The following is a 115,343-nucleotide window of genomic DNA, read 5'->3' as shown; positions in this document are numbered from 1 at the left end:
TAAGGAACAGGAGGAAAAGGTATGATGGCAGCAGCGATAGGAATGATAATTGTAGCATTGGCGCTTCTGATTTTTTGTGTTGCGGTAATGTGGAAAGTATTTTGTAAAGCAGGAGAACCCGGATGGGCGTCATTGATCCCGTTTTATAATTTGTATGTAATGACCAGGATAACCTGGGGGAGAGGATGGCTGTTTATTTTTGGATTCCTGCCGCTGGGGAATCTGATATTTGCAATTTTTACAATGATAAAACTGGCAAAAGTGTTTGGAAAGAAAGATGGATTTGCCTGTGGGCTGATTTTCTTAAGTATTGTTTTTCTTCCAATCCTTGCGTTTGGAAAGGCAGAGTATACAGGTCCGGATCCGGAGAAAAGTACAGGAGCGATCATAGCCAGTGCGATCACTGGCGGAATCGGTATCATTCTGTTGGTGCTTGAAGTGATAGCAGTTGTCGCACTGGGCCTGTTTGCGGTTTCAGATCAGACAGTACAACAGACACAGGATGCGGTGATTTCACAAGAAGTTCCGGAGGAAACACAGGAAGAACCAGATGTGAAAGAAGAGGAGGGCGTTCAGAGAGAATATGAGGGCACTCCGATTGAAGGATATGAGGATTTTGAGACAGTATCCCTGGATGGTTATCAATGGGTTACGGATGTCACATTGTTCAAGGCTGGGGAGAATACAGTTACGGAGTCCACAGCAACTTCCGCAAAAGATGGAATTGAGCTGAAAGCAGGTTTTACACTTCTGGCTGCGGATGAAACGATTGAGCAGAGAATTTCGGCAGAAGTGGAAAATATCCGAAAGACATTGGAAAGTCAGGCGGGAATCTATACGGATATTACTGTAGGTGAGATGGTAGCAGAAGACGGATTCGTGATGCAGCAGCTGATCTGCAATCAGATCGGGGCAGATGGAGTGGCTTATCCGTGTACTGAGATCATACAGGTTCAGTTGATGGAGGACCGGGAAATTCTGGTGAGCAGTGTATCTTTGAATACTTCTCAGGCAACAGAAAACACAGAGCGATTGTTTACACAGGCCTGTGAATTATATGGTATTGCCTTTCAATAAGGTCAGCTATAGATAGAAGCGGACAGAAGAATGTCCGCTTTACTTTTCGAAAAGATTTTGTTACTCTATAGAAACAGAAGTCTGTAGATGGAGCAAAGAAAAACAGCGGATTCAAAAACAGAGGTGAAGAGTATGGAAAATAAAAAGATCAAAGTGGCATTGCTGGGACTTGGAACAGTTGGAGGCGGAGTGTACAAATTGATCCAGAGGAGATCAGAAAGTATGATACACACAGTTGGCGCCGAGCTGGAAGTGGAAAAGATCCTGGTACACAGTCTGCATAAAAAAAGAGAAGGCGTGGATACAGAGCTTCTCACAACGGACTGGAAATCGATTGTAAACGATCCGGAGATTCAGATTGTGATCGAAGTGATGGGCGGGATCGAACCGGCAAAGTCCATGATCGAGGAAGCACTTGGAGCCGGAAAGCATGTGGTGACAGCCAATAAAGATCTGATGGCAGAACACGGAGGAGAGCTTTTGGACCTTGCGGCGGCACATGGCTGTGATCTGCTGTTTGAGGCATCGGTGGCAGGCGCCATTCCGATCATCCGTCCGCTCAAACAGTGTCTTGCCGGAAATGAGATCTCAGAAGTGATGGGGATCGTGAACGGAACGACAAACTATATTTTAACCAAGATGTTTGAAGAAAACATGAGTTTTGAAGCTGCACTTGCAAAAGCAACAGAGCTGGGATATGCAGAGGCAGATCCGACAGCGGATGTGGAAGGACTGGATGCCGGAAGAAAGGCCGCGATCCTTTCCTCCATTGCCTTTCATTCCAGAGTACAGTTTAAAGATGTTTATACAGAAGGAATCACAAAGATCACAGCAGAAGATATTGCCTATGCAAAAGAGTTTGACTGTGTGATCAAGCTGCTTGCAGTTGCGCACAATACGGACAAAGGGATTGAAGTGGGAGTGTATCCGGTGCTGCTTGGAAAAGAGCATCCCCTGTCGTCCGTGCGGGATTCGTTCAATGCTGTTTTTGTGCACGGAGATGCTGTGGATGATGCGATGTTTTACGGAAGAGGTGCCGGGGAGATGCCGACGGCAAGTGCTGTTGTCGGTGATGTGATTGATGTTGCCAGAAACCTGCAGTTTGGATGCAACGGAAGAATCAGCTGTACCTGCTATCAGGATCTGCCGGTGAAGCCGTTTGATGAAGTGAAAAATAAATTTTTCCTCAGAATGCAGGTGAAAAACGAACCGGGAGTTCTGGCGAAAGTGGCAAGTGTATTTGGCGGTCATAAGGTAAGTATCCGCAGAGTTGTGCAGAAGCATGTACAGGAAGAAGCGGCTGAACTGGTCATCAGTACAGAAAAAGTGAAAGAGTATCATATTAAGGATGCGCTGAGAGAGCTGCAGAAAATGGACAGCATTTCTGAGATCAGCAGTATGATCAGAGAATATTAGAAGGAGAAGATAAGATTGAGTTACGCAGATAAAGTATTTATAGAGATGTGCAGAGACATTATTGACAACGGAACGAGTACAGAGGGAGAAAAGGTACGCCCGGTATGGGAGGATGGAACCTCTGCGTACACCATCAAAAAATTTGGCATTGTGAACCGTTATGACCTCTCAAAAGAGTTTCCGGCACTGACTCTGCGAAGGACAGGAATCAAGAGCTGTGTGGATGAGATGCTGTGGATCTGGCAGAAAAAGTCCAACAACATTCATGATTTAAACAGTCACATCTGGGACAGCTGGGCAGATGAGGACGGTTCCATCGGAAAAGCCTACGGCTATCAGATGCAGGTAAAGCATCAGTATAAAGAGGGAATGATGGATCAGGTCGATCGTGTGATCTATGATCTGAAGAACAATCCTTACAGCCGCCGGATCATGACGAATATCTATGTGCATCAGGATCTTCATGAGATGAATCTGTATCCGTGTGCATACAGCATGACATTTAATGTGACAAAAGAAAAGGACAGTGACAAACTGACATTAAATGGAATCCTGAATCAACGTTCTCAGGATGTACTGGCAGCAAATAACTGGAATGTGTGTCAGTATGCGGTGCTGCTTCATATGCTGGCACAGGTGTGTGATATGAAGGTCGGAGAGTTTGTTCATGTGATCGCAGATGCGCATATTTATGACAGACATATCCCGATGATCGAGGAACTGATCAAAAGAGAACCGCTTCCGGCACCGAAATTCTGGCTGAATCCAGAGGTAAAGGATTTCTATGAATTTACACCGGATGATGTACGGCTGGATGGATATGAGACACATCCTCAGATCAAGAATATCCCAATCGCGGTATAGGAGTTGTGCAAAAAAAGGAGGAAATGAATATGAACGCAATTGTAGCAGCCGATAAAAACTGGGCAATCGGATATAAAAACAAACTTCTGGTCAGCATTCCGGCAGATATGAAGTTTTTCCGTCAGATGACAGGTGGAAAGGTAGTTGTGATGGGAAGAAAGACGCTGGAAAGCTTTCCGAACGGTCTGCCGCTGAAGAACCGCACCAATATTGTGCTGACAGGGAATCCCAATTATCATGTGAAAGATGCAGTGATCGTGCATACAACAGAAGAATTGCTGGAAGAACTGAAAAAATATGATGAGGAAGAAATCTTTGTGATCGGCGGAGAAAGTATTTACCGGATGATGCTTCCTTATTGCAGCAAAGTATATGTAACAAAGATCGACCATGCATATCAGGCAGATACGTATTTCCCGAATCTGGATCAGCTGGAAAACTGGGAAATGACAGAAGTCAGTGAAGAGCATACTTGTTTTGATCTGGAGTATGTATTTTCGACTTACGAGCGCCGACAGTGAAGGCAGGCATATCATGAAATTTAGAAAAACATACAAGAGAAAACAGGCGGCAGTGCTGCTGAGTGTGTTTCTTTTGGTGACAAGTGTGGCCGGATGTCAGAGAGTGGGGGCTGTGAAAGAGACCGGCGAAGAGAAAGTAAATGTCGTGACAACCATTTTTCCACAGTATGATTTTGTACGTCAGATTGCAGGGGATAATGTAGAAGTATCGATGCTTTTAAAGCCGGGAGAAGAGACACACTCCTATGAGCCGACACCGCAGGACATTCTGAAGATTCAGAATTGTGATCTGTTTATTTATGTGGGCGGTGAGAACGATGAATGGGTGGAGGATATTCTGGACTCCATCGATACAGAACATATCAGACTGCTTCGCCTGATCGACTGCGTGGATACGGTAAATGAAGAACACGTAGAAGGGATGAAAGAAGAACGTGGTCATGAACATGAAGAAGAGGAAGAGCACGAGCATGAGCACGGGGAAGAGGAGCACGAAACACATGAGACGCTGACCCCGGATGAACATGTATGGACGTCTCCAAAGAATGCCATTGCAATTGTGGAGCAGATTGCAGATGTTCTGGGTGAGCTGGATCCGGAGCAGACGGCAGTTTATGAAGAGAACGAAAAAGCGTATGTGAGTCTTTTAGAAGAGCTGGATGATGAGTTTCGTGAGGTGGTAAGTTCGGCCAAACGCGATGTGCTGCTTTTTGGAGACCGTTTTCCGTTCCGGTATTTTGCAGATGAATACGGTCTGAAATACTATGCGGCATTTCCGGGCTGCGCATCCGATACGGAGCCAAGTGCGGCAACGATGGCATTTCTGATCAACAAAGCAAAGGAAGAACAGATTCCGGTGATCTTAAAGATGGAGCTGAGTAATGAGAATATTGCAAATGCCATTGCCGAGACGACACATGCGAAAGTGAAGACGTTTTACAGTTGTCATAATCTGACTGCAAAGGAATTTGCAGACGGGGAGACTTATCTGAGCATGATGAAAAAGAATGTAGAAACATTAAAGGAGGCTTTGAACTGATGGCATTGATAAAATGTGATGGAATTTCGATCGCATATGAGGGACAGACGGTTGTTCGGGATCTGTCTTTTTGGATCGAGCAGGGAGATTATCTCTGCATTGTGGGAGAGAATGGTTCCGGAAAGAGTACGCTGGTAAAAAGTCTTCTTGGATTAAAACCGCCCTTTAAAGGGCAGATTCTGCTGGGAGACGGATTGAAGCAAGACGAAATCGGGTATCTTCCCCAGCAGACGGTCGTGCAGAAAGATTTTCCGGCAAGCGTCTATGAGGTGGTACTTTCCGGCAGACTCAACAGCAGAGGCTGGCGGCCGTTTTACAGTGCAGCGGATAAGAAGGCAGCCAGAGAGAATATGGAGCTTTTAGGAATCCGGGAAATGGAACACCAGTGCTTCCGGGATCTTTCCGGCGGACAGAAACAGAGGGTGCTGCTGGCGAGAGCGCTGTGTGCCACAAAGAAGCTCCTGTTGTTAGACGAGCCCGTGACAGGACTGGATCCGCTGGTGACTGCAGAGTTTTACCAGTTGATTGAAAAAATCAATAAGGAGGCTAAAATTGCAGTTGTCATGGTGTCTCATGATATCGAAAGTACGATACAGTATGCAAGCCATATCCTGCATTTGCAGGAGAGCGCCCTGTTTTACGGAACTGCGCAGGAATATCAAAACAGTGCAGTCGGCAAGAGATTTCTGGGAGGTGAGGGAAATGCTTGATACATTTATGGAAATGATGTCCTATCCATTTATGGTACGGGCGTTTCTGGTGGGTTCCCTGGTGGCATTGTGTTCGGCACTTCTGGGAGTCAGTCTGGTACTGAAACGCTATTCGATGATCGGAGACGGGCTTTCTCATGTTGGATTCGGGGCACTGGCCATCGCGGCTGCGCTGAACATGGCGCCTTTGGCGGTTGCAATTCCGGTGGTCGTGGTGGCTGCGGTTCTGCTTCTTCGCATCAGCGGCAGCAGCAAGATCAAAGGAGATGCGGCAATTGCACTGATTTCTACGGGAGCACTGGCGATCGGGATTATGGTGATTTCGATGACGACAGGAATGAACACTGATGTTTATAACTATATGTTCGGAAGTATCCTTGCCATGAGTGGTGAGGATGTGCAGTTCAGTATTCTTCTGTCGGTTGCGGTGCTGATCTTATATCTGTTTTTCTATAATAAGATTTTTGCGATCACCTTTGATGAGACTTTCGCCCGGGCAACAGGAGTCCGTGCAAATCTGTATAATACTCTGATTGCGGTGTTGACGGCAGTTACGATCGTGTTGGGAATGCGGATGATGGGAGCACTTCTGATCTCCAGTCTGATTATTTTTCCGGCGCTGACTTCCATGCGGGTGTTTAAGACCTTTAAGGGTGTGATTCTGAATTCAGCGATTCTATCGGTTGTATGCCTGATTCTGGGAGTGACGATTTCCTATGTGTATGCAACACCGGCAGGTGCGAGTGTAGTTGTGGTCAATATGGCAATGCTGGCTGTCTACAGTGTGATCGGAGCCCTGAAAAACAGAAACAACGGGAAGTAAATGCGAATTGGATTAAAAAAGATCAAGAAAAGGAAATTGACAAAGATAAAAATACACCGTATAATGAGGATAAATTTCAGCAGCGAAAGCCTCTGAAATTCAGTGTATGAGGAATTTTATTCGCCCTGAGCTTTTTGACAGCTTGGGGCGTTTTGCATAAGGAGGGTGTGAAAGGTGAGGCAGATTTCAGGAAACAAATTATTTGTAAAAGCATTAAAAGAAGAAGACGTAGAAGTATTGTTCGGATATCCGGGCGCGTGTACGATCGATATCAGCGATGAGCTGTATAAGCAGAGCGGGATTGATGTGATCCTTCCGAGACACGAGCAGGCACTGGTGCATGAAGCGGATGCGTATGCGAGGACAACGGGGAAAGTCGGCGTCTGTCTGGTGACCAGCGGACCGGGAGCGACCAATCTGGTGACAGGACTTGCGACTGCCAATTATGACAGTGTTCCGCTGGTCTGTTTTACCGGACAGGTGGCGAGACATCTGATCGGAAATGATGCATTTCAGGAAGTGGATATTGTGGGGATCACACGGAGCATCACCAAGTATGGTGTGACGGTCACGAAGCGGGAAGATCTTGGACGGATCATCAAGGAGGCATTTTATATCGCAAGAACGGGAAGGCCGGGACCGGTTCTGATCGATCTTCCGAAAGATGTGATGGCGGAGCTTGGCAGTGCACAGTATCCGAAAGAGGTGAATATCAGAGGATATAAGCCGAATACCAGTGTACATATCGGACAGCTGAAAAGAGCGATCAAGATGCTTCACAAGGCAAAACGACCGCTGTTTCTGGCAGGCGGAGGGGTGAATATTGCGCGCGCCAGTGCATTGTTTACAGAAGTGGTGGAAAAAACACAGGTGCCGGTAGTGACAACGATCATGGGGCGAGGCGCCATTGCGACAAATCATCCGCTGTTTATCGGAAATCTGGGGATGCACGGCGCTTATGCAGCCAATATGGCAGTCAGCGGCTGTGATCTGCTGTTTTCCATCGGGACGCGCTTTAATGACCGGATCACGGGAAAACTGCATGAATTTGCGCCTCATGCACAAATTGTCCATATTGATATCGATACGGCATCGATTTCCAGAAATATTCATGTGGATATTCCAATCGTAGCAGATGCCAAAGAAGCGCTTACGAAGATGACGGAGTATGTGGAAGAGTGCGAGACAAAAAAATGGCTTGCGCAGATCGCGGCATGGAAAGAGGAGCATCCGCTTCGGATGAAACGGCATGCATTGATGAGCCCTCTGGATATTATTGAAGAGATGAACCGTCAGTTTGACGATGCAATCATCACGACAGATGTCGGTCAGCATATGATGCTGGTGTCTCAGTATGCGGAGATTACAGAAAAGAAGCAACTTGTCATGTCCGGAGGACTGGGGACGATGGGATATGGATTCCCGGCGGCGATCGGAGCACAGATCGGTAATCCGGAGAAACGAGTGATCGCAGTTTCCGGGGATGGCGGTATGCAGATGAATATTCAGGAGTTTGCAACGGCAGTTCTGGAGGAGACACCGGTCATCGCCTGTGTATTTAACAATACATATCTGGGGATGGTGCGTCAGTGGCAGAAGCTGTTTTACGGAAAACGCTATGGGATGACCAATCTGCGCGCAGGAGCGCTTTCGAGACGGACAGATGGAGCCGAATTTCCGGAGTATACGCCGGATTTTGTAAAACTGGCAGAAAGCTATGGGGCAAAAGGAATCCGTGTGACAAAAACAGAAGAGATCTCGGCAGCATTTGAAGAGGCAAAGAAAAATACAAAAACTCCGACCCTGATTGAATTTATCATTGATCCGGAAGAGATGGTATATCCGATGATCAAGCCGGGCGGAACACTGGAAGATATGATTATGGATTGTTAGGAGGAAGACGGACGATGGCAGATAAAAGTATGAAAAAAAGATGGATTTCTCTGTATGTGGAAAATCAGGTGGGAGTGCTTTCTAAGATTTCCGGTCTGTTTTCCGGAAAATCCTACAACTTGGACAGTCTGACAGTAGGAACCACAGAAGATCCGACGGTATCCCGAATGACAATCGCCACAGTCAGTGATGATGAGACATTTGAGCAGATCAAAAAGCAGCTCAATCGAATGGTAGAAGTGATCAAGGTCATCGATTTTACAGATATTTTTGTGCGGATGAAAGAAATCCTTTATATCAAAGTCCGGAAGTGTACACTGGATCAGAAAGTGGAGCTGCATCAGATCGCAGAGACATTTAAAGGAAAAGTGATCGACTGTGACAGAGACAGCCTGCTTCTGGAATTTGTACAGACCGGGACGAAAAACGACGCAGTGGTGAAGCTGATAAAAGAAGAATTCAAAAGTATTGAAGTCGTCAGAGGCGGAAGTGTCGGGATTGAATCCATCAGTATGATGGAACGATAAAAAACAGAGCGCACTCTTGATTTTTGAGCGTGAGAGTATTATAATTGCAACAAACAAGTTGCAAATACGTTCGATTGAGGAATGGAGGAGTTTTTGATGGAGAAGAAACAGATCGATTGGGAGAATCTCGGATTTGGTTATGTACAGACTGAACAGAGATATGTTTCCAATTATAAAGACGGAAAATGGGATGAGGGAGGACTGACAGAAGACGCCGGTGTGGTACTCAATGAATGTGCCGGAGTCCTGCAGTATGCACAGACTGTATTTGAAGGAATGAAAGCTTATACGACAGAAGACGGTAAGATCGTTGTATTCAGACCGGATCTCAATGCTGCCCGGATGGCAGATTCTGCGAGACGTTTGGAGATGCCGGTATTTCCGGAAGAACGTTTTCTGGAGGCAGTCAAAGAAGTGGTAAAAGCCAATGCAGCGTATGTGCCTCCGTATGGTTCCGGGGCAACACTTTATATTCGCCCATACATGTTTGGAAGCAATCCGGTCATCGGAGTCAAGCCGGCAGATGAGTATCAGTTCCGGGTGTTTGTGACACCTGTCGGACCGTACTTTAAAGGCGGAGTAAAACCATTGACGTTATGTGTATCTGATTTTGACCGTGCGGCGCCGCATGGAACAGGACATATCAAAGCCGGACTGAATTATGCAATGAGTCTTCATGCGATCGTGACAGCACATGCGAACGGCTATGATGAAAACATGTATTTAGATTCGGCAACAAGAACGAAAGTTGAGGAGACAGGCGGGGCAAACTTTATTTTCGTGACAAAAGACAATAAAGTGGTGACACCGCATTCTGATACGATTCTGCCGTCTATCACAAGACGTTCTCTGTTATATGTGGCAGAGCATTATCTTGGTCTGGAAGTGGAAGAGCGGGATGTGTATCTGGATGAAGTGAAAGAGTTTGCAGAGTGCGGACTGTGTGGAACAGCGGCGGTCATCTCTCCGGTCGGAAAGATCGTGGATCACGGAAAAGAGATCTGCTTCCCGAGCGGAATGGAAAAGATGGGACCGACCATTCAGAAATTGTATGACACACTGACAGGAATCCAGATGGGGCAGATTGAAGCACCCAAAGGATGGATTCAGGTGATCGAGTAAGGCAGTATAAAATACGTCTTTTACAGTAAAACTGTAAGAGACGTATTTTTTGAGTTTGTTGATGGTTTCTTTTCTTATCAGATGTTGGAAGAAGATCTCCATTGTGATTATGAAGGAAAAGGGCTATAATTGAATTTATGCAGAGAAGGGAGGCTAGGGTATGGCACGAAGAGTATCAATTGGATATCAGGAATTTGAGGATATTATTATAAACGATTTGTTTTATGTAGATAAAACACAATTTATAAAAGAGTGGTGGGAGAGAAGAAATCGTGTTACTTTAATTACCCGGCCGCGCCGCTTCGGAAAAACACTGACAATGAATTAGATGAATACGATACGCCAATGCAGGAAGCATGGTTTTGCTTTTTGCGGAAAGCAGGTTCTGATAGGGAGATAACGAAAAGATGCTTTAAAAACAGGCGGAAGAATTTCTCAAATTTCTGAACTTAAGTTGATATCCGACCGAAAATAGTGGTAAGATAGAGTTAAAATCAAAAGAGGAGGTTTTGAATCATGTCAGAAAACAAATATGCAGGAACACAGACAGAGAAAAACTTAGAGGCAGCTTTTGCAGGAGAATCACAGGCAAGAAACAAGTATACATATTTTGCTTCTGTTGCCAAAAAGGAAGGATATGAGCAGATTGCAGATCTGTTTCTGAAGACGGCAAACAATGAGAAAGAACATGCAAAAATGTGGTTTAAAGAACTTCAGGGAATCGGCGATACGGCACAGAATCTGGCAGCGGCAGCAGATGGAGAGAATTACGAGTGGACAGATATGTATGACGGATTTGCAAAAACAGCAGAGGAAGAAGGATTTCCGGAGCTGGCTGCAAGATTTCGTCTGGTAGCAGCGATTGAGAGACATCATGAGGAACGGTATCGTGCACTCTTAAAGAATGTGGAGACGGCAGAAGTATTTGCCAAAAGTGAAGTAAAGGTATGGGAATGCCGCAATTGTGGCCACATTGTAGTCGGAACAAAAGCACCGGAAATTTGTCCGACCTGCAATCACCCGCAGAGCTATTTTGAGGTTCACGCAGAAAACTACTAAAATGAAAAACGTACATCCAGAAGGAGAGTTATCCTTACAGGATGTACGTTTTTTATGCTCTTAAATAGTGCGCATAAATTCCGTTTTTTTCGATCAGTTCTTCGTGAGTCCCCCGCTCTGCGATTCCATTGTCAGCAATGACAAGAATCTCGTCTGCTCCCTGGATCGTGGAGAGTCGGTGTGCGATCGTGATGGTTGTTCTGTTTTTAGCGAGAACTTCCAGACTCTGCTGAATCCAGCGTTCACTTTCGTTGTCCAGTGCGCTGGTGGCCTCATCAAGGATCAGGATCGGCGGATTTTTCAGGAACACGCGGGCAATGGAGATCCGCTGTTTCTGACCGCCGGAAAGACGGGTTCCGCGTTCTCCCACAAAGGTGTCATAGCCATCCGGCAGACTTTCGATGAAATCGTGAATATTTGCTTTTCTGGCAGCATCGACGATCTCATCCATAGAGGCATTCGGTTTTCCGTAGGCGATATTTTCCTTGATTGTGCCGCAGAATAAATAGACATCCTGCTGTACGATTCCAATCTGGTTTCGCAGGCTCTCTAATGTCAGATCACGGATATCTTTGCCGTCGATCGTAATGCGTCCGCTGCTCACATCATAAAATCTTGGCAGAAGGGAGCAGATTGTAGTTTTTCCGCTTCCTGACGGACCGGCAAGGGCAATGGATTTTCCTGCCGGAATCTGGAAGGAAACGTTGGATAATACCAGGGTATCGTCATCACTGTAGTGGAAGGATACATCCTCGAAGGAAACCAGTCCGCGGACGTCTTTGAGTGGCTTTGCATCCGGGGAATCCTGGATTTCCGGCTCTGTCTCCATCACGGCAAGGAACCGTTTGAATCCGGAGAAGCCTTTCTGAATCATTTCCGTAAGCTCCACCAGAATCTGAATCGGGCTGATGAAAATTCCGATATACAGTGCATACATGGCAAGATCTGTCGCCTGCATTTCTCCTTTTGCGATCAGGTAGCCGCCGAATACCAGTGTGACAAGATACATCATTCCCTGGAAAAACAGGTTATAGCCCATAAAACTGCCCATGCATTTGTAGTTGGCATCCTTGGAGAGCAGAAAATTGTGATTGCTCTTGCGGAATTTTTCTTTTTCCACATCCTCGTTTGCGAAAGACTGAACCACGCGGATTCCGGCGAGGGTGTCCTGCAGACGGGAATTGACATCTCCGATTTTCTTCCGGTTTTCCATAAAGGTAGACTGCATTCGGCGGTTCTGGCTCATAGAAAATGCAAACATGCAAAACACCAGAAACAGAAGTGGAATTGCCAGCTTCCAGTTGATCAGGAAGAGGAAGATGAACGATCCGATGATCTTGATCACGGAAATAAACAGATTCTCCGGTCCATGATGCGCAAATTCTGCAATATCAAACAAGTCAGAGACAAGTTTGCTCATCATCTGTCCGGAGTTGTTCTGATCATAATAAGAAAAAGAAAGTTTTTCATAGTGGTCAAAAAGCTGCTGACGCATATCCCTTTCCATATAAGCACCCATCATATGCCCCTGATAGCTGACATAATATTTGCACAGGCTCTGGATCAGGTACATGATCAGAAGACCGGCTGCAATGGGAAGCAGTGCGCTTAAAATAGAGGAACTGCTTTTTGTAAACAAGGTATTGGTACAGGTACGCAGGATCTGAGGATATGCCAGATCGACCAGACTGATGATCGTAGCACAGATCAGGTCCAGAAAGAAAACGGCTTTATATGGACCGTAGTAATGGATAAATTTTTTCAGTGTGTGCATAAATGTCCCCTCTTTCTATCTGTATGCTGATGGACCGCTTCGATGTCCATACGAAATCATAGTATCATAATTAAAAATGAGACACAAGCCGTATCCTGGAAAAAGCAATTGACAGAAAGAAAAAGATATGCTATGCTGTCAAAGCTAAAAAAATAGGTCATGTACAAAGCCATGTGGTTTTTCTGTTTCAGAATAAACAGAAACACATGGCTTTTTTTGAGGAATGGAGGGTATTATGGAAACAAACAAGATGGAGACAAGGGACATTTTTCCGCTTTTGATGAGCATGTCTCTGCCGATGGTATTGTCCATGCTGGTGCAGTCTCTTTATAACATTATTGACAGTATTTATGTATCGTATCTGGGAACAGGGGCTCTCACGGCAGTGTCACTGGCATTCCCGCTGCAGAATATCGTGCTGTCTGTGGCAGTCGGAATTGGTGTCGGGATTGCTTCCGTCTTATCGATCAGTCTGGGAAAAAAGGATCAGAAACGGGCAAATGAGGCTGCTACAATGGGGATGGCACTTACGCTGATCCATTGTGTACTGTTTGTGATCCTGGGCCTTGTGATCACAGAACCATTTATCGGATTATTTACAAAGGAACCCGAGGTCATGAAACAGGCATGTGACTATACGTATATTGTTCTTTGCTTTTCGTTTGGTTCTCTGCTTCAGATCGCGATGGAAAAAATCTATCAGGGCATCGGAGCAATGAAAACGACAATGATACTTCTGGGAGCAGGTGCAATGATTAATATTATCCTGGATCCGATCCTGATCTTCGGCCTTCTTGGATTTCCTGAAATGGGAGTAAAAGGGGCGGCAGTGGCAACTGTGATCGGGCAGATCAGCGCATTTCTTCTATATATTGTTGTTTATCTGCGAAAAAATCCGGGTGTTACGATTCATCCCAAATATCTGCATCTGGACTGGCGGCTGATCCGTCAGATATATTCGGTCGGAATCCCGTCTTCTCTGATGATGACGATGCCGTCTGTTCTGGTGGGCGGATTAAATGGAATCCTGGCTGCATTTTCGGATACGTATGTAGCAGTACTTGGAATTTATTTCAAACTTCAGACATTTATTTATATGCCGGCGAATGGAATTGTACAGGGAATGCGGCCGATTATCGGATATAACTACGGAGCCGGATCAAAGAAACGGGTGCGGGATACGATACGCTACAGTCTGATTTCTGCGGCAGTACTGATGCTGGTGGGAACGGTTGTTTCTCTGGCAATTCCGGACATCATTCTGAGTATGTTCCAGGCAGATGCAGAGCTGATGCGTGCAGGAATGGAGGCACTGCGATTGATTTCGCTTGGATTTTTGGTGTCGTCAGCAGGTGTGATCTTTTCCGGTGTGTTTGAAGCGCTGGGACGGGGCGGAGATTCTCTGATCATTTCACTTTTGCGCCAGCTGGTCATTATCCTTCCGCTTGGATATCTTTTGTCACGAACAATGGGAGCGGCGGGAATCTGGATCAGTTTTCCGGTGGCGGAACTGGTTTCAGCCGTGATTGCCTGCCTGTTGTTAAAAAGAATGGAAGGTGGAATATACTTTCCGTTTGATAAAAAAGAGATAATCAACAGAAAATAAGTGGCTTGTTGTTAAAAATGAGTAAAATTTCTGACCAAAATTCATCTTTTTTGCAATAGCCCAAATGGTTCTTTTTATGATACAATACACTACTATGGACAGAGTGTTTATTAAAGGAGGCTGAAGATGAAGCGCGCATTTCAGATTTTAAAAAGGGATATGAGACGGCTGGCTCACAATCCAATCGCAATGATCGTTGTGGCCGGCGTCTGTCTGCTCCCATCGCTGTACGCATGGTTTAATATTGCTGCGAATATGGATCCCTATGGAAATACGGGAGCAGTTCAGATCGCGGTGGCGAATCTGGATAAAGGAACAGAAAATGAACTTACCGGTTCGCTCAATGCAGGTGAGGAGATTGTAGATCAGTTGAAGGAGAATCATGATCTGGGCTGGAAGTTTGTGAAAAAAGAAGAGGCTGTAGACGGGGTGAAATCCGGCAAGTATTATGCTGCGATCGTGATTCCGGAAGATTTCAGTGAATCCCTGACCAGTGTACTGACGGGAACGATTGAACAGCCTAAATTTACTTATTATCTGAATGAGAAGAAAAATGCGATCGCACCGAAAATTACGGACAGTGGGGCGACAGCGGTGCAGAGTCAGGTCAATGAGGCATTTGTATCTGCTGCATCAGAAGCAGTTTCAGAAATTTTTAAAGATTCGATTGCAGATGCAGCGGGCAATCTGGATTCGCTGCAGGAAAATGTAGTTTCAGATATTCAGAAGGTATCTGACAATATCGCAAGTTATCAGCAGATACTGTCTGAGTTCCAGGCAACCTTTCAGGACAGTGATGCGCAGATCAAAGAGGTGCAGTCTGCCATGGATCAGGTGAAAAGCGCTGCTTCCTCAGGGGCTGCTGCTCTGGATGCAGGGGCTTTTGCACTTCAGGCAGGAAGAAACAGTGTCTCATCATTTTCTTCTGCACTATCTGGAACGCTGACGGATGGGGAGAATCTTCTGTCCGACATCGGGAATTCCGCAGGGGCAGATTTGGGAAGTCTGAATGAAAAGATTCAGTCAGTCAATGGAAAAGTGGACAGTGCCATGTCTTCCATCAACAGTGTGATCCAGCTGAATGAAAAGATCATTGATCTGCTTTCACAGCTGGACAGTGCCATACCAGGCAGTCCGGCATCAGATCTGATCGCACAGCTGCAGGCAGAGAACCAGAGACATCAGGAGCTTTTGAATAGTCTGCAGGCAGGAAATGCGGGAATCGGCAATGCGGCTCAGACGGCAACGGATACAGCACAGCAGATTGGCAGTCTGGTAAAGGAAAATCAGCAGCAGCTTCGTGGAATCAAAGGCAGCTTTGAGCAGAATGTACTTCCAGGGCTGAACACATCTCTGGATTCTTTCGGACAGCTTTCCGGAAAACTCTCCGGTGTGTTAAGCGGAGTGGATCCACTGGTGGATCAGACGAAAGGAATTCTTGACAATCTCAATACAAGCCTGAATGACTCCAAGACGGCACTTGAGAGTACAGGAAATGCGCTTCAGAAAGTACAGGAAAAACTGAATTCAGTAACAGCAGATCTGAATGCGCTCAGAAGTTCCCAGTCCTATCAGGATTTTCTGAATCTGACAGGATTGGATTCGGAAGCAGTTTCGGAGTTTATGTCTGCACCGGTAGCTCTGAAAACAGAGTCCTTTTATCCGGTGAAAAATTATGGAAGCGCCATGACTCCGTTCTATACAAACCTTGCCATCTGGGTAGGGGGGATTGTGTTGATCGCAATTTTCAAACTGGAGTCTGATAAAGATGAAGTCGTGCCGAAGTTTACAGCAGTTCAGTCTTATTTCGGAAGATGGATGCTATATGTGGTGATGGGACTGATACAGTCGCTGATCATCTGTGTGGGAGATCTGCTATTGTTAGGAGTCCAGTGCAAGTCACCTGCGGCATTTATTTTTGCAGGATTGTTCACTTCCTTTGTATATGTGAATATTATTTATGCGCTTTCTATTACATTCAAACACATTGGAAAGGCAGTCAGTGTAATTCTGGTCATCATTCAGATTCCGGGTTCTGCAGGAACCTATCCGATCGAGATGACACCGGCGTTTTTCCAGAAGCTGCATCCGCTGCTTCCTTTTACATACGGAATCAATGCGATGAGAGAAGCGGTAGCAGGAATATATGGATTCCATTATGCAGAGAATTTGTTGTGTCTTGCAGTGTATGTTCCGATTGCGCTTTTGATCGGAGTTGTCGTACGTCCATGGCTTTTGAATCTGAACCATATGTTTGACCAGAAACTGGGAGAGACTGAGCTGATGATCTGTGAGGAGGAAGGTCTGACAAAAGAGAGATTCCGTATGACAGCAGTTGTGAGTGCGCTGGCAGACAAGAAAACATTCCGGGAAGAGATGTACCAGAGGGCAGAACGGTTTGAGAGAAATTATAAGAAACGGATCCGCAGAGGATTTGCGGCGATCTTGATCATTCCGCTGATCTTTTTGATCCTGATGTTCAGTATCAGTTCCAAAATGGTATTTCTGGTGTTGTGGATCACATCGATCATTGTGATCGCGCTTTATCTGATCTGCGTGGAATATCTCCATGAAAGTCTGAAACGGAGACTGAAGGTGAGTCGGATGTCTCAGGAGGAATTGTTAGAGACACTGAGAAAACGGAAAGAACAAGAGGAGGAAGAAGCATGAAGAAGATAGGGCAAGTTTTTCTTTATGATATTTCACATATCAAAAAAAATGTGATCGCAATGATCGTAGTGCTCGGCTTGTGCGTTGTTCCGTCTCTTTATGCATGGTTCAATATTGCTGCAAGCTGGGATCCATATTCCAATACAAATGGTCTGAAGGTGGCGGTTGCAAATACGGATGAAGGGTATGAAGGAGAAATCCTTCCTCTCCAGATCAATATCGGAGATACTGTAATCTCAAGTCTCAGAGAAAATGACCAGCTGGACTGGACGTTTACAGGGAAAAAGGATGCAGTAGAAGGTGTCAAATCGGGAAAATACTATGCCGCGATCGTAATTCCGAAAAGTTTCAGTCAGGATATGATGAGCCTGTTTTCGGAGGAGATGACACATTCCGATATTATATATTATATCAATGAAAAAGAAAATGCCATTGCTCCAAAAGTGACTGACAAGGGAGCAAGTGCCGTACAGCAGCAGATCGATGAGATTTTTGTAAAAACAGCGGCGCAGGTGGGACTGGATCTTCTGGATACAATCTCAGAAGTGACCAGCAGTGACGGCGCACAGGCAGCAGCACAGAATCTGACAGAAAATATCCGGAAGATCGGAGCGGATCTGGATTCAACAGCCGGTACGGTGAAGGCGTTTTCGAACCTGACGGTTTCCATGCAGCAGATGCTGGATGCCACTGCAGATATTTTAAATAAAGCGGGGCAGAATACGGAAACAAATCTGTCACTTCTGAATGAGACCGGAAATTCTGTTGACTCATTAAGAAGCGCAGTGTCGGGAACAACAGAGAGTGTCAATCAGGTACTGGCACAGGGAAGTCAGTGCTATGATGCCATATCCGGACAGATCAACAATGCATTTTCTTCGATATCCACGGGTGCGGGAGCAACAGCAGGGGCACTCAACAGCGTGGCATCCGAAGTACAGGTTATGATTGACCGCTATACGGGATTTCGAGACAGTGTGCAGCAGCTTGCAGATTCCTTTCCGCTTGCTTCGGATCTGCTCCAGCCGATCATCGGAAACCTGAATGAATCCATTGCCCACCAGGAAGCGGTAAGGGATAAATTGAATGAAGCGGCGGCAAAGATTACGGAGACTGCAAGTGATGCGGGAAACTATCAGGTACAGCTGGATCAGCTGGTGAAGCAGGGTTCTCAGCAGATCTCGGGGATCCGTTCGGATTATGAAAACAACGTAAAAACACAGATCAATACCATGTTTGGCACACTGGGGGATACCAGCAGTGCAGTGCAGTCTTTGTTCACCAGTATGGACAATGGAGTCGAAGATATGGAAAAACTGGCGAAGGATGCAGGATCCGGTCTGGAGAAGATGAAAACAACACTGGATACATCTGCTTCCCTTTTGACAGAGACGGCAGAAAAGGTAAACCAGGCAGCAGAAAAGCTGGATACGGCAGCACAGGACGGAAATGTGGAGACATTAAAAAATGTGCTTGGAAGCAGCCCGGAAGTAATCAGCAGCTTTGTGTCTGCGCCGGTAAGAATGCAGACAAAAGCCTTGTATCCGGTAGAAAATTATGGATCAGCCATGGCGCCGTTCTATTCTACACTCTCTATCTGGGTAGGCGGGATCATCCTGGTAGCAATGATGAAAGTGACAGCTTCGGAAAATTTAAAAAGAGCGCTTGCGCCATTGAAGCCGCATCAGATCTATCTGGGCAGATACCTGCTGTTCCTCGTGCTGGGACTGATCCAGAGCGGCCTGATCTGTCTGGGAGATCTGTATTTCCTTGGAATCCAGTGTGAGCATCCGTTTTTGTTCCTTCTGGCAGGCTGGGTAAGCAGTGTGGTATATGTGAATATTATTTATACGTTCACGGTATCATTTGGAGATGTAGGAAAAGCAATCTGTGTGGTTCTTCTGGTTATGCAGGTGGCAGGATCAGGCGGTACGTTCCCGATCGAAGTGGCGCCGGAAATCTTCCAGAAGATTTATCCGTTTCTTCCATTTACGCACAGTATGACAGCTATGCGGGAATGTGTTGCCGGATTCTATCAGTATACGTACTGGGTAGAATTGGGAATCATGTGTCTGTTCCTTCTGGCATCCCTGTTTTTGGGACTGGTGCTTCGAAAACCGGTGATTCGCCTGAACGAATTGTTTATAGAAAAACTGGAAGATACAAAATTGATGTAATATTGTCAAAATGAAGCGGACTCTTCGGAGTCCGTTTTTTGACAGATGGGTGTCAAATAAAAGAATATATGCTATAATGGAGCGAAACAAAAAAGAATCAGGAGAATGTTGTGGAAAAATTTTATTTTGCACCGCTGGAAGGAATCAGCGGATATGTGTATAGAAAGGCTTATGAACACTATTTTGGAGGAATTGACAAATATTTTATTCCGTTTATTAAACCGAATCAGAAAGGAAAGCTCAGTTCCAGGGAAAAGAACGATATCTTACCCATGCACAATCAGGGGATGTGTGCGATTCCTCAGATTTTGACCAATTCGGCGGAGGATTTTATAAAGACGGCAGAAAGGCTGGGGGAATACGGGTATGAGGAAGTCAATCTGAATCTGGGATGTCCGTCAAAAACCGTGGTGAGCAAAGGAAGAGGGGCTGGATTTCTGGCAGAGCCGGACAGATTGAATGCATTCTTAGAAGAGCTTTTTGAAAAGACACCGATCCGTATTTCGGTTAAGACACGGATTGGCAAGGAGAGCCCGGAAGAATGGATCCGGCTTCTGGAAATTTACAATCAGTATCCAATGGAGGAGTTGATCATTCATCCGCGGATCCAGACAGATTTCTATAAGAACACTCCGAATCTGGAAATGTTTGAATATGCGGTCAAAAACAGTAAAAATCCACTCTGTTACAATGGGGATATTTGCACAAAAGAGGAATATGAAATAATCTGTAACCGTTTCCAGGAGGTACCATCTGTGATGATCGGAAGAGGAATCCTGAAAAATCCGGGGCTGGTTCGGAAGATCAGACAAGGCATACCGGTTGAAAAAGACAGGATCCGGGCATTTCATGATGAACTTTACCGGGAATATCAGGAAGTTCTTTTTGGGGAGAAAACGGTACTCTTCAAGATGAAAGAGCTGTGGTTTTATATGGCGCCGTTGTTTACGCAGTATGAGAAGTATGCCAAGAAAATTAAAAAAGCAGAAAAGTTGAAACTGTATGAAGCAGTTGTGGATGCGTTATTTGAAGAACAGGATTTGGTATAGGAGAAGGAGAGGTGAATGGAAGCAATTTTACAATGGGATGGACAGGCGTTGTTGTTTATTCAGGAGCATATCAGACAGGTGTGGATGGACGGATTCTGGAAGACGATCACACATCTGGGGGATGCAGGATGGTTCTGGATTATCTTGGGAATCGTACTTCTGATTCCGAAAAAGACAAGAAAAGCAGGAATTGCCGCTTTGGCGGCACTGGCGATCGGAGCATTGATCACAAATGTGGCACTCAAAAACATCATTGCAAGAATCCGCCCGTATGAAGTGGTGGAAGGACTGAAGCTTTTGATCGAGCCGCAGTCAGATTTTTCATTTCCTTCCGGACATACCTGTGCCTCTATTGGAGCAGCGTTGGCGATGTATCCGTTTTTGGAGAGAAAGTGGGGGATTCCGCTTGTAATTCTGGCAGTGCTGATCTCTCTTTCCAGGTTGTATGTGGGCGTGCATTATCCGACGGATGTGCTCGGTGGAGCTGTTGTGGGGGCGTTTGCTGCATGGGGAGCAGTGAGGATTGTGAAGCATGGGCTTGTGAGAAAGGCTAAAAAAGCAGAAAAGTAAAATGGAAGATAGAAAGAAGCGCTGCGAGGCAGATGGAAGAATCTGCTTCGTGGCGCTTTTTGAAATTTCATGAAAGTTAAAGAATCATTTCTCTTATGGAAAACATGATTTATATTATGATCCAAATCAAAGCAGTCCATAAAAAACAAATATGATCATGTTTTTGAAGAGAATATGAAGGTGGAATAAAAAGTTGACATTAGTATGAACCGCTCCCCGTCAAGTAGACAATCAAAAAAATAAAATCAGCATCATTTCAGAAAAGCTTAAGAATCTTTTTTTCGATTTTTAAAACTTATCTGATACAGTATACATTGTCGGACAAAGTCCGCCCACCGCAGTTATGTATTACGGGATGCCTGAATGAGTATACCCATCTGGATACATATTGATAGTGAAAGGAGTCGCCCTATTATGCAAAATATGATTTTTGTACTGTATCCGTTATTTTGTATTCTGCTGCCATGTATGCTGTATGTCCTGATTCAAACGAAAGGATTTCATCAGAGAACTAATTTTATACATATGATCTGGGTTTTTATTTTTCTGTATTATGTGTACCTTGTTCTGGAAACAACAGGAATCGGAACCATTTGGGAAATCGGGTTGTATCCTGGTATGAAACTTCAGGAAGAGATCAGTCTGTATATATTAGTGTTTGTCAAGTGCCGCCGCAGCTTCCACAAATCCTTTGAACAGTGGATGTGGTTTGTTCGGACGGGATTTTAATTCCGGATGCGCCTGTGTTGCGATAAACCACGGATGATCCTTGATCTCTGCCATTTCAACGATCTTGCCGTCCGGAGAAAGGCCACACAGATTCATGCCGTTTTCTGTCAGAACTTCACGGTAATCATTGTTGACTTCATAGCGATGTCTGTGGCGTTCCTGAATTTCTTCTTTCTGGTAGACCTCATATGCTTTGGAAGTTTTGTCCAGAATACATGGATAAGCGCCCAGGCGAAGTGTTCCGCCGATATCTTCGATACCGATCTGATCCTGCATGATGTGGATCACCGGATGTGTAGTGGATGGATTTAGTTCCAGACTGTGTGCATCGTGGAAACCGATCACATTGCGGGCAAATTCTACGATCGCAAGCTGCATTCCAAGACAGATACCGAGGAACGGAATTTTGTGTGTGCGGGCGTAGCGGATGGCTTCGATCTTGCCTTCCACACCGCGGTGACCAAATCCGCCGGGAACCAGGATTCCTGTTACATCCTTAAAAATCTCATCTGCGGTTTCAGGAGTCACTGTCTCGGCATCCACCCATTTGATCTCAACAGTCGTGTGGCTGTAGATTCCGCCGTGTTTTAAAGCTTCTACCACGCTGATATAGGCATCGTGCAGCTGAACATATTTTCCGACCAGTGCGATGCGGACTTTGGAAACCGGGTGTCTTAGATTGTCTACCATAGTTTCCCAGTCACTTAAATCCGGTTTTGGACAGTCCAGATGGAGACATTCGCATACAACCTGTGCAAGGTTTTCTTTTTCCATTGCCAGAGGTGCTTCGTATAAATAATCCACATCCAGATTCTGAAGAACGTGATCTGCCGGAAGGTTACAAAACAGGGAAATCTTGTCTTTGATTCCGTTATCCAGCGGATGTTCGGAACGGCATACGATAATATCCGGCTGGATTCCCATGCCCTGAAGTTCTTTGACACTGGCCTGTGTAGGTTTTGTTTTCATTTCCTGAGAGGCTCTCAGGTATGGAATTAAGGTTACATGGATCAAAATGACGTTATCACGTCCTTTTTCATGCTGAAACTGACGAATGGATTCCAGGAAAGGCTGGCTTTCGATATCACCAACAGTTCCGCCCACTTCAATAATCGCGATTTCGGTATTTTCAGCAGAAGGATTGCGGTAAAATCTGCTTTTGATCTCATTGGTGATGTGTGGGATAACCTGTACGGTTCCGCCGCCGAAATCGCCTCTTCGTTCCTTCTGCAAGACAGACCAGTAAATCTTTCCGGTTGTGACATTGGAATTTTTTGTCAGACTTTCATCGATAAAACGTTCATAATGTCCCAGATCCAAATCCGTTTCGGCTCCGTCATCGGTTACAAATACTTCTCCGTGCTGTACCGGATTCATGGTTCCGGGATCAATATTGATGTAAGGGTCGAATTTCTGCATGGTCACCGTATATCCGCGGGCTTTCAAAAGCCTGCCGAGTGATGCGGCTGTAATCCCTTTCCCAAGTCCTGAAACAACTCCACCGGTCACAAATACATATTTTACTGCCATAGTGATCCTCCTCATTTGATGTGAATAAAAATATTAAAAAAGGAGTATACTCTCTTTTTGCAAAAAAATACAAGTACTTTTTTATGAACAATAAATATTTCCTCTTTTATTAAAAAAATCCTCTCCCATCAGGAGAGGATCGCTTTTAGTGATAATTATATCCGGTTTCATAAACAGCTTCGCATGTAAGCTGGACGCCGAGACGTTTGAAGGTGCGGATATCAACATCGGACAGCATAACGGAAGTATGAGCCTGACATCCGTTTAATTTTGAAAGCTGCTGAAGTGCAAGTCTGGCATCCGGGTTGGTGGCAGCGCTTGCAGAAAGTGCGATAAGTACTTCATCAGTATGAAGTCTCGGGTTTTTGCTTTTCAGATAGTCCACTTTCAGTTTCTGAATCGGCTCGATCGATTCCGGTGAAATAATATGCAGCTCGTGTTTCAACCCGGCCAGTTCTTTGATCACATTCAGAAGAAGGGCAGCGGAGGCACCGAGAAGATTCGTGGTCTTTCCGGTGATGATACGGCCGTCATCCAGTTCCAGAGCAGCAGCAGGCGTATGTGTCTCTTCCGCACGTTTTAAGGCAGCTGCAACAACGTGGCGGTCTTCGATCGTCACATTGGCCTGATTCATCAGCAGCTCGATTTTCTGTGCTTCTTCTTCCGGACTGTTTCCTTTCAGAAGAGAGTTGAGGGAATCATAGTAACGGCGAACGATCTCCTGGCGGGATGCTTCACAGCATACAGCATCGTCACAGATACAGTTTCCAGCCATATTTACACCCATATCGGTTGGAGATTTGTATGGGCTCTTTCCGTAAATCTTTTCAAAAATCGTGTTTAAAACCGGGAAGATCTCAACATCACGGTTGTAGTTGACGGTTGTCTTTCCATAGGCCTCCAGATGGAACGGATCGATCATATTCACATCGTTGAGGTCTGCTGTAGCCGCTTCATACGCCAGATTTACCGGATGCTTCAGCGGCAGATTCCAGATCGGGAATGTTTCAAATTTGGCATATCCTGCATGAATCCCGCGTTTGTGCTCATGATATAACTGAGACAGACAGGTTGCCATTTTTCCGCTTCCAGGACCCGGGGCTGTGATGATGACAAGCGGACGGGAAGTTTCGATATAGTCATTTTTACCGTATCCTTCATCACTGACGATTAGCGGAATATTGGAAGGGTAGCCGTTGATACAGTAGTGCTGGTATACACGGATTCCCATATTTTCCAGACGGTGGCGGAATAAAGAGGCGCTTTCCTGACCGGAGTATTGTGTGATTACGACACTGCCCACATACAGACCATTGTCGCGGTAAGAATCCATCAGACGGAGTACGTCAGAATCATAAGTGATACCAAGATCGCCGCGGACTTTATTTTTCTCGATATCCTTTGCGCTGATGACGATGACAATCTCTGCCTGGTCACTGAGCTGTTTTAAAAGGCGGAGTTTGCTGTCAGGTTCAAATCCCGGAAGAACGCGGGAAGCATGGTAGTCATCGAACAGTTTCCCGCCGAACTCGAGATACAGTTTGTTATCAAACTGATTGATACGTTCGCGGATATGCTCTGACTGCATTTTTAAATACTTTTCGTTATCAAATCCAATTTTCATGATTTCATTCCTCTATCAATTTAGTATTACGTGTGACAAGAAGGGAAAACAGAAGTTTTACCCTTTTCTGATACAGTATACTATAAACAGGGAGGAGTTTACAATATTTTCACAATGTTTTTATTGATTTATGGGAAACCTGTATTTATAATGGGGATAGTGGACTTTAGGAGGAAAAGAATGGACAATCAAAACAACAGAAATAATAAGAACAATCCCAAAAACAACCGTCAGGGATGGGGCGTCATTCTTGTGACGACACTGCTGACGGCGTTTCTCGTTATGGGACTGTTTTCGCTGATGCAGGGGAGCGACCCGCAGGAGATCAGCTACGATAAGTTTTTAAAGATGGTAGATGAGAAAAAAGTAGAAAAAGTAACGATCGATTCTGCCAAAATCTATATTACGCTCACAGATGAAGCGAGAAAAGAAGCAATCAAGAAAAACCAGGAAGAAAATACAGCAACCGCAGAGCTTCTTGAGCAGATTGAAGAAAAGACGGCGGGAGGAGAGAGAGAACCTGACTATTATACAGGCGCGGTAAAAGATGATACACTTTCCCAGCGTTTGTACGATGCGGGAGTAGAGTATGAACAGAATATACCGGATACGATGTCTTCGCTGATATTCGAAGTATTTATCACGGCGATCCTTCCGCTGATCCTGATATTCCTTTTAATGAATTTTGTGATGAAGAGGATGTCAAAAGGCAGCGGTATGATGGGAATCGGAAAGAGCAATGCCAAGGTATATGTTGAAAAGCAGACCGGGGTAACGTTCCAGGATGTTGCAGGAGAGGACGAGGCAAAAGAATCCCTGCAGGAAGTCGTAGATTTTCTGCATAATCCGGGCAAATATACCGGAATCGGAGCAAAACTGCCAAAGGGTGCGCTTCTGGTGGGACCTCCGGGAACAGGTAAGACGCTGCTTGCCAAGGCAGTTGCAGGAGAAGCGAAGGTGCCGTTCTTCTCCCTTTCAGGTTCTGCGTTTGTAGAGATGTATGTGGGAGTCGGTGCATCCCGTGTGCGTGACCTGTTTAAACAGGCGCAGCAGATGGCGCCGTGTATTGTATTTATTGATGAGATCGATGCGATCGGTAAGAGCCGTGACAATGCCATGGGAAGCAATGATGAGCGCGAGCAGACACTGAACCAGCTTCTGGCAGAGATGGATGGATTTGATACGAACAAAGGTCTGCTGTTACTTGCAGCGACCAACCGTCCGGAAGTACTCGATCCGGCACTTTTGCGTCCGGGGCGCTTTGACAGACGGATTATCGTAGATAAACCGGATTTAAAAGGCCGTGTGGACATTTTGAAAGTACACTCCAAGGACGTCAAGATGGACGAGACGGTGGATCTGGAGGCGATCGCGCTTGCTACATCAGGTGCAGTTGGCTCGGATCTTGCCAATATGATTAACGAAGCTGCGATCACAGCGGTAAAGCATGGCAGACAGGTTGTCAGCCAGAAAGATCTGTTTGAAGCTGTGGAAGTAGTTCTTGTAGGAAAAGAGAAAAAAGACCGCATTATGAATGAGGAAGAGCGCCGGATCGTATCTTACCATGAAGTGGGGCATGCACTGGTCAGCGCGCTGCAGAAAGATGCGGAGCCGGTACAGAAGATCACGATCGTGCCAAGAACCATGGGAGCGCTTGGATATGTGATGCAGACGCCGGAAGAAGAGAAGTTCTTAAACACTAAGAAAGAGCTGAAAGCAATGCTGGTCGGACTTTTGGCTGGTCGTGCGGCGGAAGAAGTTGTGTTTGATACGGTGACGACAGGTGCGTCCAATGACATTGAAAAGGCGACGAAGGTTGCCAGAGCAATGATCACACAGTACGGAATGTCTGAGAAGTTTGGTCTGATCGGGTTAGAGTCTGTACAGAGCCGTTACCTGGATGGCCGTGCGGTGATGAACTGTGGAGAAGCGACAGCAGCTGAGATTGATGCTGAAGTAATGGAGATGCTCAAGGCTGCATATGAAGAGGCAAAACGCCTGCTTCGGGAAAACAGAGAAGCACTGGATAAGATTTCAGAATTCCTGATCGAGAAAGAGACGATCACAGGAAAAGAATTTATGAAGATTTTAAGAAAGGTGCAGGGGATCGAAGAGAGCGAAGAACTGGAAACAAAGAAAGAAGCCAGAATCGCGATGAAACCTGTGGAAGAACCGGAAGAAGGTCCCGAGTTTACAGAAGAATAAATGAGACGGAGAAGGACAGGATTTTTATCTTGTCCTTTTTTTCAAAAGCATTTATAATAAATGGCATGGAAAATTATAATTTTGATATACAGGAAGAATTGAAAAAACTCCCGGCGAAACCGGGCGTTTATATTATGCATGATGAACGGGATCATATCATCTATGTAGGAAAGGCGATCAGCCTGAAAAACCGGGTGCGTCAGTATTTTCAAACCAGCCGGAATAAAGGTGTGAAGATTGAGCAGATGGTGACGCATATCCGCCGATTTGAGTACATTGTCACAGATTCAGAACTGGAGGCACTGGTACTGGAATGCAATCTGATCAAAGAGCATCATCCGAAATACAATACCATGCTGATGGATGATAAGACATATCCGTTTATCAAGGTGACAGTAAATGAAGACTTTCCGAGAGTGATGCTGGCAAGAAAGATGCTCAAAGACAAGGCAAAATATTTTGGACCGTATACAAGCGGGCAGGCAGTCAGAGATACGATTGATCTGCTTCACAAGTTGTATCATGTCCGCAGCTGCAACCGGAATCTGCCAAAAGACATCGGAAAAGAGCGCCCTTGCCTTAATTACCATATCAAGCAATGTGATGCGCCTTGTCAGGGGTATATTTCAAAAGAAGAATATGGAAAAGCTATCTCAGAAGTGATCCGTTTTCTGAATGGAAATTTTGACGGGATTTTGAAGGATCTGGAAGAGAAGATGCAGAAGGCTTCGGAAGAACTGAAATTTGAGAAAGCCATAGAGTATCGAGAACTGCTCGGAAGCGTAAAAAAGATTGCTCAGAAGCAGAAAATCACAGACAGCAGCGGAGAGGACAGAGATATTCTTGCAGCAGCAATACAAGAGGAGGATGCGGTCGTTCAGGTATTTTTTATCCGGGGAGGCCGCCTGATCGGAAGGGATCACTTCTATCTTCGGATTTCCAAGGGAGAGACCTGCGGTGAGATCCTGGATAGTTTTATCAAGCAGTATTATGCGGGGACGCCGTTTATTCCGGGCGAACTGATGCTGCAGGAAGAGATTGAAGATGCCTCGCTTCTGGAAGAATGGCTGAGTGTAAAACGAGGAGGGAAAGTCAATATCCGCGTGCCGAAAAAAGGCACGAAGGAAAAGCTGGTGGAACTGGCTGCCAACAATGCAACCCTGGTTCTCAGTAAAGACAGAGAACGTCTGAAAAGAGAAGAGGGAAGGACCATCGGAGCAGTCCGGGAGATTGAAAAACTGATCGGGATTTCGGATATCCGCCGCATGGAGGCATATGATATCTCGAATACGAATGGATTTGAGTCTGTCGGATCCATGGTTGTTTATGAGAGAGGAAAGCCCAAGCGGAATGACTACCGGAAATTCAAGATCAAAGGAATTGAAGGTGCGGATGACTACGGAAGCATGCGGGAGGTGCTTACAAGAAGATTCACCCATGGGCTAAAAGAACAGAAGGAAAGTAAAGAAATCGGAGGTTTCAGCAGTTTTCCGGATCTGATTCTGATGGATGGAGGAAAAGGACAGGTCAATGTGGCTCTTCAGGTTTTGGGTGATCTGCGGTTGAATATCCCGGTGTGTGGTATGGTCAAGGATGACTATCACCGGACAAGAGGACTTTATTATGAAAATCAGGAGATTGCCATTGATAAAAACTCAGAGGCGTTTCGGTTGATCACGCGGATTCAGGATGAGGCACATCGGTTTGCAATCGAATATCACCGTTCTTTAAGAAGTAAAGGACAGGTGCATTCGATTCTGGATGATATTGAGGGAATCGGACCGGCGAGACGTAAAGCGCTGATGCGGAACTTTATGAGTCTGGATGCTATAAAAGCAGCTTCGGTGGAAGAGCTTGCCCAGATTCCGTCAATGAATGAAAAAGCGGCAGAATCTGTGTACAAGTTTTTTCATAAGTGATATAATTGAACGCAGGAAATGCTTAGAAAAGGAGAACATTATGGGACAAGGCGTAAGTTTAAAAGAAATTGTAGAAAAAATGAACCTGAAAAATCTGACACCGGATGTGGATTTGGTTGAAAAATATGTTCAGGTGCCTGATATCAACAGACCGGCTCTGCAGTTGTCCGGATATTTTGATCATTTTGACTCGGATCGTGTACAGGTTATCGGATATGTTGAATATACGTATCTTCAGACACTTGAGGAAGCGAAAAAGATGAAGATGTACGATGAGCTGTTATCGCATAAAATTCCATGCCTGATCTTCAGCCGTGCATTAGAACCGGATCAAGAGCTTTTAGAAAAGGCTACACAGGCGGATACACCGGTTCTGATCACACAAAAATCAACATCCTCTTTCATGGCGGAGCTGATTCGCTGGATGAATGTGAAACTGGCACCGTGTATTTCCATTCACGGAGTACTTGTGGATGTGTATGGTGTCGGTGTACTGATTATGGGAGAGAGTGGAATCGGTAAGAGCGAGGCAGCGCTGGAGCTGATCAAGAGAGGACATCGTCTGGTAACAGATGACGTGGTAGAGATCCGTAAGGTCAGCGATGATACGCTGGTTGGTTCTGCACCGGATATCACCAGACATTTTATCGAGCTTCGTGGTATTGGAATCGTAGATGTGAAGTCCATGTTTGGTGTGCAGAGCGTCAGGGAGACACAGAATATCGATCTGGTCATCACACTGGAAGACTGGAGCAGAGAAAAAGAATACGATCGTCTCGGACTGGAAGAGACGTATACGGAATTTCTGGGCAACAAAGTAGTATGCCATAACATTCCGATCCGTCCGGGAAGAAATCTGGCGATCATCGTGGAGTCAGCAGCGGTCAACCACAGACAGAAACAGATGGGATATAACGCTGCACAGGAATTATATAAAAGAGTTCAGAACAGTTTGACAAAAAGGAAATAGGAGAGCAGGAAGATGAAATATTGTTTTGGAGTAGATATTGGTGGAACAACAGTGAAAATGGGCTTGTTCGAGGCAACGGGGACTATTTTGGAAAAATGGGAGATCAAGACCCACACAGAAGAAGAGGGAAAGGCAATCCTTCCGGATGTTGCTGCATCACTCAAGGAGAAAAAAGCAGAGCATGATCTGGCAGATGCGGATATTATCGGAGTAGGTGTAGGTGTTCCTGCACCGGTGACAGAAGAGGGAATCGTCTTTGGAAGTGCAAATCTCGGCTGGAAATACAAAGAAGTGAAAAAAGAGCTGGAGGAGCTGACCGGACTGGACGTGGAAGTCGGAAATGATGCCAATGTAGCAGCCCTTGGTGAGATGTGGAAAGGCGGCGGAGCCGGATATAAGAACCTGATTATGGTAACGCTTGGAACCGGAGTCGGCGGCGGCATCATTGTTGGGGGAAAGATTCTGACAGGAAGCCACGGAGCAGGCGGAGAGATCGGGCATCTTCGAGTAAATCCTCACGAAACAGAAAGCTGCGGATGTGGAGGAAAGGGATGCCTGGAGCAGTATGCATCTGCAACTGGGATTGTGCGTCTTGCAAAAAGAAAACTGGAGCAGGAGACAAGAAACACGATTTTAAACAGGAATGATCTGTCTGCAAAATCAGTATTTGATGCGGTGAAAGCAGATGATTCAGTGGCAAAAGAGATTGCAGAGTCTTTCGGAAATTATCTTGGACGTGCTCTTGCAAATCTGGCAGCAGTGATCGATCCGTCCATTTTTGTGATCGGCGGCGGGGTATCAAAAGCCGGGGAGATTCTTCTTGAATATGTAGAAAAGCCATTTCAGGAGAATGCGTTCTTTGCAAATAAAGATGTAAGATTTGCCCTTGCAACACTTGGTAACGATGCAGGAATCTGTGGTGCGGCAAAACTGGTTCTGGATGATTTTGCAGAGTAGAAAAACAATCATTTGACAGGAAATAAAAACGTACAGATGGCAGGAGTGGAAGAAAATCTGCAATCTGTACGTTTTTTCGTTTATGAACAACCTTTTGAAAATATTGGAAGAAAACAAAAAGGGTTGAAAGCCGAAGCCTTCAACCTTTTTTACACAAGCTGGAAATCGGATTTGAACCGACGACCCCTTCATTACGAGTGAAGTGCTCTACCGACTGAGCTATTCCAGCAAGTGTTCGTTCTGATTGAACGAACCTCAATTATTATAGCGCTTTTGTAATAGAAATTCAACTCTTTTTTGTAAAAAAATTACTGTTTTTGGGTTCTGTTCCCTGAAAACCTTGTCAATGCGCAGTATTTGATTTAAAATAAATTTCAGAATGAAAACGTCGGGGATGCGAAGCAACAGGAAAAGGGGGCAGAGATATGAGCATAGATTTAACGAATGGACCTGTGACGAAAAAAATGATGTTATTTTCTCTCCCTCTGATTGCCGGAAATCTTCTGCAGCAGACGTATAATATTGCAGACACTGTGATCGTAGGAAGGTTTCTTGGAGCAGATGCTCTGGCGGCAGTGGGATCATCATATACACTGATGACGTTTTTGACTTCGATTCTGCTGGGGCTGTGCATGGGAAGCGGTGCATTATTTTCCATCCGGTATGGAGAAAAGAATGAAGAAAAATTAAAAGAGAATATCGGAACTTCATTTCTGATGATTGCTGCAGTGGCAATATTGCTGAATGTACTGGTTTGCCGGAACACGGAATGGATTCTGGAGTTTTTACAGGTGCCGCAGCAGGTATATGACGGGATGCGAACATACCTGGAAGTAGTATTTACCGGAATTCTTGCAACATTTTTATATAATTATTTTGCCTCTCTTTTGAGAGCAGCAGGAGAATCTTTGATTCCGTTGATCTTTCTGGCAGTCTGTGCCGGTTTGAATATTGTTCTGGATCTGTGGTTTGTGATCGGACTGGATGCAGGAATTGCCGGAGCTGCGGTTGCGACTGTAATCTCTCAGTGGATTTCCGGAATCGGAATCGCAGTCTACACCTGGGGGCGATGTCCGCAGTTTCGTCTGAGAAGGAGAGATTTCAGAATTACAAAAGAGACGTTTGGCGAGATTTTTCAGTTTTCGTTTTTGACCTGTGTTCAACAGTCTGTTATGAATCTGGGGATTTTGATGGTGCAGGGGCTGGTAAACAGCTTCGGACCGGTTGTAATGGCGGCATTTGCAGCGGCTGTGAAGATTGATTCATTTGCATATATGCCGGTGCAGGATTTCGGAAATGCGTTTTCCACTTTTGTGGCACAGAATTACGGGGCCGGAAAACAGGAGCGGATCCGGGAGGGGGCAAGAAAGTCGGTGCTGCTCGTACTGGGATTTTGTCTGGTGATCTCAGCGTCAGTTTTTGTGTTTGCAAAGCAGCTGCTTTTGATTTTTGTCCAGCCATACGAAACAGAAATTCTGGCAGTTGGAATTCAATACTTGCGGATTGAAGGTGTGTTTTATTTTGGAATCGGATTCCTGTTTTTGTTTTATGGATATTACCGGGCAGTCAGAAAACCGGGAATGTCGGTTGTGCTGACGGTGATTTCTTTGGGGACACGGGTAGTACTGGCATATGTATTGTCAGCGGTTCCTCAGATCGGGGTGTCAGGAATCTGGAGTGCAGTTCCGATCGGATGGATTCTGGCAGATATTGCAGGATGGATTTATTATAAGAAATTACAACAAAGATGAGTATATTATGGAAATGAGGGTTAACAAATGGAGAAAAAAGTAGACAGAAGAGTCATTAAAACGAGAAGGCAGTTAAAAAAAGGACTTGCAGCGCTGATGAAGGAAAAAAGCGTGAATCAGATCACAGTCAAAGAGCTGGTAGAAGAAGTGGATATCAATCGTTCCACATTTTACCTTCATTTTAAAGACATTCAGGACCTTTTGAGAGAAATCGAAGAGAATATGGAAGCGCAGATCAAAAGAGCGATCGAAGAGCATCCGATCGTATCCGGCAATGAAAATGCGTTTTATTTTATAGAAGATATGTTTCGTGTATTAGATGAAGAGCGGGAGATCAGTAAAGCGCTGATCGGTCCCAACGGAGATATGGGATTTATCCACCGCATTGAGCGGATCATCAAAGAGAACAGCAGGGGGACGCTGGAGAAGATGTTTCCGGGTAAGAAAGAGGATCTCAAATATTTTTACGCGTTTTGTCTGAGCGGATGTCTTGGGCTTGTGAAAGTGTGGCTCAATGAAGGGGAAGAAAAATCACCGGAAGAAATGGCACAGATGACATTTAATATGATCGCAAATGCGAAGGATGCGTTCTGTCAGACAGCATCGGATTTTCTTGACAAGTAAATGTGATATCACGTAAGATAAACGTTGAATAAGTGAGAGAGGATGAGAGAGATGAAGAGAGAAAAATTTGGCTCAAGGCTTGGATTTATCCTGATTTCAGCAGGATGTGCCATCGGGCTTGGAAATGTATGGAGATTTCCATATATTACCGGACAATACGGGGGTGCGGCATTTGTGCTGATCTACCTGTTTTTCCTGTTAACACTGGGACTTCCGATCATGGTCATGGAGTTCTCGGTAGGGCGTGCGAGTCAGGCAAGTATTGCGCTTTCCTTTGATAAGCTGGAACCAAAGGGGACCAGGTGGCACTGGTATAAATATTTCGGGATGGCAGGAAATTATCTGCTGATGATGTTTTATACCACGATTGGCGGATGGATGATTTTGTATTTCGTGAAAATGGCGGCAGGGCAGTTTGAGGGACTTGACGCAAAAGGGATTGAAGCGGAGTTTGCAAATCTGACAGCGAGACCGGGATTGATGTTTGTGTGTATGGCAATCGTTGTAATCCTGTGTTTTGCAATCTGCAGCATGGGGCTTCAGAAAGGAGTGGAGAAGATCACAAAGGTGATGATGATCCTGCTGCTTGCTCTGATGATTATTTTAGCAGTACGTTCTGCCACACTTCCGAATGCAGGAGAGGGAATTCGGTTCTATTTACTGCCGGACTTCGGCAAGGTGAAAGAAGCAGGTGTATTTGAAGTCGTCTATGCAGCCATGGGACAGTCCTTCTTTACGCTGAGTCTTGGGATTGGAGCGATTGCGATCTTTGGAAGCTATATTGATAAGAAACGGGCGCTGACAGGGGAGGCAATCTGTGTTACGATTCTGGATACCTGCGTGGCGCTGATCGCGGGGATGATCATTTTTCCGGCATGCTTTGCGTTCGGAGTGAACCCGGGACAGGGACCAAGTCTGATCTTTATCACACTGCCGAATATTTTTAATGCGATGAGCGGCGGAAGAATCTGGGGAACTCTGTTCTTCCTGTGTATGTTCTTTGCAGCAGCATCTACGATCATTGCCGTATTTGAAAATATCATTACATTTGCCATGGAACTGACCGGATGCAGCAGGAGAAAATCTGTAATCTGCAATCTGATCGCAATCCTGGTTTTATCTGTTCCATGTATTCTCGGATTTAATGTATGGAGTGGGATTTCTCCTTTGGGCGCAGGAAAAAATATTTTGGATTTTGAAGATTTCCTGGTAAGCAACAATCTGCTTCCGATCGGAAGTCTGGTATATCTTCTGTTTTGTACCAGCTGTTATGGATGGGGATGGAAGAAATTTACGAAGGAAGCGAACAGCGGACAGGGAATCCGGTTCCCGAAATGGGCAAGGGTGTATGTGTCATATATTTTGCCGCTGATCGTGCTGTTTATCTTTGTACAGGGATATATCACCATGTTTTAAAGCACATAGGAGAATGAAAAATGGAAAAGAAGTATTTGTCATAAAAAGTATCAGGGAAAGTGGAACTTGTAAAAACAGGATCCGCTTTCCCTGATTTTTTAAAACCGTTTTTTACAGAGTTTTTCTACCAGATTGATCAAGGCATATAATCCCATCGCCATAATACACAAAAGCACGATCGACATGAGCAGCCAATCCATTTTAAAAACCTGACTGGAGTAAATGATCAGGTATCCGAGTCCGTTTCTGGCCGCTAAAAATTCTCCGATGATCACACCCACAAGACACAGGCCGATATTGACCTTCATATTGCTGATGATCGCGGGAATGGAGCTTGGCAGGACCACTTTGGTCAGTGCGTGGTGTCTCGTTCCGTGGAGTGTGTAAATGAGCTTGATCTTTTCTTCATCGATTGTTGTGAAACTGGTGTACAGATTTAAAATGCTTCCAAAGATCGCAACGGACATTCCGGCAATAATAATGGTTGTCTGGTTTGCTCCGAGCCAGACGATAAGAAGCGGTGCCAGGGCGGATTTCGGAAGACTGTTCAACACGACCAGATAAGGATCCAGTATTTCGGATAATTTTTTGCTGTACCACAAAATAACTGCGATCAGAATACTGATTCCGGTAACGAACAGGAAGCTTAAAATCGTTTCGTAAAGTGTGATTCCAAGATGGAGAAAAATACTTCGGTCAAGGACCATGCTCCAAAAGCAGCGGACAATCTTGGCAGGACTGCTGAAAACGAAAGAGTCGATCATTCCCAGGCGGGAAGTGATCTCCCAGAGTCCCAGAAAAAGGATCAGGATCAGGAGTCTTGATAAATTGACGATCAGGTGATGGCGTTTTTGGAGGAGTAGATAACGTTTCTGCCTGTTTGAAAGTTCAGACATTTTGATTCAGCTCCTTCCATAAAATATTGAAGTATGTCTTAAACTCCGGAGCGTTGCGGCGTTTAAGAGGGGTGTCAGAGGCCAGGGAGAAGGTGACGGGAACGATACGTGCAATGGAGGCCGGACGTTTGCTGAGGATGAAGATGGTATCTGCAAGGCTGATCGCTTCGGAAAGGTCATGTGTCACTAACACAGCAGTGCGGCCGGAATCCCGTATGATCTGTCCGATATCATCTCCTACGGAAAGCCGTGTCTGGTAATCCAGTGCGGAAAAAGGTTCATCCAGAAGCAGCAGATCCGGTTCCAGGATCAGGGTGCGGATCAGAGCAGCTCTCTGGCGCATTCCTCCGGAGAGTTCAGAAGGGCGTGAGTCGGCAAATTTTTCCAGTCCATAGGTTTTTAACAGCTCCCGTGCATGGGTTTTGGCTGCAGCAGTCAGTGTATGCTGGATTTCCAGTCCAAGGAGGATGTTGTGATAAATTGTTCTCCATTCAAAGAGGTGGTCGTGCTGCAGCATATAACCGATATTGGTCGCGCTTTCTTTTAATGATTTTCCATTGAGCAGAATCTCCCCCTCTTCCGGTTTCAAAAGACCGGCGATCAGTGAGAGCAGTGTGGACTTGCCGCATCCGGATGGACCGACAATTGCCACAAATTCTCCCGGTTTCACGGAAAGGGAAATATCTGACAGTGCTTTTGTTTCGCCTTCCAGAGTATGATAGGCATAGCTTAAGTGATCCAGTGTTAAAATTGGTTCCATACAGACACTCCATTCGACAAGTATATAATCAGTTTATGGAAAACAAGAAAATCTGTGCGTTTCTTTTGGAAAATCCGACATTTCTTTACAGATATCCCGGAAAGACGTATACTATAATAGATTGTAAAAAAGGAAAGAATGAAAATCCGGAGGAAACAAACGATGAATGTGATAAATTATCAGAAAGAACTGGATAAAACGATCGTAAGTCTCCAGAAAGAGGGACGTGTGCCAAAACTTTTGCTGCACAGCTGCTGTGCGCCGTGCAGCAGTTATGTATTGGAGTACTTGTCAGAGTATTTTGAAATCACGGTATTTTATTATAATCCGAACATTTATCCGGAAAGTGAATATACAAAACGAATTCTGGAGCAGCAGGAGCTGATATCCCGTATGAATCTGAAGCATCCGGTCAGTTTTCTGGCGGGAAATTATGAGAAGGATCGCTTCTACCGGATGGCAGAGGGGCTGGAAGATGTCAAAGAGGGGGGCGCCAGATGCTTTAAATGTTATGCGCTCAGGCTTCGGGAGACGGCACAGATGGCAAAAAAAGCCGGTTATGATTATTTTACGACCACACTTTCTATCAGTCCTATGAAAAATGCAGCCAAGTTAAATGAGATCGGACTGGCAGCACAGAAAGAGTTTGGAGTGAAATACCTGCAGTCTGACTTTAAAAAGAAAAACGGATACAAACGATCCATTGAGTTATCCAAAGAATATGGATTGTATCGGCAGGATTACTGCGGTTGTGAGTTTTCACAAAGAAGCAGTACACAATAGAGCGGAAACTGTCACAGTTTTCTATGGACATATAACACGTTAATGTGTTAAACTAATTGCAATCTGAAAAGATACTATCGGAGAAAAGGAGACAGGGGAATGGCACAGTTATGGGGCGGTCGTTTCACAAAAGAAACAGACAAGCTGGTATATAATTTTAATGCATCGATCTCTTTTGATCAAAAATTTTATGCGCAGGATATCCGGGGAAGCATCGCACATGTGACAATGCTTCAAAAGCAGGGAATTTTGACAAAAGAGGAGAAAGAGAGCATCATTGAAGGTCTGAAAGGGATTCAGGCAGATGTGGAGAACGGGACACTTGAGATCACGGATGAGTATGAAGATATCCACAGCTTTGTAGAGGCGAATCTGATCGACCGGATTGGAGATGCAGGGAAGAAACTGCACACCGGAAGAAGCAGAAATGATCAGGTGGCGCTGGATATGCGGCTGTACACAAGAGACGAGATCGAAGCACTGGATACACTTTTAAAAGAATTGCTGGAAGTGCTTTTAAAACTGATGAAAGAGCATATCGAGACGTATATGCCGGGATTTACACATCTTCAGAAAGCACAACCGGTGACACTTGCGCATCATCTTGGCGCATATTTTGAAATGTTCAAAAGAGACCGTCTTAGAATGAAAGATATCAGAAAACGCATGAACTACTGCCCGCTTGGAGCAGGGGCTCTTGCGGGGACAACTTATCCGCTGGATCGGGAATATACGGCAGAGCTGCTTGGATTTGACGGACCGACCTTAAACAGTATGGATTCCGTATCTGACAGAGATTATCTGATCGAGATGCTGTCAGCAATGTCTACCGTGATGATGCACTTAAGCCGTTTCTGTGAGGAAGTGATCATCTGGAATTCCAATGAGTATCAGTTTGTGGAGATTGATGATGCGTACAGTACCGGAAGCAGCATTATGCCGCAGAAGAAGAATCCGGATATCGCAGAGCTTGTGCGCGGAAAGACAGGAAGAGTTTACGGGGCATTGATGTCCCTTCTGACGACAATGAAGGGAATCCCGCTTGCATATAATAAAGATATGCAGGAAGACAAAGAGCTGGTGTTTGATGCCATTGATACGACAAAAGGCTGTCTGGCATTATTTACGGGGATGCTTCGCACCATGAGGTTCAGAAAGCAGCGGATGGAAGACAGTGCAAAGAATGGTTTTACAAATGCGACAGATGCGGCGGATTATCTGGTCAATCACGGCGTGCCGTTTCGGGATGCTCACGGGATTGTAGGACAGCTGGTTTTATATTGTATTGATAAAAATATCGCCCTCGATGATATGAGTCTGGAGGAGTATAAGGCAATCTCTCCGGTATTTGAAGAAGATATCTATGAGGCCATCAGCATGAAGACTTGTGTGGAAATGCGAAATACCATCGGAGCACCGGGGAAAAGTGCCATGGAGCAGGCAATCGCACTGGAAGAAGCATATTTGAAAGAAGAATAGCAGGTTTGCTGTTTTCAAATAAAAATGAGAGGAAAGGACAGAAAGAAGATGGAAAAGAAATTAAAAGTTGGAATTTTAGGAGCAACAGGAATGGTCGGACAGAGATTTATCTCTTTGCTTGAGAATCACCCGTGGTTTGAGGTTGTGACAGTGGCAGCAAGTCCGCGTTCTGCAGGAAAGACTTATGAAGAGGCAGTCGGAGACAGATGGAAAATGACAACTCCAATGCCGGAAGCAGTGAAAAAACTGGTTGTTATGAATGTAAACGACGTGGAACATGTTGCGTCTACGGTAGATTTTGTATTCAGCGCAGTGGATATGACAAAAGAAGAGATCAAAGCGATCGAAGAAGAATACGCAAAGACAGAGACACCGGTCGTGTCAAACAACAGTGCGCATCGTTGGACACCGGACGTGCCGATGGTAGTGCCGGAGATCAATTCAGAACATTTTGATGTGATTAAGGATCAGAAAAAACGCCTTGGAACAACACGCGGATTTATCGCAGTAAAACCAAACTGTTCGATCCAGAGCTACGCGCCGTGTCTGGCTGCATGGAAAGAGTTCGGACCAAAAGAAGTAGTGGCAACGACTTACCAGGCCATTTCCGGAGCGGGAAAGACATTTAAAGACTGGCCGGAGATGGTGGAAAATATCATTCCATATATTGGCGGAGAGGAAGAAAAGAGTGAGCAGGAGCCGCTGCGTGTTCTCGGAAAAGTAGAAAACGGCGAGATCGTAAAGGCTCAGCTTCCGAAAATCACTTGCCAGTGTCTGCGTGTACCGGTATTAAACGGTCATACAGCAGCTGTATTTATCAATTTTGAGAAGAAACCGACAAAAGAGCAGCTGATCGAAAAGCTTGTGTCATTCAAAGGTTTCCCACAGGAAGAAAACCTTCCAAGTGCACCAAAGCAGTTTATTCAGTATCTGGAAGAGGACAACCGTCCACAGGTGAAACTGGATGTAGATTATGAGAACGGAATGGGAGTGTCAATCGGACGACTGAGAGAAGATTCGATGTTTGACTTCAAATTTGTAGGACTTTCCCACAACACAGTCAGAGGAGCAGCAGGTGGAGCAGTTCTCTGCGCAGAAGCTCTGACAGCAAAAGGGTTTATTCAGGCAAAATAAAGATTGAGAAAGGGGGATTCTCCTATGGGAATGACAATGACACAGAAGATACTGGCAGCACATGCAGGGCTGGAATCTGTAACTGCAGGACAGCTGATCGAGGCAAAGCTGGATATTGTGATGGCAAATGACATCACAGGACCGATGGCGCTGCCGATTCTGAAGCAGATGGCAGATCAGGTGTTTGATAAAGAGAAGGTTGTATTTGTACCGGATCATTTCACCCCGAACAAAGACATCAAATCCGCAGAGAATTCAAAAGCGATCCGTGAATTTGCAAAAGAACAGGGATTGAAATGGTATTTTGAACAGGGCAAGTCCGGAGTAGAGCATGCTATCCTTCCGGAGGCAGGCGTGGTGACAGCAGGAGAATGCATCATTGGTGCAGACTCCCACACCTGTACCTATGGAGCGCTGGGTGCGTTTTCAACCGGTATGGGAACGACCGATATCGCAACCGGTATGGCAACCGGTGAGATCTGGTTTAAAGTTCCGGCGGCGATTCAGTTTGTACTGACTGGAAAACCTGGAAAATATGTCAGCGGAAAAGATATCATCATCCACATCATCGGCAAGATCGGTGTAGATGGGGCACTTTACAAATCCATGGAGTTTACCGGAGACGGAATTGCACATTTGTCTATGGATGACCGTTTTACCATGGCGAACATGGCGATTGAAGCAGGTGCGAAGAACGGAATCTTCCCGGTGGATGAACAGACAAAAGCATATTTAGAAGAGCATTCGAAAAAAGAATATCAGATTTTCGAGGCAGATGAGGATGCAGATTATGAACAGGTTGTAACCATTGATCTTTCCGAAGTGCGTCCGACAGTTGCATTTCCGCATCTTCCGGGCAATGCAAAGACCATCGATGAGATCGAGGCGATGGAACCGATCAAGATCGATCAGGTGGTGATCGGTTCCTGCACCAATGGAAGAATGGAAGATATGCGAAAGGCAGCGGCAATCTTAAAAGGGCATACGGTACATCCGGATGTGCGTGTGATGGTCATTCCGGCAACTCAGAAGATTTACAAACAGTGTATCAAAGAAGGGCTGCTTGATATTTTTGTGGATGCAGGCTGTGCGGTCAATACACCGAGCTGTGGACCGTGTATGGGCGGTCATATGGGTGTTATGGCAGCAGGAGAACGCTGTGTATCTACGACAAACCGGAATTTTGTAGGAAGAATGGGACATGTAGATTCTCTCATTTATCTTGCATCTCCGGAAGTGGCAGCGGCGAGTGCGATTGCAGGATATATTGCAAATCCGGAGAGGGCAGGTGAAGAGGCATGAGAGCACAGGGACACGTTTTTAAATATGGAGACAATGTAGATACGGATGTGATTATTCCGGCAAGATATCTGAATTCATTTGATGCAAAAGAGCTGGCATCACATGCCATGGCAGATATTGATCCGGAGTTTGCAAAAAAAGTGCAGGCGGGAGATCTGATCGTGGCAAAGAAGAATTTCGGCTGTGGTTCTTCCAGAGAGCATGCGCCTCTTTGTCTGAAAACAGCAGGAGTAAGCTGTGTGATCGCAGAGACCTTTGCAAGGATTTTCTATCGCAATGCCATCAATATCGGGCTTCCGATCATTGAATGTCCACAGGCGGCACAGGAAATCGAAGCCGGAGATGAGGTTGAAGTAGATTTTGACAGCGGAATGATCTACGACCGCACCAAAGGAACTCAGTATCAGGGACAGGCGTTTCCTGAATTTATGCAGAAGCTGATCGCAGCCGGAGGTCTTGTAAGCTATACAAACAGCAGAAAAAAAGAGAACGGAAATTAAGACCGGATATTGAAAGAAAGAGCATGATATAAAATGAGGGCGTTTTCAAAAAGTCGGAGAATCTTTTGGAACGCCCTCATGGATTTTATTAAAGAAGAAAGAAGTGAAATGAGAAAGAGAGGAACATCAGTGGAAGAGAAAAAGTTGAGAGCGGAAGAAAAAGGAAGGGCGGTGGCGCTTCTTCCGATCGGAGTATTTCTGGTCCTGTTTTTGGGGATGGGGATTGTATTTGGCGATTTTTATGCGATGCCGGCAATTGTGGCATTCTTAATCGCTCTTCTGACAGCGTTTTTGCAGAATGGGAAGTTAACATTTGCAGACAAAATGAAGGTGATTTCTGCCGGGATCGGAGATGAGAATATCATTACGATGAGTCTGATCTTTTTATGTGCAGGCGGATTTTCCGGTGCAGTAACTGCGGTAGGCGGTGTGGAGAGTACGGTAAATCTGGGGCTTTCGGTGCTTCCGCCATCCATTGCAGTCGTAGGATTGTTTGTGATCGGCTGTTTTATTTCTGTATCCATGGGAACCTCCATGGGAACGATCGCAGCGCTTGCTCCGATTGCAGTCGGAATCAGTGAAAAGACAGGATTTTCTCTGGCAATCTGTATTGGAGCCGTTGTCTGCGGAGCAATGTTTGGTGATAATCTGTCCATGATCTCAGATACAACGATCGCCGCGGTAAAAACACAGGGCTGCGAGATGAAAGATAAATTCAAGGCAAATTTTCTGATCGTACTCCCGGCGGCGATTTTAACGATTGTGATATTCTGGCTGATGACAAGAAACGGAAGTTATCAGATCCGGGAGGAGATGCCATACAGCATCTGGAAAGTACTTCCATATCTCGTTGTATTGGTGGGAGCACTGGCGGGGATTAACGTGTTTGTTGTTCTGATCAGTGGAATTGCGTTATCTCTGATCGTGGGCGTTGCAACAGGAAGCATCGGATTGTCTGAGATTTTTAATGTCGTAGGAGACGGTGTGACCGGAATGTATGATATCACGGTAATTTCGATCATTGTTGCCTGTATCGTGTCACTTGTCAGAGAATATGGTGGAATCCGGTTCATCTTAAATCTGATCAAAAGCAGGATCAGAGGAAAAAGAGGCGGCGAATTTGGAATCGCAGTGCTGGCATTGTTTGTAGATCTTTGTACAGCAAATAATACCATTGCCATTGTGATGGCAGGTCCCATTGCAAAAGAGATCAGCGAAGAATATGACATTGATCCAAAACGATCCGCATCCCTTCTGGATATTTTTACATCCGTGGGGCAGGGAATGATCCCGTATGGAGCTCAGCTTCTGTCTGCGGCAACTCTCACAGGACTGACTCCGTTTGATATTATTCCGAATTTGTTCTACCCCGTCCTGATGGGTGTCAGTGCAATTCTCTTCATTGTATTTAAGAAACAAAATTGATAAAACAGAGCACTTATGATATAATTCATGGCAATAACAGTGTGAAGAAAGAAAAAGAGGGCGAAGATATGAATTTGTTATACAAAAGCACAAGAAATTCTGAGAAAAAAGTAACAGCGTCTGAGGCAATCTTAAAAGGGCTTGCAGAAGATGGCGGACTCTTCGTGCCGGAGCAGATTCCGACACTGGATGTGACAATGGAAGAACTCAAAAACATGACGTATCAGGAGACCGCATACGCAGTGATGAAACAGTTTCTGACAGACTTTACAGAGGAGGAGTTAAAGCACTGCATAGACAGCGCATATGATTCCAAGTTTGATACAGAAGTGATCGCCCCCCTTGTGAAAGTGGGAGATGTCTATCATCTGGAGCTGTTTCACGGAGCGACGATCGCGTTTAAGGATATGGCATTATCGATCCTTCCGCATTTGATGACAACATCTGCAAAGAAGAATCATGTGACAAAGGATATTGTCATTTTGACAGCAACCTCCGGAGATACCGGAAAAGCTGCGATGGCAGGATTCGCAGATGTGCCGGGAACGAAGATTATTGTGTTTTATCCGAAGAACGGGGTCAGCCGGGTGCAGGAGATGCAGATGGTGACACAGAAAGGTGCCAATACTTCAGTTGTGGCAATTCATGGAAACTTTGATAATGCACAGAGCGGTGTCAAAGCGCTTTTTGAAGACCAGGTGCTTGCAAAGGAACTGGATGCGGCAGGATATCAGTTCTCTTCCGCAAATTCGATCAACATCGGTCGTCTGGTACCTCAGGTTGTGTATTATGTCTATGCATATGCAAAACTGCTTCAGAATGACGAGATTCAAAGTGGAGAGAAGATCAATGTGACGGTTCCGACCGGAAACTTTGGTAATATTCTGGCAGCATACTATGCAAAACAGATGGGGGTTCCGATCAATAAGCTGATCTGTGCATCCAATGAAAACAAAGTCCTGTTTGATTTCTTCCGTACAGGAACATATGACAAAAACAGAGAATTTGTGCTGACATCCTCCCCGTCCATGGACATTTTGATCTCAAGCAATCTGGAGCGGCTGATCTATACAATTGCAGGACAGGATGGTCAGAAAAATGCAGAACTGATGGATGCATTAAAAAGTAGTGGTGCATATGAGATTACAAAAGAAATGAAGGCAAAACTGGATGATTTTGTGGGAGGTTATGCAACGGAGGAACAGACAGCACAGGCAATCCACGATACATATAAACGTACCGGATATGTGATGGATACACATACGGCAGTTGCTTCTTGTGTATGTGCACAGTACAGAGAAGAAAGTGGGGATGAGACAAAATGTCTGATCGCTTCCACAGCCAGTCCATATAAATTCGTAGGCAGTGTGATGCGTGCAATTGATGCAGAATATGCGGGAAGAGACGAGTTTGAGCTTGTGGACGAGCTGGAGAAGCTTTCTCAGGTTGCCGTTCCGAATGCGGTCAAGGAGATCCGTGATGCGAAAATCCTTCATACAAGAGAGTGTGATGCAGACAAAATGAAAGAGACAGTGAAAGAAATATTAGAAATCGAGGTATAGTCAATGAGTGCGGACAGTATGAACAGTGTGTTTGGTTTTATCGGAATTCTTGCAGTAGGATGCGGGATATATTGCCTGTATGCATATTTTAACATGAAAAAAGACGGACACATTAATGAAACGATTCTCCTGGGGAAGAGTTATTCAGAAAAGATGTGCAAAGATAAGGAAGCATATCTGAAAAAGGCGTTGCCGGCAGTTCTGGGATTTGGAATTGTTTCGATTCTTTATGGAATTGTAGATTGTATCCACTGGTATGTAAATCCGATGGAGATGGTGGACACAGTGGGCGGCATTCTTTTTATGGCAGCACTGGTGGTATTTGCAGTGTATACGATGCAACTGAAAAAGAAATATTTTTAGAAAGATACAAGGGGAATATCAACGAAAGAGAGTCAGGAGGATCTGACTCTCTTCTTACGTCATACAAATTGCAGAAATGATTCATCTATCGGAGTAATAACGTTCTAATGACAGGATTTATAAAAAGATATCAGCGGCTTTATCACTCTGACAGACTTTGTTCAGTTTTTTGGCTGCCATGGAGAGTTTCATACTGCTGACACTGCGGGCTTTTTGCTTACAGCTTCGTACGCAGCGCAGGCAGGAAATACATTTTTTCTTGTCCGTCTTTTTCGGATCCTGTGCAGAGATTGCTCCGGCAGGACATGATTTGACGCAAGCTTTACATTCCGTGCACAGGCTGACATCTGCCTTTGGAATCAGTGGAGTTTTTGCGTATTTGCGATATGGAGTGTTACCAGGTACCTGAATGGAGAGCGCAGAGAGATCTTCATTTTTGATACGGCGGTTTAATGCGATCCCGAACTCACTGATTGTCTTTAGATCCGCTTTATTCGGACGGCTCAGACCAATTGAACGAACGATCGAATGCTCAGTAGGAAATGCACCGGCACCGATTACGTGGAATCCCCGATTTTCCACCTCGGTTTTTAATTCTAACAGAGCATCTTCGTATGCCCGGCAGCCATAAGTTGCGATCAGCGCAGCCGGAGTGTTGTTTCCTTTGAGTGTCTCGAAATAAGAAAGAAATGTTTCGGGAACCCGGCCGGAATAAACCGGGATTCCAAACAGGACAAAATCTGTTTCGTCAAATTGCAGAACCGGCTTTTTTTCTTTATGTACGGACAGGTCAAATGAGACGGATTTAAGGTCAATCTGACGTGCTGCCTCCATGATGACCCTTCTTGTCGTCCCTGTCGGACTGAAATAGACCAGTTTTAATTCAGTTGTTTTCATAATAGTATCCTCTCCTTGCATTCAAATGTAAATAATGTTACTATACCATAAATTTGAAAAAAATACCATGAAAAAAGAAATGGAGTATGGGTTGTAAAATCTATGTAAATAGGCTATAATAAATTCAACGGAAAACCTGAGATGTTCGATAACCTTGTTATTTTGAACCTACAATACTTTAAACGGGATTCTTATATTTCTGTAATATGTCAAGCCTCCGTTATGCAGTGGAAGACAGAAAAGCAGATGCGGTTGCCCACCTAGCTTGCGTGCTAGGAGTCAAAATACAGGGAACGGCATTTTGGGGATTCTACAGAAGATAAAAGGGAATGAAATTTAGCACAGGCTGATTTCATTCCCTTATTTCATCAATACAGGATATACAAGCCTTCAAAAAAGATCCCTTTACGAAACAGGGGCTTTATGATATGATTTTGAAAGTTTGAGAGCAGCAGGAGAGAATATTATGGGAAGAAGAGTCAAGGAGACGATAAAAAAAGTAAATAAAGTCACTGAGATCGTCGGCTCCCATCATACAGGAGCGTATGCGGCCCAGGCTGCTTATTTTTTTGTACTCTCTATGATTCCGATCATCCTGCTTTTGCTGACGGCGGTACAGTTTACACCAGCTACTTATGCAAATGTCATCGATGCAGTGGAGCAGGTGTTTCCGACATCCGTGCAGGGGTTTATCCGTTCGATCGTGACACAGGTCTATTTTTCCCAGTCGGCTAAGATCATTCCGATCACGATCCTTGTAGCGCTGTGGTCTGCAGGAAGAGGGGTACTGTCCGTGACTGCAGGACTGAACTGCATTTATGGTAATACCGAGACTCGTAATTATGTATACCTGAGGCTTAGGGCTTCTTTATATACCGTGATCTTCATTCTTGCAATCGTACTGTCACTGGTTCTGTCTGTATTTGGAAACAGTATCAGCGCCATGATCTACAAGCATGCACCGTTCTGGAGTACTCTGATGCAGTATATTATTAAGATCCGGACCGTTATGACACTTGCAGTTCTGACCGTTTTCTGGGATCTGGTTTATAAATATCTTCCAAACCGGAGAGCAACACAGAAGACAACTTTGCGTAAACAGCTTCCGGGAGCCGTTTTTACAGCGTGCGGATGGCTGCTGATCTCTTTTATTTTTTCGATTTATCTGGACATCTTTGAAGGATTTTCAGATATGTATGGAAGTATGACTACGATTGTGCTGATTATGCTGTGGCTGTATCTGTGTATGTATGTGATCCTTCTTGGCGGAGAAGTCAATGCACTGTTAGAGAAATATCTTGACAATCACAAAAACTGTGATAAGATAATAAAGTAAATTTGTCTTAAATTTGAAAAATGAATCAGGATATGAAAAGCGATGAGCGTGCACAGTAGAGAACTGTTTTCCATCAGAGAGAGAAGGTCACTGGCTGTAAGCCTTCTTTGGTTCAGACGGCAATCGAAATTCCCACGTAAGCTGCATTTTTGAAATGATTTCAGAGTAGAAAGTGCCGTCTATTGTACGTTACACAAGACCAAGTGCTCACAGGAAGACTGTGGGAATTAGGGTGGTACCGCGAATACAGACTTCGTCCCTTTTGGGATGGAGTTTTTTTCATACTAAGAAATATGCTTTCAAAGAAAGGAGAAAGAAGATGAAAGACAGACTGGAACAAATCAAAGCACAGGCTTTGGAGCAGATTAAAGCTTCTGATATGCCGGAAAAGCTGAACGAGGTGCGTGTAAAATTTCTTGGAAAAAAAGGAGAATTAACAGCCGTATTAAAGGGAATGAAAGACGTGGCCCCAGAGGAGCGTCCGAAAGTCGGACAGCTGGTCAATGAGACAAGAGCTGCAATCGAAGAGCTTTTAGAAGAGACAAAAGTGAAAATGGAGGCAGCCATCCGTGAGGAAAAAATGAAAGCGGAAGTCATTGACGTGACGCTGCCATCTAAGAAAAGTACGGTGGGACACAGACATCCAAATACGATCGCACTGGAAGAGGTAGAGCGCATTTTCGTGGGAATGGGATACGAAGTAGTAGAAGGACCGGAAGTAGAATACGACCTGTACAACTTCGAGAAACTCAACATTCCGGATGGGCATCCTGCAAAAGATGAACAGGATACCTTTTATGTGAATAAGGACATTGTGCTGCGTACACAGACTTCTCCGGTTCAGGCGAGAGTGATGGAGCAGGGCAAGTTGCCGATCCGTATGATCGCACCGGGAAGAGTATTCCGTTCTGATGAAGTGGATGCAACACATTCTCCATCCTTCCATCAGATTGAAGGTCTTGTGATCGATAAAAATGTTTCCTTTGCAGATCTGAAAGGAACACTGGAAGTGTTTGCAAAAGAGCTGTTTGGAGAAGAGACAAAGACAAAATTCAGACCGCATCATTTCCCGTTTACAGAGCCAAGTGCAGAGGTGGATGTGACTTGCTTCAAATGCGGAGGCAAAGGATGTCGATTCTGTAAAGGTTCCGGCTGGATTGAGATCCTCGGATGCGGGATGGTACATCCACATGTGCTGGAGATGTGCGGAATCGATCCGGAGGAATATTCAGGATTTGCATTCGGTGTCGGTCTGGAGCGAATCGCACTGCTGAAATATGAAATTGATGACATGAGACTTTTGTATGAAAATGACATCAGATTTTTGAAACAGTTCTAGGATTTAGGTGGAGAGAAAGGAATAGGATTATGAATACTTCTTTATCATGGTTAAAAGCGTATGTCCCGGATCTGGACGTGACAGCGCAGGAATATACAGATGCAATGACATTGTCAGGAACAAAAGTAGAGGGCTATGAACAGCTGGATGCAGATCTGGAAAAGATTGTCATTGGTCAGATCGATAAGATTGAAAAGCACCCGGATGCAGACAAACTGGTCGTATGTCAGGTGAATGTAGGAACAGAGACAGTACAGATCGTAACAGGTGCGAAAAATGTATTTGAAGGTGCAAAAGTGCCGGTCGTACTGGACGGTGGACGCGTGGCAGGGGGACATGAGCCGGGACAGAAAGTTCCGGGCGGAATCAAGATCAAAAAAGGCAAGCTCCGCGGAGTGGCAAGTTTTGGTATGATGTGTTCTATCGAGGAGCTGGGTTCTACGACAGATATGTATCCGGAGGCTCCGGAAGACGGAATCTATATCTTCCCGGAGGATGCCGAAATCGGAGCAAGTGCGATTGAAGCGCTTGACAGAAACGATGTGGTATTTGAGTATGAAGTGACATCCAACCGTGTAGACTGCTACAGCGTACTTGGAATCGCAAGAGAAGCAGCCGCTACATTCAACAAAGAGTTTGTTCCTCCAATCGTGAAAGAGACAGGAAATGGAGAAGATGTCAACGATTATATAAAAGTAACAGTAGAAGATGCCGATCTGTGTCCGAGATACTGTGCAAGAGTGGTAAAAAATATTAAAATCGGTCCGTCTCCAAAATGGATGCAGAGAAGGCTGGCATCTGTAGGAATTCGTCCGATCAACAATCTGGTGGATATTACAAACTATGTGATGGAAGAGTACGGACAGCCGATGCATGCCTATGATCTGGATACGATCGCAGGTCATGAGATTGTTGTAAAAACTGCACAGGATGGAGAGAAATTTACCACACTTGACGGACAGGAGCGTATCATGGACAAGGATGTCCTGATGATCTGTGACGGAGAAAAAGCAGTCGGAATTGCCGGTATCATGGGTGGGGAAAACTCCATGATCACAGATGATGTCAAGACCATGCTCTTTGAGGCAGCATGCTTTGACGGTGTCAACATCCGAAAATCTTCAAAGAGAGTAGGGCTTCGTACAGATGCTTCCGGAAAATTTGAAAAGGGTCTGGATCCGAACAATGCAAAAGCAGCCATTGACAGAGCCTGCCAGTTAGTAGAAGAATTAGGCGCCGGAGAAGTGGTTGGCGGAACCGTGGATGTTTACGGAAAAGTAAAAGAACCGGTAAGAGTTCCATTTGATGCAGACAAGATCAATGCAATGCTGGGAACTTCGATTTCAGAAGAAGAGATGCTTGGTTATTTCGCAAAGATCAGTCTGGAATATGATGAAGCAGCAAAGGAAGTGATCGCACCGACATTCCGTCATGATCTGTTCAGAATTGCAGATCTGGCAGAAGAGGTTGCAAGATTCTTTGGATATGATAATATTCCGACGACACTTCCAAAGGGAGAGGCCACAACAGGAAAACTGTCCTTCAAACTGAGAATCGAAGATGTGGCAAAAGATATCGCCGAATTCTGCGGATTCAGCCAGGGAATGACCTATTCATTCGAGAGCCCGAAGGTGTTTGACAAACTGAGAATCCCGGCAGATTCGAAATTGAGAGAAACAGTGGAGATCATGAACCCACTGGGAGAAGATTATAGTGTGATGAGAACGACATCCTTAAATGGAATGCTCACATCTCTTGCGACAAACTATAACCGCAGAAACAAAAATGTAAGACTTTACGAACTTGGAAATATTTATCTGCCAAAACAGCTTCCGATCACAGAGCTTCCGGAGGAAAGAATGCAGTTTACTCTGGGAATGTATGGAGAAGGGGATTTCTTCAGCATGAAGGGTGTAGTAGAAGAATTCTTTGAGAAGATCGGAATGAACGAAAAAGAAACATACGATCCAAATGCAGGAAAAACATATCTGCATCCTGGGCGCCAGGCAAATATCATTTACGATGGAAAAGTAGTCGGATATCTGGGAGAGGTACATCCGGAAGTTGCCGATACTTACGGAATCGGGGAACGCGCATATGTAGCAGTACTGGATATGCCGGAGATCATTCCGTATGCAACTTTTGACAGAAAATATACAGGAATCGCAAAGTACCCTGCTGTGACAAGAGATATCAGTATGGTAGTGCCAAAAGAGATCCTGGTAGGACAGATTGAAGATGTGATCGAGAAAAAAGGCGGAGCATATCTGGAAAGCTATGCACTGTTTGACCTGTATGAAGGAAGTCAGATCAAAGCCGGATTCAAATCCGTTGCATATTCTATCGTATTCCGTGCAAAGGATAAGACTCTGGAAGAGGCGGATGTAACTTCTGCGATGAACCGGATCTTAAAAGCACTGGAAGAGATGGGAATCGAGCTGAGAAAATAGGACCGAGTCTGTTTAGAAAGAGGGATATCATTGAAAACAAGTGATTTTTATTATGACCTGCCGGAGGAACTGATCGCACAGGATCCTCTGGAGGATCGCTCCGGTTCCAGATTATTGTTTCTGGATAAAGAGACAGGGAAAACAGAGCATCATATCTTTCGGGATGTGATCGATTATCTGAATCCGGGAGACTGTCTGGTCATCAACGATACAAAAGTAATTCCGGCACGCCTGATCGGAGAAAAAGAAGGCACCGGTGCCAAGATCGAGGTCCTCCTGTTGAAGCGCGGAGAAAACGATGTGTGGGAAACACTGGTAAAACCGGGGAAAAAAGCAAAACCGGGAACCAGGATCAGTTTCGGAGAAGGACTTCTGGTCGGCGAGGTTGTGGATGTGGTAGAAGAGGGAAACCGTCTGATTCACTTTGAGTATAAGGGAATCTTTGAGGAGATTTTAGACCAGCTTGGTCAGATGCCGCTTCCTCCATATATTACCCACCAGCTGGAAGACAGAAGCCGTTATAATACGGTGTATGCAGCTCACGAAGGTTCAGCTGCAGCACCGACTGCGGGGCTTCATTTTACTCCGAAGCTTTTGAAAGAAATTCAGGAAAAAGGCGTGGATATTGCAAGAGTGACACTTCATGTCGGACTGGGCACATTCCGCCCGGTGAAAGTGGAGGATGTGACCGAGCACCATATGCATTCGGAGTTTTACATGGTGGATGCAGAAGCGGCAGAGAAGATCAACAAAGCCAAAGAACATGGAGGCCGTGTGATCTGTGTGGGAACGACGAGCTGCCGTACCATCGAATCTGCGGCGGACGAGAACGGACGCTTAAAGCCTTGCAGCGGCTGGACAGAAATTTTTATCTATCCGGGATATCAGTTTAAGATATTAGATGGGCTGATCACAAATTTCCATCTGCCGGAATCTACACTGATCATGCTGGTATCTGCACTGGCGGGAAAAGAGCATGTCATGGCAGCCTATGAAGAGGCAGTGAAAGAACGGTATCGTTTTTTCAGCTTCGGAGATGCGATGATTATTTTATAGAGGAAGAAAAACGCCATTCTATGGGGACATAGATGGCGTTTTTTTGACTCTGTAGAATTGAAAAAATGCATGGAAAAGAAACAAATGCTGTGATATGATGAATATGCTGTCGAAACCTTCCAGCAGAAGGGAGGTGAGACTATGGATTATATTCTCCGATTCCTTGTTTCGGTTATGGTGAGTGTGGCTGGCTACTACATACGCAAGTGGTTAGACCGGAATGATAAAGACAGTTAGCCCAAAAAGAACCCCCAAGGACTGGCCTCCTTGGGGGTTCACTTTGACTATGGAATATTCTCCATTTCCTTAGCTAAGATTATGATATGCCACTTTACAAAAAAAGTCAACAGTTTTTCAAACACTGATTTATCGAATACCTCCCGGCTATCGGACATAGGATAGTCAGGAGGTGTTTTTATGATTTATGTGACAGTACCGGGAGATACTGTATCTTCGATCTCCCGTCAAAGTGGGGTTCCCGTCTGGAAGATTATTTATGATAATCAGCTGGGAGAAGAGGGAGAACTGACAGTGGGGCAGGCGCTGCTCTTATTAAAACCGCAGGAGAGCGCGGAAATTCGAGAGGATTTGTATGTGACAGGGTATGCATATCCTTTTATTGAACCTTATGTGCTGGAGATGGCATTTCCGGCACTCAATGAACTGCTTGTGTTTTCTTATGGCTTTACGTTTGAAGGAGAGTTGGTTCCGCCCATACAGGATGAAACATGGATGATACAGCTGGCCTGGGAGAATGGGATAGAACCGATGCTGGTTCTGACCCCGTTTACACAGGGGGTCTTTAACAATCAGCTGATCCAGACTCTGGTGGAGGAAGAATCAGTACGTGAAAATGTGATTACCAATCTGCTGAAGGTGGTGGAGGAAAAAGGATATGTGGGCGTGGATGTAGATTTTGAATATGTCCGTGCGCAGAACAGGGAAGGATATGCCGAGTTTGTCGGAGAATTGCGGGCTGCCATGAACGAAAAGGGATATCGCGTGTCAGTGGCTCTGGCGCCCAAGACGTCTTCAGATCAGAAAGGGCTGCTCTATGAGGGGATTGATTATGCACTTCTGGGAGAACAGGCAGACCGGCTGTTTCTGATGACTTATGAGTGGGGATATTCTTATGGTCCGCCCATGGCAGTCGCACCCCTTACGAAAGTCCGCCAGGTGGTAGAGTATGCGCTGACACAGATCCCGGCTGAGAAGCTTCTGATGGGGATACCGAACTATGGGTATAACTGGACCCTTCCTTATGAAAAAGGAGTGACAAAAGCAGAGACGATCGGTAATGTAGGGGCTGTACGGCTTGCGGTGGAATACGGTGCTCCAATTCAGTATGACCAGGAGGCTCAAAGCCCGTATTTTACTTACAGAAATCAGGGAAGAGAGCAGGAAGTCTGGTTTGAAGATGTGAGAAGTATTGCGGCAAAGATCGAACTGGCAAAAGAATATGAACTATATGGAGTCGGATACTGGAATTTAATGCGTCCCTTTCGTGCAAACTGGATCATGCTGGAATAAAGAGACCGGGAAATCACATATTGAACTGTGATTCCCCGGCAGATTAAAGATTATCTTGTGACTGAACTGCATTATAACCGGTCTCTTTTGTGCGGATTTTGACAGCGCTGCGGATTTCATAGCTGAAAATTTTTCCGTCACCGACTTCGCCGGTAAAAGCGGCTTTTTGTATTGCTGAGATTGTTTTTTGTTCCCATTCTTCGGAAGAGACGACCACTTCAAATTTAATTTTGGGATGTAACAGGATATCTACTTCACTTCCGCGGACAATTTCTGTATAGCCACGCTGCGTTCCATACCCCATAACCTGGGAGATGGTAACCCCGTTCACCTGGATGTCCTGAAGAGCAGATTTAACCTGTTCAAATTTTTCTTCTCTTACGATTGCTTCAATTTTGATCAACATGATGACTCCCCCTCTTTTATGAATCAAATCCGTTAAAGGACGGATATGCATTTTCTCCATGCTGTGAGAAATCCAGACCGGATATCTCAGCAGAAACATCTACACGAAGCGGTGTGAAAATTCTTACGATACCGATGCAGATCAAGGTTCCGCACACAGCAACTGCAATGGTGACCAGAATGCTGATCAGCTGTGCAGTGAATAAATGAAAATCTCCGAAGACTAATCCATTCCATCTGGCAACAGAATTGACAGAAGTTTTACCGAAAAGTCCGGTCGCAATACCGCCCCAGATACCGCCGATTCCATGACATCCGAACGCATCGAGCGCATCATCGATTTTTAATTTCTGTTTTAAGAGCACCACGGTAAAATAGCAGATCGGACTGACAAGTGCACCGATCAGGAAAGAAGACCAGATCGGAACAAATCCGGCACCGGGGGTGATAGCTACAAGCCCTACGACCAGTCCTGTAGAAGCACCGACAAGTGTGGTTTTTTTACTTTTCAGATAATCAATGAGCATCCAGATGAGCATTGCGGAAGCAGAAGCAATCGCAGAGGTCATAAAAGCGTGAGCTGCAAGTCCATCTGCCGCAAGAGCACTTCCGGCATTGAAGCCAAACCATCCGAACCAGAGCAGTGATGCACCCAGAGTGACAAATGGGATGTTGTGGATGCGATAGGAAGTGTGTTCATATCCGCGTCTTCGACCAAGACAGATGGCAAGGACAAGAGCGGATACTCCGGAACTGATATGGACAACATTTCCGCCGGCAAAATCAACAGATCCTAAAGCGGCAAGGAAACCGTCTTCTCCCCATACCATATGTGCCATCGGATAATAAACAATCAAAGACCAGAATGCAATAAACAGAAACAGTGCCTTAAAACGCATTCTGCCGACGACAGCTCCGGTGATCAGCGCAGGGGTAATGACTGCGAACATCATCTGGAAACCGGCAAATACAAGATGTGGAATCGTATCAGCATAAGGACCGGGATCGGCTCCTACACCTTGAAAAGCAAAGTATCGAAAATCACCGATGATTCCGGCATGGTTTCCGCCGAAAGAAAGGGAATATCCAAACAGTACCCACATAACGATGGACAGCCCCATAATGCCGATGCAGGCCATCATTGTGTTGACAACATTTTTCCGGCGGACCAATCCGCCATAAAAGAAAGCAAGGCCCGGTGTCATAAGAAAAACAAGGGCAGAGCAAAGCATGATAAAACCAGTATCTCCTGAACTCATAAAATCTCCTCCTAGTTGAAACAAAAACAGTTTTTCTGCTGTGAAAAGGCCTTTTCTATAAAAAAAGATGCCTGAGAGATTTTTAAAAATCCTTCAGACATCTTCGTCTGCAAACAGAATAGCAGAGAAGCTGAAAAATGACAAGAGTGAAACTAAACAAAGAATTTTTGGAAAATCATGCAAAATCTTCAAAATTAAACAAACAGGCAGAAAATTGTAATTGTTATTGTTCCGGCTAATCAAACTAAGTTTTGACGGAAACGCCGGCTAATAGTATAGTAGATGAAAAGAAAGTGAAAAGAGAAGAAAATAATGAAGAGAAAAAGTGTGAGAATTTATAGTTTTACCGGGACTGGAAGCCGTCTGGCGTTAAATCTGGCGGAAAAACTAAAACAGGAAGGGTATGTGTGTACAGGATATACTGTGGCACGTTTTGCAGAGGATAAAAGGCTGCAGAGATTAAATGACGGATGGAAACAAGAAATCGGGGCATCCTGGGGAGAACATGCACTGGTATTTATCGGGGCGGCAGGAATCGCGATCCGTGCGATCGCTCCGTTTGTAAAAGATAAGTTTACAGATCCTCCGGTTATTGTTCTGGATGAGAAGGGCACATTTGCCATTCCGCTTTTGTCCGGACATGTAGGCGGCGGAGTAACGCTGGCGAAGGTTCTTGCAGAATACACAGGAGGAAGGGCGGTGATCACAACGGCTACAGATGTGCAGAAAAAGTTTGCGGCAGACGTGTTTGCCATGGAGAACGGACTCGTCATTACAGATCGGGAAGAGGCGAAAAAAATCTCGGCAGGGATTCTTGAAAAAAAGAATACGGGAATTTTTTCAGAGTTTCCGCTTTTGGGGGATATACCCGAAGAACTGACCATATGCGGCAGTGAAGAACAACTGGAGGGATGCTGTGGGAAGATTGTGATCTGTGAAAAAAAACCCAGAAATAAAAAATCAGGTGTATTATATCTTTTGCCAAGAAATCTGTATGTGGGAATGGGATGCAAAAAAGGGACAAAAAAAGAAATTCTGGAGGCAGAGCTTTTGAAAACTCTGGAAAAGCATGGATTTTTACCGGAGCAGATCCGTGCACTTGGAAGCATCGATCTGAAAAGGGAGGAGGCCGGGTTGCTGGAGCTGGCAGATTCTCTTGGAGTGGAGTTTTTGACTTATTCCGCAGAATCACTTCAGGAAATTTCGTCAGTCAGCAGTTCTTCGGAATTTGTAAGAGGAGTGACAGGGGTAGACAATGTCTGTGAGAGAGCGGCGAAAAAAATGTGTCCGGATGGAGTGATGGTTCAGGAAAAGGTCTGTCTGAATCAGTGCACGGCTGCGTTTGTCTGTGGTGAAGTTATGGTAAAATTTAGGAAAGAGGAGGAAGAAAGATGAAGCGTATCTTGATTTTTTCAGGTACTACAGAAGGTCGGGAACTGGCAGAATTTCTGAGAAACAGGCAGGTGGATGTCATCGTCAGTGTTGCCACAGAGTATGGAAGAGACTGTATGGATGTCGAGAGTTCTTCTAATGTAAGCGTACGTACTGGACGTATGGATGAGGCACAGATCCGGCAGTTTTTAACGACGCAGAAAATTGATCTGGTGGTGGATGCGACACATCCGTTTGCAGCAGAAGTGACGAAAAATGTAGAGCAGGCATGCAGGATGGCAGGTACGGAATATATCAGATGTGTGCGGGAGCGGCAGAACTGGGATGACAAAGGAGAGCGTGTTGTGCGTGTGGAAAGTGTACCTGAGGCGGTGGAATACCTGCAAAATACAACAGGGAATGTTCTGATTGCTACCGGAAGCAAAGAATTGAAAGAATATACCAGGATAGCAGGCTGCAAAGAGCGATGTTATGCCCGTGTCCTTTCTACACAGGTTTCAGTGGAAGAGAGCATTCGGCTTGGATTCGAAGGAAAGCATCTGATCGCCATGCAGGGTCCGTTTTCAAAAGAATTAAATCTTGCGATGCTAAGAGCTTTGGATGCCAGGTATTTTGTGACAAAAGAATCCGGAAAATCCGGTGGTTTTCTGGAGAAGGTACAGGCTGCAGAAGAGGCAAAGGCTGTGCTGGTGGTAGTAGGAAGGCCGTTTGAAGTAGGAAAAATACTAAAAGAAACAAAAAAATTCCTAGAAATATGGGCAGGGCTGTGCTAAAATTTAGAAAGATTTAAGGAAAGGCTGAAACAGGAAGAGGACAGAATATGAGGCAGGGAATGATCCACATTTACTGTGGAGACGGAAAAGGAAAGACCACGGCAGCTACGGGACTTGCAGTTCGGGCGGCCGGAAGCGGGATGAAAGTACTGTTTGCCCGTTTTTTGAAGAATGAGAACTCTGCAGAATTGTGTGTGTTAGATCAGATTCCGGGGATAGAAGTGATCCATTTACCGAAGTCCTATGGGTTTTATAACACGCAGTCCGAGGAAGAAAAGGCAGAAACAAAGCAGATGTATGAAGAATTGTGGAAGTATGCACTGGATCGGGCGAAAAATGGAGCGTGTGACATGCTTGTCATGGATGAATTTATGGCAGCAGACAGGTATGGTCTGATCCCGCATGAAGAGGCTATTCAGTTTTTGAAAGAGAAACCAGAAGGTCTGGAAGTGGTTCTGACCGGACGGGATCCGTCAGAGGATCTGATCAGAATAGCGGATTATGTGTCTGAGATCCGGAAAGTAAAGCATCCGTTTGATTGCGGCGTTTATGCCCGCAGAGGAATTGAATATTAAATATTATTTTGTATGTATGGACGCTGCTCTTTGTGACAGAAGAAGCAGGTGTTTCTACATAAATTCAGATTCAAAGCAGATTTAAAAGATGCCGTCCGAAAAAAGGCGGCAGGGGAACCAGGTGAGAATCCCGGACAATGCTCGTTGCTGTATTGGAGTAGTGGTATTTCATGAGGTCACTGTAGGAAATTCTATGGGAAGGCGAAATACTGTGTTTGATGCCTAAGTCAGAACACCCGCTTTTAAAGGAATCTGGAAGGTTACGGGAATATGACCGGGTGTATGCAAAACAGTCTCCTTTTAGGACCTTTTGACAGCCTGGAATATTTCAGAAAAATTTTGTCAAAGGAAAAGGAGAGAAAAGAACATGACAAAAAAACAAAATATCTTACTGAAGGCAAGCATCGCAATCGCGGTGTTATTTGCCATTGCACCGGCTTCAAATGCTATGCACATTATGGAGGGATACCTTCAGGCAACATTTTGCATTGCGTGGGGAGTCATCTGCCTGCCGTTTATCGTCGCAGGATTTTTTTCCATTCAAAAAACATTAAAACAGAACAGAAAAACACTGATCCTTCTGGCAATGTCAGGAGCCTTTGTGTTTGTGATTTCTTCCTTGAAGATCCCGTCTGTGACCGGAAGCTGTTCCCATATGACAGGAACCGGACTGGGTGCGATCTTATTCGGGCCGACGGCAGCAGGCGTGTTGGGGCTGATCGTGTTATTATTTCAGGCAATCCTGCTGGCACACGGCGGACTGACCACGCTGGGAGCCAATACATTTTCTATGGCGATCGCAGGTCCGTTTCTTTCTTATGGGATTTATAAGCTTTGCCAGAAACTCAATGTAAACCGGAAGGTGGCAGTGTTTCTGGCAGCATTTTTCGGGGATCTGTTCACTTACTGTGTAACCAGTCTGCAGCTTGCTATGGCATATCCGTCTGAAGCGGGCGGGGTGGGAGCTTCCGCAGTGAAATTCCTTGGAGTGTTTGCTCCGACACAGCTTCCGCTGGCAGTAATGGAAGGACTTCTTACGGTTGTGATCGTGATCGCACTGGAGTCTTATGCAAAACCGGAACTCAAAGCCGTTGGATTTTTAAAGGAGGAAAAGTAGGATGAGTAAGAAAAATAAAACACTGGTACTGGTTCTGCTGCTCGCGGTGGTCCTGCTGGCGGCAGTTCCGTTTCTGACTTTGAAAGATGCAGAGTTTGGCGGATCAGATGATGCGGGAAGTGTGATGGTAGAAGAGATCCATGGAGAATATGAACCGTGGTTTACCCCTGTTTTGGAAGATTTTCTTGGAAAAGAAATCCCGGGAGAGGTGGAGTCCCTGCTGTTTTGTGTACAGACCGGAATCGGCGTGGGAATCATCGCTTTTTGCATGGGTCGTCTCGTAGAGCGGAAGAAGTGGCAGAATGATAATCATTGATAAATTAAGTTATTCCTCCGGACTTGCAGATGTGAGTCCGGAGGAGAAGTTTGCATATGCGGTTCTGACCCTGTTGGTCTGTGTGGTCAGCCGGTCTGTTACAGCGGCAGTGATCGTACTGGCGGTCAATGGAATTCTCAATGTAAAAAAGGGAAGAGTTCCATTTCACCTGTACCTGAAATACCTGATGGTACCCCTGATATTTCTGCTGTTGAGTACACTGGCAATCCTGGTCAATGTATCCAAAGAGCCGCTGGATGCCTATGCAATCCCGGTGGGGCAGTATTATGTGACATCCAGCTGGATGGGGCTGAAAAAAGGCGGGCAGATGATACTGACTGCGCTTGCAAGTGTTTCCAGTCTGTATGTCCTGTCTTTTAACACGCCGATGACGGAAATTCTGGATGTGTTAAAGCGACTGCATTTTCCGGGATTGTTCATTGAGCTGATGCTTTTGACATATCGGTTTATTTTTATTCTGATGGAAGGGGCATCTGCAATTATGACGGCACAGAAAGCAAGGCTTGGAAACCGGGATCTGAAAACTTCGATCCAGTCTTTCGGGCAGATGGCATCGGTTGTGTTTGTGCGGGCGCTGAAGCAGTCGGATGCATTGTACAATGCGATGGAATCCAGATGTTATGACGGTGAGATCCGGGTACTTTCAGGAGAGTATGAAAAAAACAAGAGCAATTTCCGGAAAATAGCAGTTTTTGAGGCAGTCCTGATTTTGCTTGCGGTTTGGGGGAGAATAGTATGAGTGAAGAGATTATTTTAGAGGCGAGAGATATCTGGCATTCTTATGAAGAGAATGACCGGTTTTCTCTGCAGGGGCTGGACTTAAAAGTAAAAAAGGGGAGTAAGGTTGCTTTTATGGGAGCCAACGGTTCTGGAAAATCTACTTTTTTTCTCTGCTGCAACGGAATTTTACGACCACAAAAGGGAGATATTTTGTTTCATGGAAAACCTGTGAGCTACAAGAGAAAGGAACTTCTGGCACTTCGGGCCAAGGTGGGCATCGTGTTTCAGGACCCGGATAAACAGTTGTTTTCTGCCAGCGTGGAGCAGGAAATCTCATTCGGGATCCTGAATCTGGGTGTTGCAAAAGAACAGGCAAGAACAGAAGTGGAGCAGGTGATGGAAGAACTGGAGATCGTGCCCTTTCGAAAACGGCCGGTACATGCGTTAAGCGGAGGGCAGAAAAAACAGGTCTCGATCGCGGATATTTTAGTGATGCGTCCGGAGATCATCATTTTGGATGAACCTGCAGCAGCCCTGGATCCGAAGCATACCCGTATGGTAAATGAGATGGTAGACAAACTCACAGAGCAGGGAATCACAGTACTCATGGCGACTCATGATATGGATTATGCATATGCCTGGGCGGATGAGATCGTGTTGATGAAAGATGGAAAAGTGCTCTGTCAGGGCGCGCCGGAAGCAGTGTGCAGAGAAACAGAAAAGCTGAAAGAGACGAATCTGGAAGAACCGGCTCTTTTACGGTTATTTGACCGTTTAAAAGCACGTAAAATAATAGAAGCAACAGGAAAAGCTCCAAGGACATGGAAGGAACTGGAGCAGTTGATCGGATAGAAATTTCTGGAGAGGAAGGATTGAAAATGGAGAAAAAAGGAATTCTTGTGGTAAGCTTCGGAACCAGTCATCTGGATACGATGGCAAAAACAATACAGGTAATGGAAGAGCAGATTGCAGAAGCATTTCCCGGGTATACGGTATACCGGGCATTTACAAGTCAGATGATCTTGAACAAACTGGAACGGACAGAACATAAAAAGTATGATAATGTCCGTCAGGCACTGGAGCGTATGAAGCAGGACGGGATCACAAGGGTGATCGTTCAGCCGACACATATTATCAACGGCATTGAAAATGAAAAAATGCTGGAGGAGATTCAAAAACATGCGTCGTCTTTTGAAAAAGTCCTGGTGGGAAAACCACTTCTGTCTGAACCGGATGATTATAAAAAGACAGTGCATGCAGTGATGGAGGATGTGGATCTGGAAGAGGGCGAATGCCTGATCTTAATGGGACATGGAACAGATCACCATGCAAACAGTGCCTATCCGGCGTTGGAATATACACTTCAGGCATTGGGATATGACCGCATTCATGTGGCGACTGTAGAAGGCTTTCCAGAATTAAAAGACGTGATGCATCGGATTGAACAAAAGCAGTATCGTAAAGTGGCACTGCTGCCGTTTATGTTTGTGGCAGGAGATCATGCAAAAAATGACATGGCAGGAGATGAGGATTCCTGGAAATGTGAGCTGGAAGAAGCCGGATATGAAGTTCGTCCGATCTTAAGGGGACTTGGAGAACTTCCGGGAATCCGTCAGATTTTCATGGAGCATTTAGAGGAGGCACAATGACAGAACAGGCATTTGTGTGGAAAGATCAGAAAAAACTGAGAATGGGATATACCACCGGAAGCTGTGCTGCGGCTGCGGCAAAAGCAGCAGCCAGAATGCTGTTTTTGGGAGAAGAGATCCGTCAGGTTTCTCTGATGACACCAAAAGGGATCCGGCTGTATCTGGATGTGGAGGACATTTTGCGTATGAAAGACAAGGTACGCTGTGCGATCCGAAAGGATGCAGGGGACGATCCGGATGTGACGGATCAGATTCTGGTCTATGCAGAGGTTTCCAAAACAGAGGGAAAGCAGATCACACTGGATGGCGGCGTTGGTGTCGGACGTATTACCAGAAAAGGACTGGAGCAGGATATCGGCGATGCCGCGATCAATAAAGTTCCAAGAGCCATGATCCGTGAAGCAGTGGAAAAAGAGAAAGAGCGCGGCGGGTACACAGGCGGTCTTTCTGTGATCATTTCAATTCCTGACGGAGCAGAACTGGCAAAAAAAACATTCAACCCGAGGCTTGGTATCGAAGGAGGACTTTCTGTGCTTGGAACCACAGGCATTGTAGAGCCAATGAGTGAGAAAGCTCTGACAGATACGATTTTCCTGGAAATGAAGATGCTCAGAGAAAATGGAAACGAGTACTGTTATCTGGTACCGGGAAATTATGGAAGTGATTTTCTGAAAGAAGCACTTGGTTATGATGGAAATCTTGCGGTCAAGTGCAGCAATTACATCGGAGAATCCATTGATCATGCGGTGCGGCTCGGGATGAAAGGAATTCTGCTGATCGGACATGTGGGCAAACTGATCAAGGTGGCGGCAGGAGTGATGAATACGCACTCCAGACAGGCGGACTGCAGGATGGAAGTATTTGCTTCGCATACGGCGATGGCGGGGGCTGATCCTGAAACCGTAAAAAAAATTATGGAAAGTATTACAACAGCAGAAATGACAGAACTGCTTGAAAAAGAACAGCTGTTGGGACAGGTTATGGATTCTGTAATGAAACGGATCGCATTTTATCTGAAGCACAGAGGAGGGGAGTCTCTTCGTGTGGAAGCAATCGTGTTTTCGAATGAAAACGGGATATTAGGAGAGACTTCCGGTGCAGAAGAACTTTTGGAAATCATACGCGCAGAATCAGTGAAAGAGAAACGAACAGGAGAGAAAGAATGAGCGGAATATTTTACGGAGCAGGTGTAGGGCCGGGAGATCCCGAGCTTTTGACAGTAAAGGCACTGCGTGTCATGAAGCAGTGTCCGGTGATTGCAATCCCGGTATCGGATAAAAATTTTACAGAGGCGGCGTATGATCCGACAGGAACAGATCCTGCATATAAAAGTTATCTGGAAAAATGTGTTGCCTATCAGATTGCAGTGCAGGCAGATGCACAAATCGGGGAGAAAGCCAAGTTGTATCTGCCAATGCCGATGATGAAAGAAAAAGAACGGCTTCGTCAGGTACATGACGAGGGTGCAGAAAAAACAGCAGAGCTTCTGGAAAAAGGAATGGATGTGGTGTTTATCACGCTGGGAGATCCGACCGTGTACTCGACCTGTATGTATATTCACAAGAGAATTCGGAAACAGGGATATGAGACAAGGATCATACCGGGAGTTCCTTCCTTTTGTGCGGCAGCGGCAAGACTGGATCAGAGCCTTGTGGAGAACCAGGAAGAACTGCATGTCATCCCTGCGTCCTATGAGATTGAAGAAGGATTAAAGATGGCGGGAACAAAGGTGCTGATGAAGGCCGGGCGAAAGATTCCTTATGTCAAGCAGGTGATCAAAGAGCAGAACTTAAATCTGACGATGGTAGAAAACTGCGGCATGGAGAATGAGACAATCTACCATTCGGCAGAGGAGATTCCGGATGAGGCAAGTTATTATTCATTGTTTATTGTAAAAGAGAAAAAATAGCAGAAGGGGAGGAGACGAAATGATCGTATTTGTAGGAGCAGGACCGGGAGCGGAAGATCTGATCACAGTGCGGGGACAGCAGTATTTAAAAGAAGCGGACATTATCATTTATGCAGGGTCACTGGTAAATCCGGGTCTTTTGCAGGTAAAAAAAGAAGGCTGTGAAGTATATAACAGCGCCTATATGACGCTGGAAGAAGTTCTGGAAGTGATGTATGCAGGGGAAAAAGAAGGAAAACGGATCGTTCGGCTGCATACCGGGGATCCGTGTCTGTACGGAGCGATAAGAGAGCAGATGGATGCTTTGGAAGAGCGTCAGATTCCGTACGAAGTATGTCCGGGTGTCAGTTCTTTTTGCGGAGCAGCAGCAGCGCTACATGCAGAATATACACTGCCTGATATTTCCCAGTCTGTGGTGATTACAAGAATGGCAGGCAGAACGCCGGTTCCGGATAAAGAGTCCATCCGCAGCTTTGCGGCGCATCAGGCGACGATGGTGATTTTTCTGAGCACCGGAATGCTTGGAAAACTGCAGGAAGAGCTGATGGCAGGGGGATATCCGGCAGACACTCCGGCAGCGATCGTGTACAAGGCAACCTGGCCGGAGGAAAAAGTGCAGCGATGCATGGTCTCAGAACTGGAAAAAACAGCGGCAGACGCACAGGTGACAAAAACAGCCCTGATCGTGGTGGGAAGAATTCTGGAAGGAGAATATGAGAGATCACTTCTGTACCATCCGGAATTTACCACAGAATTTCGACAGGGAAAACAGGAGGAGCAGGCAGATGAATAGAGTGTATGTAGTCGGGATCGGTCCCGGAGCGGGAAAACAGATGACAGAAGAGGCGAGAGAAGTGCTGAATGCCTGCGATACAATCATCGGATATACGGTGTATGTAGATCTGGTGAAAGAGCAGTTTCCCGAGAAAGAATTTCTGACCACGCCGATGAAGCAGGAAGTGAAGCGGTGCAAGATGGCATTTGAGGAGGCCATGAAAGGGAAAAAAGTGGCGATGATCTGCAGCGGGGATGCCGGTGTGTATGGAATGGCTGGTTTGATGTATGAGGTCGGTGTCGAGTTTCCTAAGGCAGAGCTTGAGATTGTGCCGGGGATCACGGCGGCAATCGGCGGTGCAGCCGTGCTTGGAGCTCCGTTAATTCATGATTTTGCAGTCATCAGTTTAAGTGACCTGCTCACACCATGGGAGAAGATTGAAAAGAGAGTCAGGGCAGCAGCCATGGCAGATTTTGTGATCTGTCTTTACAATCCTTCCAGCAGAAAACGTCATGACTATCTGGAGAAGGCATGTAATATGATGCTGGAATACAAAGCAGAAGATACAATCTGCGGAATTGTCAGACAGATCGGAAGAGACGGGCAGGAGAGCCGGATCCTTACATTAAAGGAATTAAAAGACACAGAGGTGGATATGTTTACAACGGTGTTTATCGGAAATGAACAGACACAGGAAATGGATGGTCACATGGTGACACCGAGAGGATATCGGGATGTGTAAAGAGAAAAGAATCGTTTATCTGGCCGGGATCGGAATGGGAACGAAAGAGGGGATGACTGTCCAGGCAAAAGAGTCTTTAAAAGGCTGTGACTGTATGATTGGCGCAAAACGGCTTCTGGAAGAGGTATCCGATGCAGATTGTGTCTGCCATGCAGAATATCTGCCGGAAAAAATAGAAGAGTACCTTCGAAAGCATCCGCAGTTTTGCAGGATCGGGATTGTACTTTCCGGGGATGCAGGATTTTACAGCGGGGCAAAAAAACTGGAAGAAGTTCTAAATGGCAGTGAAGAACGGTATGAAATCCAAAGGATTCCGGGAATTTCGTCTGTTGTGTATTTTGCAGCTGCGCTACACACTTCCTGGGAGGATGCAGCCCTTGTCAGCCTCCATGGAAGATGGCAGAACTGGATTTATGAAGCAGAACATCATGCAAAAACTTTTCTGCTGTTGGGCGGAAGAAAAGAAAATCTGAAAGAGAAGCTTTTGTATTATGGGCTTGAAGACTTGACGGTACATATCGGAAAAAATTTTTCCTATCCGCAAGAGCAGATTTTTTCAAAAACGGTAAGCGAACTGACGGAGGAGGATGCAGAGGGGCTTTGCATTGTCTGTCTGGAAAATCCACATCCATCACAGAAGGTGTGCCGGCATTTGAAGGATGAAGCCTTTACAAGAGGAAACGTTCCTATGACGAAAGAAGAAGTGCGGACAATCTGTATCGCAAAGCTTGATCTGGAAAAAGATGCGGTTCTTTATGACGTTGGTGCGGGAACAGGTTCTGTTGCTGTTGAAGCAGCCTGCCAGGACGGCAGTATTCGAGTGTATGCTATTGAAAAGAATCCGGAAGGGATCGAGCTGATCCGTAAAAACGTGCAAAAATTGCGGACAGATAATGTGCAGATCGTGGAGGGAACAGCACCGGAAGCACTCAGGAAACTGGAACCGCCGACCCATGTATTTATCGGGGGAAGCAGCGGAAATCTGAGGGAAATCCTGCTGGCAGTTAAAAAGAAGAACCCGGATGTACAGATCGTACTGACAGCGATTTCTCTGGATACGATGGCGGAAGTAATGGAAGCAGTGGATGAAGGGCTTTTGCGGGAACCGGAAATTGTACAGATTACAGCGGCAAAAGCGAGAAAACTGGGACGTCATCACATGATGACAGGACAAAACCCGATCTATATTATTTCGGAGGGAGAAGCGTGAATATTCCAAGAATTTTAATTGCCGCACCGTCCAGCGGAAGCGGAAAAACGGTGATTTCCTGTGGGCTGATGGCAGCGTTTTGCAGACAGCAGAAAAATGTTGTTTCCTGTAAATGCGGACCGGATTATATTGATCCGATGTTTCACCGGGAGGTGCTCGGGATTGATTCTCAGAATCTGGATCTGTTTTTCTGCGAGAAAGAGCAGCTGACCGGGATTTTTGCAGAGCATGCCAAAAATGTCGATCTGGCAGTGGTAGAGGGTGTTATGGGATATTATGACGGTATGGGACTGGATACGGCAAAAGCAAGTTCCTATGATGTGGCAGCTGCCTTGCAGATACCGGTCGTGCTGGTGGTTTCAGCGAGAGGCTCCGCTCTGTCTCTGGCTGCTCTGGTGAAAGGGTTTCTGGAATTTAAAAAGGAGAGCCGGATTCGGGGAATTTTGTTAAACCGCGTATCGGCAATGTTGTATCCCCGTTTGAAAGAAATGCTGGAAAACGAGCTGAAAAAGGCAGGACATCCGATCAAGGTGCTCGGGTATATTCCGGAACATGAAGCGTTTCATCTAAAGAGCCGGCATCTTGGTCTGGTCACACCGGAGGAAATCAAACATCTGAAAGCACAGCTGGAGCAGGCAGGAGAGATCCTCTCAGAGACGGTAGATCTGGAAGGTCTCTATGAGTTGGCCAAAGAAGCACCGTCTCTGGAAATAAGCGTATCTGAGGATGAGGAGAAAGAAAATCCAAAGGTATCGATTGCGGTGGCAAGGGATGAGGCGTTTGGATTTTATTATAAAGACAATCTGAAACTGCTGGAAAGATATGGCTGCAATCTGGTGTATTTCAGCCCTATTCGAGATACCCACCTGCCAGAAGGAGTCAGCGGTCTTTTGTTAGGCGGCGGATATCCGGAATTATATGCCAGAGAATTAAGTGAAAACAAAACCATGCTTGCTAAAATCCGGGAAAGCATTCAAAATGGAATGCCCTGCCATGCGGAATGCGGCGGTTTTTTGTATCTTCATGAGAAGCTTGCGGATCCGAAAGGAAAACTCTGGAAGATGGCCGGCGTGATCAGAGGCGAGGCAGCGCCGAAGGAAAAACTGGTACGGTTTGGTTACATCAATCTGACAGGAGTGGTGGACGGTACGTTTTTGAAGCGAGGAGAGAGGATCCGCGGTCATGAATTCCACTACTGGGACAGTACAAATAATGGAACAGATGCAAAAGCGTTAAAACCGGACGGAAAGAGAAGCTGGGAATGCGTTCATATGCAGCAGAATCTGTTTGCGGGATTTCCGCATCTTTCCTATTCGTCCAATCCGGTATTTGCAGAAAGGTTCATGCGGGAAGCAATCAGATGGGAGCAGTCACAAAAAGAAGGAAGTGAAAGAAAATGACACTGGAAGAGTTGAAAAAAGAGATCAGACCTTTGGATGAAACAAGCATGGAACAGGCAAGAAAGCACTGGATAAAGATCGCAAAACCACTGTTTTCTCTGGGAAAGCTGGAGGATGCAGTGATACAGATGTCGGGGATCAAAGAGACCCCGGATTATGAGCTGAAGAAAAAGGCGCTGGTCATTATGTGCGCAGACAATGGAATCGTGGAGGAAGGGGTCACACAGACCGGGCAGGAAGTGACTGCCATGGTAGCGGACAATTTCACAAAATCCAGTACCAGCGTCTGTGCGATGAGCAAAGTGGCCGGGGTGGATCTCTTTCCAGTAGACATCGGAATGGCGGTGGATGTTCCGTCAGTGACAGTCAAGGAAGAAAAAGTTGCCTACGGAACACGTAATTTTTCAAAAGAACCTGCAATGACAAGAGAAGAGGTATGGCAGGCAATTGAAATCGGCATCCGAAAAGTGGAACAGCTCAAAGAACAGGGATATGAGATGATCGCTACGGGAGAGATGGGAATCGGTAACACGACGACCAGCAGTGCTGTTGCGTCGGTGCTGTTATCCGTTGCACCAGAACAGGTAACCGGGCGCGGGGCAGGCCTTAGCAGCGCAGGGCTTGAGAAAAAGATTTCTGTTATTAAGGATGCGATTGCAAACTATCAGCCGGACAAGGAAGATCCGGTGGATGTTCTTTCAAAAGTAGGAGGCCTGGATATTGCGGGTCTGACCGGTGTCTTTTTAGGAGGAGCTCTGTACCGCGTTCCGGTGGTGATCGACGGATTTATCTCTTCTGTAGCGGCTTTGTGTGCCGCGCGCATGGTGCCGGTTTCAAAGTCTTATTTTCTGCCTTCCCATGTATCCAAAGAACCGGCAGGAGCTATGCTGTTGGAGGCGTTGGAGCTTTCCCCGCTTTTGACTTGTAATATGAGTCTGGGAGAAGGGACCGGCGCAGTGGCAGTGATTCCGGTTCTGGAGATGGGGCTTTCGGTTTACCGGGAGATGACCACATTTGAAAAAGCAAAGATCGAACAATACGAGGTGTTAAAATGAGATTCTTTGAGTCTCTGGCAATCGGAGTTGCGATGTACTCGAAAATTCCGATGCCCCGGGTGGAATGGAATGAAAAAAATATGAAATATGCCATGTGCTTTTTCCCTCTGGTAGGAGTGGTGACAGGAATTCTGGAGGTCATCCTCGGAAATGCTCTTCTTGTGTATACGTCATGCGGAACGTTGTTTTTTGCAGGAGTGATGACACTGCTTCCGGTACTGGTCAACGGCGGAATCCACATGGACGGATTCCTGGACACGATGGATGCTCTGAATTCCTATGGAAGCAGAGAAAAGAAGCTGGAAATTTTAAAAGATTCCCGCACCGGAGCTTTCGCAGTGATCGGATTTGGACTATATCTTGTGGCAAGTCTGGCATTGTGGAGTGAAGCAAAATCAGAAATGCTCCCGGTGATCGGGGCAGGATATGTAATGTCACGTTCCCTTAGCGGACTCTCTGTGATGGTGTTCCCATCTGCGAAAAAAGACGGACTTGGACGAACCTTTCAGGAGCAAGCACACAGGAAACGGGTGGCAGTTGTGATGGTGTGCTGGTTTTTTGCGGCTTTGGCAGTGATGTTGATGACTTCTGTGCAGATGGGCGCGGCGGCTCTTTGCACCGCTCTTCTGGTATTCTGGTATTACCATCACATGGCAATGAAACAGTTTGGCGGGATGACAGGCGATCTGGCAGGATATTTTCTGCAGCTTGCCGAACTTCTGATACTGGCAGCAGTTATCGTGGCAGGAGGTGCATTATGAGAATCTGGCTGATCCGCCATTTTCAGACACAGGGAAATCTGGAAAGACGGTATATCGGACGAACAGATGAGCCCATCTTGCCGGGGCAGACAGGAAGTATCCTTTGTTGTCCGGAGAAGATCATCACAAGTCCAATGCTTCGCTGCAGACAGACAGCTAGGTTGTTGTTTCAAAAAGAGCCGGATCTGATCTGTGAAAATTTCCGGGAGAAGGATTTCGGGCGTTTTGAAGGAAAAAATTATGAAGAATTAAAAGACGATCCCGGATATCAGAGGTGGCTGGATTCCAATGGAACGATTCCTTTTCCGGAAGGAGAAGGACAGGAGACATTTTTTGAGCGAACACGCCTTGGATTTGAGCAGATGATGGAGCATCTGATGGATTTGCAGTGCCGGGAAGCAGCATTTGTCGTACACGGCGGTACGATCATGGCGGTTTTGTCAGCGTTTTCTCAAACGGGAGGAGAATTTTATGACTGGCAGGTCTCAAATGGCAGCGGATATTCTGCAATCGCAGAGGAGGGAAGCTGGAGACAGGGGAAAAAACAACTGACGGAGATAGAAAGATTATGAGAATATTACTTGCATGTATGACAGGATTTGGACTGGATTTGATCTTTGGCGATCCTTACTGGCTGTATCACCCGATAAGGCTGATCGGACATCTGATTTCTTTTTTGGAAAAACCGCTGCGAAGTGCGGCGGGAAAATCACCGAAAAAACAGATTGTGGCAGGGGGAATTCTGTGGCTCCTGGTGATTTTGATCAGTACCGGGATTCCATGTCTGATGCTGTGGGCGGCAGAGAAGATCCATCCGGCTGTTTCGTTTCTTCTGGAATGCTTCTGGTGTTACCAGATCCTGGCGGCACGTTCACTTTCTGTGGAGAGTAAGAAGGTATACCATGCTCTGAAAACACAGGATGTGGAGGGGGCAAGAAAAGCAGTTTCCATGATTGTAGGAAGAGATACCAAGTCGCTTACAGAAGAAGGGATTGCAAAGGCAGCAGTGGAAACTGTGGCAGAAAATACATCAGACGGTGTGACTGCGCCGCTGATGTTTCTGATGCTTGGCGGTGCACCGCTTGGATTCCTCTATAAAGCGGTCAATACGATGGATTCGATGCTGGGATATAAGAATGAAAAAAATCTCTATTTCGGGAGAGTGGCGGCAAAGATGGATGACGTGTTTAATTATCTGCCATCCAGAGTATCGGCAGTTCTGATGATCGCGGCGGCATTTCTGACAGGAATGGATGCAAAAAAGGCAGCGCAGATTTATAAAAGAGACCGGAGAAAGCATGCCAGTCCGAATTCTGCGCAGACGGAATCAGTCTGTGCAGGGGCGCTTCAGGTGCAGCTGGCAGGAGATGCATGGTATTTTGGTGTACTGCATAAAAAAGAGACGATCGGAGATCCGATCCGTCCTGTCGAGGCCGAAGACATCAAACGGGCAGGAAGGCTGATGTATGTGACAGCAGTGCTTACCCTGCTGTTTGCAGGAATGATCCGGTTCTGGTATTTCTGGTAAGAAAGGAGACAAAATCATGGAATATATGCATGGCGGAGATATTTATACTTATGAAAACGTGACGGACTACTCTGTCAACCTCAATCCTTTCGGACCAGGAGAAGAAGTGCTTTTGGCGATGGCGGAAAATCTGAAGCATGCAGGGGAGTATCCGGACAGCAAAAGCCGGAAACTCAGAAGTGCACTGGCAGAACATCTGCAGGTTCCCCAGGAATTTCTGATTTTTGGAAATGGAGCGGCAGAACTGATCTTTTTGCTGATCCATTCCCTTCGACCGAAAAAAGCGCTCCTGACGATCCCGTCTTTTGCAGAATATCACAGAGCGCTTCAGGCGGTGGACTGTGAATGTGTGTACTATCCGCTCAGTGAGAAACACGGGTTTGTGCCGCAAACGTCTTATCTGGAGTTTTTGAAAGAAGATGTGGATCTGCTCTTCTTATGTTCTCCGGATAATCCAAGCGGAGCGGTAATCCCAAAGGACTTTCTGCTTGAGATTTTAAAGACATGTGAAGAAAAAGGGATTCTCATGATTTTGGATGAGTGTTTTGTGGAATTTCTGTCAGAACCGCAAAAACAGACACTCTGCAGAGAATGCGAGAGAAGTAAAAATCTGATGATTCTGCAGGCCTTTACAAAGATTTCTGCGATTCCGGGAATCCGGCTCGGATACGGGATCACATCCAATTTGGAGCTGCTTGAAAAGATGGAAAGAAACCGGCAGCCCTGGAGCGTGTCCAGTGTGGCACAGGCAGCCGGGTGTGCGGCTTTAAAGGAAATGAAAAGATGGCAGGAAATGCGAAAATGGCTGGAAACTGAACGGGCATGGCTGGAAGAAAGTCTGACCCGGATTGGGGTGGAGTGGTTCCCTTCAAAAGTGAACTATCTGCTCTTAAAGAGTCCATATCCGCTGTTCTCTCTGCTGCTTCAGAAAAACATCCTGATTCGGGACTGCTCCAATTATGAGGGACTGGAAAAGGGGTATTACCGAATCGCGGTGAAACAGAGAACAGACAATGAAAAATTACTGAAAGCATTGGAATATATTTATGAAGGGGGAGAATGAGAATGGCAGCACCGATCATGATACAGGGAACCATGTCAAATGCAGGAAAAAGTGTTCTGGCAGGCGGACTGTGCCGGGTATTTCATCAGGATGGATATCAGGTAGCGCCCTTTAAATCCCAGAATATGGCGCTCAATTCCTTTATTACAAGAGAAGGTCTGGAAATGGGAAGAGCTCAGGTCATGCAGGCAGAGGCTGCGGGTATCGAACCTCTTGCGATCATGAATCCGATCTTGTTAAAACCGACCAATGACACCGGCTCTCAGGTGATCTTAAACGGAGAAGTACAGGGTGTGATGTCAGCGATGGAATATTTTCGCAGGAAAAGAGAATATATTCCGGTGATCAAAAGCGCCTATCAGAAACTGGATGAACAGTTTGACATTATTGTCATCGAAGGTGCGGGCAGCCCGGCGGAGATTAATCTGAAACGTGAAGATATCGTGAATATGGGAATGGCAGAGATGGTAGATGCACCGGTGCTTCTGGCCGGAGATATTGACAGAGGCGGTGTGTTTGCCCAGATTGTGGGAACCATTGAGCTTTTAGAGGAGCAGGAGAGAAGAAGGATCAAAGGAACGATCATCAATAAATTTCGCGGGGACAAAGAAATCTTACGTCCCGGACTTGATATGCTGGAAGAAAAGACAAAGATTCCGGTATGTGGGGTTGTTCCTTATTTCCACCTGGATATTGACGAAGAAGACAGCTTAAGCGAGCGGTTCACGCACAGAGAAAAGAAAGGGCTTCTGGATATTGCCGTGATCCGGCTTCCGAGAATTTCTAATTTTACAGATCTGATGCCGCTAGAATCTATGGATGAAGTCGGTGTCCGGTACGTGACAAGTGCGTCACAGTTCGGCACTCCGGATGCGGTCATTCTTCCCGGAAGTAAAAACACGATGGAAGACTTGAAGTGGCTTCGTCAGTGCGGACTGGAAGGAAAGATCCTTCGCCATGCGGCATCCGGAAAAACTGTATTTGGAATCTGCGGCGGCTATCAGATGATGGGAGAGCTTTTGCAGGATCCCAAAGGTGTGGAAGCGGGCGGGGAACTCAAAGGAATGGGCTTGCTTCCGATACAGACTGTGTTTGCAGGGGAAAAGATGAGAACCCGCGTACAGGGAACTTTTGAAGGGCTGTCTGGAAGTCTGAGCAGTTTAAGTCAGGTGCCATTAGAAGGATATGAAATCCATATGGGAGTGACAACGTATACAGAGGAGCCTTGTCCGCTGGTGCAGATTCAGGAGGAAACAGGCGAAAGACGGATTCGATATGACGGCGCCAGAAAAAACAACTGTTACGGCTGCTATGTACACGGAATTTTTGATCAGGCTTGTGTCGCATCCGGGTTTGTTTCGGCACTTTTAAAAGAAAAAGGATATGATGCCGGGCAGCTTGAGCGTCTGGACTGGAAGGCATACAAGGAAACCCAGTACAATAAGCTGGCGGAGATTATCCGGGAAAGTTTGGATATGGAGTATATTTATCAGATTCTGGGGAAAGGAACGAGAATGCCATGAAAACAGTAATACGGATCGGAAGCAGGGAAAGCAGGCTGGCGGTGACACAGACCGAGATCATAAAAGGACAGATTGAGGCGCATTTTCCGCATATCCGTGTGGAGATCGTGACAATGAAGACGACCGGAGACCGGATTTTAGACCGGAGTCTGGAGCAGATCGGAGGAAAAGGTTTGTTTGTCAAGGAGCTGGATCAGGCTTTGCGAAAGGGACGGGTCGATCTGTCTGTGCACAGCTTAAAAGACATGCCGATGGACATCCCGGAAGATCTTCCGATTCTTGCATATAGCAAACGGGAAGATCCGCGAGATGTGCTGATCTTTCGGCAGGGACAGACCGAAAGCATTTCCGGCGGGATGATTGGGACTTCCAGCAAGAGGCGGAGACTGCAGCTGGAGAGACTGTATCCGGACTGTCACTTTCAGGGAATCCGCGGAAACGTGCAGACGAGACTTCGCAAACTGGAGGAAGAAGGATTTTGTGCTACGGTTCTGGCAGCAGCCGGATTAAAAAGACTGGGAATGGATTCCTGTATCGGGAGATATTTTTCCTGCGAAGAAATGATCCCGGCAGCCGGACAGGGAATTCTGGCAGTGCAGGCAAGAGCCGGGGAATATCAGGAACTTTTAGAAGTGCTCAACGATCCCCGGTCTGAGGCCGCGGCGAAGGCAGAACGAGCCTTTGTAAAAGTACTGAATGGCGGATGTACTTCACCTGTGGCAGCATATGCAGAAATCAGAGGATCAAAGTGTCATATTACAGGGCTGTACTGGAGAGAATCGGATGAGAACTGGTTTGTAGAAAAGACAAGCGGCAATAAGAAAGAAGCAGAGCTGTTGGGGGAGACTCTTGCACACAATATGCAGAAAAAGTATGGAAAATAGAAAAGGAGCGCATATGGAAAGTCAGCAGAAAAAAAAGACAGGAAAGGGATCTCCATCCGGCAAAGTATGGCTTGCGGGAGCAGGACCGGGAGATGCATCTCTTTTGACACTGAAAGTAAAAAAATGGATGGATGAGGCGGATGTGATCATCTATGATGCGCTGATCAGTGCAGAAATCCTGAGTCTGATCCCGGATGGAAAAGAATGGATTTACGTGGGAAAACGTTCCGGACATCACTGTGTCCGTCAGGAAGAGATCAATCAGATTTTGCTTCGTGAGGCGAAAGCAGGAAAAAATGTCCTTCGTTTAAAAGGAGGAGATCCGTTTGTATTCGGGAGAGGGGCCGAGGAGGTGGAGTGTCTGGCGGCAGAAGGGATTCCGTTTGAAATCATCCCCGGAGTGACTTCTGCTCTTGCAGTTCCGGCGTATGCAGGCATTCCGATCACGCATCGGGATTTTGCGTCTTCCTTTCATGTGATCACAGGGCATGCAAAAGAAGGCAAAAAAATAGAGATTCCTTATGACGCCCTTGCAAAATTGAACGGAACGCTTATTTTTCTGATGGGGATCACTGCCATGGAAGAAATATGCCGTGGACTGATCCAGGCGGGAATGGATGAGAATACACCGGCAGCAGTGCTGGAAAAAGGAACTACGGCAAGACAAAGAAGGCTTGTCAGCACACTTGCCAGGCTTTGGGAGGATGCAAAAACATTTCAGGTGCAGACGCCTGCGATCATTCTTGTGGGAAAAGTCTGTACATTGTCTGAAAAATTTGACTGGGTAAAGAATCTCCCTCTGTGGGGAAAACAGATTCTGACCACCCGCCCGAGGCAGAACAGTTCCAGGCTGGCCGGAAGGCTTCGGGAATTGGGGGCACAGGTAATTGAGCTGCCGTCTATTACAACAAAGCCTGTCTGGCCGAATGAAGTACTTGGGACAATTCTGGGGAGTATCAGAGAACAGGAAAGCGAGCAGTGGCTTGTGTTTACCAGCCCCATCGGGGTACAGACGTTCTGGAAACAGATCAGAATGCTGAAAATGGATGTACGCAATGTATTTCTTCCCCATGTAAAAGTTGCCGCAATTGGTTCCGGTACAGCAAAGGAACTGGAACAGTTTGGCGTGTTTGCGGATGTCATGCCCCGGACATTCTGTGCAGCGGCACTGGGGGAGGCAATCGCAGGAGAAGCGGCACCAAAGAGCCGGATTGTACTGCTGCGGGCAAAGCAGGGATCCGAAGAGTTGCTTCCGCCGCTGAAAAACGCCGGATTGAAGGTGGAAGATGTGCCTCTGTATGAAACGGTCTGCAAATTGCAGGAGACTTTAAAGGAAACAATCGAGAAGCAGCAGAGGCAGGGAGAAATTGATCTGGTGACATTTACCAGTGCGTCCACGGTCCGTGGATTTGTACAGGCACTTCCGGGAATCGATACTACAAAAATACGGGCTGTCTGCATTGGAGAACAGACAGCAAATGAGGCAAAAAGATATGGAATGCAGATACAGATTTCAGAAGAAGCATCTGTGGAGAGCATGGTCTTAAAGATTCTGGAGCTGGCAGAAGACTAGAGAGGAGAGCATACAGTGGCAAAATACATAGGAAAACGGCTTGTTACAGGGATTCTTTCCTTGTTTGTTCTGGCAACGGTTACATTTTTTCTGACCAGGGTAATTCCGGGAAGTCCTTTTCAGGGAGCAAATGTGTCGGAGAGTGTGCTGCAGATGATGGAGGAAGAATATGGATTACATCAGCCGGCAGGGGTCCAGTATGTCACATATATGAAGCATCTGCTTCGCGGAAATCTGGGATATTCTTATCAAAATCCGTCCGAATCGGTTGCAAATATCATTCAAAGATCCTGGCCGGTGACTGCGGTGATCGGAGTTCTGGCGATTCTTCTGGCAATGATCGTCGGAATCGGGATTGGAGTCTGGCAGACTTTTTCGAGACACAGGCTGCTTCGGGGAGGGCTTTTTACTGGAACACTTCTGATCGGAGGAGTTCCCAATTTTGTGGCAGCACTTTTGCTGATGCTTGTATTTGGAGTCTGGCTGAAATGGCTGCCGGTCAGTGGACTGGATTCCTGGAAAAATTACATTCTCCCGGTATGCGCTCTGGCGCTGTATCCCGCCTGTTCGCTGGCACGGCTGACCGGGACACTTCTTGCCCAGGAGAAACAAAGAGATTATGTACTTCTGGCGCGAACGAAAGGACTGAAAAAAAGACAGATCCTGTTTACGCACATTCTGCCGCATATCTGGATTCCGGTGCTGAATTATCTGGGACCTGCAAGCGCGTTTCTTTTGACAGGAAGTTTTGTGGTGGAGAGCATTTTTACCATTCCGGGGCTTGGCAGACAGTTTGTAAGTTCCATTGCAAACCGGGATTATACACTCATTCTCGGATTGACGATCTTTATGGGGGCAGTCGTGATCCTGATTCAGCTGGCAGTGGACTTACTTAGTGCGTGCATTGATCCGAGAGTGCGAAGAAGCTATGTAGATGAGGAGTAAGAGCAGTGCAAAGGAGAAGCAATGAAGCAGATAAATTTTAGAAAAAACGAAAAAATAACAGTGGGACTGATCCTGCTTTTGCTCTGCATTTTTTTAGCAGTACTGGTTCCGGCCCTGTCACCTTGGACATCTACAGAAATGCATGCGGATATCCGCAATCAGGGAATATCCTTCTCCCATCCTTTCGGGACAGATAAGTTTGGAAGAGATCTGTTTGTACGGGTTTGGTGCGGAGTCAGGATCAGTTTGTGTGTCGGACTTGCAAGTGCACTTTTAAACGGCGCGCTGGGTGTTTTATATGGAGCGGCATCCGGGTATGCGGGAAAAACCGCAGATAATATTCTGATGCGGATCGCGGATATTGTGGCATCGGTTCCGTCTCTTTTGTATGTGATCCTGATCATGATGGTACTGGGAGCGAATGAGGTAAGCATCCTTGTGGGACTTTGTATATCCGGCTGGATTGAAACAGCGCGAATTGTAAGAGGAGAAGTGATGCGGATCAAAGAACGGGAGTTTGTTCTGGCATCCCGGCTTGCGGGAGCCGGCCCTCTTCGGATTTTTCTGACCCATCTTTTGCCGAATGCTGCAGGACCGATTGTGGTAAGTCTTACATTTCTGGTACCGCAGGCTATTTTTACCGAAGCATTTTTGAGCTTTATGGGAGTCGGGATTCCGGCGCCAAGAGCCAGTCTTGGCACCATGATCCAGGCAGCCAGAAGCCAGATTTTCGTGCATCCGTATCAGATGCTGATTCCGACAGCAGTGCTGTGTATCCTGATACTGTCGCTGAATCTGATCGGGGCAGGACTGGAAGCAAAAATCCGCAGAAGAAGGGAAGGAATGTAAGATGAAGCTGTTAGAAGTAGAAAATCTGACTGTACAGTATCCGGGAAGCACCAATCCGGCATGCAAGGTATCTTTTCAGGTAGAATCCGGAGAACTGCTTGGGATCGCAGGGGCTTCCGGTGCAGGGAAAAGCACGGCGATGCTGTCATTGATGGGGATTTTGCCGGAACAGGTACAGATCACCAGCGAAAAATTGAAGCAGCACGGGACAAAAGCAATGATCTTTCAGGATGCTTCGGCATCTTTAAATCCGCTGGTCCGTGTGGGAAAGCAGCTCACAGAGACCATTTTGGCACATCAGAGGTGTACCGGAAAAGAAGCCAGAGAGCGGGCGGAAACACTTCTGGATGAAGTGGGAATTCAAAATCCCGGGCAGAGAATGAAGCAGTATCCGTTTGAGCTTTCCGGCGGAATGAAGCAGAGGGTGGCAATCGCGATCGCACTTGCATGTAATCCGGATCTGATCATTGCGGATGAGCCGACCACAGCGCTGGATGTGACCGTACAGAGACAGATCCTCGATCTGTTGAAAAAAATTGCAGAAGAGACGCATACAGCCATCGTACTGGTCAGCCATGATCTGGGTGTGATCGCCTCCATGTGCAGCAGGGTGCTGGTGATGAAAGAGGGGCGGATCGTAGAAGAGGGAAGTATGGAGCAGATTTTTTATGAACCGGTACATCCTTATACGAAAAAACTCTCGGACATGGCAAGAAAGCTTTATCAGGTGCCGGAGAAAAAAAGGACCGGAGAAGTTATTTTAAGGACACAGGGACTGGGAAGAAGCTTTGTAAAAAATTCCCTGTTTGGAAAATCCAGATCTCTGGAAGCGGTGGAACCGCTGTCTTTTGAGATTCATAAGGGTGAGACCTTTGGATTGGTAGGAGAGAGCGGATCCGGGAAGACGACTCTTGCAAGAATGCTGACAGGGATTATTCCTCCGAGCTGCGGCAGTTTTTCCTGTGAAGGGAAGATCCAGATGATCTTTCAGGAGACATCGGCATCCTTTGATCCGGAATTTTCACTGGAACGGATCCTGGAGGAGCCTCTGGTGATTCAGAAAAAAGGCTCCAAAAAGGAGCGGGAAAAACGTGTGGCAGAAATGCTCGGACTGGTTCAGATGGAAAAAATCGACGTCAGAAAAACGACAGCGGCTCTTTCCGGAGGGCAGCGTCAGAGAATTGCAGTGGCAAGGGCATTACTTTTAAATCCGGAGCTTTTAATCTGTGACGAATCGTTTTCTTCGCAGGACATCCTTACGCAGTCTCAGCTTCTGGAGCTTCTGGAAGAGATTCAGAGAAAGACACAGCTGTCCTATTTGTTTATTTCCCATGATCTGCAGGTAGTCAGACGGATCAGCCAGAGGATGGGAGTTATGTATCTTGGAAGTATGGTAGAGCAGGGATTGACTGCGGAGATTTACGAGGAGCCGTGGCATCCGTATACAAAAGAACTGCTGCGGGCAATGCTGCCGCTTGATCCGAAGAAAGCAGCCAGACAGAAACGACTGATCCTGAAGGAAACGAGAAATCATTCTCAGGATACAGAAAACGGCTGTCCATATGCACCGAGATGCCGGTATGCAATGGAGTGCTGCCACAAAGAAAAACCTGGAAACTATCGGTTTGGTGAAAGAGAAGTGCGGTGCTTTTTGTATTCGGAAGCGCATACCAAAAAGCGTGCAAAGGATTACCATATGACTTCTCAGATTTGAGAACAGAAGAGAATGGAGAAGAGCATGAAGAAAAAAATGACAGCGATTGCCATGTGTATCTGCATTCTGGCAGGCATGATAACAGGGTGCAATGCTTCGGATCAGAAGAAGACAGAAGCACGTACAAAAAAAGAAATTACGATTGCAGTAAACAGTGAAACAGGAGGGATGGATCCGGCGGGAAATATTGCACTGACCTATCTTTCCTATTCGGTCACAGCACTGGACGAACTGCTGACATTTGATGAAAATGGAGAAATCGAATACCGGGCGGCACAGTCCTATGAGGTGAATGAGGATTCTACAGAATGGACATTTCATTTAAGAGAAGGGGCCTGCTGGTCGGATGGAACACCGGTGACTTCGGCCGACTTTAAAAATACCATCGTGCGGGCACTGGGTCCTAAAAGTGGAAGTGGATATGCGAACTATCTGTTTCCTATTGAACACGCAGAGGAAATTTATGAAGGAACGGCTGATATGGAGAGCCTTGGTGTTGAAACACCGGATAAAAATACTCTGATTTTTCATTTGAGTAAGCCGTGTGTGTATTTTCTGGAGCTTTTGCGTCTTCCGGTCTACACACCGTCCTGCAGTAAATATGCGAAAGAGACAGGCAGCGGATGGGATAAAAATCCAGAGACCAGTCTGTCAAACGGACCGTTTTATCTGGAAAAATATGTACCCGAGCAATATTTTGTCCTGAAAAAGAATGAGCGTTACTGGAATGCAGATGCGGTGCATCTGGAGCGGATCACCTATCGCTTTTTTGAAGAACAGCAGGCAATGTTAAGTGCTTATGAGACCAAAGAGGTCGATGTGGCAGTCTCCCTTCCTTCTGTCGTCATGGAACTGTATCAGGGGAAAGACGATCTGGTAGTGACAGACAATATCGCGACGCGCTATATTTATCCGAATCTGGATGTGAAGCCTCTGGATGATGTGCGTGTGCGGGAGGCGATCAATCTTGCCATCAACCGGGAGGATCTTTGTAAGATGGTAGGAGAAGACACAGAGTCGACTGTGAATTTCGTGGCAAAGCGTATGAAAAATAATACGACCGGAGAGTATTTTGTGGAAGAGGCAGATCCTCCATTTGAGGAAAATGTGGAAAAGGCAAGAGAGCTGCTCTCTCAGGCGGGGTATCCGGATGGGAAAGGATTTCCTGTTTTGACCTACAAATATCCGTCTCTGGAATTAGATGCAGATACGGCCCAGGTGATCCAGGAGCAGCTCAAGCAGAATCTGAATATAGAGATCAAGCTGGAGGCGCAGGAATTACAGACCAATTATGCGACCAGAAGAGCCGGGAACTTTGATCTTTGCCGGATGAACTGGACGGCAGATTTTGCAGATCCGTACACCTACTTATCCATGCTTTTGTCAAATGGAACGTATAACTGCAGTGGAGTCCGGGATGAAAAATACGATCGTCTGGTAGAAGCCTCGGATGTGGAAACAGATCCTGTAAAACGAAATGCACTGCTTCATGAGGCAGAGCAGTGGGCAGTGGGAGAGCAGTTTTATATCATTCCTTTGTTTTCTATGAAAAGCTGTAATCTGATTCGGCCGGATATCACAGGAGTGAGTCAGATTCCGGCAACCGGAGCACTGGAATACCGGTATGCAGATGTGAAAGGAGACTGAAATGTTTCACGTAGTGACAGGCGGAAGTGGGAGCGGGAAATCCGCATATGCAGAAGAACAGATTTGTATGCTCAAAAAAAAGACAAATTCCCGTCATCTGTATTATATTGCAACCATGGTCCCTTATGGGAAAGAGACAGAACAAAAGATCCTGCGCCACAGACAGATGCGAAATGGAAAAGGATTTGAGACGTTGGAATGTTTTACAGACCTTAAGAAGATGGTTCAGACCGAGCCGGGTTTTCGCGCGGATGCGGCAGAAGAGGGAATCTGTGTACTTCTGGAATGTATGTCGAATCTGACCGCAAATGAGTTGTATTTGGATACAGGCGCAAAAGAACGGACCAGGGAAGCCGTTCTTGAAGGAATTCGGGAATTAGAAAAACGCTGCCGGGGACTTGTGGCAGTCACAAATGAAGTGTTTTGTGATCTGCCTCCGGCTGACGAAGAAATGCAGGAATACTTAAGCGTACTGGGAACGATCAACTGCCGGATGGCAAAAATGGCAGATCAGGTGACAGAAGTTGTTTATGGAATACCGGTGGAGGTGAAAAAGGGATGAAAATGGTAATCGGAGGAGCTTATCAGGGGAAAACAGACTATGCAAAACAGGTATATCCAAACCTTGTGTGGAGTGACGGGGCATCCTGCGACCTGAAAGACATTTTTTCCTGTTCGGGAATTGTTCATTTTGAAGAATTTGTAAGGCGCTGGATCCGGGAAAACAAAGCAGAGCATGCAACGGATCTGGCAGAGCAGATTTTACAGGAAAATCCTGAGCTGATCGTAGTGACTGCGGAAGTCGGATACGGACTGGTTCCTGTGGATGCGTTTGAAAGACAGTACAGAGAAGCTGTGGGAAGAATCTGTACAAATCTTGCAGCCTGTGCAGATCGGGTAGATCGGGTACAGTGCGGGATCGGGACCAGGATCAAGTGAGAAGGAGAACAGAAAGATGAAGACAGAGTTGGAAAATGTATTGCCGCAGGATATTGAAAAAAGAAGTTTTGAGATCATTACAGAAGAGCTGGGAGAGGTCAGTCTGATTCCGGGAACAGAACCGATCGTAAAGCGCTGTATTCATACAAGCGCAGATTTTGAGTATGCAAAGAGTCTGAAATTTTCAGAAGACGCAGTTCAAAGGGCAATGGATGCAATCCGTGACGGAGCGTGGATCGTGACCGATACGCAGATGGGAAAATCAGGGATCAACAAGAAAAAACTGGCACAGTACGGAGGCGAAGTGTGCTGTTTTATGTCTGACGAAGAGACTGCAAACATGGCAAAAGAACAGGGAACAACGCGCGCGGTTGCCAGCATGGAGCGTGCGGCCAAGCTGGATAAAAAACTGATCTTTGCCATTGGCAATGCGCCGACTGCGCTGATCCGGTTGTATGAGATGATTCAGGAAGGAAGATTAAAACCCGAGCTGATCATTGGAGTGCCGGTGGGGTTTGTCAATGTGGTACAGTCAAAAGAACTGATCCTGTCACTGAACGACACACCGTATATCGTGGCAAGAGGACGAAAAGGCGGAAGCAATATCGCAGCATGTATCTGCAATGCGTTGTTGTATATGATGGATGAAAAGAAGTGACGAGGGAGAGAAGAGCATGGGCGGATATTATTTTCCGATGTTTGTGGATATTTCGACAAAGAGGATTCTTGTGATCGGCGGGGGGGAAATTGCGGCAAGAAGGGTGCGTACGCTGTTAAAATTTGCAGAGCACATTGAGGTGACAGCGCCTGAGATCTGTGATGAAATGAAGGACATTCTGAAAGAAGAGGAAAAAAAGGAAGTGCCCCAGGCAGTGTGGAGTTCTCGAAAAGTTTTGGAAGAAGATCTGAAAGATACATCTGATTTTTTGAATGGGGCAGACATTGTGCTGACTGCGACCGATGACCGAGAGCTGAATCAAAAAATCGTAAGTGCGTGCAGAATGCGTAAGATTTTGGTAAATACTGCAGATGACAAATCCCTGTGTGATTTTTATTTTCCTGCGGTGACTGAAAAAGATGGTGTTGTGATCGGGATGAATTCCGGTGGGAAAAGCCCGAAGACGGTGCGTAAGGTCCGGGAATATCTGGAGAAATATCGCTGAAATCTTACGGGATTATGTTGTTGGCATTTACAATTTAGAAACGATTGAGCTTTTTCTGTTTTATCAGTATAATGAAAATAATAAAACTTGTTGGAATCTATGAAATGAGGTGATCATGTGACAGTCGAACAAATGAGGCGAAAAAGACAGCAGTTTGGCTATAGTTGTGAGCAGCTATCGGAGCTATCAGGAGTCTCTTTGGAAACGGTGCAAAAGATTTTCCATGACAATGAGGAAGTATTCAGCCAGGATATACTGAAACAAATAGAATCTGTATTTGAGAATAAAAGAGACTCTGATAGGGGCTTTTCTTATGTGTGCGAATCGAAGATGGAATATGGAATATCAAAAAAAAGTCGAGAGTGTACTCTTGAGGATTACTATCAACTTCCGGATGAAAGACGAGTAGAGTTGATTGATGGTGTGATCTATGATATGTCTGCGCCTACAATTATTCATCAGAAGATCAGCTTGGAAATCAGTGTACGGTTTCATGCTTTCATCAGCCAAAAGAAGGGAGCATGCATGGTTTTTTCTGCACCGGTAGATGTACAGCTTGATTGTGATGAAAAGACAATGGTACAGCCGGACGTTTTGGTGGTATGTGACCGTGAGAAAATAGTTCCGACACATGTGTATGGAGCTCCGGATCTGATTATGGAAATCTTGTCCCCTGCTACAAGAAAAATTGATATGAATATCAAACATAGCAAATATGCGGCAGCGGGAGTCAGGGAATACTGGCTTATCGACCCGGATAAGAAAAAAGTTGTAGTGTATGATCTGGAAAATGAAGAACTTCCGGTTGTCTATGGATTTGAAAATCGTGTACCTGTGGGAATATTCCAGGGGGAATGTGAGATTGATTTTTCCGAAATATATGAGTCTGTAAAGTTTTTGTATCAGGAGTGATTGACTCCTGATTACAGTAATTTTTCTAAAATATACCTCTGAGGGATCATACCCAGTGATCGGTATAATTTCTGTGCAGATTCATTGAATTCCCATACCATCAGATCGATTCTTGTGGCTCCGAGTTTTTTTGCTCTTCGTTCCATTTTATGAAAAAGAGTCGTTGCGATTTTCTGACCACGGTAAGAAGGGTGTACAAACATATCATCTACATATGCGATGAGTGTTCCGGTCACCATATTGCTTTTGGTCCGGAGCGCGGCAATGATAAAACCGACGATAAAATGGTCGTCTGTCATTGCAAGAGCTATGTGATTGCCGTCGGTTGTTATTTCACGGAAGTCGGCTTCTGAATAAGTGTGACTTGCAGGAATAAATAAATCAGGGCGTCCCTGAACATGAAGGTCGTGAAGCTCCTGCATATAAGAATCAATCACAGGATAATCCTCTGGGATCAGTAGGCGAATGTTCATAAGTTGTCTCCTTTTCTGAAAAATCAAATCATGTTATTTGTGGGTCAACTTTCCACGGAATTGCTCACAGAGAAACTGAAATCTATTGAATCGGCTTTCCGATTTTCATCTGATAACCACAAAATCATTCATATCATCATTATAGTTCATTCAAATACCGAATGGAATAAAATTATTTGGGCATAGTGATATACTGGCAACAGAAAAATATAAAAAAACAGTAGCCGTTCCACTGCATTTAGTGATAAAATATTAACAAAAGAATTACAGCAAATGATGACAGGAGGAATTGACAATGGCAAAGGTATTGATCAGCCCGGGAAAATATGTGCAGGGCGCAGGAGAGATGAAAAAACTGGGAGAATATGCTCAGAATTATGGAAAGAAGGCTCTGATCCTAATCAGCAAGGGGGGATACAAGCGAATCGGAGCAATGGTGGAGAAAAGTTTTGAAGGAAAAGAATGTGGATATGTTTTTGATTACTTCAATGGTGAATGCAGTAAAAAAGAAATCAAACGTCTTGGAGAAATCGTGAAAAAAGAAGCGTGTGATGTTGTGATCGGTATCGGCGGAGGTAAGATTTTTGATACTGCAAAGGCAGTGGCATATTATGAAAAGACGCCGGTTCTGATCTGTCCGACGATCGCATCTACAGATGCACCGTGCAGCGCACTTTCTGTAATTTATACAGAAGAAGGTGTGTTTGAGGAGTATTTGTTCCTGCCGTCCAATCCGGATATGGTCATGATGGATACAGAGATTATTGCAGAATCACCGGTTCGCCTTACCGTTGCCGGAATGGGAGATGCTCTTGCAACTTATTTTGAAGCAAGAGCATGTCAGAGATCAGATGCCGCATCCTGTGCAGGCGGAAAGATTACCGGGGCAGCTATGGCTCTTGCAAAATTGTGTTTTGATACGCTGATGGAGGAAGGCGTGAAGGCGAAGCTTGCACTGGAAGCAGATGCCTGTACAGAAGCAGTGGAAAAAGTGATCGAGGCAAATACACTGCTGTCCGGAATTGGCTTTGAAAGTGGTGGTCTTGCAGGAGCACATGCGATTCACAATGGTCTGACAGTACTCGAAGAATGTCATCATATGTACCATGGAGAGAAAGTGGCATTTGGAACGATCACGCAGCTGGTGCTTGAGAACATTCCGTCAGAAGAGCTGCAGCAGGTGATCGACTTCTGCATCGAATGTGGACTTCCGGTTACACTGGAACAGCTGGGAGCAGGTAAGATTACGGAAGAACAGTTGATGAAAGTGGCAGAGGCAGCCTGTGCCGAGACAGATACTCTGCACAATATGCCGTTTGAAGTGACACCGAAGAAAGTGGCAGATGCGATCAAGGCGGCAGATGCATACGGACATTATTTTCTCGGAGAGTAAGCTTGTATCTAGTACAACATAGCAGAAACTTAGTATTCGTTGTACTGGTCAGAAAAAATGACGGCGGATGCAGTCCATGGCGAAAGTCAGGATGGCATTCGCCTTTTTCTGTGCTATAATAAAAGTTCAGAAATACAACAGGAGAATAGTGACTGTTCATACAGTAACGGAGAATGGCAATTTATGAATCAGGTAATACAGACAGTTCTGGCAGCATTTTCAAACCAGAATATTGAGATAAATACAGCCAGAAAACTGGCAAATCTAAAAAAATTAGATCCGCTTCATCTCTGGGTGGAGAAAGAAGATATTGTGATAAAAACAGAGTGTGGGAAGATTCCTTTGAGATTATATTTCCCATCAGAAGAGACAAAAAGGCAGAAAGAAGAGATTTCCTCCGCGATTTTTTTTATCCATGGAGGAGGATGGTCTACAGAGAGTGTAGAAACATATGACAGAATCTGCAGTATGCTATCAAAATCTGTTGACAAGACCATCATATCTGTAGAATATCGCCTGGCACCGGAGTATCCGTTTCCGGCAGGGCTTGAGGATTGTTATCTGGCTGCAAGGGCACTGTATCAGGGGAAAATCTTTCCAAAGATTGAGCCGGGACAGATTTCTGTTATGGGAGACAGCTCCGGAGGAAATCTGGCGGCGGCGTTGTGTCTGCTGGCAAGAGACCGCGGGGAATTTTCAATTCATAAGCAAATTTTGGTCTACCCGGCAGTAAACAACTGCTACACACTGGATTCTGCATATGATTCGATTCGGGAGAACGGAGAAGGATATCTGCTTACCAGAGGAAAGATGCATGACTATCTGCAGCTTTATATCGGGAAGCAGGAGGATTTAAAAAGTCCGTATGTGGCGCCTGTTCTTGCAGAAGATTTGACAAATATGCCGGAAACGCTGGTGCTGAGTGCAGAGTTTGATCCGCTTAGAGATGAGGGCGAGGATTATGCCAAAAGACTGAAAGAAGCCGGAAATAAGGTGACATGCTATCGAATCGCAGGGGCATTTCACGGGTATTTTGCACTTGGAGTTTCAAGACTTCATGTGGAAGAGAGTTTTGCGTATATTGACCATTTTTTACGGGAGGGGTAACGATGCAGAAAAAGAAACGTTCACAGTGGAGAAAGCTGGATAATGCAGCACAGGCATTTCCGGCAGCAACCGGGAAGAAAGATACCAGGGTATTCCGGCTGTATTGTGAACTGAAAGAGGATGTCATAGAGGAAGTTCTGCAAAAAGCAGTGGAATGTACGCTGGAAAAGTATCCGCTGTATTGTTCGGTTCTCAGGAAAGGGCTGTTCTGGTTCTATATGGAGCAGCGGAATTTAAAACCAAAAGTCAAGGCAGAAGATCGGCCGCCCTGCAGCGGACTGTATGTGCCTGATCAGAAAAGCTTTCTGTTTGAGGTTTCTTATTATAAAAAGAAAATAAATCTGGAAGTGTTTCATTGTCTGACTGATGGGACGGGAGCGCTGAATTTTTTAAAAGAACTGGTGCGGAATTACCTGATGATTTGCTATCCACAGGTGGAGTTTCCGCCTGTTTCAGAAGAAGAGATTTCCACAGCCAGTGATCACGAAGAAGACAGCTTTTCGCAGTATTATTCAAAATCAGATTATGGCAGTGTCAAAAAGAGCAGACCTGCATTCCAGCTGAAGGGGGAAAGGCTGGAGCAGGAGGAGATGTCTGTTTTAGAGGTGGTTCTTTCCGCGAAAGAAGTATACAGAAAGGCAAAATCATACGGGGTGTCAGTCACGGTATTTCTCTCTGCCGCACTGCTTTGTGCGATTCACGAGGAGATGCCGAGAAGTCAGATGAAAAAGCCGGTCACTCTGATGGTGCCGGTGAATCTGAGAAATTATTTTCCCTCCTATTCCATGACGAACTTTTTTGGTTGGATTGAAGCTGGTCAGGTGTTTGAAGAAAATACGAGATTTGAGGAAGTTTTGCAGAATCTGCAGCATGTCTTTCGAACAGAACTTGTAAAAGAGCGGATTGCAGACAATATGAACCGGCTTGTCCGTCTGGAAAAAAATCCTCTGCTTCGGGCCGTGCCTCTGGAGATTAAAAACCTGTTTTTGCTGGCTGGAACGACGCTTGGCGGGAGAAGTATTTCCGCGATTTATTCCAATATCGGAAAAATCCAGCTTCCGGATGTGTTTGAGACCTATGTGGATTCGTTTGGATTTTTTACAAGTACGGACAAACTGCAGATGTGCTCCTGCTCTTACGGGGATAAAATGAGAGTAGGGATCACCTCGAAAATACTGAGTCATAATATCCAGCGGAATTTTCTGCGGATCTTAAAAGAGGAAGGGATTCACGTTACAGAACAAGAGAATGACTTCCCCGGATATCAGGAAAAGAAGCTGGGACTGATGCAGAAGAGTATGCAGATTTTTACGTTTTTGTGTATTGCTGCGGTTGTGATCAGCTGGGTGGTCAATCTGATGCTTCCTTCCGGATTTTTGTGGGCAGGCTTTGTGAGCGGGGGAGTACTTTGTACCTGGCTGTTTGTAATGGTAGGCTATAAAAAGCGCAGGAACCTTCTGAAAAATGGAATGTGGCAGCTTCTGCTCATATCGGCAGCGGGGCTTTTGTGGGACGTTTTTACCGGATGGCATGGATGGGCAGTGGATTTTGTACTCCCGCTTGCATCGCTGGTCATTCTTGCAGCAATGACAGTGGTCGCAAGGGTGTGCAGGCTGGAGGAAAACGAATACTTGTTTTATCTTGTTCAGATCGGCGCCTTTGGATGTATTCCGGGAATTCTTCTGGCAGCAGGGGCAGTCCGGATCCGGTATCCGTCTTTACTTTGTACAGGAATCAGCATTCTGTTGCTGGCCGGAATCGTAGTTTTTCGTGGAAAATCGTTCGTTCGGGAAATTAAGAAAAAATTCCGGGTTTGAAAATGTAAAAAATGTAATAAAAAGTAGAAGGAAACTATTGAAAATTGTTTAAAATAAACATATAATTATAAAAGAAAAATAAATTTATTAAAATTCTCTAAAGAGAAGGAGGGGGATTTCTATGATTAGTTTCTTTCTATGTCTGCTTCTGTTGATCGGAGGCTATTTTGTCTACGGGAAGATCGTAGAAAACACATTTGCACCGGATGACAGGGAGACGCCTGCTGTCAAAATCAATGACGGTGTGGATTACGTGGTAATGCCGCAGTGGAAGCTCTTTTTAGTGCAGCTTTTAAACATTGCAGGCCTGGGACCGATTTTTGGTGCCATGCAGGGAGCCCTGTGGGGACCGATCGTATTTTTATGGATCACATTTGGTACGATTTTTGCAGGCGGTGTCCATGATTACTTTTCAGGTATGCTTTCTGAAAGAAATAATGGTACATCAATTTCAGAGGTTTGTGGTATTTACCTTGGAAATGCAATGAAAAATGTGATGCGTGTATTCAGTGTGGTTCTGCTGGTTATGGTAGGAACTGTGTTTGCAGTCGGACCTGCAGGTCTGATCGTGACATTGTTCAAGGAGGGCGGAATCGGCGGAATTCTTGCCAGTACAGAATTCTGGCTCTGGATCATTCTGGCATACTATTTTATCGCAACATTTATTTCTATTGATAAGATCATCGGACGGATTTACCCGGTATTCGGAATCTGCCTGATCATCATGGCGGTAGGAGTTATCATTGGAATCTTTACACATTCCGAGTTTGTGATCCCGGAAATCTGGAATAACTTCTCCAGTATGCATCCGGACGGTGCGCCGATCTGGAGCGTTATGTTTATCACAGTTGCCTGCGGAGCGATTTCCGGATTCCATTCTACACAGTCACCGCTGATGGCACGTTGTATGAAATCAGAGCGTCAGGGACATTTTGTATTTTATGGAGCTATGGTGGCGGAAGGTGTGATCGCACTGATCTGGGCTGCTGCAGGATGCGCATTGTATGAAGTGACAGGCGGTCTGAGTACAGGATTAAGCGCGATTCTTGCAAATGGCCAGTCAGCAGCGATTTATGATGTCTGCTCAAAGACAATGGGAGGAATCGGAGTTGCACTGGCGATGATCGGTGTTATCGTATGCCCGATCACATCCGGAGATACGGCATTTAGAAGTGCAAGACTGGTATTGGCGGACTGGTTTAAGATCGAGCAGTCCAAATACAGCAAACGTTTGTTGCTTTGTGTTCCGTTGTTAGGTGCAGGTGCTATTATCGGACATCTGGATTATACGATCGTCTGGAGATATTTCAGCTGGACCAACCAGACACTGGCAATGATCGTTCTCTGGACAGCAAGTATGTATCTGTTCCGTGAGAAGAAGAATTACTGGCTGACAGCAGTTCCGGCTACCTTTATGAGTGCAGTCTCCATGACATATTTCTTCTATGCGAAAGAATGTCTGGGACTGGGAACAGCTGTTGCGTATCCGGCAGGTATCATTCTGGCAGCAGGATTCCTTGCCATTTTCCTGTATGCAACGAGAAAACCTGCGAAAGCAGCAAAATAAAGTGTTTTCATAAAACACAAACAGAAAGGACTGACACGAGATGATATGGAAACCAAAGCAGTTGGGCAGACAGAAAATAGAAGAGCGGGAGCTGGAAGCGGATAAAAAGAACTGCAGGAGATTCGGCCCCTGTGGAGTGGGTCAAAAGGCTCTTTATCTGAACAGCTTTTACTTTGACAGAAGATATTATGTAGCTCTGGACTCGGTATCAAGAGTATTTAAAAGAGTAGCCATGAGTAAAGGCGGTTTTTCGGGAAAAGGAATGTTTGCCACGATTCCATATCTAGTCGTGCAGTATGACGGCGGAGAGGAAAAGCAGTGTATTTTCAAAAGAGAAGAGCAGGTAGATGCACTGCTTGACCATATCCGAAGTATCCGTCCCGAGATGCCGGTGCACAGCGTGCAGGCAGAAAAAAAACTGCTGGAGAAACAGCGGATACTTGAACAGAAAAAAGCAAGGATTGCTTTTTCGGATGCGCGGGAAGAAATCCAATGGTTAGAAAAATGTGCGCAGTTTTTGGAAAAAAGACCTGAGTTATATCGGGAACTGAGCAGCTGTGCGAAGAGAAAAAGAACCTATGATAAGAGCAATCCTGCTTATAAATGGGCAGCGCTTTTCATTACCCTGATGGGGATTGCGGCACTGGTTTACGGGATTTATGCGCTGGTCACAAAAGCGGGATTCGGAATTTATTTTCTGTTGTTCGGACTGGCCGCCATCTTTTTCTTCTCCAGTGCGAATGTTCTTCCTACTGCCCGCAATAACAGGCGGTATGTGGAAGACAGGCTGAAGAAGGCGATAGAAGCGATGTATCGCTACATTGCAGAATATCCGAAGTTTCCTCTTCCGGCGTGTTATGCACATCCGGCAGTACTTCGAAGAATGATTGATATTATTGCAGAAGAACGGACACGGTCTGTGGCAGAAGCTCTGGAATTGCTGAAGCAGGATTTGAAAGCAATGAATTCCAGTGTGGAGCTTGAGCAGGAAGAATACGATGAGGTCATGGCGATCAAGCCGATGTTTCTTGTGAAAGACTATGAATAATATGAAAAGAAAATAGCCGGGGAAGGAATCAGAAATGGTTCTTTCCCCGGCTGTTTTATTTTGATGATTGAAAACAATGTAAAATTATTATAATGCGGAAAGAAAAAAATTGCTATAAAATTTTACTTGAAATATACCCCATAAGGGTATATAATGCGTGTATGAAATGAGGTGAAAGAAATGGAAGAAAAAAGAGAGTGCTGTCATACAACAAAGACAAAAGAACGCACAGAAAAAGAATATAAAGATTTGATCCATCGTCTGAACAGGATTGAAGGTCAGGTGCGGGGAATCAAAAAAATGGTAGAAAGTGATACGTATTGTACGGACATTCTGATCCAGGTCTCAGCAGTTAATGCGGCGTTGAACAGCTTTAGTAAAGTGCTGCTTGGCAATCATATCCGGACCTGTGTGGCAGAGGATATCCGTCAGGGAAAAGAAGAGACAGTGGAAGAGTTAGTAGCAACGCTTCAAAAACTGATGAAGTAAAGTGAGGTGATATTGTGAAGCAATACAATGTGAACGGAATGAGCTGTGCGGCATGCAGTACAAGAGTGGAAAAGGCAGTTTCCAAAGTTGAGGGAGTGACTTCGTGTTCAGTCAGTCTTCTGACGAATTCCATGGGCGTGGAGGGAGATGCGAAAGAAGCAGACATTCTTGCAGCAGTGGAAAAAGCGGGATATTCAGCTTCTGTAAAGGGAGAGAATACCGCAAAGCCGGCAGAACATGCAGAAGAGGAATTTCTGAAAGATAAAGAGACTCCGGTCTTAAAAAAGCGGCTGATCTTATCGTTTTGTTTCCTTGTGTCGCTGATGTATCTTTCGATGGGACATATGATGTGGAACTGGCCGCTTCCCGGGATTCTGGCAGAGAATCATGTGGCAATGGGAATTTTACAGCTCTTGCTGACAGGATGTGTGATGATCATCAATCAGAAGTTTTTTGTCAGTGGATTTCAAAGTCTGCTGCACGGCGCGCCTAATATGGATACGCTGGTAGCACTTGGAGCAGGCGCTTCATTTGGCTACAGCACCTATGCATTGTTTGCCATGACAGATGCACAGATGCGTCAGGATATGGCAGGCGTGATGACTTATATGCATGAGTTTTATTTCGAATCTGCAGCGATGATTCTGACATTGATCACTGTCGGTAAGATGCTGGAGGCACGTTCCAAAGGAAAGACTACAGATGCCTTAAAAGGCCTGATGCGCCTGGCGCCAAAGACGGCGGTTGTGATCCGGAACGGGCAGGAACAGACAGTTTCCATCGAGCAGGTGAGAAAAGGGGATGTGTTTGTGGTTCGCCCGGGTGAGCATATACCCGTGGATGGTATTGTGCTGGAAGGAAGCAGTGCGATTGATGAATCGGCGCTTACAGGAGAAAGTATTCCGGTAGACAAAAAAGCAGGAGACATTGTTTCTGCTGCGACACTCAATCAGTCGGGGTATATCCGTTGTGAGGCATCCCGTGTGGGAGAGGACACGACACTGTCCCAGATTATCCAGATGGTCAGTGATGCAGCAGCAACCAAGGCGCCGATTGCAAAAGTTGCAGACAAAGTATCCGGAGTCTTTGTTCCGATTGTAATCGTGATTGCGGTCATTACCATTGCCGTATGGATGCTGGCAGGAGAGAGTGTGGGATTTGCGCTTGCAAGAGGAATTGCTGTTCTGGTGATTAGCTGTCCATGTGCGCTTGGTCTTGCCACTCCGGTAGCGATCATGGTCGGAAGCGGAAAAGGTGCAAAAAACGGTGTTATGTTTAAAACAGCGGTTTCTCTGGAAGAGACCGGAAAAGTTCAGATCGTGGCGCTGGATAAGACAGGAACGATTACCAGCGGGGAACCGAAAGTGACAGATGTTATTCCGGATAGTAAAATTGCAAGAGAAGAACTGCTGGAGATTGCGTATGCTCTGGAAAAGAAAAGTGAGCATCCGCTGGCAAAAGCAATTTTATCCTATGCAAAGGAGCAGAAAGTGCCAGATGGCATCGAAGTGAGTGAATTTCAGGCAGTGCCGGGAAATGGACTTTCCGGGCTGAATGATGGAGAGAATCTGACCGGAGGAAATTTGAACTTTATCCGCCAGCATGCTGAAGTATCAGAAAATGTGGAGGCAGAGGCGAGAAAACTGGCAGATCAGGGAAAGACCCCGTTATTCTTTGCCAGAAACGGAAGATTTCTGGGGATGATCGCAGTTGCAGATGTGATCAAAGAAGACAGTCCCCAGGCAGTGCAGGAACTGCAGAATATGGGAATCCGGGTGGTCATGCTTACAGGTGACAATGAACAGACAGCCCGTGCCATCGGAGCGCAGGCTGGAGTGGACGAAGTTATCGCAGGGGTACTGCCGGAAGGAAAAGAAGAAGTGATCCGCAGACTGAAGAATCAGGGAAAAGTAGCCATGGTCGGAGACGGTATCAATGATGCTCCTGCACTGACAAGAGCAGATATGGGAATTGCGATCGGAGCAGGAACAGATATTGCGATAGATGCTGCAGATGTGGTATTGATGAAGAGCAGACTTACGGATGTTCCGGCAGCGATTCGACTGAGTCGTGCGACACTTCGCAACATTCATGAGAATTTATTCTGGGCATTTATTTATAATGTCATCGGAATCCCGCTGGCAGCCGGAATCTGGTATCCATTGTTTGGATGGAAATTAAATCCTATGTTCGGAGCGGCGGCAATGAGTTTGTCCAGCGTTTGTGTTGTTACCAATGCACTTCGTCTCAACTGGTTCCGTATGAAGGACGCCACAAGAGATCGAAAAATAAAAACAAGAAAGAAACAGGAGGAAATGACAATGGAAAAAACAATGAAAATTGAAGGAATGATGTGTGGACACTGCGAGGCGTCTGTAAAGAAAGCACTGGAGGCACTTGCAGAGGTGGAAGCGGCAGAAGTAAGCCATGAGAAAGGCACAGCGGTTGTGACACTGCGCTCGGAGGTTTCTGATGAAGTACTGAAAAAGGCAGTGGAAGAGAAAGATTATACCGTTGTGGAAATCCGGTAGGATTTATTTGTCAGTATAAAAGAATTAAATAGCTGGATTAAAGAGAAAACAGTCGGGTAAAATTCCGGCTGTTTTTTTACAAACTTTTGAACTGGTTCTTTACAAATAAAATGATGTGTGCTATATTGAAAACAACAAAAGGTAATACCTATTACATAATACTTTATAAGGAGAAGAGAAGATGTATCAGAGTCACGAATTTTATTTGAGAAGAGCGATTGAAATTTCAAAAGAGGCAAGAGAAGCAGGAAATACTCCGTTTGGAGCCCTTCTGGTCAACAAAGAGGGAGAGATCATTATGGAGCAGGGAAATATTGAGATCACAGAGAAAATCTGTACAGGGCACGCGGAAGCGACACTTGCAGCAAGAGCATCTCATGAATATTCCAGAGAGTTTTTGTGGGATTGTACATTATATACGACTGCAGAGCCATGTGCGATGTGTGCAGGGGCTATTTATTGGGCGAATATCGGAAGAGTTGTATACGGAATGACAGAGAGACGACTGTTGGAGCTGACAGGAAGTAATGAGCAGAACCCGACTTTTGATCTTCCATGCAGAGATGTATTTGCAAAAGGGCAGAAAGCAATTGAAGTAGTAGGACCGGTAGAGGCCGTTGAAGTAGAAGCAGCAAAGGTGCATGAGGGATATTGGGATTAAGTTCCAGTCAGGAGCAGAGTATGAAAGCGGAATATTTTGATGAAAAAGTAGGATGGACAAAGACGCTGCTGATCGGATTTCAGCATGTCCTTACCATGTGTCCGGGAACAATCGCGGTTCCCTTGATTTTAGCAGGAGCCCTGGGATTGGGGGAAAAAGAAACTGCATTTTTAGTAGCAGCCAATTTTTTTACAAGTGGAATTGCCATTCTGATTCAGGTAATCGGAATCGGAAAACTGGCAGGATCCAAATATCCCATTATTTTGGGTTCTTCCTTTGCACCTCTAAGCCCTATGATCCTGATCGGAAAAGAATACGGGATGCAGACACTCTTTGGCGCAGTGATCGCATCCGGTGCGATAATTTTTATCCTGTCTTTTTTTATGGATCAGATTTTAAAACTTTTCCCTCAGGTTGTAGTGGGAACATTTGTAACGTTGATCGGAATTACACTGGCGCCGACTGCACTGCGGGATCTGGCAGGCGGAGAAGGCAGCGAAAGTTTTGGGTCTGTTGAAAATCTGATTCTGGGTACTGCAGTTTTGATCTTTATCATTCTGGTAGAAAAGTATGCAAAAGGAATCTGGAAAAGTATGTCCCTGCTGCTCGGAATCGTGGCGGGAACGATCGTGGGATGTGGTCTGCACATGGTCGATTTTACATCAATCGCGCAGGCAGAAGTATTCCAGCCGGTGAAACCATTTTATTATGGAATGCCGGAGTTTAAAATATGGCCGATTTTTATTATGAGTATTTTCTGCATCATCAACATGATTCAGTGTATCGGAGTCTTTTCCGTAATGGATGAAATTGTTGGAATCCAGACAGACAATAAGACAAAGGAGAGAGGAATCAGAGGTCAGGCAGCAGCACAGATGGTGACTGGTATGTTCAATTCGGTTCCATCTACCATGTTCAATGAAAATGTAAGTCTGATCGGACTGACAAAAGTTAAAAGCAGATCCGTTGTTGCAGCAGCCGGCATTATGATCATTCTGGCAGGAATTTTCCCGAAGATTTCCGCGGTATTTACGGCTGTTCCTAAATCTGTGCTGGGAGGTGCAACACTGGCATTGTTCGGGGTGATCACTTCTTCTGGAATTTCCATTTTATCCAAACTGGATTTTTCAAAAGATAACAATTTCAAGATTGTAGGGACCAGCATTGCGATCGGAGTAGGCGCAGCGTTTGCATCAGATGTTTTTGTGAATATTCCGAATGCATTGCAGATGGTATTAAGCAATGGTCTGTTTATGGTCAGCATCAGCGCGATTTTTCTGAATTTGATCTTGAATGGGAAAAAAGCTTTTTCTTGACAAAGAAAAGGGATTCTTCTATCATCATACATAGGTTAAGAGAAAGAGAGGAATCGCTTTGAGTACGCAGAAATTACGTGTAAAATCCTTGTCCGGACAGGCAAAGGAGGCCATTCTTCAATATATAGAAGAGATGGATCTAAAAACAGACAATAAGCTTCCAAGAGAAGAGGCACTTGCCGAGATGCTTGGAGTGAGCCGGATCACAATCCGTCAGGCATTGAATGATCTTGCGGCAGAGGGGATTATTTTCCGCAGACAGGGAAGGGGTACATTTGTCAATGTGGATTCTCTCAATATCAAGGTCACGTTCAGTCCCTGTATGGAATTGACGCAGATGATCAAAAAGAGCGGGTATGCTCCTTCCGTCAGACTTTTAAATATTCAAAAAGTAAAACGGGAGGAAGAAATCTGTTCTCTTCTTCAGATGCAGCCGGACGAACAGCTGGTAGTGGCAGAAAAGCTGTTTCTGGCAGATGATAAGATCTGTGCATTCTGCAGAGATTATTTCGGAATGAATCTGATCGGCGGGGAAGAGGCATTTGATATGTTTTCAAAGTATGAAGATTCGATTTACAAATATATTTATGAATTGTCCGGGGAAAAGGCGCAATGGGATAAAGTTGAGATCGATACAGTGAATCCGGCAGAAATTGCAGGATTAAAAAAATATGTATCTGTGAAAGAACTGGGTTTAAGTCCATATCTTTACCTGAAGACATTAAATTACAGTGAGAAAGATAAACCACTGGTCTATGCGAATGAATATTTTAACACGGAAATCATCAAATTTAATCTGATCCGTCAAAAGAATATACAATATTGAGAAAGGGCACTTCGTCTTGGTTGGATGAAGTGCCCTCGTCTTTCTTATAAAAGATGTTCAAATGCATCATAAAATCCCGGATAGGAAACGTCAATACAGTGGCTGTCCAGAATTTTCGTGCGTCCGTCAGCTACAAGAGCTGCGATACTGAATGCCATGGCGATCCGGTGATCGAGCAGTGTGTGGATGGTAGCGCCTTTTAAAGGCTCCCCTCCTTTGATCACCATTCCATCTTCTGTCGGGAGAACGCTGCATCCCATGGCGATCAGATTGTCAGTGATCGTCTCGATCCGGTCCGTCTCTTTGACACGAAGTTCCTGCGCATCGCGGATGATGGTCGTACCTTCAGCGCAGGCTGCCATAACGGCAATGATCGGAATCTCATCGATCAGTGTGGGAATGATATCACCGTGAATCGAAATTCCATGAAGCTGGCTGCTGCGAACCAGAATATCGGCCATTTTTTCCCCGGCTTCTGTACGTTCATTTAACAGTGTGATATTACCGCCCATATCTTCGCATACTTTCAAAAGACCTGCACGAGTCGGGTTGATTCCTACATTTTTGACCAGAATCTCGGAATCCGGAACTAAAAGTCCTGCTGCGATAAAGTAGGCAGCGGAAGAAATATCTCCGGGAACAGTGATCTTCTGTCCATGTAATTCCTGACATGGCTGGATCACGGACGTTGCCTCAGAACCAGCCAGCTGATGAACGGTCCGGATATCCGCACCGAATTCTTTGAGCATCAACTCTGTGTGATTGCGGGACAGGATAGGTTCTGTCACGGAAGTTTCCCCCTCTGCGTAAAGTCCTGCAAGAAGAATACAGGATTTTACCTGAGCAGAAGCAACCGGTGACGTGTAGTGGATTCCGTGCAATTTCCCCGGTTCAATGACCAGCGGTGCGCATCCATTGCCGTGCAGGCTGGAAATATGAGCGCCCATCTGTGTCAGTGGTTCGATGATCCGTTTCATGGGACGTGAGTTGAGTGACTCGTCTCCGGAAAGGGAAGTGGAAAATGGCTGTCCTGCAAGAATACCGGAGAGCAGGCGGGTAGTTGTTCCGCTGTTTTTTACCTGTAATGTTTCCGAAGGCGCAGTCAGTCCGTGCAGTCCCTTGCCGTGTACCAGAATCCGGTTTTGGTGTTCCTCTATTTTAATCCCCATTTTCCGGAAGCAGTCAATGGTGGCAAGACAGTCTGCACCATTTAGGAAGTTGTGGATCTCTGTCATTCCGTTGGCGAGAGATGCGAACATCACACTGCGGTGAGAAATGGATTTGTCTCCCGGAATGGAAACTTCTCCTTTTAATCCTGTAATGCTTGTCAATTCCATAATCATATATTCCTTTCTTTAAACTTCATATACAATATACCGGTATTTCTGCAGAAGTGCGGCGGCTTTTACAGAGGCGTCCTCTTCGTAAAATTCGATGCGCAGTACCCCTTCTTCAAATTCCCGGTTATGAATGATTCCAATATTTTTAATGCTGATGTGATTGCTCGCCAGAATCGTGGCAATGGTCGCGATTCCTCCAGCTTCATCGATAATGTCACAGTACAGGGCAAAAATCTTTTTGATCGGTCCTGCAGAGTGATCCGGCATGGAATTCCGGTAGTCTCTGGATGACTCGAAGAATGAAAATAATTCCCGTTCATTGCCGGCATCAATGGAAATTTTTGCGCGGTTCAGTTCTTCGATATAAGCGTCCAGGATCCGGGAGATATTATCTTTATTTTTCAGGCAGATCTGCTGCCACATGATCGGAGAAGAAGATGCAATCCTTGTAATATCTTTAAAACCGCCCGCAGCCAGAAGCTTCATCAGTTCCTCTTTCGTATCCGTACTTTTTACGAAGTTGACCAGGCAGGAGGCAATGATGTGCGGCAGATGACTGATAGTTCCGGTGACCGTATCATGCAGCCGGTAGTCAAGCACGATCGGTAGCGCCTTCAGAGACTGTACAAAGCAGCGGTAATCTTCCAGCTTCTCAGAAGAGACTTTGTCAGACGGCGTCAGGATGTAGTATGCATTTTCAATCAGATGAGCCTTGGAATTGGCAAATCCGCTTTTTTCGGAACCTGCCATAGGATGTCCTCCGATGAAATTTGCATCCAGACCAAGCCGGGTAATCTCCTCATGGATCGCAGTCTTTACACTGCCGACATCTGTCAGGATGCAATCCGGATGGATCAAATCCTTTAACTGAGATAAATACGCATTATTGTAAGAAATCGGCGCACAGAGAAAAAGATAGGAACAGTGAGAGAACTGTTCGTCAATGGCAGTACAGGAGATGTCGATCGTTCCGTCCTGCATGGCCAGTGCAAGTGTTTCTCTGCTTTTATCAAAAGCCAGGATCTGATAGTCCGGATAATACTGGCGGATTGCCTTGGCGATAGAACCGCCGATTAGTCCCAGCCCGATAAATCCGATGGTAGTGCTTGTTTTTGTCTGCATAGTTTGATGTCCTTTCTAAATAAACTGGCTGATGGGAAGCTGCGATCCCAAGAAGCACATATAGAATATTTTAGCATTTTAACTCGTAAAAGTAAATTAGAAACAAGTTGTTAAAAATAAATAAAATAGTTGTAATTTATATAAAATTTTAGTACAATATACACATAGCACGTGAGTCGGCAGAACAGCTGCCGGAACATGAAGAGAATAACAACATAAGGAGGCAGCACTATGAAGGTTTACAGAACGGATGAGATTAGAAACGTAGTATTGCTTGGCCACGGTGGCAGCGGCAAAACAAGTCTTGCAGAGGCGATGCTTTATGTATCAGGAGCAGTCAGTCGTATGGGAAAGATTTCCGAGTCCAATACGACCAGTGATTTTGATAAAGAAGAGCAGAAGCGCGGATTCTCGATCAGCACGAGCCTGATCCCGATCGAGTGGGAAAAGGCAAAGATCAATATTCTGGATACACCGGGATATTTTGATTTTGTCGGCGAAGTAGAAGAAGCAGTGAGTGCAGCAGATGCGGCAGTTATCGTGGTTTCCGGAAAAGCCGGTGTACAGGTTGGTACAGAAAAAGCGTGGGAGCTTTGTGACAAGTACAACCTGCCGCGTATGGTCTATGTGACAGAGATGGATATGGACGACGCAAGTTTCCGCCAGGTTGTGGAAGATCTGACTGTCAGATATGGTAAGAAAATCGCGCCGCATTTCCAGCCGATCCGTGAGAACGAAAAGCTGGTCGGATATATCAACATTATTAAAAATGCCGGCAGACGTTATACAGGAATCGGACAGAGAGAAGAGTGCGAGATTCCGGATTATTGTCTTCCGAACCTGAAGATTTTGAGAGATTCTCTGATGGAGGCAGTTGCGGAGACGAGCGAAGAATTTATGGATCGTTACTTTGAGGGAGACGAATTTTCAATTGAAGAGATCCGTGCAGCCATGCGTACGGAAGTGATGGATGGGGACATCGTTCCGGTTGCCATGGGATCCAATGTACAGGCACAGGGTGTTGCCAATCTGCTTTCTGATATCGTGCGTTTCTTCCCGAGTCCGGATAAGAGAAGCTGTGCGGGTATCCACAGGACAAAGAGTGAGATCTACGAGGCTGATTATGATTTTTCAAAGGCCAAATCTGCCTATGTATTCAAGACAATGGTAGATCCGTTTATCGGAAAGTATTCATTTGTAAAGGTATGCTCCGGTGTACTCAAAGGGGATGACGTACTTTACAATGCAGATGCGGATGCCGAGGAAAAACCGGGCAAGCTTTATACGATGTGCGGAAACAAACCGACAGAAGTTTCCGAACTGTTTGCAGGAGATATCGGAGCAATCGCAAAGCTTGGAAGTACAAAGACAGGAGATACTCTTTCGACAAAGAATACGCCGATTACATATTCCAGAACAGATTATTCGGTTCCATATACCTATATGAGATACAAGACTCTGACAAAAGGGGATGAAGACAAGGTATCTCAGGCACTGCAGAAGATGATGGCAGAGGATGTGACACTCAGAGCAGTCAATGACAGTGAGAACAGACAGTCTCTTCTTTACGGTATGGGAGATCAGCACCTGGAAATCGCAGCCAGCAAACTGGCAGCCAGATATAAAGTAGAAATTAAACTGGAGACACCGAAAGTGGCGTTCCGTGAGACAATCCGTAAGAAATCGGATGTGGACACAAAATACAAAAAACAGTCCGGCGGACATGGTCAGTACGGACATGTAAAGATGCGGTTTGAACCATCCGGTGATCTGGAGACTCCTTATGTATTTGAAGAAGAAGTGGTAGGCGGCGCTGTTCCGAAGAACTACTTCCCGGCTGTAGAAAAAGGACTTCAGGACTCTGTGGTAAAAGGTCCCCTCGCAGGATATCCGGTAGTCGGAGTCAAAGCAGTTCTTTACGACGGATCTTACCATCCGGTAGATTCTTCGGAGATGGCATTCAAGACAGCTACGATCCAGGCATTTAAGAAAGGTTTTATGGAAGCGGGACCGGTTCTTCTGGAGCCTATCGCATCCTTGAAAGTGACAGTGCCGGATGACTATACAGGAGATGTTATGGGTGATCTGAATAAGAGAAGAGGACGTGTCCTTGGCATGACACCTGTAAGCGGCGGCAAACAGATCATAGAAGCAGACATTCCGATGACAGGACTGTTTGGATACTGTACAGTGCTTCGTTCCATGACAGGAGGAAGAGGTACTTATGAGTATCAGTTTGCAAGATATGAGCAGGCACCTTCGGATGTACAGGAGAAGGAAATCGCAGCAAGAGCAGCGGAAGAAAAATAGAATAGAGAATTAGAAAAAGACCTTTTCTGCAAAAATCAATGATTTTGTTGTAGGAAAGGTCTTTTTTGGTGGAGAAAACAGAAAAAAATTATGCAAAACGTGGAAAAAATATAAAAATAGTATTAAAATTGTGTGTAAGGTATTAAGGTGGTATAATAGAACACGTTTTGAAAAGAAGAATGTGAAAACAGAGAGGACTTAGGGGACCAATGAAAATTGTAATCATAGGCGATGGCAAGGTTGGTTATAAACTGGCAAAACAGCTGTCATCGGAAAAGTACGATATTATATTGATCGATAATAATGAAGAAAAACTGCGAAAATCCATTGAAAGAATGGATGTTTTTTGTGTTGCGGGAGAAGGCGGCAGTGTGGAGGTTCAGCAGAGGGCGGATGTACCGCATGCGGATCTGGTGATTGCCTGCACTTCTACGGACGAGTGCAATATGCTCAGCTGCCTGATCGCAAGAAGGCTGGGTGCACGGCATACGATTGCCCGGGTAAGAAATCCGATCTACTATAAACAGATTGATTTTCTGAAAAAGGATCTCCATTTGAGTATGGTAGTAAATCCGGAACTGATCGTTGCGGGGGATATTACCCGTCTGCTGTTGTTTCCAGATGCAAGTAAGGTAGAGACTTTCGTAAAAGGAAGGGTGGAACTGGTTGAATTTCCGATTCACTGCGGAAAGCTGGAAGGATTGTCTTTGTCTGAATTATATGCACGTTTTCAGGTTCAGGTGCTGGTATGTGCAGTCGAATCCGGAGAAACGGTTTTAATCCCGGATGGAGATTATATTTTAAAAGCAGGAGACAAGTTGCATATTGCGGCTTCTCATCAGAATATGGAGCAGTTCTTCAAGAAGATTGCCCTGCGAAAAGAGAAGATTAAAAATGCAATGATCTGCGGTGGGGGGAGAGTGGCCTACTATCTGGCAAGCCAGTTGTGTAATCTGGGGATGAATGTCAAGATCATCGAAAGAAACAGAGAGCGCTGTGAAGAGCTCTGTGAACTTCTTCCACAAGCAACCATCATCAATGGCGATGCGACGGAGCATGATCTGCTGATAGAAGAGGGGATTGAAAAAACAGATGCTTTTATTGCACTGACAGGAATGGATGAAGAGAACATCATCATGTCTTTGTTTGCTTCTAAGCAGAGTGTATCCAAGGTGATCGTAAAGATCAATGAGGACCGCAGAGCCATGATGATCGATGAACTTGGACTCGACAGTATTGTATCTGCTAAAACAGCGACTGCTGATGCCATTCTTGGTTATGTGCGGGCGAGAAGAAATTCTCAGTGCAGTGCAAATGTGGAGACCATGTACCAGCTACTGGATGGAAGAGTGGAGGCGCTGGAATTTATTATCAAATCGGAGAATGCGTATACGGGAGTACCTCTTAAAGATCTGAATCTGAAAGCGAACAATATCATTGCCTGCATTGCACGGGGAAGAAAAATCATTATTCCAAACGGGGATGACAGTATTCAGGTAGGTGACAGTGTAGTTATTATCACCATGACAAAACAGATCCGAGATCTGGACGATATTTTGGTGAAGAGGTAATGAGATGAATAATAGAATGATTGTTTATATGATAGGCAGAATGCTGGGAGTGGAAGGACTTCTGCTTCTGGTGCCGGCGCTTGTTTCTTTTTTGTATGGAGAGCAAAGCGGAATTGCATTTTTATTAACAGCGGCCATTCTGCTCATTATTTTTCTGCTGGCGGGCAGAAAAAAACCGAAGGATACGAGTATTTATGGAAAAGAAGGGCTTGCACTGGTCGGGATTGCCTGGATTTTGTGGTCACTGTTCGGTGCACTGCCGTTTTTTATCTCCGGTTCGATTCCAGATTATCTGGATGCCTTTTTTGAGACAGTCTCCGGATTTACAACAACAGGTTCTACAATTCTGACGGATATCGAGGCGCTTCCGCAGGGAATGTTGTTTTGGAGAGCGCTGACACACTGGATCGGCGGAATGGGAGTTTTGGTATTTGTTATGGTACTTTTGAGTCTGGATGATGACGGATCCATGTATCTGATGCGCGCGGAAGTACCGGGACCGGAAGCAGACAAGCTTGTTCCGAAGGCACGCAGTACGGCGAGAATTCTGTATCTGATGTATCTGATTCTGACAATGGCAGAGGTGATTTTCCTTTTATTTGGCGGAATGAACCTTTATGACGCACTGATTCATTCATTCAGTACTGCGGGAACCGGTGGGTTTTCCAACAGAAATGCAAGTGTGAGCTATTATGACAGTGCGTATATTGACGGGGTTATCACCGTATTTATGATTTTGTTTGGGATCAATTTTAATATTTATTTTGCAATTTACATAAAAAACTGGAAGAGTGCATTAAAAAATGAAGAAGCACGCACCTATCTTGGTGTGATTGCTGCGGCAATATTGATGATCACAGTCAACATTTATCATATATACGGCAATGTGGCAAGTGCGTTCCGGTATTCAAGTTTTCAGGTGGCAGCGGTGATCACGACAACGGGATTCTACACTGCGGACTTTAATTTATGGCCGGAATTTTCTAAAACCATTTTGCTGGTCACCATGATCATCGGAGCTTGTGCCGGATCGACAGGTGGAGGAATGAAGGTGTCGAGAATTCTGATCCTCTGCAAGAGCGTAAAGCAGGAAATCAAGCGGATTCTGCATCCTAAAGCAGTGACGGTGGTGACTGTGAACGGTCAGAAGGTAGGCAGAGAGACCCTTCATGGAGTATATGTATACAGTATTTGTTATGCGCTTATCCTGGTATCTTCTGTTTTGATCGTGTCCATCGATAATTATGATTTTGCGACTTCTGTCAGTGCGGTTCTGACGACCTTAAATAATGTCGGTCCCGGAATTTCACAGGTGGGACCGGTTGAGAATTTCTTTGAGTTCTCCTGGCTGTCAAAACTGGTATTCTGTGCGGATATGCTGCTGGGACGGCTGGAAATCTTCCCTTGTCTTGTCCTGCTTGCACCGGAGCTCTGGAAACGGAAATTTTAAGACAAAATGTTGGAAAAATCATAGGTAAATATTAAAAAGATATAAAAATTGCAAGAAGAATTGTGAATTATCTTTGAAGATGTTATAATTGTCCCACTACTTTAAAAGTAGAAATTATTTTTAGGAAAGGGAATTAGCATGAAAAAAGGTAAAATGAAACTTCTTGCAGTGTTGGCATTGGTTATTCTTGCCGGTATTTACTATTATGTCGCATTGCCGGCACTCAATATTCATTCTACGGAGTTCTGGATATTTCTGATCGTGGTGATCGTGGCAGCAGCATTTTTCTATGCGAAAAGAAAGCGGTTCGACAGATATGCGCTGAAAGAATCCAAGGGGATGAAAGTGATCCTGGGGATTCTTGGCGCAGTTGTAATCGTGTATGCAGCAGGTACACTGTTGTCTTCTCCGATCGTCAACGCGAAAAAATATCAGAAGCTGATGAAAGTAGAGGATGGAGAATTTACAAAAGATATCGAGGAACTCTCATTTGATCAGATTCCGCTGCTTGACAGAGATTCTGCGACGATCCTGGGAAACAGAAAGATGGGAAGTATGGTGGATATGGTCTCTCAGTTTGAGGTAGATGACTGGTACAGCCAGATCAACTACCAGGATCAGCCCGTGAGAGTATCTCCCCTGCGTTATGCCAGCCTGATCAAATGGTTCACGAATCAGAGTGAGGGAATTCCGGCATATATCAAGATCGATATGGCGACACAGAATACCGAACTGGTGAAGTTGGATGAAGGGATGAAGTATACGACCAGTGATCATTTCAATCGCAATATTTACCGTCATCTCCGGTTCAAATATCCGACTTATATCTTCAATGACTTAAGTTTTGAGATCGATGACAACGGAGTTCCATACTGGATCAGCCCGGTGAAGAAATTCAATATCGGTCTGTTTGGAGGTACCACAGTTGGAAGAGTGGTTTTATGTAATGCCATTACAGGTGAGACGAAAGATTATAAGATCGAAGATGCACCGGAGTGGATCGACCGGGCGTACTCCGCAGATATGCTGATACAGCTGTATGATTATTATGGTACGTTGAAGCATGGATTTTTAAACAGTGTGCTGGGACAGAAGGATTGTCTGCATACGACGACAGGATACAACTATCTTGCGCTGGATGATGATGTATGGGTATATACAGGTGTGACTTCGATCACAGGAGACCAGTCCAATGTAGGATTTGTTCTGATGAATCAGCGTACGATGGAGACGAAGTTCTATGAAGTGGAAGGCGCGACAGAAGAGTCTGCCATGTCTTCAGCAGAAGGTCAGGTGCAGAACTTAAAATACAAAGCGGCATTCCCGTTGCTTTTGAATATTTCAGGGGAGCCGACCTATTTTATGGCGCTGAAAGATGATGCCGGACTGGTGAAAAAGTATGCCATGGTCAATGTGCAGAAATATCAGGTTGTAGCCATTGGAAATACGGTCAGTGAGTGTGAAGAAAACTACAATGATCTGATGTATGAGAGTGGCATCAAGAAGCAGGCGGAAGATACGAGAGAAGTAAAGACGCTGGCTTCCAAGATCACAAAGATCGCACAGGGCGTTGTAGACGGAGATTCTCACTTTTATATCATGTTGGAAGGCTCTGATGATATTTTTGATGTTTCAGTCGTTGATTTTATCGATATTATCAAATACAATGTCGGTGATACTGTGACGGTAGAATACAAAGAAGGTGAGCGGGCAAATTCTGTACTTTCTTTGAACGGAGAAGAGCCGGATCAAAAAGCAAAAGAGACAAAAAAATCAGAAGCGGAAAGCGAAGAGCAGGCATTATCAGAAGAATAATAAAAACAGATATACCATAATGTATAAAAAAGCGGTACTCAGTAAAAAATACTGAATATCGCTTTTTTCATACCCATTAGTTCAAAACGTTATAATTGTCGGAATCTATATCGGGAATGGATTCTTTCTCAGCCCCCACACTGATAAAGAAATCAAGAGTATTTTCTGCAGAAATTTTACTCAGACTGGTCATAAATGCAGAAATGTTGTTTAAAGAAATATCCGCCTGTTTTAATACGCTGTCAATAAAGATGGTATCAATATCATGATTACCTGCTACCATACCGTAGAGAAAACCGATAAATTCATCCATTGTCAGAATATCAGGATAGTCTTCCATGCAGATTGCACGTACACCGAAGTCTAAAGTAGTAGTGTTGCGATGACTTTTTTTGATAAATACGACGTTTCCGTTAGATGTTTTGACCTTTTCATTAGCAAGCTCAATCATCTGCTGTGTTTTTCCGGTTCCTTTCGGTCCTGTAATTAAATTTACCATGGCAAATCTCTCCTTTTTGTATGTATTTTGAGACTTCTTTCTGCTCAAATAACTTAAATTTATTATACACCAAACAAGGTTCTTAAACAATAAAAAAATAATAAAAATGCAGATAAATATTCAGAAAAATATAATGAGAAAACTTCTCAATAACAAATGTTGAAATTGAGAGTAGGACATGGTAATATCAAACTAATTGAGAATCATAATCATTTAAGGAGGCTCATATGTCATCGGAAACATTGTCTTATTTTTTCAAAAATGAAGATATAAAACTAAAAGCCAGGTTTCAGGTTGCGCTGCAGTGCGCCCCCTTTTTAAAGGGGATCAAGATATCCAGCGTGATCACAATGGAACAGAAAATGTGTGAGGAGCTGCAGGAGATTTTTGAAGAGACAGAGGTAGAATATCGAATTCTGTCCTGCAGGGACAGCAGATGTCTTGTTTTCTTTTTCAGACGGAGTGAGTTGGAGTATCATCTGATGCTGCCTGACAATCAGCGGCTGCTTGAGGCATATGGGTATCATATGCGGAATCTGGATGAGATGCTCAAAAGACTGGCTCAAAGAGTGAGGCAGATAAGCAGCAGAAAACTGGGATTTCCCCATGAAATCGGAGTGTTTTTAGGGTATCCGAAGGAAGATGTGGAAGGATTTATTCACAATGAAGGAAGAAAGTATCTTATGATCGGATATTGGAAAGTATATAGTAATCCGTCCAGGGCAAAAATGATTTTCAAGTCTTATGATCAGGCCAAAGAAGGAGTGGTCAGAGAATTTTTAGCCGGAAAAAGTATCCGGGAAATCGCACAATAATGAAGGAGGAATTCACATGAATGCAGCAGTAGTATATTGGAGTGGAACAGGAAATACAGAGGCAATGGCACAGGCGGTCGCAGAAGGGATTCAGGCAGCAGGAGGAACCGCGGAGGTATGTGAGGTTGGACAGACAGATGCGGATACGATTTCAAAATTTGATAAAATTGCGCTCGGCTGCCCGTCTATGGGAGCAGAGCAGTTGGAAGACAGCGAAATGGAGCCGTTCGTGGAAGAACTGGAGCCGATGATCTCCGGTAAGCAGCTACTTTTGTTTGGGTCTTACGGCTGGGGTGACGGAGAGTGGATGCGTGACTGGTGCCAGAGAATGGAAGAGGCGGGAGCACATCTGATCTGTGAAGAAGGTGTGATCGCAAACGAGACGCCGGATGATGCTGCGTTGGAGGAATGCCGGGCAGCCGGAAAGGAACTGATCACGGCATCGGTATAAGGATTCTTTTTCCATGTGCATTTAAACGGAACCAAAGTTTTCTCCTGAGCATAGGATAACATATCGAAAAAAAGAATTACGAAAGGGAGAAACATATGAATTTGGATGTAATACTTGGAATTTTACTGCCGTTTGCAGGAACAACTCTTGGCGCAGCAATGGTATTCTTCATGAGAAAAGAGATGAATGAAAAGCTGCAGAAAGGTCTGCTTGGATTTGCTTCGGGTGTCATGATCGCAGCATCTGTCTGGTCGCTTTTAATCCCGGCCATCGAGATGGCAGAGGAAGGCGGACAGATTGCATGGATTCCTGCAGCGGCAGGGTTTCTGCTTGGGATTGGCTTTCTGCTTTTGCTGGACACGGTGACACCTCACCAGCACTTTCAGGAATCGGAGCCGGAAGGGATTCAGGCATCACTTCGAAAAACAACAATGTTGATGCTCGCAGTGACGCTGCACAATATTCCGGAAGGAATGGCAGTGGGTGTGACCTTTGCCGGAGTTCTTTCGGATAATGTACTGATAACAATGACAGGGGCATTTGTATTGTCTGCCGGAATCGCCATTCAGAATTTTCCGGAGGGAGCGATTATTTCCATGCCGTTAAGGGCGCAGGGAATTACAAAACTGAGGGCGTTTGTGTATGGAACACTGTCAGGGATTGTAGAGCCGATCGCCGCATTTCTGACAATCTGGCTGACGGGGCTTGTAGTTCCGCTTCTGCCATATTTTCTCTCTTTTGCGGCAGGCGCTATGATTTATGTTGTAGTGGAAGAGTTGATTCCGGAGGCACAAAACGGAAAACATACCAATGTAGGAACAATCGGTGTTGCAGCAGGGTTCACACTGATGATGATTCTGGATGTGGCGCTGGGATAGAAAAAAGCAGAGGGAGCGATGTCTGTATTCCCTCTGCATTTTACTTATAAACATTGATTAGTTTTTCTAAAATGGAAAATCAGAAAATGGCTTGCATTCTTTTCAAAACCATGCTATTCTTTACTTTAGTGTTGTAAAACACTAAACTCAGGAGAGTCTCTGAAAAAAGAGCGCCGAAGGTGTAATCAGCAGACGCATGATCTGGATGCGGTTTTGCTGAGAATCTCTCAGGCAAAAGGATGGAGGAAAGAAAGTATGTTAGCACAAATCTACAATCAAATCGACACAGCGATCAAATGGGTGGATGACCGGATATGGGGACTGCCGCTCATTATTCTGATCCTGACAACAGGTATCTATTTAACCGTTCGCCTTGGCGGACTTCAGATTCGGCATCTGCCGAAAGCACTCAGATTCATGGTAAAAAATGAAGAAGAAGGACATGGGGAAGTGACCAGCTTTGGAGCACTTTGTACGGCGCTTTCTGCAACGATCGGAACCGGAAATATTACCGGAGTAGCGACTGCGATTGCGGCAGGCGGACCGGGCGCACTGTTCTGGATGGTGGTGGCAGCATTTTTCGGAATGGCAACGAAGTATGCAGAAGGGCTTCTTGCAATCAAATACCGGACAATCGACAAAGAAGGGCATGTTCTTGGCGGACCGTTCTATTATATTGAAAACGGAATGGGAAAAAACTGGCGCTGGCTGGCAAAAATATTTGCATTTTTCGGAGCCGGAGTCGGGTTGTTTGGAATCGGTACGTTTACCCAGGTAAACAGTATTGCATCTGCAGTGAAGAATTTCTTTGATCCGAATACAGAGAATGCCGTGCAGATGTTTGGAAATACATATTCATGGGCAACTGTGATTACTTGTATTATTCTGACAGTCTGTGTCGGTCTGGTCGTGATCGGAGGACTGAAACGAATTGCAAAAGTATCCGAAATTGTAGTTCCGTTTATGGCGGTATTGTACGTGGTGTTTGTTCTGATCATTATGATCACACATATTACAGAAATCCCGGCAGCGATCGTAACGATTGTGAAATCTGCATTTACCGGAAGTGCACTGGCAGGCGGCGCGATGGGAACCATGGTCGTGGCCATGCAGAAAGGAATCGCAAGGGGAATCTTTTCCAATGAGGCGGGTCTTGGTAGTGCGCCGATCGCGGCAGCGGCTGCAGTAACAAAAGAACCTGTGCGTCAGGGACTGGTGTCTATGACAGGTACATTTATTGATACAATCATAATTTGCACAATGACCGGAATTTCCGTGGTCTTAGCAGGAACATGGAATGATCCGAATCTGGAAGGTGTGGAGATCACGATGGCAGCATTTCAGAAGGGGCTGCCGTTTGCGCCGGCAGTTGCATCCTTTATTCTGATGCTTTGTCTGGTATTCTTTGCATTTACTACGATTCTCGGCTGGAATTACTATGGAGAACGGTGTATGGAATATCTGTTCAACCGGAATAAAAAAGTAGTGATGACTTATCGCTGGCTGTATATTCTGGCTGTATTTATCGGACCATATATGACGGTTGCGGCAGTGTGGAACATCGCAGATATCTTCAATGCGCTGATGGCGCTTCCGAACCTGATCGCACTGCTTGTGCTCAGCAATGTGGTGGTCAAAGAAACGAAAGATTATTTTGCGAGGATGAAATAGAGAGAAATCAGCAGAATCCACTTGACTTATTTTATGATTCTTCTTATAATAAGGAAACATATGAAAGAAATGTTGATGAGGAATAGTAAGAGTCTGAGGTTTTTCAGAGACCTGCCGGATGGTGCGAGGCAGGAAACAGCGTTCTCCCAACTCCCCTCGGAGTTCTTTTTCTGAACACCCAGGATGGAAAAGTAGGAAAAAGCGGGCCTTCCCGTTACAGAAGTAATGAGTGCATCTGTATGTTTGCAGATGAAGAAGAGTGGTACCACGGAAGATAAAAGCCTTTTCGTCTCTTAATTGAGATGAAAAGGCTTTTTTAGAAATCAAAGGAGGATATGCGAAATGGGTGCAAAAATTGTTTACAACCACAAAGCAATCGAGAAAAAATGGCATGATAAATGGCAGGAAAATCCGGTAAATCCAAGATTCAGGGACAACGGAGAGAAAAAAGAAAAATATTATTGTCTGGATATGTTCCCGTATCCGTCAGGAAACGGTCTGCATGTCGGGCACTGGAGAGGATATGTGATCTCTGATGTCTGGAGCCGTTACAAATTACAGCAGGGATATTATATTGTACATCCGATGGGATGGGATGCATTCGGTCTTCCGGCTGAGAACTATGCGATCAAGATGGGAGTTCATCCTGCAAAATCCACAGCAGAGAACGTAGCAAACATCAAACGTCAGATCAATGAGATCGCAGCATTGTATGACTGGGATATGGAAGTTAACACAACAGATCCGAATTTCTACAAATGGACACAGTGGATCTTTGTGAAAATGTTCAAAGAAGGTCTTGCATATGAGAAAGAGTTCCCGATCAACTGGTGCCCATCCTGCAAAACAGGTCTGGCAAACGAAGAGGTTGTGAATGGAAAATGTGAGCGTTGCGGAACAGATGTTACAAAGAAAAATCTGCGTCAGTGGATGCTGCGTATCACAAAATATGCAGACCGTCTTTTGAACGATCTCGACAAACTGGACTGGCCGGAAAAAGTAAAGAAAATGCAGGCTGACTGGATCGGAAAATCTTACGGTGCAGAAGTAGATTTCCAGGTGGATGGAAGAGACGACAAGATCACCGTTTATACAACACGTCCGGATACCTTACACGGTGCAACATTCATGGTACTTGCGCCGGAACATGCACTTGCAAAAGAACTTGCGACAGACGAGACAAGAGAAGCGGTGGAGCAGTATATTTATGATGCTTCCATGAAGTCCAACGTAGACCGTATGCAGGATAAGGAAAAGACAGGTGTGTTTACGGGAAGTTATGCGATCAATCCGATCAACGGTGCAAAAGTACCGATTTGGCTGTCTGATTATGTACTGGCAGATTATGGTACAGGAGCAATTATGTGTGTACCTGCACATGATGACCGTGACTTTGCATTTGCAAAAAAATTCGAGATCCCGATCATTCAGGTCATTGCAAAAGACGGACAGGAAATCGAAAATATGGAAGAGGCATACACAGATGCTGTTGGAACTATGATCAATTCCGGAGAGTGGAACGGAATGGAATCAGCCGTTCTCAAGAAAGAAGCTCCACATATCATTGAAGAGCGTGGAATTGGAAAAGCAACTGTAAACTATAAGCTGCGTGATTGGGTATTCTCCCGTCAGCGTTATTGGGGAGAGCCGATTCCGATTGTACACTGTCCGGAATGTGGAGCAGTGCCGGTACCGGAAGAAGAGCTGCCGCTGCGTCTGCCGGATGTAGATTCTTATGAACCGACAGGAACTGGAGAGTCACCGCTTGCCGGAATCGAAGAGTGGGTAAACTGCAAGTGTCCGGTTTGTGGAAAAGACGCAAAACGTGAGACAAATACCATGCCTCAGTGGGCTGGTTCTTCCTGGTACTTCCTGCGTTATGTGGACAGTCACAATGACAAAGAACTGGTTTCCAGAGAAAAAGCGGACGAGATGCTTCCGGTAGATATGTATATCGGTGGTGTAGAGCATGCGGTACTGCATCTTCTGTACTCTCGTTTCTATACAAAATTCCTGCATGACATCGGAGTTGTAGACTTTGATGAACCATTCCACAAGCTGTTCAACCAGGGAATGATCACAGGAAAGAACGGAATCAAGATGAGTAAGTCCAAAGGAAATGTCGTATCTCCGGATGATCTGGTACGCGACTACGGATGTGACTCTTTGAGAATGTATGAATTGTTCGTGGGACCGCCGGAGTTGGATGCAGAGTGGGATGACCGTGGAATCGACGGTGTCAACCGCTTCCTGAAACGTCTGTGGAATCTGCTGATGGACAGCAAAGAAAATGAAGTACAGGCAACAAAAGAGATGATCAAACAGCGTCACAGAATGGTAGCAGATATCACCATGCGTCTGGAGAGCTTCAGTCTGAATACCGTTATCTCCGGATTTATGGAGTACAACAACAAGTTTATCGAGATCGCAAAGAAAGAAGGCGGAATCGATAAAGAAACGCTGGAGACGATCGCAGTCCTGCTTTCTCCATTTGCACCTCATTTTGCAGAGGAGATATGGGAGCAGCTCGGACATACAGAGACAATCTTCAAAGCAGGCTGGCCGACATACGATGAGGCACAGATGAAAGACGATGAGATCGAAGTTCCGGTACAGATTAACGGAAAGACAAAAGCCGTGATCAGTATCGCAGCAGATATCTCCAAAGAAGAAGCGATTGCAGCAGGAAAAGAAGCGATTGCAGATAAACTGACAGGAAATGTGATTAAGGAAATTTATGTTCCGAAGAAGATTATTAATATTGTAATGAAATAAACAATGTGAATAGAAAAGACAGAACTCCATGTGCTTGGTAAGCTGAGGAGGGCTGTCTTTTTTGTTGGCGAAAAACTGGATAGTATATAGTTGACATTTTTTGATGCATATGATATTTTGTTAAGTATATTAACAAAAAAGAGGTGGTAAAATGAACTACGAAAAAATTTTATGCGAATTTCAAAACTTCATAAAAGCATATCTTAGTTTAGAACACAAACAACATAGAATTCTTGACTTGAATTTATCAGAGGTACATTTATTGAAAGTAGCTGAACAGAATCCAAATTACACGCTTATTGAATATGCTGAAAGTGTCCCTATTGTAAAGTGGTAAACAAGGTGCTTGTCGCTGGCTCTGATACGGTGTCCTTTGTTCAAAATCTTACGCATAAATCGTTCACTCCTTTCTGGGTATGAAAAAAGCAGTCAATCCTAAGACTAACTGCTTTATATGTATAGATATGAATTTTTGAAAAACTTATAAACTTTTTAAAATTGTAGCTAAATTTTCTTTATGCCATGAAGCACCCACCATTGTTTTGTTCACTTTAAAAGCCAATGTTCCTTTTGATGTACTAATTTCTAATTCATAAGACATTAACTTTTTGTTGAATTTAACACTTGTTACTTCTTCCTTTGGAACGAAAAGAAATGCTTCATCTTCTAATTTGCCCGTCACATTATTTAAACCGATAATAGCAATACCACTAGCGTCAAAGGTAAAGGCAACTTCCACTTTCATAGTTTCGCTGTCAGCAGTAAAAGTATAATCACTTTCCACACGCTTTCCATTGATAAGAAGCTCGGCATTTTCTTCTTTCAACATCTGCCAGCCCACAAGTTTGTACTGTGTACCGATTTCTAAGCCCTCTAAGGTTACAGTATCAATGATTGTAACGTCTTTTCCTGCTTCAAGCTCTTTGTTGCTGTTCTTATCGGTAGCAGTCGTATGAATTTTGATGATACGCTCTGTGATAAGTACCGTCTGTCCGTCGTCCTCAATGTCCTTGTGTTCCGCAACTTTTACGGGTTCGTCTGGATTGCTTAAATCATACAATTCTTCAAAGGTAACAAGGTTTTTGCCACCTAAAGCAGACGCATTGAATGTATAGGAAATTTCCACTTTCATTTCTTCATCATCAGCGACAAAGGTATAATCGTT

At 45.3% G+C, this 115,343-nt stretch carries 99 protein-coding genes, 1 tRNA gene, 1 other RNA gene, 2 pseudogenes, 2 riboswitches and 2 other annotated features; of the genes and pseudogenes, 89 read left to right on the top strand and 14 right to left on the bottom strand.

From position 1 onward, the window contains the following. Nucleotides 1-21: 21 nt before the first annotated feature. The 12 genes and pseudogenes from FXV78_RS00515 (at nucleotide 22) to rbr (ending at nucleotide 11,051) form a co-directional block, all read left to right on the top strand. Entirely contained in the window at nucleotides 22-1,077 is a 1,056-nt protein-coding gene (locus tag FXV78_RS00515; RefSeq protein ID WP_004844376.1) for a DUF5684 domain-containing protein, read from the top strand. A gap of 132 nt (nucleotides 1,078-1,209) precedes the next feature. After that, complete coding sequence (locus FXV78_RS00510) at nucleotides 1,210-2,493, top strand: homoserine dehydrogenase (RefSeq protein WP_022037688.1); 1,284 nt, start codon at nucleotides 1,210-1,212, stop codon at nucleotides 2,491-2,493. Nucleotides 2,494-2,508: 15 nt separating this feature from the next. After that, nucleotides 2,509-3,357, top strand: a complete 849-nt coding sequence (gene thyA / locus FXV78_RS00505; protein WP_022037689.1) for a thymidylate synthase — start codon at nucleotides 2,509-2,511, stop codon at nucleotides 3,355-3,357. 29 nt (nucleotides 3,358-3,386) lie between these two features. Beyond that, a complete protein-coding gene (locus FXV78_RS00500; RefSeq protein ID WP_039960064.1) occupies nucleotides 3,387-3,878 on the top strand; it encodes a dihydrofolate reductase in 492 nt (163 codons plus the stop codon). 13 nt (nucleotides 3,879-3,891) lie between these two features. Further along, a complete protein-coding gene (locus tag FXV78_RS00495; RefSeq protein WP_004844372.1) occupies nucleotides 3,892-4,917 on the top strand; it encodes a metal ABC transporter substrate-binding protein in 1,026 nt (341 codons plus the stop codon). After that, nucleotides 4,917-5,627 carry a metal ABC transporter ATP-binding protein gene (locus FXV78_RS00490; protein ID WP_004844371.1) on the top strand — a complete coding sequence of 237 codons (711 nt, stop codon included), beginning with the start codon at nucleotides 4,917-4,919 and terminating at the stop codon, nucleotides 5,625-5,627. Before FXV78_RS00495 ends, FXV78_RS00490 begins: the two co-directional genes overlap by 1 nt. Beyond that, nucleotides 5,620-6,450, top strand: coding sequence for a metal ABC transporter permease (locus FXV78_RS00485; RefSeq protein WP_004844370.1), 831 nt, complete (start codon nucleotides 5,620-5,622; stop codon nucleotides 6,448-6,450). Before FXV78_RS00490 ends, FXV78_RS00485 begins: the two co-directional genes overlap by 8 nt. 174 nt (nucleotides 6,451-6,624) lie before the next feature. Continuing rightward, nucleotides 6,625-8,343 carry a biosynthetic-type acetolactate synthase large subunit gene (gene ilvB / locus FXV78_RS00480; protein ID WP_004844369.1) on the top strand — a complete coding sequence of 573 codons (1,719 nt, stop codon included), beginning with the start codon at nucleotides 6,625-6,627 and terminating at the stop codon, nucleotides 8,341-8,343. Nucleotides 8,344-8,357: 14 nt separating this feature from the next. Then, on the top strand, nucleotides 8,358-8,870 hold the full coding sequence (ilvN, locus tag FXV78_RS00475) for an acetolactate synthase small subunit (protein ID WP_004844368.1): 513 nt from the start codon (nucleotides 8,358-8,360) through the stop codon (nucleotides 8,868-8,870). A 96-nt stretch (nucleotides 8,871-8,966) separates the two neighbouring features. Beyond that, nucleotides 8,967-9,992, top strand: a complete 1,026-nt coding sequence (locus FXV78_RS00470) for a branched-chain amino acid aminotransferase (RefSeq protein WP_009244496.1) — start codon at nucleotides 8,967-8,969, stop codon at nucleotides 9,990-9,992. Between the two features lie 160 nt (nucleotides 9,993-10,152). Beyond that, nucleotides 10,153-10,317, top strand: a pseudogene (locus tag FXV78_RS00465) (AAA family ATPase); the annotation flags it as partial. A 191-nt stretch (nucleotides 10,318-10,508) separates the two neighbouring features. Then, entirely contained in the window at nucleotides 10,509-11,051 is a 543-nt protein-coding gene (rbr, locus tag FXV78_RS00460; protein WP_004844365.1) for a rubrerythrin, read from the top strand. Between the two features lie 52 nt (nucleotides 11,052-11,103). Here the strand turns inward: rbr and FXV78_RS00455 are convergent, their stop codons facing one another. Then, nucleotides 11,104-12,825 carry an ABC transporter ATP-binding protein gene (locus FXV78_RS00455; RefSeq protein WP_004844364.1) on the bottom strand — a complete coding sequence of 574 codons (1,722 nt, stop codon included), beginning with the start codon at nucleotides 12,823-12,825 and terminating at the stop codon, nucleotides 11,104-11,106. Nucleotides 12,826-13,060: 235 nt separating this feature from the next. On the opposite strand from FXV78_RS00455, the gene FXV78_RS00450 reads away from it, so the two are divergent. The 5 genes from FXV78_RS00450 (at nucleotide 13,061) to FXV78_RS00430 (ending at nucleotide 20,897) form a co-directional block, all read left to right on the top strand. After that, nucleotides 13,061-14,431 (top strand): MATE family efflux transporter, encoded by a 1,371-nt coding sequence (locus FXV78_RS00450; RefSeq protein WP_009244493.1) that lies wholly within the window; start codon nucleotides 13,061-13,063, stop codon nucleotides 14,429-14,431. A gap of 126 nt (nucleotides 14,432-14,557) precedes the next feature. Next, the gene (locus FXV78_RS00445; RefSeq protein ID WP_004844361.1) at nucleotides 14,558-17,101 is read left to right on the top strand and encodes a YhgE/Pip domain-containing protein; all 2,544 of its coding nucleotides are present in this window, start codon (nucleotides 14,558-14,560) and stop codon (nucleotides 17,099-17,101) included. Then, complete coding sequence (locus tag FXV78_RS00440) at nucleotides 17,098-19,278, top strand: YhgE/Pip domain-containing protein (protein ID WP_004844360.1); 2,181 nt, start codon at nucleotides 17,098-17,100, stop codon at nucleotides 19,276-19,278. The genes FXV78_RS00445 and FXV78_RS00440 overlap by 4 nt, the downstream gene beginning before the upstream one ends. Before the next feature lie 110 nt (nucleotides 19,279-19,388). Beyond that, nucleotides 19,389-20,327 carry a tRNA dihydrouridine synthase gene (locus FXV78_RS00435; RefSeq protein WP_004844359.1) on the top strand — a complete coding sequence of 313 codons (939 nt, stop codon included), beginning with the start codon at nucleotides 19,389-19,391 and terminating at the stop codon, nucleotides 20,325-20,327. A gap of 15 nt (nucleotides 20,328-20,342) precedes the next feature. Next, nucleotides 20,343-20,897: a phosphatase PAP2 family protein gene (locus FXV78_RS00430; RefSeq protein WP_004844358.1), complete on the top strand. Its 555-nt coding sequence runs from the start codon at nucleotides 20,343-20,345 to the stop codon at nucleotides 20,895-20,897. A gap of 651 nt (nucleotides 20,898-21,548) precedes the next feature. Here FXV78_RS00430 and FXV78_RS00425 read toward each other — a convergent pair. After that, on the bottom strand, nucleotides 21,549-23,156 hold the full coding sequence (locus tag FXV78_RS00425) for a CTP synthase (protein WP_004844357.1): 1,608 nt from the start codon (nucleotides 23,154-23,156) through the stop codon (nucleotides 21,549-21,551). Between the two features lie 145 nt (nucleotides 23,157-23,301). Next, the gene (locus FXV78_RS00420; RefSeq protein ID WP_004844356.1) at nucleotides 23,302-24,780 is read right to left on the bottom strand and encodes a DUF1846 domain-containing protein; all 1,479 of its coding nucleotides are present in this window, start codon (nucleotides 24,778-24,780) and stop codon (nucleotides 23,302-23,304) included. A 180-nt stretch (nucleotides 24,781-24,960) separates the two neighbouring features. Here FXV78_RS00420 and ftsH point away from each other — a divergent pair, with 180 nt between their 5' ends. The 4 genes from ftsH to FXV78_RS00400 all read left to right on the top strand — a co-directional run bounded on the left by ftsH (nucleotide 24,961) and on the right by FXV78_RS00400 (nucleotide 30,831). Continuing rightward, nucleotides 24,961-26,985 carry an ATP-dependent zinc metalloprotease FtsH gene (gene ftsH / locus FXV78_RS00415; RefSeq protein ID WP_039960061.1) on the top strand — a complete coding sequence of 675 codons (2,025 nt, stop codon included), beginning with the start codon at nucleotides 24,961-24,963 and terminating at the stop codon, nucleotides 26,983-26,985. Between the two features lie 65 nt (nucleotides 26,986-27,050). Further along, nucleotides 27,051-28,904, top strand: coding sequence for an excinuclease ABC subunit UvrC (gene uvrC / locus FXV78_RS00410; protein WP_055168662.1), 1,854 nt, complete (start codon nucleotides 27,051-27,053; stop codon nucleotides 28,902-28,904). Nucleotides 28,905-28,944: 40 nt separating this feature from the next. Then, on the top strand, nucleotides 28,945-29,874 hold the full coding sequence (hprK, locus tag FXV78_RS00405) for an HPr(Ser) kinase/phosphatase (protein ID WP_009244468.1): 930 nt from the start codon (nucleotides 28,945-28,947) through the stop codon (nucleotides 29,872-29,874). Nucleotides 29,875-29,886: 12 nt separating this feature from the next. Further along, on the top strand, nucleotides 29,887-30,831 hold the full coding sequence (locus FXV78_RS00400; protein ID WP_004844351.1) for an ROK family glucokinase: 945 nt from the start codon (nucleotides 29,887-29,889) through the stop codon (nucleotides 30,829-30,831). A gap of 156 nt (nucleotides 30,832-30,987) precedes the next feature. Here the strand turns inward: FXV78_RS00400 and FXV78_RS00395 are convergent. After that, nucleotides 30,988-31,060: transfer RNA gene (locus FXV78_RS00395), tRNA-Thr, on the bottom strand. A gap of 196 nt (nucleotides 31,061-31,256) precedes the next feature. Here FXV78_RS00395 and FXV78_RS00390 point away from each other — a divergent pair. From FXV78_RS00390 to FXV78_RS00380, 3 genes are read left to right on the top strand one after another with little or no spacing between them, the layout of a single operon-like run. Further along, entirely contained in the window at nucleotides 31,257-32,582 is a 1,326-nt protein-coding gene (locus FXV78_RS00390; RefSeq protein WP_004844349.1) for an MATE family efflux transporter, read from the top strand. A gap of 27 nt (nucleotides 32,583-32,609) precedes the next feature. Beyond that, nucleotides 32,610-33,206 carry a TetR/AcrR family transcriptional regulator gene (locus tag FXV78_RS00385; RefSeq protein WP_004844348.1) on the top strand — a complete coding sequence of 199 codons (597 nt, stop codon included), beginning with the start codon at nucleotides 32,610-32,612 and terminating at the stop codon, nucleotides 33,204-33,206. Nucleotides 33,207-33,257: 51 nt separating this feature from the next. Continuing rightward, a complete protein-coding gene (locus tag FXV78_RS00380) occupies nucleotides 33,258-34,622 on the top strand; it encodes a sodium-dependent transporter (protein WP_009244466.1) in 1,365 nt (454 codons plus the stop codon). Between the two features lie 98 nt (nucleotides 34,623-34,720). Here FXV78_RS00380 and FXV78_RS00375 read toward each other — a convergent pair whose 3' ends face one another. After that, entirely contained in the window at nucleotides 34,721-35,518 is a 798-nt protein-coding gene (locus FXV78_RS00375) for an ABC transporter permease (protein ID WP_004844346.1), read from the bottom strand. Next, nucleotides 35,511-36,278 (bottom strand): ABC transporter ATP-binding protein, encoded by a 768-nt coding sequence (locus FXV78_RS00370; RefSeq protein ID WP_004844344.1) that lies wholly within the window; start codon nucleotides 36,276-36,278, stop codon nucleotides 35,511-35,513. Before FXV78_RS00370 ends, FXV78_RS00375 begins: the two co-directional genes overlap by 8 nt. A 162-nt stretch (nucleotides 36,279-36,440) precedes the next feature. Between FXV78_RS00370 and FXV78_RS00365 the strand changes: the two genes are divergently transcribed. The 8 genes from FXV78_RS00365 to FXV78_RS00330 all read left to right on the top strand — a co-directional run bounded on the left by FXV78_RS00365 (nucleotide 36,441) and on the right by FXV78_RS00330 (nucleotide 44,826). Then, on the top strand, nucleotides 36,441-37,061 hold the full coding sequence (locus tag FXV78_RS00365; protein ID WP_022037424.1) for an epoxyqueuosine reductase QueH: 621 nt from the start codon (nucleotides 36,441-36,443) through the stop codon (nucleotides 37,059-37,061). A gap of 99 nt (nucleotides 37,062-37,160) precedes the next feature. Further along, nucleotides 37,161-38,540, top strand: coding sequence for an argininosuccinate lyase (gene argH / locus FXV78_RS00360; protein WP_004844342.1), 1,380 nt, complete (start codon nucleotides 37,161-37,163; stop codon nucleotides 38,538-38,540). Nucleotides 38,541-38,588: 48 nt separating this feature from the next. Then, on the top strand, nucleotides 38,589-39,674 hold the full coding sequence (gene asd / locus FXV78_RS00355) for an aspartate-semialdehyde dehydrogenase (protein WP_009244462.1): 1,086 nt from the start codon (nucleotides 38,589-38,591) through the stop codon (nucleotides 39,672-39,674). Nucleotides 39,675-39,698: 24 nt separating this feature from the next. Beyond that, the gene (leuC, locus tag FXV78_RS00350) at nucleotides 39,699-40,976 is read left to right on the top strand and encodes a 3-isopropylmalate dehydratase large subunit (protein ID WP_004844340.1); all 1,278 of its coding nucleotides are present in this window, start codon (nucleotides 39,699-39,701) and stop codon (nucleotides 40,974-40,976) included. Next, complete coding sequence (locus tag FXV78_RS00345) at nucleotides 40,973-41,476, top strand: 3-isopropylmalate dehydratase small subunit (protein ID WP_004844339.1); 504 nt, start codon at nucleotides 40,973-40,975, stop codon at nucleotides 41,474-41,476. Before leuC ends, FXV78_RS00345 begins: the two co-directional genes overlap by 4 nt. 108 nt (nucleotides 41,477-41,584) lie before the next feature. After that, nucleotides 41,585-42,901 carry a Na+/H+ antiporter NhaC family protein gene (locus FXV78_RS00340; RefSeq protein WP_147334868.1) on the top strand — a complete coding sequence of 439 codons (1,317 nt, stop codon included), beginning with the start codon at nucleotides 41,585-41,587 and terminating at the stop codon, nucleotides 42,899-42,901. Between the two features lie 68 nt (nucleotides 42,902-42,969). Then, complete coding sequence (gene thrC / locus FXV78_RS00335; protein WP_009244459.1) at nucleotides 42,970-44,463, top strand: threonine synthase; 1,494 nt, start codon at nucleotides 42,970-42,972, stop codon at nucleotides 44,461-44,463. Nucleotides 44,464-44,466: 3 nt separating this feature from the next. Next, the gene (locus FXV78_RS00330; RefSeq protein ID WP_004844336.1) at nucleotides 44,467-44,826 is read left to right on the top strand and encodes a hypothetical protein; all 360 of its coding nucleotides are present in this window, start codon (nucleotides 44,467-44,469) and stop codon (nucleotides 44,824-44,826) included. Between the two features lie 117 nt (nucleotides 44,827-44,943). On the opposite strand, the gene FXV78_RS00325 is transcribed toward FXV78_RS00330, so the two are convergent. Further along, nucleotides 44,944-45,723 (bottom strand): 4Fe-4S binding protein, encoded by a 780-nt coding sequence (locus FXV78_RS00325; RefSeq protein WP_009244458.1) that lies wholly within the window; start codon nucleotides 45,721-45,723, stop codon nucleotides 44,944-44,946. A gap of 130 nt (nucleotides 45,724-45,853) precedes the next feature. Between FXV78_RS00325 and ssrS the strand changes: the two genes are divergently transcribed. From ssrS to FXV78_RS00295, 6 genes are all read left to right on the top strand, one after another. Further along, a non-coding RNA gene (gene ssrS / locus FXV78_RS00320) (6S RNA) lies at nucleotides 45,854-46,035 on the top strand. A 154-nt stretch (nucleotides 46,036-46,189) separates the two neighbouring features. Then, nucleotides 46,190-47,059, top strand: a complete 870-nt coding sequence (locus FXV78_RS00315) for a YihY/virulence factor BrkB family protein (RefSeq protein ID WP_004844333.1) — start codon at nucleotides 46,190-46,192, stop codon at nucleotides 47,057-47,059. Nucleotides 47,060-47,092: 33 nt separating this feature from the next. Further along, nucleotides 47,093-47,323: a binding site (T-box leader), on the top strand. A gap of 55 nt (nucleotides 47,324-47,378) precedes the next feature. After that, nucleotides 47,379-48,398, top strand: coding sequence for a phenylalanine--tRNA ligase subunit alpha (pheS, locus tag FXV78_RS00310; protein ID WP_009244457.1), 1,020 nt, complete (start codon nucleotides 47,379-47,381; stop codon nucleotides 48,396-48,398). 29 nt (nucleotides 48,399-48,427) lie between these two features. After that, the gene (gene pheT, locus FXV78_RS00305; protein ID WP_004844331.1) at nucleotides 48,428-50,848 is read left to right on the top strand and encodes a phenylalanine--tRNA ligase subunit beta; all 2,421 of its coding nucleotides are present in this window, start codon (nucleotides 48,428-48,430) and stop codon (nucleotides 50,846-50,848) included. Nucleotides 50,849-50,878: 30 nt separating this feature from the next. Continuing rightward, complete coding sequence (gene queA, locus FXV78_RS00300; RefSeq protein ID WP_004844330.1) at nucleotides 50,879-51,904, top strand: tRNA preQ1(34) S-adenosylmethionine ribosyltransferase-isomerase QueA; 1,026 nt, start codon at nucleotides 50,879-50,881, stop codon at nucleotides 51,902-51,904. A gap of 417 nt (nucleotides 51,905-52,321) precedes the next feature. Beyond that, nucleotides 52,322-53,434, top strand: coding sequence for a glycosyl hydrolase family 18 protein (locus FXV78_RS00295; protein WP_004844329.1), 1,113 nt, complete (start codon nucleotides 52,322-52,324; stop codon nucleotides 53,432-53,434). A gap of 43 nt (nucleotides 53,435-53,477) precedes the next feature. Here FXV78_RS00295 and FXV78_RS00290 read toward each other — a convergent pair whose 3' ends face one another. After that, the gene (locus FXV78_RS00290; RefSeq protein WP_009244454.1) at nucleotides 53,478-53,840 is read right to left on the bottom strand and encodes a P-II family nitrogen regulator; all 363 of its coding nucleotides are present in this window, start codon (nucleotides 53,838-53,840) and stop codon (nucleotides 53,478-53,480) included. Nucleotides 53,841-53,856: 16 nt separating this feature from the next. Further along, the gene (locus FXV78_RS00285) at nucleotides 53,857-55,098 is read right to left on the bottom strand and encodes an ammonium transporter (RefSeq protein WP_004844327.1); all 1,242 of its coding nucleotides are present in this window, start codon (nucleotides 55,096-55,098) and stop codon (nucleotides 53,857-53,859) included. A gap of 312 nt (nucleotides 55,099-55,410) precedes the next feature. Between FXV78_RS00285 and FXV78_RS00280 the strand changes: the two genes are divergently transcribed. The 31 genes from FXV78_RS00280 (at nucleotide 55,411) to FXV78_RS00130 (ending at nucleotide 84,253) form a co-directional block, all read left to right on the top strand. Next, the gene (locus FXV78_RS00280; RefSeq protein WP_004844325.1) at nucleotides 55,411-56,493 is read left to right on the top strand and encodes a cobalt-precorrin 5A hydrolase; all 1,083 of its coding nucleotides are present in this window, start codon (nucleotides 55,411-55,413) and stop codon (nucleotides 56,491-56,493) included. Continuing rightward, on the top strand, nucleotides 56,490-57,263 hold the full coding sequence (gene cobK, locus FXV78_RS00275; protein ID WP_004844324.1) for a precorrin-6A reductase: 774 nt from the start codon (nucleotides 56,490-56,492) through the stop codon (nucleotides 57,261-57,263). Before FXV78_RS00280 ends, cobK begins: the two co-directional genes overlap by 4 nt. Before the next feature lie 47 nt (nucleotides 57,264-57,310). Beyond that, nucleotides 57,311-57,838, top strand: a complete 528-nt coding sequence (locus FXV78_RS00270; RefSeq protein ID WP_004844323.1) for a cob(I)yrinic acid a,c-diamide adenosyltransferase — start codon at nucleotides 57,311-57,313, stop codon at nucleotides 57,836-57,838. 68 nt (nucleotides 57,839-57,906) lie between these two features. Next, a riboswitch (cobalamin riboswitch) is annotated at nucleotides 57,907-58,096 on the top strand. A gap of 109 nt (nucleotides 58,097-58,205) precedes the next feature. After that, the gene (locus tag FXV78_RS00265) at nucleotides 58,206-58,955 is read left to right on the top strand and encodes an energy-coupling factor ABC transporter permease (RefSeq protein ID WP_004844320.1); all 750 of its coding nucleotides are present in this window, start codon (nucleotides 58,206-58,208) and stop codon (nucleotides 58,953-58,955) included. Between the two features lies 1 nt (nucleotide 58,956). After that, nucleotides 58,957-59,271 (top strand): energy-coupling factor ABC transporter substrate-binding protein, encoded by a 315-nt coding sequence (locus FXV78_RS00260; protein WP_004844319.1) that lies wholly within the window; start codon nucleotides 58,957-58,959, stop codon nucleotides 59,269-59,271. After that, the gene (gene cbiQ / locus FXV78_RS00255; RefSeq protein ID WP_004844318.1) at nucleotides 59,258-60,031 is read left to right on the top strand and encodes a cobalt ECF transporter T component CbiQ; all 774 of its coding nucleotides are present in this window, start codon (nucleotides 59,258-59,260) and stop codon (nucleotides 60,029-60,031) included. Before FXV78_RS00260 ends, cbiQ begins: the two co-directional genes overlap by 14 nt. Further along, on the top strand, nucleotides 60,028-60,864 hold the full coding sequence (locus FXV78_RS00250) for an energy-coupling factor ABC transporter ATP-binding protein (RefSeq protein ID WP_004844317.1): 837 nt from the start codon (nucleotides 60,028-60,030) through the stop codon (nucleotides 60,862-60,864). Before cbiQ ends, FXV78_RS00250 begins: the two co-directional genes overlap by 4 nt. A gap of 26 nt (nucleotides 60,865-60,890) precedes the next feature. Then, a complete protein-coding gene (locus tag FXV78_RS00245; protein WP_039960093.1) occupies nucleotides 60,891-61,661 on the top strand; it encodes a sirohydrochlorin cobaltochelatase in 771 nt (256 codons plus the stop codon). After that, nucleotides 61,658-62,827 carry a cobalt-precorrin-5B (C(1))-methyltransferase CbiD gene (cbiD, locus tag FXV78_RS00240; RefSeq protein ID WP_004844315.1) on the top strand — a complete coding sequence of 390 codons (1,170 nt, stop codon included), beginning with the start codon at nucleotides 61,658-61,660 and terminating at the stop codon, nucleotides 62,825-62,827. Before FXV78_RS00245 ends, cbiD begins: the two co-directional genes overlap by 4 nt. After that, nucleotides 62,824-63,570 (top strand): precorrin-2 C(20)-methyltransferase, encoded by a 747-nt coding sequence (gene cobI / locus FXV78_RS00235; protein WP_004844314.1) that lies wholly within the window; start codon nucleotides 62,824-62,826, stop codon nucleotides 63,568-63,570. The genes cbiD and cobI overlap by 4 nt, the downstream gene beginning before the upstream one ends. Nucleotides 63,571-63,589: 19 nt before the next feature. Then, nucleotides 63,590-64,363, top strand: coding sequence for a precorrin-4 C(11)-methyltransferase (cobM, locus tag FXV78_RS00230; RefSeq protein ID WP_004844313.1), 774 nt, complete (start codon nucleotides 63,590-63,592; stop codon nucleotides 64,361-64,363). Next, nucleotides 64,356-65,087 (top strand): precorrin-3B C(17)-methyltransferase, encoded by a 732-nt coding sequence (gene cobJ / locus FXV78_RS00225; protein WP_004844312.1) that lies wholly within the window; start codon nucleotides 64,356-64,358, stop codon nucleotides 65,085-65,087. The genes cobM and cobJ overlap by 8 nt, the downstream gene beginning before the upstream one ends. Continuing rightward, entirely contained in the window at nucleotides 65,080-66,297 is a 1,218-nt protein-coding gene (gene cbiT, locus FXV78_RS00220) for a precorrin-6Y C5,15-methyltransferase (decarboxylating) subunit CbiT (RefSeq protein WP_004844311.1), read from the top strand. The genes cobJ and cbiT overlap by 8 nt, the downstream gene beginning before the upstream one ends. Continuing rightward, entirely contained in the window at nucleotides 66,294-67,697 is a 1,404-nt protein-coding gene (locus tag FXV78_RS00215) for a cobyrinate a,c-diamide synthase (protein ID WP_039960056.1), read from the top strand. Before cbiT ends, FXV78_RS00215 begins: the two co-directional genes overlap by 4 nt. Continuing rightward, nucleotides 67,694-68,752, top strand: a complete 1,059-nt coding sequence (cobT, locus tag FXV78_RS00210) for a nicotinate-nucleotide--dimethylbenzimidazole phosphoribosyltransferase (protein ID WP_004844309.1) — start codon at nucleotides 67,694-67,696, stop codon at nucleotides 68,750-68,752. The genes FXV78_RS00215 and cobT overlap by 4 nt, the downstream gene beginning before the upstream one ends. Further along, a complete protein-coding gene (cobS, locus tag FXV78_RS00205) occupies nucleotides 68,749-69,513 on the top strand; it encodes an adenosylcobinamide-GDP ribazoletransferase (RefSeq protein WP_004844308.1) in 765 nt (254 codons plus the stop codon). Before cobT ends, cobS begins: the two co-directional genes overlap by 4 nt. Next, nucleotides 69,510-70,085, top strand: coding sequence for a histidine phosphatase family protein (locus FXV78_RS00200; RefSeq protein ID WP_004844307.1), 576 nt, complete (start codon nucleotides 69,510-69,512; stop codon nucleotides 70,083-70,085). The genes cobS and FXV78_RS00200 overlap by 4 nt, the downstream gene beginning before the upstream one ends. Then, nucleotides 70,082-71,041 (top strand): adenosylcobinamide-phosphate synthase CbiB, encoded by a 960-nt coding sequence (cbiB, locus tag FXV78_RS00195; protein WP_004844306.1) that lies wholly within the window; start codon nucleotides 70,082-70,084, stop codon nucleotides 71,039-71,041. Before FXV78_RS00200 ends, cbiB begins: the two co-directional genes overlap by 4 nt. A 16-nt stretch (nucleotides 71,042-71,057) precedes the next feature. After that, nucleotides 71,058-72,104, top strand: coding sequence for a pyridoxal phosphate-dependent aminotransferase (locus FXV78_RS00190; protein ID WP_004844305.1), 1,047 nt, complete (start codon nucleotides 71,058-71,060; stop codon nucleotides 72,102-72,104). Between the two features lie 2 nt (nucleotides 72,105-72,106). Beyond that, nucleotides 72,107-73,627: a cobyric acid synthase gene (locus tag FXV78_RS00185; protein WP_009244437.1), complete on the top strand. Its 1,521-nt coding sequence runs from the start codon at nucleotides 72,107-72,109 to the stop codon at nucleotides 73,625-73,627. Continuing rightward, nucleotides 73,624-74,511 (top strand): hydroxymethylbilane synthase, encoded by an 888-nt coding sequence (hemC, locus tag FXV78_RS00180; protein WP_004844303.1) that lies wholly within the window; start codon nucleotides 73,624-73,626, stop codon nucleotides 74,509-74,511. Before FXV78_RS00185 ends, hemC begins: the two co-directional genes overlap by 4 nt. Continuing rightward, the gene (gene cobA / locus FXV78_RS00175) at nucleotides 74,501-76,084 is read left to right on the top strand and encodes a uroporphyrinogen-III C-methyltransferase (protein WP_225084044.1); all 1,584 of its coding nucleotides are present in this window, start codon (nucleotides 74,501-74,503) and stop codon (nucleotides 76,082-76,084) included. The genes hemC and cobA overlap by 11 nt, the downstream gene beginning before the upstream one ends. Nucleotides 76,085-76,099: 15 nt before the next feature. Continuing rightward, nucleotides 76,100-77,029 carry an ABC transporter permease gene (locus tag FXV78_RS00170; RefSeq protein WP_004844300.1) on the top strand — a complete coding sequence of 310 codons (930 nt, stop codon included), beginning with the start codon at nucleotides 76,100-76,102 and terminating at the stop codon, nucleotides 77,027-77,029. Between the two features lie 21 nt (nucleotides 77,030-77,050). Further along, nucleotides 77,051-77,878, top strand: coding sequence for an ABC transporter permease (locus tag FXV78_RS00165; protein ID WP_004844299.1), 828 nt, complete (start codon nucleotides 77,051-77,053; stop codon nucleotides 77,876-77,878). 1 nt (nucleotide 77,879) lies between these two features. Further along, nucleotides 77,880-79,592 carry an ABC transporter ATP-binding protein gene (locus tag FXV78_RS00160; RefSeq protein WP_004844298.1) on the top strand — a complete coding sequence of 571 codons (1,713 nt, stop codon included), beginning with the start codon at nucleotides 77,880-77,882 and terminating at the stop codon, nucleotides 79,590-79,592. Nucleotides 79,593-79,616: 24 nt separating this feature from the next. Next, nucleotides 79,617-81,239, top strand: coding sequence for a peptide ABC transporter substrate-binding protein (locus tag FXV78_RS00155; RefSeq protein WP_233447389.1), 1,623 nt, complete (start codon nucleotides 79,617-79,619; stop codon nucleotides 81,237-81,239). A gap of 1 nt (nucleotide 81,240) precedes the next feature. Further along, nucleotides 81,241-81,801: a bifunctional adenosylcobinamide kinase/adenosylcobinamide-phosphate guanylyltransferase gene (locus FXV78_RS00150; protein WP_064786022.1), complete on the top strand. Its 561-nt coding sequence runs from the start codon at nucleotides 81,241-81,243 to the stop codon at nucleotides 81,799-81,801. Then, nucleotides 81,798-82,178, top strand: coding sequence for a bifunctional adenosylcobinamide kinase/adenosylcobinamide-phosphate guanylyltransferase (locus FXV78_RS00145; protein ID WP_004844295.1), 381 nt, complete (start codon nucleotides 81,798-81,800; stop codon nucleotides 82,176-82,178). Before FXV78_RS00150 ends, FXV78_RS00145 begins: the two co-directional genes overlap by 4 nt. 16 nt (nucleotides 82,179-82,194) lie before the next feature. Beyond that, a complete protein-coding gene (locus FXV78_RS00140) occupies nucleotides 82,195-82,836 on the top strand; it encodes a precorrin-8X methylmutase (protein WP_004844294.1) in 642 nt (213 codons plus the stop codon). Nucleotides 82,837-82,852: 16 nt separating this feature from the next. Further along, nucleotides 82,853-83,341: a precorrin-2 dehydrogenase/sirohydrochlorin ferrochelatase family protein gene (locus FXV78_RS00135; protein WP_039960054.1), complete on the top strand. Its 489-nt coding sequence runs from the start codon at nucleotides 82,853-82,855 to the stop codon at nucleotides 83,339-83,341. Between the two features lie 117 nt (nucleotides 83,342-83,458). Beyond that, nucleotides 83,459-84,253 carry a Uma2 family endonuclease gene (locus tag FXV78_RS00130; RefSeq protein WP_039960053.1) on the top strand — a complete coding sequence of 265 codons (795 nt, stop codon included), beginning with the start codon at nucleotides 83,459-83,461 and terminating at the stop codon, nucleotides 84,251-84,253. An 11-nt stretch (nucleotides 84,254-84,264) separates the two neighbouring features. Here FXV78_RS00130 and FXV78_RS00125 read toward each other — a convergent pair whose 3' ends face one another. Next, complete coding sequence (locus tag FXV78_RS00125; RefSeq protein WP_004844291.1) at nucleotides 84,265-84,726, bottom strand: GNAT family N-acetyltransferase; 462 nt, start codon at nucleotides 84,724-84,726, stop codon at nucleotides 84,265-84,267. A gap of 295 nt (nucleotides 84,727-85,021) precedes the next feature. Between FXV78_RS00125 and FXV78_RS00120 the strand changes: the two genes are divergently transcribed. The 10 genes from FXV78_RS00120 to FXV78_RS00075 all read left to right on the top strand — a co-directional run bounded on the left by FXV78_RS00120 (nucleotide 85,022) and on the right by FXV78_RS00075 (nucleotide 97,481). Beyond that, nucleotides 85,022-86,119, top strand: a complete 1,098-nt coding sequence (locus FXV78_RS00120; protein WP_004844289.1) for a glycerol dehydrogenase — start codon at nucleotides 85,022-85,024, stop codon at nucleotides 86,117-86,119. A gap of 183 nt (nucleotides 86,120-86,302) precedes the next feature. Next, nucleotides 86,303-87,226, top strand: a complete 924-nt coding sequence (locus tag FXV78_RS00115) for an alpha/beta hydrolase (protein WP_226972089.1) — start codon at nucleotides 86,303-86,305, stop codon at nucleotides 87,224-87,226. A 2-nt stretch (nucleotides 87,227-87,228) separates the two neighbouring features. Continuing rightward, nucleotides 87,229-89,043, top strand: coding sequence for a DUF6320 domain-containing protein (locus tag FXV78_RS00110; RefSeq protein ID WP_004844285.1), 1,815 nt, complete (start codon nucleotides 87,229-87,231; stop codon nucleotides 89,041-89,043). A 121-nt stretch (nucleotides 89,044-89,164) separates the two neighbouring features. After that, nucleotides 89,165-90,610, top strand: coding sequence for a carbon starvation CstA family protein (locus FXV78_RS00105; protein ID WP_004844284.1), 1,446 nt, complete (start codon nucleotides 89,165-89,167; stop codon nucleotides 90,608-90,610). Between the two features lie 40 nt (nucleotides 90,611-90,650). Then, entirely contained in the window at nucleotides 90,651-91,658 is a 1,008-nt protein-coding gene (locus FXV78_RS00100; RefSeq protein ID WP_064786008.1) for a hypothetical protein, read from the top strand. A gap of 180 nt (nucleotides 91,659-91,838) precedes the next feature. Next, the gene (locus FXV78_RS00095) at nucleotides 91,839-92,147 is read left to right on the top strand and encodes a metal-sensing transcriptional repressor (RefSeq protein WP_004844281.1); all 309 of its coding nucleotides are present in this window, start codon (nucleotides 91,839-91,841) and stop codon (nucleotides 92,145-92,147) included. Nucleotides 92,148-92,161: 14 nt separating this feature from the next. Beyond that, nucleotides 92,162-94,678 (top strand): heavy metal translocating P-type ATPase, encoded by a 2,517-nt coding sequence (locus tag FXV78_RS00090; protein WP_039960051.1) that lies wholly within the window; start codon nucleotides 92,162-92,164, stop codon nucleotides 94,676-94,678. 181 nt (nucleotides 94,679-94,859) lie between these two features. Beyond that, the gene (locus tag FXV78_RS00085) at nucleotides 94,860-95,339 is read left to right on the top strand and encodes a nucleoside deaminase (protein WP_004844279.1); all 480 of its coding nucleotides are present in this window, start codon (nucleotides 94,860-94,862) and stop codon (nucleotides 95,337-95,339) included. A gap of 20 nt (nucleotides 95,340-95,359) precedes the next feature. Beyond that, complete coding sequence (locus FXV78_RS00080; protein ID WP_004844278.1) at nucleotides 95,360-96,655, top strand: uracil-xanthine permease family protein; 1,296 nt, start codon at nucleotides 95,360-95,362, stop codon at nucleotides 96,653-96,655. A gap of 58 nt (nucleotides 96,656-96,713) precedes the next feature. Further along, on the top strand, nucleotides 96,714-97,481 hold the full coding sequence (locus FXV78_RS00075; protein ID WP_009244417.1) for a GntR family transcriptional regulator: 768 nt from the start codon (nucleotides 96,714-96,716) through the stop codon (nucleotides 97,479-97,481). Between the two features lie 44 nt (nucleotides 97,482-97,525). Here FXV78_RS00075 and aroA read toward each other — a convergent pair whose 3' ends face one another. After that, entirely contained in the window at nucleotides 97,526-98,818 is a 1,293-nt protein-coding gene (gene aroA, locus FXV78_RS00070; protein WP_024854430.1) for a 3-phosphoshikimate 1-carboxyvinyltransferase, read from the bottom strand. Nucleotides 98,819-98,836: 18 nt separating this feature from the next. Then, entirely contained in the window at nucleotides 98,837-99,943 is a 1,107-nt protein-coding gene (locus FXV78_RS00065) for a prephenate dehydrogenase (protein ID WP_004844275.1), read from the bottom strand. Nucleotides 99,944-100,174: 231 nt separating this feature from the next. Here FXV78_RS00065 and FXV78_RS00060 point away from each other — a divergent pair, with 231 nt between their 5' ends. The 4 genes from FXV78_RS00060 to FXV78_RS00045 all read left to right on the top strand — a co-directional run bounded on the left by FXV78_RS00060 (nucleotide 100,175) and on the right by FXV78_RS00045 (nucleotide 107,089). Then, complete coding sequence (locus FXV78_RS00060; protein ID WP_004844273.1) at nucleotides 100,175-102,253, top strand: elongation factor G; 2,079 nt, start codon at nucleotides 100,175-100,177, stop codon at nucleotides 102,251-102,253. A gap of 209 nt (nucleotides 102,254-102,462) precedes the next feature. After that, nucleotides 102,463-103,824 (top strand): Trk system potassium transporter TrkA, encoded by a 1,362-nt coding sequence (gene trkA / locus FXV78_RS00055; RefSeq protein ID WP_004844272.1) that lies wholly within the window; start codon nucleotides 102,463-102,465, stop codon nucleotides 103,822-103,824. Between the two features lie 4 nt (nucleotides 103,825-103,828). Continuing rightward, complete coding sequence (locus FXV78_RS00050) at nucleotides 103,829-105,274, top strand: TrkH family potassium uptake protein (RefSeq protein ID WP_009244414.1); 1,446 nt, start codon at nucleotides 103,829-103,831, stop codon at nucleotides 105,272-105,274. A gap of 138 nt (nucleotides 105,275-105,412) precedes the next feature. Further along, a complete protein-coding gene (locus tag FXV78_RS00045; protein ID WP_004844269.1) occupies nucleotides 105,413-107,089 on the top strand; it encodes a hypothetical protein in 1,677 nt (558 codons plus the stop codon). Between the two features lie 76 nt (nucleotides 107,090-107,165). Here the strand turns inward: FXV78_RS00045 and FXV78_RS00040 are convergent, their stop codons facing one another. Beyond that, a complete protein-coding gene (locus FXV78_RS00040) occupies nucleotides 107,166-107,588 on the bottom strand; it encodes an AAA family ATPase (protein WP_009244413.1) in 423 nt (140 codons plus the stop codon). 227 nt (nucleotides 107,589-107,815) lie between these two features. Here FXV78_RS00040 and FXV78_RS00035 point away from each other — a divergent pair, with 227 nt between their 5' ends. The 6 genes from FXV78_RS00035 (at nucleotide 107,816) to FXV78_RS00010 (ending at nucleotide 114,515) form a co-directional block, all read left to right on the top strand. Further along, entirely contained in the window at nucleotides 107,816-108,403 is a 588-nt protein-coding gene (locus FXV78_RS00035; RefSeq protein ID WP_004844267.1) for a DUF3793 family protein, read from the top strand. A gap of 16 nt (nucleotides 108,404-108,419) precedes the next feature. Further along, nucleotides 108,420-108,854 (top strand): flavodoxin, encoded by a 435-nt coding sequence (locus tag FXV78_RS00030; RefSeq protein WP_004844266.1) that lies wholly within the window; start codon nucleotides 108,420-108,422, stop codon nucleotides 108,852-108,854. Between the two features lie 95 nt (nucleotides 108,855-108,949). Next, nucleotides 108,950-109,732, top strand: coding sequence for a ZIP family metal transporter (locus FXV78_RS00025; RefSeq protein ID WP_004844265.1), 783 nt, complete (start codon nucleotides 108,950-108,952; stop codon nucleotides 109,730-109,732). Nucleotides 109,733-109,870: 138 nt separating this feature from the next. Next, a riboswitch (glycine riboswitch) is annotated at nucleotides 109,871-109,985 on the top strand. A gap of 2 nt (nucleotides 109,986-109,987) precedes the next feature. Continuing rightward, a complete protein-coding gene (locus FXV78_RS00020) occupies nucleotides 109,988-111,403 on the top strand; it encodes an alanine/glycine:cation symporter family protein (RefSeq protein WP_004844264.1) in 1,416 nt (471 codons plus the stop codon). A 63-nt stretch (nucleotides 111,404-111,466) separates the two neighbouring features. Further along, nucleotides 111,467-111,700 (top strand) — a binding site (T-box leader). Between the two features lie 45 nt (nucleotides 111,701-111,745). Beyond that, nucleotides 111,746-114,178, top strand: a complete 2,433-nt coding sequence (gene leuS / locus FXV78_RS00015; protein ID WP_004844262.1) for a leucine--tRNA ligase — start codon at nucleotides 111,746-111,748, stop codon at nucleotides 114,176-114,178. Nucleotides 114,179-114,329: 151 nt separating this feature from the next. After that, the gene (locus tag FXV78_RS00010) at nucleotides 114,330-114,515 is read left to right on the top strand and encodes a hypothetical protein (RefSeq protein ID WP_004844261.1); all 186 of its coding nucleotides are present in this window, start codon (nucleotides 114,330-114,332) and stop codon (nucleotides 114,513-114,515) included. A 366-nt stretch (nucleotides 114,516-114,881) separates the two neighbouring features. Here FXV78_RS00010 and FXV78_RS18745 read toward each other — a convergent pair. Beyond that, nucleotides 114,882-115,343, bottom strand: a pseudogene (locus tag FXV78_RS18745) (VaFE repeat-containing surface-anchored protein); the annotation flags it as partial.

Origin of the sequence: Mediterraneibacter gnavus ATCC 29149 (assembly GCF_008121495.1) — a bacterium.
Lineage (GTDB): Bacteria > Bacillota > Clostridia > Lachnospirales > Lachnospiraceae > Mediterraneibacter > Mediterraneibacter gnavus.
Note: the sequence above shows the minus strand (reverse complement) of the source record. Positions and strands in the feature narration are given on the sequence as shown.

What these genes read in the sequence shown, in the direction of transcription:
- FXV78_RS00515 (WP_004844376.1), top strand. Translation starts at nt 22, where the DNA reads ATGATGGCAGCAGCGATAGGAATGATAATTGTAGCATTGGCGCTTCTG.
- FXV78_RS00510 (WP_022037688.1), top strand. Translation starts at nt 1,210, where the DNA reads ATGGAAAATAAAAAGATCAAAGTGGCATTGCTGGGACTTGGAACAGTT.
- FXV78_RS00500 (WP_039960064.1), top strand. Translation starts at nt 3,387, where the DNA reads ATGAACGCAATTGTAGCAGCCGATAAAAACTGGGCAATCGGATATAAA.
- FXV78_RS00495 (WP_004844372.1), top strand. Translation starts at nt 3,892, where the DNA reads ATGAAATTTAGAAAAACATACAAGAGAAAACAGGCGGCAGTGCTGCTG.
- FXV78_RS00490 (WP_004844371.1), top strand. Translation starts at nt 4,917, where the DNA reads ATGGCATTGATAAAATGTGATGGAATTTCGATCGCATATGAGGGACAG.
- FXV78_RS00485 (WP_004844370.1), top strand. Translation starts at nt 5,620, where the DNA reads ATGCTTGATACATTTATGGAAATGATGTCCTATCCATTTATGGTACGG.
- ilvN (WP_004844368.1), top strand. Translation starts at nt 8,358, where the DNA reads ATGGCAGATAAAAGTATGAAAAAAAGATGGATTTCTCTGTATGTGGAA.
- FXV78_RS00470 (WP_009244496.1), top strand. Translation starts at nt 8,967, where the DNA reads ATGGAGAAGAAACAGATCGATTGGGAGAATCTCGGATTTGGTTATGTA.
- rbr (WP_004844365.1), top strand. Translation starts at nt 10,509, where the DNA reads ATGTCAGAAAACAAATATGCAGGAACACAGACAGAGAAAAACTTAGAG.
- FXV78_RS00455 (WP_004844364.1), bottom strand. Translation starts at nt 12,825, where the DNA reads ATGCACACACTGAAAAAATTTATCCATTACTACGGTCCATATAAAGCC.
- FXV78_RS00450 (WP_009244493.1), top strand. Translation starts at nt 13,061, where the DNA reads ATGGAAACAAACAAGATGGAGACAAGGGACATTTTTCCGCTTTTGATG.
- FXV78_RS00445 (WP_004844361.1), top strand. Translation starts at nt 14,558, where the DNA reads ATGAAGCGCGCATTTCAGATTTTAAAAAGGGATATGAGACGGCTGGCT.
- FXV78_RS00440 (WP_004844360.1), top strand. Translation starts at nt 17,098, where the DNA reads ATGAAGAAGATAGGGCAAGTTTTTCTTTATGATATTTCACATATCAAA.
- FXV78_RS00430 (WP_004844358.1), top strand. Translation starts at nt 20,343, where the DNA reads ATGGAAGCAATTTTACAATGGGATGGACAGGCGTTGTTGTTTATTCAG.
- FXV78_RS00425 (WP_004844357.1), bottom strand. Translation starts at nt 23,156, where the DNA reads ATGGCAGTAAAATATGTATTTGTGACCGGTGGAGTTGTTTCAGGACTT.
- FXV78_RS00420 (WP_004844356.1), bottom strand. Translation starts at nt 24,780, where the DNA reads ATGAAAATTGGATTTGATAACGAAAAGTATTTAAAAATGCAGTCAGAG.
- ftsH (WP_039960061.1), top strand. Translation starts at nt 24,961, where the DNA reads ATGGACAATCAAAACAACAGAAATAATAAGAACAATCCCAAAAACAAC.
- uvrC (WP_055168662.1), top strand. Translation starts at nt 27,051, where the DNA reads ATGGAAAATTATAATTTTGATATACAGGAAGAATTGAAAAAACTCCCG.
- hprK (WP_009244468.1), top strand. Translation starts at nt 28,945, where the DNA reads ATGGGACAAGGCGTAAGTTTAAAAGAAATTGTAGAAAAAATGAACCTG.
- FXV78_RS00400 (WP_004844351.1), top strand. Translation starts at nt 29,887, where the DNA reads ATGAAATATTGTTTTGGAGTAGATATTGGTGGAACAACAGTGAAAATG.
- FXV78_RS00390 (WP_004844349.1), top strand. Translation starts at nt 31,257, where the DNA reads ATGAGCATAGATTTAACGAATGGACCTGTGACGAAAAAAATGATGTTA.
- FXV78_RS00385 (WP_004844348.1), top strand. Translation starts at nt 32,610, where the DNA reads ATGGAGAAAAAAGTAGACAGAAGAGTCATTAAAACGAGAAGGCAGTTA.
- FXV78_RS00380 (WP_009244466.1), top strand. Translation starts at nt 33,258, where the DNA reads ATGAAGAGAGAAAAATTTGGCTCAAGGCTTGGATTTATCCTGATTTCA.
- FXV78_RS00375 (WP_004844346.1), bottom strand. Translation starts at nt 35,518, where the DNA reads ATGTCTGAACTTTCAAACAGGCAGAAACGTTATCTACTCCTCCAAAAA.
- FXV78_RS00370 (WP_004844344.1), bottom strand. Translation starts at nt 36,278, where the DNA reads ATGGAACCAATTTTAACACTGGATCACTTAAGCTATGCCTATCATACT.
- FXV78_RS00365 (WP_022037424.1), top strand. Translation starts at nt 36,441, where the DNA reads ATGAATGTGATAAATTATCAGAAAGAACTGGATAAAACGATCGTAAGT.
- argH (WP_004844342.1), top strand. Translation starts at nt 37,161, where the DNA reads ATGGCACAGTTATGGGGCGGTCGTTTCACAAAAGAAACAGACAAGCTG.
- asd (WP_009244462.1), top strand. Translation starts at nt 38,589, where the DNA reads ATGGAAAAGAAATTAAAAGTTGGAATTTTAGGAGCAACAGGAATGGTC.
- leuC (WP_004844340.1), top strand. Translation starts at nt 39,699, where the DNA reads ATGGGAATGACAATGACACAGAAGATACTGGCAGCACATGCAGGGCTG.
- FXV78_RS00345 (WP_004844339.1), top strand. Translation starts at nt 40,973, where the DNA reads ATGAGAGCACAGGGACACGTTTTTAAATATGGAGACAATGTAGATACG.
- FXV78_RS00340 (WP_147334868.1), top strand. Translation starts at nt 41,585, where the DNA reads ATGAGAAAGAGAGGAACATCAGTGGAAGAGAAAAAGTTGAGAGCGGAA.
- thrC (WP_009244459.1), top strand. Translation starts at nt 42,970, where the DNA reads ATGAATTTGTTATACAAAAGCACAAGAAATTCTGAGAAAAAAGTAACA.
- FXV78_RS00330 (WP_004844336.1), top strand. Translation starts at nt 44,467, where the DNA reads ATGAGTGCGGACAGTATGAACAGTGTGTTTGGTTTTATCGGAATTCTT.
- FXV78_RS00325 (WP_009244458.1), bottom strand. Translation starts at nt 45,723, where the DNA reads ATGAAAACAACTGAATTAAAACTGGTCTATTTCAGTCCGACAGGGACG.
- FXV78_RS00315 (WP_004844333.1), top strand. Translation starts at nt 46,190, where the DNA reads ATGGGAAGAAGAGTCAAGGAGACGATAAAAAAAGTAAATAAAGTCACT.
- pheS (WP_009244457.1), top strand. Translation starts at nt 47,379, where the DNA reads ATGAAAGACAGACTGGAACAAATCAAAGCACAGGCTTTGGAGCAGATT.
- pheT (WP_004844331.1), top strand. Translation starts at nt 48,428, where the DNA reads ATGAATACTTCTTTATCATGGTTAAAAGCGTATGTCCCGGATCTGGAC.
- FXV78_RS00295 (WP_004844329.1), top strand. Translation starts at nt 52,322, where the DNA reads ATGATTTATGTGACAGTACCGGGAGATACTGTATCTTCGATCTCCCGT.
- FXV78_RS00290 (WP_009244454.1), bottom strand. Translation starts at nt 53,840, where the DNA reads ATGTTGATCAAAATTGAAGCAATCGTAAGAGAAGAAAAATTTGAACAG.
- FXV78_RS00285 (WP_004844327.1), bottom strand. Translation starts at nt 55,098, where the DNA reads ATGAGTTCAGGAGATACTGGTTTTATCATGCTTTGCTCTGCCCTTGTT.
- FXV78_RS00280 (WP_004844325.1), top strand. Translation starts at nt 55,411, where the DNA reads ATGAAGAGAAAAAGTGTGAGAATTTATAGTTTTACCGGGACTGGAAGC.
- cobK (WP_004844324.1), top strand. Translation starts at nt 56,490, where the DNA reads ATGAAGCGTATCTTGATTTTTTCAGGTACTACAGAAGGTCGGGAACTG.
- FXV78_RS00270 (WP_004844323.1), top strand. Translation starts at nt 57,311, where the DNA reads ATGAGGCAGGGAATGATCCACATTTACTGTGGAGACGGAAAAGGAAAG.
- FXV78_RS00265 (WP_004844320.1), top strand. Translation starts at nt 58,206, where the DNA reads ATGACAAAAAAACAAAATATCTTACTGAAGGCAAGCATCGCAATCGCG.
- FXV78_RS00260 (WP_004844319.1), top strand. Translation starts at nt 58,957, where the DNA reads ATGAGTAAGAAAAATAAAACACTGGTACTGGTTCTGCTGCTCGCGGTG.
- cbiQ (WP_004844318.1), top strand. Translation starts at nt 59,258, where the DNA reads ATGATAATCATTGATAAATTAAGTTATTCCTCCGGACTTGCAGATGTG.
- FXV78_RS00250 (WP_004844317.1), top strand. Translation starts at nt 60,028, where the DNA reads ATGAGTGAAGAGATTATTTTAGAGGCGAGAGATATCTGGCATTCTTAT.
- FXV78_RS00245 (WP_039960093.1), top strand. Translation starts at nt 60,891, where the DNA reads ATGGAGAAAAAAGGAATTCTTGTGGTAAGCTTCGGAACCAGTCATCTG.
- cbiD (WP_004844315.1), top strand. Translation starts at nt 61,658, where the DNA reads ATGACAGAACAGGCATTTGTGTGGAAAGATCAGAAAAAACTGAGAATG.
- cobI (WP_004844314.1), top strand. Translation starts at nt 62,824, where the DNA reads ATGAGCGGAATATTTTACGGAGCAGGTGTAGGGCCGGGAGATCCCGAG.
- cobM (WP_004844313.1), top strand. Translation starts at nt 63,590, where the DNA reads ATGATCGTATTTGTAGGAGCAGGACCGGGAGCGGAAGATCTGATCACA.
- cobJ (WP_004844312.1), top strand. Translation starts at nt 64,356, where the DNA reads ATGAATAGAGTGTATGTAGTCGGGATCGGTCCCGGAGCGGGAAAACAG.
- cbiT (WP_004844311.1), top strand. Translation starts at nt 65,080, where the DNA reads ATGTGTAAAGAGAAAAGAATCGTTTATCTGGCCGGGATCGGAATGGGA.
- cobT (WP_004844309.1), top strand. Translation starts at nt 67,694, where the DNA reads ATGACACTGGAAGAGTTGAAAAAAGAGATCAGACCTTTGGATGAAACA.
- cobS (WP_004844308.1), top strand. Translation starts at nt 68,749, where the DNA reads ATGAGATTCTTTGAGTCTCTGGCAATCGGAGTTGCGATGTACTCGAAA.
- FXV78_RS00200 (WP_004844307.1), top strand. Translation starts at nt 69,510, where the DNA reads ATGAGAATCTGGCTGATCCGCCATTTTCAGACACAGGGAAATCTGGAA.
- cbiB (WP_004844306.1), top strand. Translation starts at nt 70,082, where the DNA reads ATGAGAATATTACTTGCATGTATGACAGGATTTGGACTGGATTTGATC.
- FXV78_RS00190 (WP_004844305.1), top strand. Translation starts at nt 71,058, where the DNA reads ATGGAATATATGCATGGCGGAGATATTTATACTTATGAAAACGTGACG.
- FXV78_RS00185 (WP_009244437.1), top strand. Translation starts at nt 72,107, where the DNA reads ATGGCAGCACCGATCATGATACAGGGAACCATGTCAAATGCAGGAAAA.
- hemC (WP_004844303.1), top strand. Translation starts at nt 73,624, where the DNA reads ATGAAAACAGTAATACGGATCGGAAGCAGGGAAAGCAGGCTGGCGGTG.
- cobA (WP_225084044.1), top strand. Translation starts at nt 74,501, where the DNA reads ATGGAAAATAGAAAAGGAGCGCATATGGAAAGTCAGCAGAAAAAAAAG.
- FXV78_RS00165 (WP_004844299.1), top strand. Translation starts at nt 77,051, where the DNA reads ATGAAGCAGATAAATTTTAGAAAAAACGAAAAAATAACAGTGGGACTG.
- FXV78_RS00160 (WP_004844298.1), top strand. Translation starts at nt 77,880, where the DNA reads ATGAAGCTGTTAGAAGTAGAAAATCTGACTGTACAGTATCCGGGAAGC.
- FXV78_RS00155 (WP_233447389.1), top strand. Translation starts at nt 79,617, where the DNA reads ATGAAGAAAAAAATGACAGCGATTGCCATGTGTATCTGCATTCTGGCA.
- FXV78_RS00150 (WP_064786022.1), top strand. Translation starts at nt 81,241, where the DNA reads ATGTTTCACGTAGTGACAGGCGGAAGTGGGAGCGGGAAATCCGCATAT.
- FXV78_RS00145 (WP_004844295.1), top strand. Translation starts at nt 81,798, where the DNA reads ATGAAAATGGTAATCGGAGGAGCTTATCAGGGGAAAACAGACTATGCA.
- FXV78_RS00140 (WP_004844294.1), top strand. Translation starts at nt 82,195, where the DNA reads ATGAAGACAGAGTTGGAAAATGTATTGCCGCAGGATATTGAAAAAAGA.
- FXV78_RS00135 (WP_039960054.1), top strand. Translation starts at nt 82,853, where the DNA reads ATGGGCGGATATTATTTTCCGATGTTTGTGGATATTTCGACAAAGAGG.
- FXV78_RS00125 (WP_004844291.1), bottom strand. Translation starts at nt 84,726, where the DNA reads ATGAACATTCGCCTACTGATCCCAGAGGATTATCCTGTGATTGATTCT.
- FXV78_RS00120 (WP_004844289.1), top strand. Translation starts at nt 85,022, where the DNA reads ATGGCAAAGGTATTGATCAGCCCGGGAAAATATGTGCAGGGCGCAGGA.
- FXV78_RS00115 (WP_226972089.1), top strand. Translation starts at nt 86,303, where the DNA reads ATGAATCAGGTAATACAGACAGTTCTGGCAGCATTTTCAAACCAGAAT.
- FXV78_RS00110 (WP_004844285.1), top strand. Translation starts at nt 87,229, where the DNA reads ATGCAGAAAAAGAAACGTTCACAGTGGAGAAAGCTGGATAATGCAGCA.
- FXV78_RS00105 (WP_004844284.1), top strand. Translation starts at nt 89,165, where the DNA reads ATGATTAGTTTCTTTCTATGTCTGCTTCTGTTGATCGGAGGCTATTTT.
- FXV78_RS00100 (WP_064786008.1), top strand. Translation starts at nt 90,651, where the DNA reads ATGATATGGAAACCAAAGCAGTTGGGCAGACAGAAAATAGAAGAGCGG.
- FXV78_RS00095 (WP_004844281.1), top strand. Translation starts at nt 91,839, where the DNA reads ATGGAAGAAAAAAGAGAGTGCTGTCATACAACAAAGACAAAAGAACGC.
- FXV78_RS00085 (WP_004844279.1), top strand. Translation starts at nt 94,860, where the DNA reads ATGTATCAGAGTCACGAATTTTATTTGAGAAGAGCGATTGAAATTTCA.
- FXV78_RS00080 (WP_004844278.1), top strand. Translation starts at nt 95,360, where the DNA reads ATGAAAGCGGAATATTTTGATGAAAAAGTAGGATGGACAAAGACGCTG.
- aroA (WP_024854430.1), bottom strand. Translation starts at nt 98,818, where the DNA reads ATGGAATTGACAAGCATTACAGGATTAAAAGGAGAAGTTTCCATTCCG.
- FXV78_RS00065 (WP_004844275.1), bottom strand. Translation starts at nt 99,943, where the DNA reads ATGCAGACAAAAACAAGCACTACCATCGGATTTATCGGGCTGGGACTA.
- FXV78_RS00060 (WP_004844273.1), top strand. Translation starts at nt 100,175, where the DNA reads ATGAAGGTTTACAGAACGGATGAGATTAGAAACGTAGTATTGCTTGGC.
- trkA (WP_004844272.1), top strand. Translation starts at nt 102,463, where the DNA reads ATGAAAATTGTAATCATAGGCGATGGCAAGGTTGGTTATAAACTGGCA.
- FXV78_RS00050 (WP_009244414.1), top strand. Translation starts at nt 103,829, where the DNA reads ATGAATAATAGAATGATTGTTTATATGATAGGCAGAATGCTGGGAGTG.
- FXV78_RS00045 (WP_004844269.1), top strand. Translation starts at nt 105,413, where the DNA reads ATGAAAAAAGGTAAAATGAAACTTCTTGCAGTGTTGGCATTGGTTATT.
- FXV78_RS00040 (WP_009244413.1), bottom strand. Translation starts at nt 107,588, where the DNA reads ATGGTAAATTTAATTACAGGACCGAAAGGAACCGGAAAAACACAGCAG.
- FXV78_RS00035 (WP_004844267.1), top strand. Translation starts at nt 107,816, where the DNA reads ATGTCATCGGAAACATTGTCTTATTTTTTCAAAAATGAAGATATAAAA.
- FXV78_RS00030 (WP_004844266.1), top strand. Translation starts at nt 108,420, where the DNA reads ATGAATGCAGCAGTAGTATATTGGAGTGGAACAGGAAATACAGAGGCA.
- FXV78_RS00025 (WP_004844265.1), top strand. Translation starts at nt 108,950, where the DNA reads ATGAATTTGGATGTAATACTTGGAATTTTACTGCCGTTTGCAGGAACA.
- FXV78_RS00020 (WP_004844264.1), top strand. Translation starts at nt 109,988, where the DNA reads ATGTTAGCACAAATCTACAATCAAATCGACACAGCGATCAAATGGGTG.
- leuS (WP_004844262.1), top strand. Translation starts at nt 111,746, where the DNA reads ATGGGTGCAAAAATTGTTTACAACCACAAAGCAATCGAGAAAAAATGG.
- FXV78_RS00010 (WP_004844261.1), top strand. Translation starts at nt 114,330, where the DNA reads ATGAACTACGAAAAAATTTTATGCGAATTTCAAAACTTCATAAAAGCA.